Source organism: Lysinibacillus sp. FSL K6-0232 (genome assembly GCF_038008325.1).
Taxonomy (GTDB): Bacteria; Bacillota; Bacilli; order Bacillales_A; family Planococcaceae; genus Lysinibacillus.
Map to the genome: position 1 here is coordinate 877,569 of NZ_JBBOYW010000001.1, position 115,343 is coordinate 992,911.

General features: G+C 38.1%; 110 protein-coding genes, 2 pseudogenes and 1 riboswitch (2 of these 113 cut by a window edge). Of the genes and pseudogenes, 77 read left to right on the forward strand and 35 right to left on the reverse strand.

Translation table 11 applies throughout. The features are described 5' to 3' along the window. The 6 genes in view from MHB42_RS04040 to MHB42_RS04065 are tightly spaced (at most 12 nt apart) and all read left to right on the forward strand, a layout consistent with a single transcriptional unit that may run on beyond the window. Positions 1 to 554: the 3' portion of an ABC transporter permease gene (locus tag MHB42_RS04040; RefSeq protein ID WP_340804520.1), read on the forward strand. It extends 292 nt beyond the left edge of the window; the window shows 554 of its 846 coding nt (coding positions 293-846); its start codon lies off the left edge, out of view; the stop codon is at positions 552 to 554. A 12-nt stretch (positions 555 to 566) separates the two neighbouring features. Beyond that, positions 567 to 2,024, forward strand: a complete 1,458-nt coding sequence (locus MHB42_RS04045) for a hypothetical protein (protein ID WP_340804521.1) — start codon at positions 567 to 569, stop codon at positions 2,022 to 2,024. Positions 2,025 to 2,035: 11 nt separating this feature from the next. Beyond that, entirely contained in the window at positions 2,036 to 3,031 is a 996-nt protein-coding gene (locus MHB42_RS04050) for an AAA family ATPase (protein WP_340804522.1), read from the forward strand. Then, the gene (locus MHB42_RS04055; protein WP_340804525.1) at positions 3,028 to 3,903 is read left to right on the forward strand and encodes a DUF58 domain-containing protein; all 876 of its coding nucleotides are present in this window, start codon (positions 3,028 to 3,030) and stop codon (positions 3,901 to 3,903) included. Before MHB42_RS04050 ends, MHB42_RS04055 begins: the two co-directional genes overlap by 4 nt. A gap of 11 nt (positions 3,904 to 3,914) precedes the next feature. Continuing rightward, positions 3,915 to 5,660, forward strand: coding sequence for a vWA domain-containing protein (locus MHB42_RS04060; RefSeq protein WP_340804526.1), 1,746 nt, complete (start codon positions 3,915 to 3,917; stop codon positions 5,658 to 5,660). Next, complete coding sequence (locus MHB42_RS04065; protein WP_340804527.1) at positions 5,644 to 8,241, forward strand: VWA domain-containing protein; 2,598 nt, start codon at positions 5,644 to 5,646, stop codon at positions 8,239 to 8,241. The genes MHB42_RS04060 and MHB42_RS04065 overlap by 17 nt, the downstream gene beginning before the upstream one ends. Before the next feature lie 101 nt (positions 8,242 to 8,342). Here the strand turns inward: MHB42_RS04065 and thiW are convergent, their stop codons facing one another. The 7 genes from thiW to MHB42_RS04100 all read right to left on the reverse strand — a co-directional run bounded on the left by thiW (position 8,343) and on the right by MHB42_RS04100 (position 14,791). Beyond that, the gene (gene thiW / locus MHB42_RS04070; protein WP_340804528.1) at positions 8,343 to 8,846 is read right to left on the reverse strand and encodes an energy coupling factor transporter S component ThiW; all 504 of its coding nucleotides are present in this window, start codon (positions 8,844 to 8,846) and stop codon (positions 8,343 to 8,345) included. Between the two features lie 92 nt (positions 8,847 to 8,938). Beyond that, a riboswitch (TPP riboswitch) is annotated at positions 8,939 to 9,046 on the reverse strand. A gap of 68 nt (positions 9,047 to 9,114) precedes the next feature. Then, positions 9,115 to 10,311: an MFS transporter gene (locus MHB42_RS04075; RefSeq protein ID WP_340804529.1), complete on the reverse strand. Its 1,197-nt coding sequence runs from the start codon at positions 10,309 to 10,311 to the stop codon at positions 9,115 to 9,117. Between the two features lie 150 nt (positions 10,312 to 10,461). Then, positions 10,462 to 11,535, reverse strand: coding sequence for an ABC transporter substrate-binding protein (locus tag MHB42_RS04080; protein ID WP_340804530.1), 1,074 nt, complete (start codon positions 11,533 to 11,535; stop codon positions 10,462 to 10,464). Beyond that, the gene (locus tag MHB42_RS04085; protein WP_340804531.1) at positions 11,532 to 12,329 is read right to left on the reverse strand and encodes an ABC transporter permease; all 798 of its coding nucleotides are present in this window, start codon (positions 12,327 to 12,329) and stop codon (positions 11,532 to 11,534) included. The genes MHB42_RS04080 and MHB42_RS04085 overlap by 4 nt, the downstream gene beginning before the upstream one ends. Beyond that, a complete protein-coding gene (locus MHB42_RS04090) occupies positions 12,326 to 13,135 on the reverse strand; it encodes an ABC transporter permease (protein ID WP_340804532.1) in 810 nt (269 codons plus the stop codon). The genes MHB42_RS04085 and MHB42_RS04090 overlap by 4 nt, the downstream gene beginning before the upstream one ends. After that, positions 13,125 to 14,231 carry an ABC transporter ATP-binding protein gene (locus tag MHB42_RS04095; protein ID WP_340804533.1) on the reverse strand — a complete coding sequence of 369 codons (1,107 nt, stop codon included), beginning with the start codon at positions 14,229 to 14,231 and terminating at the stop codon, positions 13,125 to 13,127. Before MHB42_RS04095 ends, MHB42_RS04090 begins: the two co-directional genes overlap by 11 nt. A gap of 17 nt (positions 14,232 to 14,248) precedes the next feature. Continuing rightward, a complete protein-coding gene (locus tag MHB42_RS04100) occupies positions 14,249 to 14,791 on the reverse strand; it encodes a helix-turn-helix domain-containing protein (protein ID WP_340804534.1) in 543 nt (180 codons plus the stop codon). 380 nt (positions 14,792 to 15,171) lie between these two features. On the opposite strand from MHB42_RS04100, the gene MHB42_RS04105 reads away from it, so the two are divergent. The 4 genes from MHB42_RS04105 (at position 15,172) to MHB42_RS04120 (ending at position 17,589) form a co-directional block, all read left to right on the forward strand. Then, positions 15,172 to 15,714, forward strand: a complete 543-nt coding sequence (locus MHB42_RS04105) for a peroxiredoxin (protein WP_340804535.1) — start codon at positions 15,172 to 15,174, stop codon at positions 15,712 to 15,714. 133 nt (positions 15,715 to 15,847) lie between these two features. After that, positions 15,848 to 16,303, forward strand: a complete 456-nt coding sequence (locus MHB42_RS04110) for a TlpA family protein disulfide reductase (RefSeq protein WP_340804536.1) — start codon at positions 15,848 to 15,850, stop codon at positions 16,301 to 16,303. Positions 16,304 to 16,440: 137 nt separating this feature from the next. Beyond that, positions 16,441 to 17,103, forward strand: coding sequence for a potassium channel family protein (locus tag MHB42_RS04115; RefSeq protein WP_340808528.1), 663 nt, complete (start codon positions 16,441 to 16,443; stop codon positions 17,101 to 17,103). A gap of 6 nt (positions 17,104 to 17,109) precedes the next feature. Further along, positions 17,110 to 17,589, forward strand: a complete 480-nt coding sequence (locus MHB42_RS04120; protein WP_340804537.1) for a hypothetical protein — start codon at positions 17,110 to 17,112, stop codon at positions 17,587 to 17,589. Between the two features lie 172 nt (positions 17,590 to 17,761). Here MHB42_RS04120 and MHB42_RS04125 read toward each other — a convergent pair whose 3' ends face one another. Both MHB42_RS04125 and MHB42_RS04130 read right to left on the reverse strand, forming a co-directional pair. Next, positions 17,762 to 18,304 (reverse strand): GNAT family N-acetyltransferase, encoded by a 543-nt coding sequence (locus MHB42_RS04125; protein ID WP_340804538.1) that lies wholly within the window; start codon positions 18,302 to 18,304, stop codon positions 17,762 to 17,764. Between the two features lie 78 nt (positions 18,305 to 18,382). Continuing rightward, entirely contained in the window at positions 18,383 to 19,606 is a 1,224-nt protein-coding gene (locus MHB42_RS04130; RefSeq protein ID WP_340804540.1) for an MFS transporter, read from the reverse strand. Positions 19,607 to 19,978: 372 nt separating this feature from the next. Here MHB42_RS04130 and MHB42_RS04135 point away from each other — a divergent pair, with 372 nt between their 5' ends. Next, positions 19,979 to 21,547, forward strand: coding sequence for a glycoside hydrolase family 10 protein (locus tag MHB42_RS04135; protein WP_340804542.1), 1,569 nt, complete (start codon positions 19,979 to 19,981; stop codon positions 21,545 to 21,547). Between the two features lie 5 nt (positions 21,548 to 21,552). Here the strand turns inward: MHB42_RS04135 and MHB42_RS04140 are convergent, their stop codons facing one another. Both MHB42_RS04140 and MHB42_RS04145 read right to left on the reverse strand, forming a co-directional pair. Then, positions 21,553 to 23,235, reverse strand: a complete 1,683-nt coding sequence (locus MHB42_RS04140) for an IS1182 family transposase (protein WP_340804544.1) — start codon at positions 23,233 to 23,235, stop codon at positions 21,553 to 21,555. A gap of 161 nt (positions 23,236 to 23,396) precedes the next feature. Further along, on the reverse strand, positions 23,397 to 26,486 hold the full coding sequence (locus MHB42_RS04145) for an efflux RND transporter permease subunit (protein WP_340808529.1): 3,090 nt from the start codon (positions 26,484 to 26,486) through the stop codon (positions 23,397 to 23,399). A gap of 99 nt (positions 26,487 to 26,585) precedes the next feature. Between MHB42_RS04145 and MHB42_RS04150 the strand changes: the two genes are divergently transcribed. Further along, the gene (locus MHB42_RS04150) at positions 26,586 to 27,419 is read left to right on the forward strand and encodes a TetR/AcrR family transcriptional regulator (protein ID WP_340804545.1); all 834 of its coding nucleotides are present in this window, start codon (positions 26,586 to 26,588) and stop codon (positions 27,417 to 27,419) included. A gap of 49 nt (positions 27,420 to 27,468) precedes the next feature. Here MHB42_RS04150 and MHB42_RS04155 read toward each other — a convergent pair whose 3' ends face one another. From MHB42_RS04155 to MHB42_RS04170, 3 genes are all read right to left on the reverse strand, one after another. Further along, a complete protein-coding gene (locus MHB42_RS04155) occupies positions 27,469 to 28,239 on the reverse strand; it encodes a serine/threonine protein kinase (protein WP_340804546.1) in 771 nt (256 codons plus the stop codon). Positions 28,240 to 28,768: 529 nt separating this feature from the next. After that, positions 28,769 to 30,436: a ribonuclease J1 gene (gene rnjA, locus MHB42_RS04165; RefSeq protein WP_340804548.1), complete on the reverse strand. Its 1,668-nt coding sequence runs from the start codon at positions 30,434 to 30,436 to the stop codon at positions 28,769 to 28,771. A 5-nt stretch (positions 30,437 to 30,441) separates the two neighbouring features. Next, entirely contained in the window at positions 30,442 to 30,651 is a 210-nt protein-coding gene (locus tag MHB42_RS04170) for a DNA-dependent RNA polymerase subunit epsilon (RefSeq protein ID WP_340804549.1), read from the reverse strand. 439 nt (positions 30,652 to 31,090) lie between these two features. On the opposite strand from MHB42_RS04170, the gene MHB42_RS04175 reads away from it, so the two are divergent. Further along, positions 31,091 to 31,861: a Cof-type HAD-IIB family hydrolase gene (locus MHB42_RS04175; RefSeq protein WP_340804550.1), complete on the forward strand. Its 771-nt coding sequence runs from the start codon at positions 31,091 to 31,093 to the stop codon at positions 31,859 to 31,861. Positions 31,862 to 31,912: 51 nt separating this feature from the next. On the opposite strand, the gene MHB42_RS04180 is transcribed toward MHB42_RS04175, so the two are convergent. Continuing rightward, entirely contained in the window at positions 31,913 to 32,680 is a 768-nt protein-coding gene (locus MHB42_RS04180) for a DeoR/GlpR family DNA-binding transcription regulator (protein ID WP_340804552.1), read from the reverse strand. A 151-nt stretch (positions 32,681 to 32,831) separates the two neighbouring features. Between MHB42_RS04180 and MHB42_RS04185 the strand changes: the two are divergent. The 7 genes and pseudogenes from MHB42_RS04185 to phnX all read left to right on the forward strand — a co-directional run. Continuing rightward, positions 32,832 to 33,203: pseudogene (locus MHB42_RS04185) on the forward strand (ATP-binding cassette domain-containing protein); the annotation flags it as partial. An 85-nt stretch (positions 33,204 to 33,288) separates the two neighbouring features. Beyond that, positions 33,289 to 34,352 (forward strand): IS630 family transposase gene (locus tag MHB42_RS04190; RefSeq protein ID WP_340808510.1). Its coding sequence is split into 2 segments (ribosomal slippage): positions 33,289 to 33,810 and positions 33,813 to 34,352, totalling 1,062 coding nucleotides; the frame shifts between segments, so codons are not numbered across the junction. A 24-nt stretch (positions 34,353 to 34,376) separates the two neighbouring features. After that, positions 34,377 to 34,757: pseudogene (locus tag MHB42_RS04195) on the forward strand (ATP-binding cassette domain-containing protein); the annotation flags it as partial. Then, positions 34,750 to 36,381: an ABC transporter permease gene (locus tag MHB42_RS04200; protein WP_340804553.1), complete on the forward strand. Its 1,632-nt coding sequence runs from the start codon at positions 34,750 to 34,752 to the stop codon at positions 36,379 to 36,381. The pseudogene MHB42_RS04195 and the gene MHB42_RS04200, both read left to right, overlap by 8 nt. Beyond that, positions 36,378 to 37,364: an extracellular solute-binding protein gene (locus MHB42_RS04205; RefSeq protein ID WP_340804554.1), complete on the forward strand. Its 987-nt coding sequence runs from the start codon at positions 36,378 to 36,380 to the stop codon at positions 37,362 to 37,364. Before MHB42_RS04200 ends, MHB42_RS04205 begins: the two co-directional genes overlap by 4 nt. 13 nt (positions 37,365 to 37,377) lie before the next feature. Next, positions 37,378 to 38,469 carry a 2-aminoethylphosphonate--pyruvate transaminase gene (locus tag MHB42_RS04210; RefSeq protein WP_340804555.1) on the forward strand — a complete coding sequence of 364 codons (1,092 nt, stop codon included), beginning with the start codon at positions 37,378 to 37,380 and terminating at the stop codon, positions 38,467 to 38,469. Then, positions 38,469 to 39,269: a phosphonoacetaldehyde hydrolase gene (gene phnX, locus MHB42_RS04215; RefSeq protein ID WP_340804556.1), complete on the forward strand. Its 801-nt coding sequence runs from the start codon at positions 38,469 to 38,471 to the stop codon at positions 39,267 to 39,269. The genes MHB42_RS04210 and phnX overlap by 1 nt, the downstream gene beginning before the upstream one ends. 65 nt (positions 39,270 to 39,334) lie before the next feature. Here phnX and def read toward each other — a convergent pair whose 3' ends face one another. Continuing rightward, positions 39,335 to 39,892, reverse strand: a complete 558-nt coding sequence (gene def / locus MHB42_RS04220) for a peptide deformylase (protein ID WP_340804557.1) — start codon at positions 39,890 to 39,892, stop codon at positions 39,335 to 39,337. 395 nt (positions 39,893 to 40,287) lie between these two features. Here def and pdhA point away from each other — a divergent pair, with 395 nt between their 5' ends. From pdhA to MHB42_RS04245, 5 genes are all read left to right on the forward strand, one after another. Beyond that, positions 40,288 to 41,403 (forward strand): pyruvate dehydrogenase (acetyl-transferring) E1 component subunit alpha, encoded by a 1,116-nt coding sequence (pdhA, locus tag MHB42_RS04225; protein ID WP_340804558.1) that lies wholly within the window; start codon positions 40,288 to 40,290, stop codon positions 41,401 to 41,403. Positions 41,404 to 41,406: 3 nt separating this feature from the next. Continuing rightward, a complete protein-coding gene (locus MHB42_RS04230) occupies positions 41,407 to 42,384 on the forward strand; it encodes an alpha-ketoacid dehydrogenase subunit beta (protein ID WP_340804559.1) in 978 nt (325 codons plus the stop codon). Between the two features lie 49 nt (positions 42,385 to 42,433). After that, positions 42,434 to 43,771, forward strand: coding sequence for a dihydrolipoamide acetyltransferase family protein (locus MHB42_RS04235; RefSeq protein ID WP_340804560.1), 1,338 nt, complete (start codon positions 42,434 to 42,436; stop codon positions 43,769 to 43,771). 5 nt (positions 43,772 to 43,776) lie between these two features. Continuing rightward, positions 43,777 to 45,192 (forward strand): dihydrolipoyl dehydrogenase, encoded by a 1,416-nt coding sequence (lpdA, locus tag MHB42_RS04240; protein ID WP_053993768.1) that lies wholly within the window; start codon positions 43,777 to 43,779, stop codon positions 45,190 to 45,192. 119 nt (positions 45,193 to 45,311) lie between these two features. Further along, entirely contained in the window at positions 45,312 to 46,094 is a 783-nt protein-coding gene (locus MHB42_RS04245) for an SDR family NAD(P)-dependent oxidoreductase (RefSeq protein ID WP_340804561.1), read from the forward strand. A 54-nt stretch (positions 46,095 to 46,148) separates the two neighbouring features. On the opposite strand, the gene MHB42_RS04250 is transcribed toward MHB42_RS04245, so the two are convergent. From MHB42_RS04250 to MHB42_RS04270, 5 genes are all read right to left on the reverse strand, one after another. Next, complete coding sequence (locus tag MHB42_RS04250) at positions 46,149 to 47,675, reverse strand: tripartite tricarboxylate transporter permease (RefSeq protein ID WP_340804562.1); 1,527 nt, start codon at positions 47,673 to 47,675, stop codon at positions 46,149 to 46,151. A 17-nt stretch (positions 47,676 to 47,692) separates the two neighbouring features. Further along, positions 47,693 to 48,169, reverse strand: coding sequence for a tripartite tricarboxylate transporter TctB family protein (locus tag MHB42_RS04255; RefSeq protein WP_340804563.1), 477 nt, complete (start codon positions 48,167 to 48,169; stop codon positions 47,693 to 47,695). A 96-nt stretch (positions 48,170 to 48,265) separates the two neighbouring features. Further along, positions 48,266 to 49,285, reverse strand: a complete 1,020-nt coding sequence (locus MHB42_RS04260; RefSeq protein WP_340804564.1) for a tripartite tricarboxylate transporter substrate binding protein — start codon at positions 49,283 to 49,285, stop codon at positions 48,266 to 48,268. 126 nt (positions 49,286 to 49,411) lie between these two features. Further along, positions 49,412 to 50,101, reverse strand: a complete 690-nt coding sequence (locus MHB42_RS04265) for a response regulator (protein WP_340804565.1) — start codon at positions 50,099 to 50,101, stop codon at positions 49,412 to 49,414. Next, complete coding sequence (locus MHB42_RS04270; RefSeq protein WP_340804566.1) at positions 50,094 to 51,716, reverse strand: sensor histidine kinase; 1,623 nt, start codon at positions 51,714 to 51,716, stop codon at positions 50,094 to 50,096. Before MHB42_RS04270 ends, MHB42_RS04265 begins: the two co-directional genes overlap by 8 nt. A 316-nt stretch (positions 51,717 to 52,032) precedes the next feature. On the opposite strand from MHB42_RS04270, the gene MHB42_RS04275 reads away from it, so the two are divergent. Together MHB42_RS04275 and MHB42_RS04280 are read left to right on the forward strand one after the other, a co-directional pair. Beyond that, the gene (locus MHB42_RS04275) at positions 52,033 to 52,485 is read left to right on the forward strand and encodes a CidA/LrgA family protein (protein ID WP_340804567.1); all 453 of its coding nucleotides are present in this window, start codon (positions 52,033 to 52,035) and stop codon (positions 52,483 to 52,485) included. Next, positions 52,478 to 53,155 (forward strand): LrgB family protein, encoded by a 678-nt coding sequence (locus MHB42_RS04280; protein ID WP_340804568.1) that lies wholly within the window; start codon positions 52,478 to 52,480, stop codon positions 53,153 to 53,155. The genes MHB42_RS04275 and MHB42_RS04280 overlap by 8 nt, the downstream gene beginning before the upstream one ends. Before the next feature lie 139 nt (positions 53,156 to 53,294). Here the strand turns inward: MHB42_RS04280 and MHB42_RS04285 are convergent, their stop codons facing one another. Further along, a complete protein-coding gene (locus MHB42_RS04285) occupies positions 53,295 to 54,764 on the reverse strand; it encodes an aminotransferase class I/II-fold pyridoxal phosphate-dependent enzyme (RefSeq protein WP_340804570.1) in 1,470 nt (489 codons plus the stop codon). Positions 54,765 to 54,908: 144 nt separating this feature from the next. On the opposite strand from MHB42_RS04285, the gene MHB42_RS04290 reads away from it, so the two are divergent. Next, the gene (locus MHB42_RS04290) at positions 54,909 to 55,868 is read left to right on the forward strand and encodes an NAD(P)H-dependent flavin oxidoreductase (protein WP_340804571.1); all 960 of its coding nucleotides are present in this window, start codon (positions 54,909 to 54,911) and stop codon (positions 55,866 to 55,868) included. 20 nt (positions 55,869 to 55,888) lie between these two features. Further along, complete coding sequence (locus MHB42_RS04295; protein WP_340804572.1) at positions 55,889 to 56,167, forward strand: UPF0223 family protein; 279 nt, start codon at positions 55,889 to 55,891, stop codon at positions 56,165 to 56,167. A gap of 195 nt (positions 56,168 to 56,362) precedes the next feature. Here MHB42_RS04295 and MHB42_RS04300 read toward each other — a convergent pair whose 3' ends face one another. Next, a complete protein-coding gene (locus MHB42_RS04300) occupies positions 56,363 to 56,989 on the reverse strand; it encodes a YktB family protein (RefSeq protein WP_340804573.1) in 627 nt (208 codons plus the stop codon). Positions 56,990 to 57,115: 126 nt separating this feature from the next. On the opposite strand from MHB42_RS04300, the gene MHB42_RS04305 reads away from it, so the two are divergent. From MHB42_RS04305 to MHB42_RS04315, 3 genes are all read left to right on the forward strand, one after another. Then, positions 57,116 to 57,313, forward strand: coding sequence for a hypothetical protein (locus tag MHB42_RS04305; protein WP_053993784.1), 198 nt, complete (start codon positions 57,116 to 57,118; stop codon positions 57,311 to 57,313). 209 nt (positions 57,314 to 57,522) lie between these two features. Next, entirely contained in the window at positions 57,523 to 58,317 is a 795-nt protein-coding gene (locus MHB42_RS04310) for an inositol monophosphatase family protein (protein ID WP_340804574.1), read from the forward strand. Between the two features lie 173 nt (positions 58,318 to 58,490). Beyond that, a complete protein-coding gene (locus tag MHB42_RS04315) occupies positions 58,491 to 60,236 on the forward strand; it encodes a methyl-accepting chemotaxis protein (RefSeq protein ID WP_340804575.1) in 1,746 nt (581 codons plus the stop codon). Between the two features lie 126 nt (positions 60,237 to 60,362). Here the strand turns inward: MHB42_RS04315 and MHB42_RS04320 are convergent, their stop codons facing one another. Further along, complete coding sequence (locus MHB42_RS04320) at positions 60,363 to 60,548, reverse strand: DUF5325 family protein (RefSeq protein ID WP_053993786.1); 186 nt, start codon at positions 60,546 to 60,548, stop codon at positions 60,363 to 60,365. Positions 60,549 to 60,685: 137 nt separating this feature from the next. On the opposite strand from MHB42_RS04320, the gene typA reads away from it, so the two are divergent. From typA to MHB42_RS04345, 5 genes are all read left to right on the forward strand, one after another. Then, positions 60,686 to 62,530 (forward strand): translational GTPase TypA, encoded by a 1,845-nt coding sequence (typA, locus tag MHB42_RS04325; RefSeq protein ID WP_340804576.1) that lies wholly within the window; start codon positions 60,686 to 60,688, stop codon positions 62,528 to 62,530. Between the two features lie 30 nt (positions 62,531 to 62,560). Further along, positions 62,561 to 62,959, forward strand: coding sequence for a YlaH-like family protein (locus MHB42_RS04330; protein WP_340804577.1), 399 nt, complete (start codon positions 62,561 to 62,563; stop codon positions 62,957 to 62,959). Between the two features lie 132 nt (positions 62,960 to 63,091). Then, on the forward strand, positions 63,092 to 64,084 hold the full coding sequence (locus MHB42_RS04335) for an ABC transporter substrate-binding protein (protein WP_340804578.1): 993 nt from the start codon (positions 63,092 to 63,094) through the stop codon (positions 64,082 to 64,084). Between the two features lies 1 nt (position 64,085). After that, on the forward strand, positions 64,086 to 64,853 hold the full coding sequence (locus MHB42_RS04340; RefSeq protein WP_340804579.1) for an ABC transporter ATP-binding protein: 768 nt from the start codon (positions 64,086 to 64,088) through the stop codon (positions 64,851 to 64,853). After that, the gene (locus MHB42_RS04345) at positions 64,846 to 65,640 is read left to right on the forward strand and encodes an ABC transporter permease (protein ID WP_340804580.1); all 795 of its coding nucleotides are present in this window, start codon (positions 64,846 to 64,848) and stop codon (positions 65,638 to 65,640) included. The genes MHB42_RS04340 and MHB42_RS04345 overlap by 8 nt, the downstream gene beginning before the upstream one ends. Before the next feature lie 45 nt (positions 65,641 to 65,685). On the opposite strand, the gene MHB42_RS04350 is transcribed toward MHB42_RS04345, so the two are convergent. Both MHB42_RS04350 and MHB42_RS04355 read right to left on the reverse strand, forming a co-directional pair. Next, a complete protein-coding gene (locus MHB42_RS04350; protein ID WP_340804581.1) occupies positions 65,686 to 65,889 on the reverse strand; it encodes a YlaI family protein in 204 nt (67 codons plus the stop codon). 11 nt (positions 65,890 to 65,900) lie between these two features. Beyond that, on the reverse strand, positions 65,901 to 66,401 hold the full coding sequence (locus tag MHB42_RS04355) for a peptidyl-prolyl cis-trans isomerase (protein ID WP_340804582.1): 501 nt from the start codon (positions 66,399 to 66,401) through the stop codon (positions 65,901 to 65,903). 183 nt (positions 66,402 to 66,584) lie between these two features. On the opposite strand from MHB42_RS04355, the gene MHB42_RS04360 reads away from it, so the two are divergent. The 4 genes from MHB42_RS04360 (at position 66,585) to MHB42_RS04375 (ending at position 71,917) form a co-directional block, all read left to right on the forward strand. Continuing rightward, positions 66,585 to 66,866: a YlaN family protein gene (locus MHB42_RS04360; protein WP_004224778.1), complete on the forward strand. Its 282-nt coding sequence runs from the start codon at positions 66,585 to 66,587 to the stop codon at positions 66,864 to 66,866. A 61-nt stretch (positions 66,867 to 66,927) separates the two neighbouring features. Further along, the gene (locus tag MHB42_RS04365; protein WP_340804588.1) at positions 66,928 to 68,109 is read left to right on the forward strand and encodes an FtsW/RodA/SpoVE family cell cycle protein; all 1,182 of its coding nucleotides are present in this window, start codon (positions 66,928 to 66,930) and stop codon (positions 68,107 to 68,109) included. A 12-nt stretch (positions 68,110 to 68,121) separates the two neighbouring features. Further along, positions 68,122 to 71,556, forward strand: coding sequence for a pyruvate carboxylase (pyc, locus tag MHB42_RS04370; RefSeq protein WP_340804589.1), 3,435 nt, complete (start codon positions 68,122 to 68,124; stop codon positions 71,554 to 71,556). Positions 71,557 to 71,722: 166 nt separating this feature from the next. Next, entirely contained in the window at positions 71,723 to 71,917 is a 195-nt protein-coding gene (locus MHB42_RS04375; RefSeq protein ID WP_340804591.1) for a hypothetical protein, read from the forward strand. Between the two features lie 41 nt (positions 71,918 to 71,958). Here the strand turns inward: MHB42_RS04375 and MHB42_RS04380 are convergent, their stop codons facing one another. Further along, entirely contained in the window at positions 71,959 to 72,882 is a 924-nt protein-coding gene (locus MHB42_RS04380) for a COX15/CtaA family protein (protein WP_340804592.1), read from the reverse strand. 335 nt (positions 72,883 to 73,217) lie between these two features. Between MHB42_RS04380 and cyoE the strand changes: the two genes are divergently transcribed. The 7 genes from cyoE to MHB42_RS04415 all read left to right on the forward strand — a co-directional run bounded on the left by cyoE (position 73,218) and on the right by MHB42_RS04415 (position 79,950). Further along, on the forward strand, positions 73,218 to 74,135 hold the full coding sequence (gene cyoE / locus MHB42_RS04385; RefSeq protein ID WP_340804593.1) for a heme o synthase: 918 nt from the start codon (positions 73,218 to 73,220) through the stop codon (positions 74,133 to 74,135). 100 nt (positions 74,136 to 74,235) lie between these two features. Then, positions 74,236 to 75,324 carry a cytochrome c oxidase subunit II gene (gene coxB, locus MHB42_RS04390; protein WP_340804595.1) on the forward strand — a complete coding sequence of 363 codons (1,089 nt, stop codon included), beginning with the start codon at positions 74,236 to 74,238 and terminating at the stop codon, positions 75,322 to 75,324. Between the two features lie 42 nt (positions 75,325 to 75,366). Continuing rightward, positions 75,367 to 77,250 (forward strand): cytochrome c oxidase subunit I, encoded by a 1,884-nt coding sequence (gene ctaD, locus MHB42_RS04395; protein ID WP_340804596.1) that lies wholly within the window; start codon positions 75,367 to 75,369, stop codon positions 77,248 to 77,250. Continuing rightward, complete coding sequence (locus MHB42_RS04400) at positions 77,250 to 77,876, forward strand: cytochrome (ubi)quinol oxidase subunit III (protein WP_340804597.1); 627 nt, start codon at positions 77,250 to 77,252, stop codon at positions 77,874 to 77,876. The genes ctaD and MHB42_RS04400 overlap by 1 nt, the downstream gene beginning before the upstream one ends. Beyond that, complete coding sequence (locus MHB42_RS04405; protein ID WP_340804599.1) at positions 77,876 to 78,220, forward strand: cytochrome C oxidase subunit IV family protein; 345 nt, start codon at positions 77,876 to 77,878, stop codon at positions 78,218 to 78,220. The genes MHB42_RS04400 and MHB42_RS04405 overlap by 1 nt, the downstream gene beginning before the upstream one ends. Positions 78,221 to 78,524: 304 nt before the next feature. Further along, the gene (gene ctaG / locus MHB42_RS04410; RefSeq protein ID WP_340804601.1) at positions 78,525 to 79,454 is read left to right on the forward strand and encodes a cytochrome c oxidase assembly factor CtaG; all 930 of its coding nucleotides are present in this window, start codon (positions 78,525 to 78,527) and stop codon (positions 79,452 to 79,454) included. 34 nt (positions 79,455 to 79,488) lie between these two features. Continuing rightward, positions 79,489 to 79,950, forward strand: a complete 462-nt coding sequence (locus MHB42_RS04415; RefSeq protein WP_340804602.1) for a DUF420 domain-containing protein — start codon at positions 79,489 to 79,491, stop codon at positions 79,948 to 79,950. A 14-nt stretch (positions 79,951 to 79,964) separates the two neighbouring features. Here the strand turns inward: MHB42_RS04415 and ytvI are convergent, their stop codons facing one another. Further along, positions 79,965 to 81,035, reverse strand: a complete 1,071-nt coding sequence (ytvI, locus tag MHB42_RS04420) for a sporulation integral membrane protein YtvI (protein ID WP_340804603.1) — start codon at positions 81,033 to 81,035, stop codon at positions 79,965 to 79,967. A gap of 219 nt (positions 81,036 to 81,254) precedes the next feature. Beyond that, on the reverse strand, positions 81,255 to 81,656 hold the full coding sequence (locus MHB42_RS04425; RefSeq protein WP_340804605.1) for a YugN family protein: 402 nt from the start codon (positions 81,654 to 81,656) through the stop codon (positions 81,255 to 81,257). A gap of 146 nt (positions 81,657 to 81,802) precedes the next feature. Here MHB42_RS04425 and MHB42_RS04430 point away from each other — a divergent pair, with 146 nt between their 5' ends. Continuing rightward, positions 81,803 to 82,930 carry a CAP domain-containing protein gene (locus MHB42_RS04430; RefSeq protein ID WP_340804606.1) on the forward strand — a complete coding sequence of 376 codons (1,128 nt, stop codon included), beginning with the start codon at positions 81,803 to 81,805 and terminating at the stop codon, positions 82,928 to 82,930. Between the two features lie 139 nt (positions 82,931 to 83,069). Then, positions 83,070 to 84,542: a UDP-N-acetylmuramoyl-L-alanyl-D-glutamate--2,6-diaminopimelate ligase gene (locus tag MHB42_RS04435; RefSeq protein WP_340804607.1), complete on the forward strand. Its 1,473-nt coding sequence runs from the start codon at positions 83,070 to 83,072 to the stop codon at positions 84,540 to 84,542. On the opposite strand, the gene MHB42_RS04440 is transcribed toward MHB42_RS04435, so the two are convergent. After that, positions 84,520 to 85,023 (reverse strand): PaaI family thioesterase, encoded by a 504-nt coding sequence (locus tag MHB42_RS04440; RefSeq protein ID WP_340804608.1) that lies wholly within the window; start codon positions 85,021 to 85,023, stop codon positions 84,520 to 84,522. The genes MHB42_RS04435 and MHB42_RS04440 overlap by 23 nt on opposite strands. Positions 85,024 to 85,110: 87 nt before the next feature. On the opposite strand from MHB42_RS04440, the gene MHB42_RS04445 reads away from it, so the two are divergent. Together MHB42_RS04445 and MHB42_RS04450 are read left to right on the forward strand one after the other, a co-directional pair. After that, positions 85,111 to 85,557, forward strand: coding sequence for a YlbF family regulator (locus MHB42_RS04445; RefSeq protein WP_340804609.1), 447 nt, complete (start codon positions 85,111 to 85,113; stop codon positions 85,555 to 85,557). A gap of 165 nt (positions 85,558 to 85,722) precedes the next feature. After that, a complete protein-coding gene (locus MHB42_RS04450) occupies positions 85,723 to 86,775 on the forward strand; it encodes a tartrate dehydrogenase (RefSeq protein ID WP_340804611.1) in 1,053 nt (350 codons plus the stop codon). On the opposite strand, the gene MHB42_RS04455 is transcribed toward MHB42_RS04450, so the two are convergent. Next, complete coding sequence (locus tag MHB42_RS04455) at positions 86,767 to 88,560, reverse strand: IS1182 family transposase (RefSeq protein WP_340804612.1); 1,794 nt, start codon at positions 88,558 to 88,560, stop codon at positions 86,767 to 86,769. The two genes, MHB42_RS04450 and MHB42_RS04455, sit on opposite strands and share 9 nt — an antisense overlap. 146 nt (positions 88,561 to 88,706) lie before the next feature. Continuing rightward, positions 88,707 to 89,624 carry a glycerophosphodiester phosphodiesterase gene (locus MHB42_RS04460; RefSeq protein WP_340804614.1) on the reverse strand — a complete coding sequence of 306 codons (918 nt, stop codon included), beginning with the start codon at positions 89,622 to 89,624 and terminating at the stop codon, positions 88,707 to 88,709. 269 nt (positions 89,625 to 89,893) lie between these two features. Between MHB42_RS04460 and MHB42_RS04465 the strand changes: the two genes are divergently transcribed. After that, positions 89,894 to 90,166 (forward strand): YlbG family protein, encoded by a 273-nt coding sequence (locus MHB42_RS04465; RefSeq protein WP_036125303.1) that lies wholly within the window; start codon positions 89,894 to 89,896, stop codon positions 90,164 to 90,166. Positions 90,167 to 90,168: 2 nt separating this feature from the next. Here MHB42_RS04465 and MHB42_RS04470 read toward each other — a convergent pair whose 3' ends face one another. Beyond that, positions 90,169 to 90,561, reverse strand: a complete 393-nt coding sequence (locus tag MHB42_RS04470; RefSeq protein WP_340804615.1) for a DUF7147 family protein — start codon at positions 90,559 to 90,561, stop codon at positions 90,169 to 90,171. A 56-nt stretch (positions 90,562 to 90,617) separates the two neighbouring features. Here MHB42_RS04470 and MHB42_RS04475 point away from each other — a divergent pair, with 56 nt between their 5' ends. From MHB42_RS04475 to coaD, 3 genes are all read left to right on the forward strand, one after another. Beyond that, the gene (locus MHB42_RS04475) at positions 90,618 to 92,039 is read left to right on the forward strand and encodes an RNA polymerase II (RefSeq protein ID WP_340804616.1); all 1,422 of its coding nucleotides are present in this window, start codon (positions 90,618 to 90,620) and stop codon (positions 92,037 to 92,039) included. A 167-nt stretch (positions 92,040 to 92,206) separates the two neighbouring features. Continuing rightward, positions 92,207 to 92,773: a 16S rRNA (guanine(966)-N(2))-methyltransferase RsmD gene (gene rsmD, locus MHB42_RS04480; protein WP_340804617.1), complete on the forward strand. Its 567-nt coding sequence runs from the start codon at positions 92,207 to 92,209 to the stop codon at positions 92,771 to 92,773. A gap of 1 nt (position 92,774) precedes the next feature. Beyond that, positions 92,775 to 93,266, forward strand: coding sequence for a pantetheine-phosphate adenylyltransferase (gene coaD, locus MHB42_RS04485; protein ID WP_340804618.1), 492 nt, complete (start codon positions 92,775 to 92,777; stop codon positions 93,264 to 93,266). A 90-nt stretch (positions 93,267 to 93,356) separates the two neighbouring features. Here the strand turns inward: coaD and MHB42_RS04490 are convergent, their stop codons facing one another. Continuing rightward, positions 93,357 to 94,151, reverse strand: coding sequence for a hypothetical protein (locus MHB42_RS04490; protein WP_340804619.1), 795 nt, complete (start codon positions 94,149 to 94,151; stop codon positions 93,357 to 93,359). A gap of 223 nt (positions 94,152 to 94,374) precedes the next feature. On the opposite strand from MHB42_RS04490, the gene MHB42_RS04495 reads away from it, so the two are divergent. Next, on the forward strand, positions 94,375 to 95,421 hold the full coding sequence (locus MHB42_RS04495; protein WP_340804620.1) for a SepM family pheromone-processing serine protease: 1,047 nt from the start codon (positions 94,375 to 94,377) through the stop codon (positions 95,419 to 95,421). 39 nt (positions 95,422 to 95,460) lie between these two features. Here MHB42_RS04495 and MHB42_RS04500 read toward each other — a convergent pair whose 3' ends face one another. Further along, complete coding sequence (locus MHB42_RS04500) at positions 95,461 to 96,672, reverse strand: nucleotidyltransferase (RefSeq protein WP_340804621.1); 1,212 nt, start codon at positions 96,670 to 96,672, stop codon at positions 95,461 to 95,463. A gap of 168 nt (positions 96,673 to 96,840) precedes the next feature. On the opposite strand from MHB42_RS04500, the gene MHB42_RS04505 reads away from it, so the two are divergent. The 20 genes from MHB42_RS04505 to ftsA all read left to right on the forward strand — a co-directional run. Further along, positions 96,841 to 97,374 carry a YceD family protein gene (locus MHB42_RS04505; protein WP_340804622.1) on the forward strand — a complete coding sequence of 178 codons (534 nt, stop codon included), beginning with the start codon at positions 96,841 to 96,843 and terminating at the stop codon, positions 97,372 to 97,374. A gap of 24 nt (positions 97,375 to 97,398) precedes the next feature. Next, entirely contained in the window at positions 97,399 to 97,572 is a 174-nt protein-coding gene (rpmF, locus tag MHB42_RS04510) for a 50S ribosomal protein L32 (RefSeq protein ID WP_004224819.1), read from the forward strand. 162 nt (positions 97,573 to 97,734) lie between these two features. Then, positions 97,735 to 98,502 carry an enoyl-CoA hydratase/isomerase family protein gene (locus MHB42_RS04515; RefSeq protein WP_340804624.1) on the forward strand — a complete coding sequence of 256 codons (768 nt, stop codon included), beginning with the start codon at positions 97,735 to 97,737 and terminating at the stop codon, positions 98,500 to 98,502. Positions 98,503 to 98,612: 110 nt separating this feature from the next. Further along, a complete protein-coding gene (locus MHB42_RS04520) occupies positions 98,613 to 98,990 on the forward strand; it encodes a transcriptional regulator (protein ID WP_053993823.1) in 378 nt (125 codons plus the stop codon). A gap of 155 nt (positions 98,991 to 99,145) precedes the next feature. Then, the gene (locus tag MHB42_RS04525) at positions 99,146 to 100,048 is read left to right on the forward strand and encodes a ketopantoate reductase family protein (protein ID WP_340804625.1); all 903 of its coding nucleotides are present in this window, start codon (positions 99,146 to 99,148) and stop codon (positions 100,046 to 100,048) included. After that, positions 100,045 to 100,440, forward strand: a complete 396-nt coding sequence (locus MHB42_RS04530; RefSeq protein ID WP_340804626.1) for a DUF3397 domain-containing protein — start codon at positions 100,045 to 100,047, stop codon at positions 100,438 to 100,440. Before MHB42_RS04525 ends, MHB42_RS04530 begins: the two co-directional genes overlap by 4 nt. 278 nt (positions 100,441 to 100,718) lie before the next feature. Further along, positions 100,719 to 102,335, forward strand: coding sequence for a bacillithiol biosynthesis cysteine-adding enzyme BshC (gene bshC / locus MHB42_RS04535; RefSeq protein ID WP_340804627.1), 1,617 nt, complete (start codon positions 100,719 to 100,721; stop codon positions 102,333 to 102,335). Positions 102,336 to 102,589: 254 nt separating this feature from the next. Continuing rightward, a complete protein-coding gene (gene mraZ, locus MHB42_RS04540) occupies positions 102,590 to 103,021 on the forward strand; it encodes a division/cell wall cluster transcriptional repressor MraZ (protein ID WP_340804628.1) in 432 nt (143 codons plus the stop codon). Between the two features lie 60 nt (positions 103,022 to 103,081). Beyond that, the gene (rsmH, locus tag MHB42_RS04545; RefSeq protein ID WP_340804629.1) at positions 103,082 to 104,032 is read left to right on the forward strand and encodes a 16S rRNA (cytosine(1402)-N(4))-methyltransferase RsmH; all 951 of its coding nucleotides are present in this window, start codon (positions 103,082 to 103,084) and stop codon (positions 104,030 to 104,032) included. Next, positions 104,033 to 104,401: a cell division protein FtsL gene (gene ftsL2 / locus MHB42_RS04550; RefSeq protein ID WP_340804630.1), complete on the forward strand. Its 369-nt coding sequence runs from the start codon at positions 104,033 to 104,035 to the stop codon at positions 104,399 to 104,401. It abuts the gene before it with no gap. After that, positions 104,398 to 106,650 (forward strand): penicillin-binding protein, encoded by a 2,253-nt coding sequence (locus MHB42_RS04555; RefSeq protein WP_340804632.1) that lies wholly within the window; start codon positions 104,398 to 104,400, stop codon positions 106,648 to 106,650. Before ftsL2 ends, MHB42_RS04555 begins: the two co-directional genes overlap by 4 nt. Before the next feature lie 47 nt (positions 106,651 to 106,697). Then, positions 106,698 to 108,614 carry a stage V sporulation protein D gene (locus MHB42_RS04560; RefSeq protein WP_340804634.1) on the forward strand — a complete coding sequence of 639 codons (1,917 nt, stop codon included), beginning with the start codon at positions 106,698 to 106,700 and terminating at the stop codon, positions 108,612 to 108,614. A gap of 126 nt (positions 108,615 to 108,740) precedes the next feature. Next, complete coding sequence (gene mraY, locus MHB42_RS04565) at positions 108,741 to 109,712, forward strand: phospho-N-acetylmuramoyl-pentapeptide-transferase (RefSeq protein WP_340804635.1); 972 nt, start codon at positions 108,741 to 108,743, stop codon at positions 109,710 to 109,712. Beyond that, positions 109,712 to 111,061: a UDP-N-acetylmuramoyl-L-alanine--D-glutamate ligase gene (murD, locus tag MHB42_RS04570; protein WP_340804636.1), complete on the forward strand. Its 1,350-nt coding sequence runs from the start codon at positions 109,712 to 109,714 to the stop codon at positions 111,059 to 111,061. The genes mraY and murD overlap by 1 nt, the downstream gene beginning before the upstream one ends. A 40-nt stretch (positions 111,062 to 111,101) precedes the next feature. Further along, complete coding sequence (ftsW, locus tag MHB42_RS04575) at positions 111,102 to 112,181, forward strand: putative lipid II flippase FtsW (protein ID WP_340804637.1); 1,080 nt, start codon at positions 111,102 to 111,104, stop codon at positions 112,179 to 112,181. A gap of 20 nt (positions 112,182 to 112,201) precedes the next feature. Next, the gene (locus tag MHB42_RS04580; protein WP_340804638.1) at positions 112,202 to 113,032 is read left to right on the forward strand and encodes a cell division protein FtsQ/DivIB; all 831 of its coding nucleotides are present in this window, start codon (positions 112,202 to 112,204) and stop codon (positions 113,030 to 113,032) included. Beyond that, positions 113,013 to 113,738 (forward strand): DUF881 domain-containing protein, encoded by a 726-nt coding sequence (locus tag MHB42_RS04585; protein WP_340804639.1) that lies wholly within the window; start codon positions 113,013 to 113,015, stop codon positions 113,736 to 113,738. Before MHB42_RS04580 ends, MHB42_RS04585 begins: the two co-directional genes overlap by 20 nt. A gap of 104 nt (positions 113,739 to 113,842) precedes the next feature. Beyond that, on the forward strand, positions 113,843 to 114,562 hold the full coding sequence (locus MHB42_RS04590; protein ID WP_340804640.1) for a DUF881 domain-containing protein: 720 nt from the start codon (positions 113,843 to 113,845) through the stop codon (positions 114,560 to 114,562). A 3-nt stretch (positions 114,563 to 114,565) separates the two neighbouring features. Next, the gene (locus tag MHB42_RS04595) at positions 114,566 to 114,937 is read left to right on the forward strand and encodes a small basic family protein (protein WP_340804641.1); all 372 of its coding nucleotides are present in this window, start codon (positions 114,566 to 114,568) and stop codon (positions 114,935 to 114,937) included. Between the two features lie 95 nt (positions 114,938 to 115,032). After that, on the forward strand, positions 115,033 to 115,343 hold the start of the coding sequence (ftsA, locus tag MHB42_RS04600) for a cell division protein FtsA (RefSeq protein ID WP_340804642.1). It continues 973 nt past the right edge of the window; only the first 311 of its 1,284 coding nucleotides appear in the window; it begins with the start codon at positions 115,033 to 115,035; its stop codon lies off the right edge, out of view.

The following is a 115,343-nucleotide window of genomic DNA, read 5'->3' on the forward strand; positions in this document are numbered from 1 at the left end:
TATTAACAACAACACAAAGCTCTACGCAAATTATTGTTGGGAAATTACTATCCTCTGTTGCATTTCTAGTGTTGATGTTAATTGCAGGGTTGCCACTCTATAGCCTAGTATTCTTATTTGGTGGTGTTTCGCCTTCACAGCTTGCATCTATTGTATTCTTTTATTTAGTGACAGTCGTAGCGATTGGTAGTGTTGGTGTGATGTTTTCAACCATTACTAAAAGGACAATCGTTGCAATGATAGCCACATACGGTTCTATTATTTTTTTAGGTGGGATTACAGCCTTTTTCTTCTTTTTAACAACGGCCTTCCATCAGATGGGGAATCCCTCTGGGGCAGGTACTTCCTTTATGACCTATTTTTGGGCGGCTATTAATCCTGGTGCACTGATGTTAACGCTGGTGTCTTCAGATATGGACAATGCATTGGCAGAGCTCTCAGGTGTGGAATTGCCTGTATGGGTTACGTATTTAATTGTTTATATAGTAATAATTATCTTTTGCTTAGCTATTGCGATTAAAAAATTGCGTGCCAATATGAAAAGTAACCGATGAGGAGGAATGATGATGGAGCGTCGTAAGCAATTACAAAAATATATTCAGCGTGCAAAGCTAAGCTTAATAGTTGAACGAAGCATTCCTATTGTACAGTATGGTTTGTTTTTAGCATTGCTTGCGAGTGCTTCACTCGTTGCTCTTTCGCGATTATTTGTCTGGCCCTATTATCGCCAAATAGCGTTTGCTGTTTTTGTGCTTGTGCTTATTGCAACCGTTGTTTATCTATGGTGGAAGCGTGTAAAGGAGCAAGAGGCTTTGCACACGCTGGATCACTATTTTCCACATAATGAGCTTGTAACAGCATTATCCTTTAAAGATAATGAGGACCCACTTGTACAAGCTTTACTCACAAAGGCTATCCAAAATATTGAAAAGGCATTTATAAGCTTTAAGGCGCGTAAAAAATCTTTATTTCGTCCTAAAGCATTGCTTGGCTTATTTATAGCAACAGTTGTATTAGCTATGCTTCATCTATTCCCAGCAGCTACGCAAATTGAAGCCATTGAGGTTGAAAAAGAGCAGGCTGTTATTGAGGATATAAAAAAAGAAGTTGCTGAGCTAGAGAAAAAAGCGCAAACAAAAGAAGTAAAAGAGCAATTACAAGAACTGCAAAATACGTTAAAAGAGTCAGAAACAGCAGAAGAGGCATTGCGAGAGCTGGTGAAAAAGCAAAAGGAGCTAGCTTTAAAGGAACAACAGTTAAAGGATAAGCAAACAGCAAATCACGAGGGTGCCAGTGAAGAGCAAGGCTTATCAAAGGAAGAGATTGAACAGCTAAAGGAACTTGCACAAATGCAACAGGAGTTAACTGACAATGCAAGTACTACACAAACAGCTATGAGCAAGCTTGGTAAGCCAGCAAGCAGCTCCTTACAAAATGCAATTGCCAGCGCTAATAATGCAGCAGGTAGTAATCAACAAAATAACGCACAAAACAATCAGCAAGCAGCTCAGCAGTCTTCTAGCCAGTCACAGTCAGGCAATCAAGCAGGGCAAGCCAATCAAAATAATGGGCAAAATGGTTCACAGCAACAAAGTGGTCAAGGGCAGGGCTCAAGCCAAAGTCAACAGCAAGGACAGAGCAATGCACAAGGACAAGGTAATGGACAAAGTCAAGGGCAAGGTAACGGCTCAGGTTCAGGCAATGGAGCTGGTTCAGGGCAGGGCAGTGGTCAAGGACAGGGCCAAGGAGCTGGTAGGGGGCAAGGCGGTCGCGATTTATTAACAACGCCTGATCGTCTTGGTGGATCAAGTGAAACATCTGTGGATGGTGGGGCATTAGGGGATGGTACTCATGTTTCTGAACAACAAGGAAATGGTCCAATAACAAAGGGCTCCATCCGACCCTATGAAGAAGTAATTGGCTCCTATAGAGATAGTTATTTAGAAAGCTCAGAGCGTTTACAGCTACCGAAGGATTTACAAAATGTTGTGCAATCGTATTTCACGTCAATTGAGTCGCAGTAGGAGGAAAAAAGATGGCATTTACAGAGCAGCAGTATATAGATATGAGTGTGAAATTACAACAAGTAAAAGAAGAAATCCATCGCTTTATTGTTGGGCAGGAGGAGGCGATTGATTATACATTGTATGCCGTGCTAGCAGATGGTCATGCATTGCTAGAGGGGCTACCTGGCTTAGGGAAAACAATGCTGATCCGTACAATTTCTGAAGTGCTTGATTTATCGTTTTCACGTATTCAATTTACCCCTGACTTAATGCCTGCGGATATTACAGGAACAAGTATGATTGAGCGAACACCAGATGGTAAGCAGCAATTTACATTTCAGCCTGGCCCTATTTTTAGTCAGATGGTGTTAGCGGATGAAATTAACCGAGCAACACCCAAAACACAAAGTGCATTACTAGAAGCAATGGGTGAAAAAACGGTGACGATTTTAGGCGATACGAAAAAGATGGCAAGACCATTTTTTGTATTAGCAACGCAAAATCCAATTGAAATGGAGGGAACATATCCATTACCTGAAGCGCAAATGGACCGTTTCCTCTGTAAAATTCTTGTTCCATATCCTGAAAAGCATGAGTTAATGGAAATTATGAGGCGTACAACAGGTGCTCAGGACATTGGTTTACAGAAGCTAATGAATACAGAGGGACTTCTTGAGGCACAGCAAATGGTGAAAGAGGTGCTTGTTGCAGATGAAATGCTGGAATTTGCAACGGATTTAGTGGTAGCCACACATCCTGAAAGACCTGATGCCCTTGAGATAGTGAAGCAATATGCCATGTATGGCAGTGGTCCACGAGGCTTGCAAAGCTTAGTTAAATTAGCAAAAGCACGAGCATTAATGAATGGACGCTTCCATGTTTCGGTTGCTGATATTAAATCTGTTGCTAAGCCAGTATTACGTCATCGGATGCTGTTGAATTATGAAGGGGAGGCTTCAGGAAAAACAGCAGATGATGTGATTGACGTTATTTTAGAAAAGGTACAGCAAGGTGTAAGCAAGTGACAGTCAATTATTTATTGCCTGAAGACTGGCTAGCAAAAATTAGCCGCTTTCAAGTAGCAACGGCCTCCAAATTACGTGGGCAGCATAAAGGCTCACACCGTTCGCAACGCTTTGGGGCATCCCTTGATTTCTCGGATTTTCGAGAATACCATTTAGGTGATGATGTACGTCAAATTGATTGGAACGTCTTTGCAAGAACGGATAAATATTTTATTAAACGCTTTTTAGATGAGCAGGAGATGCGCGTACATATTTTACTCGATGCGACAAAATCAATGGCGGAGGATGCCAAGTGGTTATTTGCTCGTCAAATAGTCGCCTCGCTTGGGTTAATGGTACTTGGTCGAGATGATCGCTTGTCTTTTTCATTTGTTCAGGATGAAATAACACCACCATTTCGCCGCAAAGGCTCCATGTATCGACGTGCTTTCTTACAAATCGTAACAGATATTGAGAAAGCAAATTATGCGGGGGGCTTTGCGCAAGGGGCATTAAAGGTATTACCTAAAGATAGTACAGTGCTATTTATTGTTACAGATGGCTTGGAACCAATTGAGGAATGGGAGCAGCTACTAAAACGATTACCGCGCTATGCTGGCGATGTGCGTATCGTACAAATTATGACACAGGAAGAGCTTGCCCCGCATTATGCAGGCGATGTTCGCCTTATTGATCGTGAAACAGGTAATGATGTAAATGTTACAATGTCCTCCAAAGTAATAGATACTTATCATGCACGACGCTTGTTACATGAGGAGGAGCTGGATGCCATATGTCATCGTTTTGGCGTTCGAAAATTACAATTAAAGGTGGAGGATGGCTTGCAGCACGCAATCTTCCAGCAATTCGTAAAAGCACATTGGGTTAGGTGAGGTGAGCCGTATTGAGCTTTAGTCAAATAATATTTAGCTGGACGGCCATCATCCCGGTCATTGTCCTACTCTATTATTTCTTTCGTAAAAAATATACAGATCAGACAGTGTCATCGACATTATTTTGGTCTGAAATTATGCAGGAAACGCGTGTATCTCCTTATTTAAAGCATTTACAAAAAAATGCCTTACTTTATCTACAACTACTCGCATTGTTGTTGCTTGTCTTAGCGCTGATGAATCCCTATATCAAAAAATCAACCATTGTTGGGGCACAAACAATATTTATTGTTGATACTTCAGCAACAATGCTAGCAGGTAAAGGCACATCAACTTTTGACACGCATAAAGCAGAAATGCTGACGCTAATGGATGAGCTCAATGGAAGACCGGTTACATTAATTACAACTGGTGCAACGCCAAAAGCAATTTTACAGCAGGAAACAAATAGCAAGGATATTAAAAAAGCAATTGAAGATTTACAAGTCACCTATGAAACTGCTGAAATCAATAAGGCACTTGATGTAGCGCAAGCATTTGTGGGCGATACACCAACCTCTATTTATGTGTTTACTGATACACTTGATAAAAAGCAATTACCGATGGAAAAAGATTCGGTAAAATGGCTAGTAAGAGGTGCAGCAAAGGATTTAACGAATATTGCTATTACACGCTTTGCAGCAACAACAGATGGACAGACTGCAATGGCACTTGTACAGCTTCATAATGATACAAAAAAGGAGCAAAAAGTGACGCTTACCCTGCACGATGCAACGAATCATGAGCTTGTAGCAGATAGTGTTATTGTGCCACCACAGGAAACAATGACAAAAACCTATAAGGATCTACCATTTGACAAAACAATAACAGCTCATATTGATGCTAAAGATGATTATGCGATGGATAATAAGCAAACAGTTTTACTACAAACAACGACTGCAAAGCTAGTAATAGACCAAAGCTTGCATCAATTGATACAAAAGGGATTTCAAGCAATTAATAGCAATTTGAAAATAGTGCCATCCTTACAAATAGCGGATAACAAGGATGCGACCATTATTACTCAGCAAGCAGCATTACTAGAAAAAATGGAAAAGCCGCTTGTATTATTTGGTCGTGATGATACTGAAAAAGTGACAGCAAGCGGTACAGTGACTATAACAAATGATGCTTTATTTGCTTTTAGTGACCTAAAGGATATTTATGTGAGCGCTATTTATCCGGGCTTTACTGATTATGAAACGATTGCTTCTATTGGGGAGCAGCCATTTATCCAGCGCTCTCCTAAAGGTGATATTGTTGTATTGGCTGATATTGCTGATACAGATTGGCCCTTGCATCCATCATTTCCACTATTTTTATGGAGTGTGGAGCAGCAGCTATCTGAGTCAACAGCATCACTTGGCATTTTTTCGCCGAACGAACAACGTGTAGTAGCATTAACGCAAGAAGACTGGAGTGTTTATTCACAACAGGATGAATTTCTATCCTCTGTGGCAAATGGTGTACTAACAGCACCGCAGCAACCAGGTGTTTATACAGTACGCTCAGCTAATGAAGAAAAACAATTAATTGTGCAATTACAAGCTCAGGAACGTATGATTGCACAGGGAACAAGCTATACACTTGGTAATATTTCTGATAATGGCAAGGAAGAAGTATCAAAGGCTTCCTTTGTGCCTTGGCTTATTATTATCATAGTCGTATTACTTGTTTTAGAGTGGGAGGTGCAACGACGTCGTGGATTTACGAATTGATATGCCATTAGCATTGTTGCTGTTACTTCCATTATTTCTGTATTTTGGCTGGACTTACTTTCGTGAACGTCAGCGGCTGAAAAAAAGCCATCTCGTTGTGCTTATAATGCGTATGGTGGCAGTAGGCTGTTTAGTGTTTGCACTAGCAGGTCCCTATCTATTATTACCAATTAAAGAAGAGCAAATTGTTTATTTAGTGGACCGTTCAGCCTCTATGAATGGTACAGAGGATGAGATGGTTCAGTTTATTCAGGAAAGCTTACAGTCGAAAAAGGAGCAACAGCTTGCAGGGATATACTCCTTTTCTTCCACACTACAAACAGAGGCTATTTTGTCGAATACATTAAAGGACGTACCAAAGCTCACAACGATAACGGCAACCGATCAAACGAATATTGAACAAACGCTACAGCTTGCCTCTGGAATTATTGATCCGAAAAAGGCAACACGTTTTGTTTTGCTAACGGATGGTAATGAAACAAAGGGGGATGCTTTAGCATTTGCTACAAAGTTTAAAGGAGCCAATATTAGTGTAGATATTGTTCCTTTTAGTCAGCCAGTTACTAATGATGTATCACTGAAAAGCTTTGTTTCCCCACAAGTGGCATATGTAGGGGAGCAGCAGCAATTAGTAACAGAGGTTTATGCAATGGCAGCAGGACAGGGTGAGCTATTATTATACGAAAATGATGAGCTTATTCATCGTGAGGCGGTCGAGCTTGTAGAGGGCTCCAATGTATTTACCTATAAACATGCGGCAACTGGTGAAGGGCTTGTGAAATATGAAGCAGTTGTGCAAGTCGGACAGGATGCTATTTTTGAAAATAATAAATTAACAAGCGTTACAATGGTACAAAGTGAACCACATTTATTGATTGTCAATGGCTATGATACAGCCTCACCAATTGCAGCGGCACTTGGCAGTCAAGGTATATCCCATCATGTTGTAGCAGCAAGCAGCTTACCAAATGAACTCTCTAGCTATTTGCAATACAATGCGATTATTTTTGATAATGTACCCGGCCATTTAGTGGGCGAGGCAAAAATGAACGTTATTGAACAGGCTGTGAAAAACTTTGGTGTCGGCTTTACAATGGTTGGTGGCGAAAATAGTTTTGGCTTAGGTGGTTATTTTAAAACACCGATTGAAGCACTATTGCCTGTAGAAATGGAGATTAAAGGTAAGGAGCAGTTGCCATCCTTAGGGCTAGTAATTGTGCTTGACCGCTCTGGTAGTATGAGTGGCTCTAAATTAGAGCTTGCTAAGGAAGCAGCAGCACGTTCGGTTGAAATGCTGCGCGATGAGGATACATTAGGATTTATTGCCTTTGATGATCGCCCGTGGGAAATTATTGAAACAAAGCCTCTTAGCAGTAAAGAGGAAGCGGTGGATACAATTTTATCCGTTACACCGGGTGGTGGAACTGAAATTTATGCTTCGTTGGCACAAGCCTATGAGAATTTAGCAGATTTAGAGCTGCAACGTAAGCATATTATTTTATTAACAGATGGACAATCACAGCCTGGTAATTATGAAGATTTAATTGCGGAAGGCAAGGATAGTGGAATTACATTATCAACAGTAGCGATTGGGCAAGATGCGGATGCAAATTTACTGGAGTTATTGAGTGAGATGGGCAGTGGACGCTTCTATGATGTTGTAGATGAACAAACAATTCCTTCTATTTTATCTCGTGAAACGGCTATGATTTCTCGTACATATATCGAGGATAATCCATTTTATCCGACGATTTATAATGCGACGGGATGGCATACACTATTTGCTAATGGCGTTCCTCAAATGAATGCATATATTGGAACAACAGCGAAACAGGGAGCTACGGTGATTGCGGAAAGCGAGAAAGAAGACCCCGTATTAGCGCAATGGCAATATGGGCTTGGTAAAACATTTGCCTTTACATCTGATTCAACAGGTAAATGGACGGGTGATTGGGCTAGATGGCAGGAGTGGGGAACATTTTGGCAAACGCTTATTTCACAAATGCTACCAAGCTATAATGATGTTGCCTATGATGTCAGAGTGGAGTCAGATGGTTCGTTTATGATTACAGATCCTACAAATGAAGCGGCATTTTTAGATATTGTAGCCGTTAATGAAGCAGGGGAGGAACTAGCAACACAGCTAGAAACGATCTCAACTTCTCAAGTTCGTGCAACAGTACAGACAGAGCCTGGACTGATTTTCTTCCGCATTGCTGATGAGGAGCAGGCCATTTATCAGGCAGGCTTAAGTGTTCCTTATAGTGCTGAATATGAGCTGCGTCCAGTGAATGAGTCGTTAGTCGAGGAATTAACAAAGCAAACAGGCGGTGCTACGATAAAAGAGCCACAAGAGGTTTTTCGTGACTTTACACAAAAGGGAGCGGATCGTCAAAACATTGCAACATGGCTTATGCTAGCAGCGATGCTGTTATTCTTTATGGATATTACCATTAGACGCTTTGGCTGGAATTTCCTTACTAAGCCGAAGCACAAAGCGTCTATTCCTGAACAACAACCCATACAGGCTGAGGATACAAATGTTGCACAGTTGTTAAAGGGCATGAAAAAACGATCATAATGATGAAAAAGAGCAGTGCAAAGAACTAGGATTTTGCACTGCTTTTTGTTGTTTGGGTGGGTGAGTGATCAAAAAAAGCGTAGCACCGCTCAAAAGGACAATTATTCATAAAGCGAGAATTTTCCATACCTTACGAGCGCCGTTTTTTGTAAGCTGCTTGCAATGATAACACCTAAAATAGCCCCAATGGTACTGGATGTTAAAAAGGCTGGCATAAAAAATAATGCAGCTACAGATGTTCCCATTAATAATTGGGCATAAGGTACTGCGATAAGTGAAGCAAGAATACCTGTTCCAATTATTTCGCCAACGCTAGCTAGCCACATTTTATGGCTATATTTATAGGCGAGCGCAGCACATACTGCACCAATAACACTCCCAGGAATAGCTAATAAAGAGCCTGTACCTGTAAAAATACGAATAATCGCTGTCACAAAGGCAATGATAACAGTTGGTACAGGTCCAAGCATAATGGCTCCAATAACATTGACTGCGTGCTGAACAGGATAGGCACGTGCAATCCCTGTAGGAATGGATACAAAGGTGGAGCCCGCAACAGCAATTGCTACCAATAAAGCCATAATCGTTAGTTTTCGAATGGGCATATCATTCACTCCTTTTGCGAATAGCCACTAGCAAAATAAAAAAGCCGCCTCCTTTAAACAATAGGAAGCGACCTTGCATATATATTGATAATAAGCAAGCAGCGCCACTTCCCTCCGCTAGTGTGAACTAGATCAGGTTCAAAGGGTCTGTATATCAACATATACATCTCAGCCTTGTAAAGACTCCCCTAGTGGTAATAGAATAATAATTTTAGTAGAACACCAATAATGTACCATATTCCAAAAAATAGTCAATAATTTTTCAGCATTAATGTGTATCGGGCTGCATAAGGTGTGGTGCTCTTTTTATTGTCCAAATTAGCGCAATAAAGAAGCAGGCTAATAAAATAATTGCACCAAAAATATAAGGGCTGTTCATATTCCAATCAAAGAGAATACCTGCTAATGCTGGGCCAATCATATTACCAAGGCTCATATAGGCATTGTTTAAGCCAGCGGCAAATCCTTGCTCATTGTCAGCAAGCTTAGAAATCAATGTATTGACAGCAGGTCGAATTAATGTAGTTGCTGTTGAGAAAATCGTTGCTACCACTAAAATAAGCGCAAATCCTGACACAAATAATATTAAGTAAATAGAAATGGATGCGACAAATAAGTTGATTAAGACAACCTTCATCTCTCCTAAGCGCTTAAAGAGTGGCGTAATCACAAACATTTGAACAACTACGCCAAATGCACCACCAACCACTAAAATAATGGCAATATCACCAGGTGTATAATTGAATTTTTCTGTAACAAATAACGATAGCGTTGTTTGGAAATTAGCGATACCAAATGAGAATACCATCATAATAATGAGCATTACGAAATAAGGCATATGTACAGAACGAGCCATTTGCTTTGCAAGATTGTCTTGCTTTTGTTTATTTTGTACAATGCTTGGCTTTGTTGATGGCAGTAAGAAAAATGATAGCAGTGCTGCTAAAATAGCCGCAGTACCAGCTGTATAGAATGGAAAATGCAAGCTTACTTCTGATAAAAAGCCACCGATGCCAGGCCCAATCATAAAGCCAAGTGACATAGCAGCACCAAGCATCCCCATTCCTTTTCCTCGTTCTTCATATGTTGTAACATCCGCAACAAAAGCCATAATAGGAGGGGCTACAAATGCAGAGCCAAGACCGCCTAAAAAACGGGCAACAAAGAGCATCCATACGTCTGTAGAAAGTCCAAAACCAATTTGTGCAAGACCTGATAGGATAAGACCAAAAATAATTAAATTTTTGCGACCATACTGATCTGAAAGATTCCCAGCAATCGGAGAAAATACAAATTGTGCTAAGGCGAATGTTGCAATTAACATACCAAGAACTTGTCCTGCTGCACCAAATATTCTTAAATACTCTGGCATAACAGGGATAATAATACCAATACTCCCCATTGTGATAAACATATTAAACATTAAAAGATATAAAGCCGCCTTATTGGACTTTTGCTGGGTCATCAAATAACTCTCCTTTTTATCACCAAATATACTACAGTCTATCATAAGCGAACCTGTCATTGTATCGGTTGAAAGTCTGAAATGATAGTTTCTATCAAGCAAAAGGTCTGTCGTGAGCATAAAGCTACTTCGACAGACCTTTTACAATTGTTAACGAATACTCATTTTAAATTCTAAAAACAATTCATTATATTTCCCTAAATAATCAGGTCCTAAGTTTTTATAGACCTCTAATGTATCACGTTGCTCCTCAGAAGGGTAGTAGCGTTCATCTGTGACAACCTCTTCATCCATTAAGTCCATAGCAGCAATATTTGGTGTAGAGTAGCCTACATAATCAGCGTTTCGAGCACCAGCATCAGCACTTAACATAAAATTAATAAAAGCATGTGCCCCATCGATGTTTTTCGATGTTTTTGGAATAACCATATTATCAAACCATAAATTTGAGCCTTCCTCAGGTACTGCAAAGTCTAGCTCCTCATTTTCAAACATCATATCAGCAGCTTGCCCAGACCAAGTAAGGGCTACGGTTGCTTCATTATTAATCATCAGTGGTGTGATTTCATCACCGATAATTGCCTTCACATTTGGAGCAAGTGTAATTAGCTTATCAGTAGCCTGACGCAGCTCATGGTCATCTAATGAATTTAATGAGTAGCCAAGACTATTTAAGCCCATCCCAATGACTTCACGAGCACCATCCACTAAAAAGACTTTACGCTTTAAGGAAGGGTCCCATAAATCTTCCCAAGAGGTAAAATCTAAATCACTCACAAGGCTTGGATTGTAAACAATGCCTACCGTTCCCCAGAAATAAGGGATTGAATATTGATTGTTATCGTCAAATGGCAAATCTAAAAAATAAGGGTCAATATTTTTTAAATTAGGGAGCTTTGTTTTATCTAAAGGAATCAATAAATTTTCTTCCTTCATTTTTTCAATCATATACTCAGAAGGGACGGCAATATCATAAGCTGTGCCACCTTGCTGAATTTTCGTCATCATTGCTTCATTGGAATCGAAGGTTTCGTAGACGACATGAATGCCTGTTTCTTCTTCAAATTCTTTCAATAAATCAGGGTCAATATATTCGCCCCAGTTAAAGATGGTTAATGTGTTTTTGCCACCTTTACCGCCACCTGCGCTTAAAGCATCAGCAGCATAAAATAACAGAGCTGAAACAACAAGGATGGCAATGGTTGCTTGAATTAATGACTTCATTGTTGTCCCTCCGTTCTTTTAGTTGCGCGGCTTGTGACAAAATAATAGCCAATTACGACTAGCACTGTAACAAAGAATACTAAACCTGAAATAGCGTTAACGGTTAGTGAAATACCTGCACGTGCCATCGAATAGATTTCTACTGATAATGTACTAAAGCCATTGCCTGTTACAAAAAATGTGACAGCAAAATCATCTAAAGAATATGTTAGTGCAAGGAAAAAGCCTGCAAAAATACCTGGCTGAATATACGGTAAAATAACACGCATCATAATATCTTTTTTTGTAGCCCCTAAGTCAAGCGCTGCATCAATTAATGATGTATTCATTTCAAGTAATTTTGGTAAAACCATTAAGACAACAATCGGTACACTAAATGCAACGTGCGCTAATAAAACAGAGGTAAAGCCTAATTTAATGCCAGCGATTGTAAATAAAATTAAAAAGCTCGCACCAATAATAACATCAGGGCTGACGATTAAGACATTGTTTAAAGACAGTAATGTATTGCGCATTTTTGAGTCTTTCACTGTGACAATGCCAATTGCGCCAAGTGTTCCTATAATAGTAGAAATCAAAGCAGAAAGTAATGCCACGATGACTGTATTAATTAAAATCACCAGTAGACGAGAATCCTCAAAAACAGCCTGATAATGCTCAAGTGTAAAGGATTCGAAGTGATTCATAGAGCCACCACTATTGAACGAATAAAAAATTAAATAGAAGATAGGCGCATACAGAACAATAAAAACAATTATTAAATAGACTTTGGCTGATGCAGATAGTTTGTTCATCGTACGCGACCTCCTTTATTTTTTTGCCCCGTAATTAGCATAATCACGACCATAAATAAAATTAAAAAGACAGCAATTGTAGAACCCATCCCCCAATTTTGTGTCACAAGGAATTGCTGCTCAATCGCTGTTCCAAGGGTAATAACACGGTTTCCAGCGATTAAACGCGTAATCATAAAGAGCGATAACGCAGGGATAAAGACAACCTGAATACCAGATTTCACACCATCCATTGTTAATGGCAAAATAACGCGACGGAAGGTTGTGAAGGCAGACGCCCCTAAATCACGAGATGCATAAATAAGTGTTGGATTTAAACGATCTAAAGCATTGAAAATCGGTAAAATCATAAAAGGAATAAAAATATAAACAGATACAAAGATAAAGCTAATATCTGTAAACAGCATTTGCTTCGGATCAAAGCCAAATACTTCGATAAATGCATTGATAGGACCATATAAACCAAAAATCCCAATAAAGGCATATGTTTTTAACAATAAATTAATCCATGAAGGAATAATAATAAGCAGCAACCAAAGCTGTTTATGCTTTGTTTTTGTTAAAAAGTAAGCTGTTGGATATGAAATTAATAGTGTAAAGAATGTAATTAAAAAGGCATACCAAAACGAGCTTACTGTCATTTTTAAATAGACTGATGTAAAGAACGCTTTATAGTTATCGAGCGTAAAATTGCCGTGTAAATCAAGTAGGGAATAATAGACGACAAGTGCAATTGGCGCAATAACGAAAAAGAGAATCCATAGCATGTATGGAAATAGTGCTGATTTCGATGTCTTAGTTTGCATCTTCATCATCTCCATACGATTCTAAACGTTTATCAAATTCTTCCTCTGTTTCATTTAAACGCATGACATGAATCGCTTCTGGGTCAAAGTCTAAGCCAATTTCTGTCCCTACTTCAGCTTTTTTCAATGAATGAACAAGCCATTCATTGCCGTCTTTATCGTATGTGGATAATTCATAATGTACGCCTCGGAATAATTGTGTATCGACTTTAACAACAAGCTTGCCTTTGTCGATTGTTGTCATTTCTAGGTCTTCTGGGCGAATAACGATATCGATTTTTTCGTTTGGCTTCATGCCTTGGTCAACACATTCAAAAATCTTCCCAGCAAATTCAACCTTGAAATCCTCAATCATGACACCATGTACAATATTAGACTCCCCAATAAAGTCAGCTACAAAGCGGTTAATTGGCTCGTCATAAATATCTACAGGTGTGCCAGATTGCTGAATTTGCCCTTCACTTAACACAAAAATCTCGTCACTCATCGCAAGTGCCTCTTCCTGATCGTGTGTAACAAAGACAAATGTTTTACCAAGGCGCTGCTGTAATTCACGCAATTCATACTGCATCTCTGTACGTAGCTTTAAGTCTAATGCCGACAGAGGCTCATCCAGTAAAATCACTTCAGGGTCATTGACAATAGCACGTGCAATTGCGACACGCTGGCGCTGACCACCAGACATTTCAGAAATTTCACGATTGCCATAGCCTGCTAAGTTTACAAATTTTAAGGCTTCAGCTACACGATCCTTTATATCATTTTCAGGGAGCTTTTTAATGCGTAAGCCGAATGCTACATTTTCAAAAACATTCAGGTGCGGAAATAGCGCATAATCCTGAAAAACGGTATTTACCTGACGCTCATTTGCAGGTACAGCATTGATTTTTTTATCATGGAAAAATACATCACCTGTTGTTGGCTCTGTGAATCCAGCAATAATACGTAAAATCGTTGTTTTTCCGCAACCAGAAGGGCCAAGAAGTGTATAAAATTTGCCCTTTTCCAGCTCCAGATTAATATTTTTTAAAACAACAGTTCCATCATCATAAGATTTTGAAACATTGTCAAAGCGGATAATTGTATTCGATGTCATCGGTATGCCTCCTTAAGCTATAAATATGAGTCTGTTGCAACGAGTAAAATTTTCGTTTCAGCAGCGTGTGCATTAAAAATTTGATGATGGTTTGTTGCGTCAAAATAAAGGGAATTGCCTTCACTAGCGATATACTGTTCATTTCCTAAAACAAGTCGAATACGCCCTTTGACAACATAAATAAATGTTTCGGATAGCGATGGTTCAAATTGCTTAAACTCACCATTGGCAGCAAATGTTAGGAAAATTGGCTCCATCTCTTTTTCATTTGATGTAGGAATAAGCCATTGAATTTTATAGTTTTTGTCCTCATCTGTATAAATGGATTGATCTTCTTCTGTATAAACAACCTTTTGTTCAGAGGATTCATCATCAAAAAATTCCTTTGGTGTTGACCCTAAAACTTCCAGTATCGAAAATAATGTTTCAATAGAAGGTGAATTTAAATCACGCTCTAATTGAGAAATATAGCCTTTGCTTAAATCTGTACGTTCTCCAAGTTCCTCTTGGGTAAGACCCTTTTTTAAACGAAGCGCTTTAATTTTTGCTCCTATTTGCATCTTTTCCCTCCTAGAAGAAGTTTAGCAATCATAAACTTTCAGAATATGAAGTTTACTTTAACGAAACTTTTAGTTTACTAAAACCCTTACAATTATACATAAGAATAAAAAATTTGCAATTACTTTTCGTGAAAAATACAGCATATTTACATACAAAGCAAAAGTTCGTATAATGTAGCATATTTTTGTCTAATATAGCTAATAAACAGTATAGAATCGACTATATATCATGGATTTGACGAATTTTTGTCAAACGATATAAATCATCTAAAAAGATGAAGTTTACTTGTTTGAAAAACGTCGGTTACTCTGCTATCGTAGAAGACGAGTTCGCTAGTGCGAATGGAATAGATAAACTACATATTTCGGAGGGATTTATTATGGCAGAACGCATGGTAGGTAAACAAGCACCTGACTTTACAATGGAAGCTGTACTTCCAGACAAATCATTTGGTAAAGTATCGTTAGAAGATATTAAAGCACAAGATAAATGGACAGTTCTTTTCTTCTATCCAATGGATTTCACATTTGTATGTCCAACTGAAATTACTGCAATGAGCGATCGTTACGATGAGTTCGAAGACTTAGATGCAGAGGTAATTGGTGTTTCTACAGATACAATCCATACTCACTTAGCATGGATTAACACAGACCGCACGCAAAATGGTCTTGGTGATTTAAAATATCCATTAGCGGCTGATACAAACCACCAAGTTTCAAAAGAATATGGTGTATTAATTGAAGAAGAAGGTATCGCACTACGCGGTTTATTCATCATTAATCCAGAAGGCGAACTAAAATATCAAACAGTATTTGATAACAATATCGGTCGTGATGTTGATGAAACATTACGTGTACTTCAAGCATTACAAACTGGCGGTCTTTGCCCAGCAAACTGGCGTCCAGGTCAAGCAACTCTATAAGCCAATAGACTTGCTGTATGATTTTGTACAAATAAAGAGTCCCCACGACACGCTTGTGGGGACTTTTAACTGAATTGGGCAAAAAAATAAATGCTATAATTCCAAACTATTAGGATGTTGGAGGAGAATTTTCATGAAACTTCGTGAACAAATGCCTGAACTTGTGGGCGCAACAACTTGGCTAAATGGTGAAGTAACGAAAGCTGATTTAGTAGGTGAAAAACCAACATTAATTCACTTTTGGTCAGTAAGCTGTCATTTATGTAAAGAAGCAATGCCAGATGTAAACAATTTCCGTGACCAATATAAAGATGAACTAAATGTCGTAGCAGTACATATGCCACGTTCTGAGGAAGATACTGATTTAGCTACAATTAAAGCAGTAGCGGCAGAGCATGATATTACACAACCAATCTTTGTAGATAGCGAAATGAAGCTAACAGATGCTTTTGAAAATCAATATGTGCCTGCATATTTTGTCTTCGATAAGGATGGTCAGCTACGTCATATGCAAGCTGGTGGTAGTGGCATGAAAATGCTAGAAAAACGCGTAAATCGCGTACTAGATGAAATGCGTAATGCTGAATAATAAGAAATGTAGAAGGCGGGGATTGAAGTCCTCGTCTTTTTTGTCTTATGTTGACAATAAAGCTGTTGTTTTGACAATACATCTAACAACGAATACGCTACAATGGTGATATAGTCATTTTCGGAGGGATTTTTATGATGAAAAAAGAGTTTGCAGTTATTGGGCTTGGTCGTTTTGGGGGGAGTATTGTTCGCGAATTAATGAGCCAAGGTGCACAAGTAATGGCAATTGACCATTCCTCAGAGCGTGTGGACGAATTTGCCTCCATTGCTACGCAGGCTATTGTTGCAGATTCAACAGATGAATCGGTGCTCAATTCATTAGGTATCCGTAATTTTGAGCATGTGATTGTTGCGATTGGCGAAGATATTCAAGCAAGCATTCTAACAACCATTATTTTAAAAGAAATTGGCGTGGAGCAAATTACGGTTAAGGCACAAAATGATTACCATGAAAAAGTATTGCGTAAAATTGGTGCTGATTTTATCGTCCATCCTGAGCGTGATATGGGTATTCGTATTGCGAATAATATGCTCTCAAATACTGTGCTTGATTATTTAGAGCTATCAGATGAGCATTCTATTATGGAATTAAAGGCAAATGATGCAATCGCAGGCTACTCGATTATAGATTTAGATATTCGAGCAAAATATGGCATTAATATTGTAGGGATAAAGCGTGGCGCAGATATTATTGTATCTCCACAGGCGAGCGATAAAATTTTATTAGGTGATATTATGCTTGTCATTGGAGCAGATGTGGATATTAATCGTTTTGTAAAAAAGGCAATGAATGGGTAATAGCCAATGACAAAACGAAGATGGAAGCTAGTTATATTTGCAAGTATTTTACTAATTGGTGTTTTTACGATGCAGCATAGAGAGAAAAATAAGGAGGAGGCAATCTCCCTTATTTTAGATCATGCTGCAGAAGTGGATACGATTGAATTATTTAAAGATAAGCAGCTATTATTGCTTGCCACGAATGATGAGGCACAAGCATATCTTGAGCAATATCCACTTAGTCATGTAAGGAGCCTATCCAAAAAAGAAAGAACGATTTTTGAAGAGCAACCTGTCTACCATATTGTTTATAAAATAAATGATAAACCGTTATATGAGGTGGATATTTTAAAAGTTGCAATTAGCTCTGAGCTTGATCAGGAATTGCAGCAAATGGTCTTTACTATTGACAATGAGCAATATTTAATTTATTGGGCTAAAGAGAAAAAAGCACTTGAACAATCCACAAATACACAGCGTTTGCTTGAACAGCATGGTAAATAATAGTAGTGATACAGTATTTGAACTGGTCACTGCTTTTTTTGGGGCGTAATTGCTTGCGGATGTGGTAAATGTGTACGGATATATTGTAGTGAACATTGGCTGTAGAGGCTTTCTTAATAAAAAGGTAAAATCCGCTTAGCATTGTGGATTTTTACCTTTTTAAAAGATGAATTTATTTGTTATAATCATCGTCTGTGATGGCGTACATCTTGATATTTTGATAATCCCCTTTAACGAACATACTTTTCCGTAGTAGTCCCTCGAAAAGCATTCCCGATTTCTCCATAACCTTTTGAGAGCCGATATTTTCTTCAAAGCATCGTGCTTGAATACGTACCAAGCCTAATTCCTGAAAGCCAAAGTCAATAAGCCTTTTTGTTGCTTCTGTTGTAATACCCTTATTCCAGTAATCCTCAGCAAGCACATAACCAATTTCCCCATATTGATGGTTATCGTTTATAGCGACAAAGTCGATGGTGCCAATTAATGTCCCTTTATACTCAATGCCCCATAGCAAATGATTACCTTGTTGATAGCCGTCTAAAATAAATGTAATAAAAGCTTTCGTATCTTCTAAGTTTTGATGTGCCTCCCAAGTTACATAGCGCGCTACATTGGCATGAGATGTATAAGCAAACATAGCCTCTACATCCTGCAACGTGACAGGTCTTAATAATAATCTTTCCGTTGTTAAAATAGGGATCAAGCTGTTCAATATTATTCCTCCTTTATAAAAGAGATTAGATGAAAAAGTCGACTCTATTGTATTGGAGTCGACTTTTTGCTACTTAGATTAATTGCTTGTAGACTTACCAGCGTTGATAAGTGCCTTGCTGCCAAGCAAGAAAAACCCTTGGATAAAGAGCAGTATGCCTGTGCCGATTAATAGCCATTCGATAGCAATCATATCAGCTAATGGGCCGAAAATAAGCATTCCTAAAGGCATCATAGAGGTAGAAATCATACTAAGAATACCGAATACTCTTCCTAAATAATCGCTTTCTATTTTTTCCTGTAATAGCACTGTAGCTGGTGTGTTAAAAATTGGCATCGCTAAGCCGGTAATGCCCATAATCACAAGATAAATCCAAAAGCTAGGAATAATCCCTAAAGCTAATGTACAAAGCCCAAATAATAAAGCGGATAATGTCATTGTATGCACTTTATTTTTAAAGCCACCCCATGAAGCAATAGCGATACCTCCGATTAACATACCAACCGCAAATGCCATCTCGATTGCTGTTAAGCGCCAAACATCATCACCAAAGCTACGTGTAACTTGCAATGGCGTTAAAAAAGCTGCTGGAGCTGCAAGCAACATGAAAAAGGCAAAGAATAGAAACAATTGCTTTAAAAAAGCATGCTCCTTAATATAAATAATGCCTTGCTTCATATCGCTGAAATAGCTTGTTGTTTGCGCCTGTGCTGCTTTTGCGTGAACAGGGATATGCAAGAACAGTAAAAAAATTGTAATGGCGATGGCTGCTGTCACAACATCAATAAAGAAGATGGATTCAATCGAAGCCATTGTTAGCAATGCACCACTTGCCATTGGCGCAAGAATCATAATAAACGCTTGAATACTACCGTTTGCACCATTGACCTTCATTAAATGCTCCTCAGGTACAAACTGCGGTAAAATTGCACCGACTGCAGGTGTTTGAATACCTGCACCAACTGCACGAATCGCTGATATTGCAAAGAGCAACCATAGCTCATCATAGCCAATTAAAAAAAGGATGGCTAAAATTAATGTAGATAGGGCAATCATGCCATCTGCTAAAATAATGAGCCATTTGCGGTTATAACGGTCTGCCCAAACACCAGCAATTGGTGCTAAAAAGAAGGTTGGTACAAAGCCACAAATAATCGCAACGGTCATCATAATGCCTGATTGCGTTGTTAATGTAATATGCCATGTAATCGCATATTGTACAAGCGCAGAGCCAAAGAGCGAAATCGTTTGACTGCTTAAAAAAAGAATTGTATTACGTTTCCAATGTTCCAATATTGTCATTCCTTTCTAACAGTTATGCCTGTGTGGAAAGTTGGAAGACAACAAAAAAGAGGGGAATCAAAGCCCCTCTTTCTCTGTATTCCTAAAACAGACAGACTAATCCCAGTTTCTTTGCACAGCAGGCAAAGTGTGTACATATTTAATTCGTAAGGTGAAATCGTAGTCTGATTGAAGCTGTCATCAGGAATACCTCCGTTCTATATAATGTGTGTTGATTGTAGCATAAAGTTTCATAAGCCGTAAAGATTTAACAGTAACTAAAAAATCAATTTGCTAAAATTGGCTAGTAAAATAGTTAGGTGTATTTTGATAGGCTAGCAAGTAGCTATTACTTATCGTATACTAAAATAGAAAATGGTATATGGAGGAAATATGAGAAAACAAAAGAGTACATGGAAATTTGTCACTTTAGTCGCGATGATTTTTGTTTTATGTCTATCGACAATCCCTGCAAAGCCAGCGATGGCAAGCACGCCACAGCCGAAAAGGGAAATGCGCGCTGTCTGGATTTCAACGGTTCATAATATTGATATGAAAGCGGGTATGAATAAGGAGCAATACACAGCTTGGGCACGCAAAACATTGGATCAATTAAAAGCCAATAGGTTAAACACTGTGATTTATCAAGTAAGACCAACAAATGATGCGCTGTATGCGTCTGAGCTGGCTCCATGGTCGTCCTACATAACAGGAAAAAAGCAAGGCACAGACCCTGGCTATGATCCTCTTGCCATTATGGTAGAGGAGGCACATAAGCGAGGTATGGAATTACATGCATGGATGAATCCGTACCGTGTCACAATGCCTAATCAAAAATTAACAGACCTTGCTGCTAACAATGTCGCAAGAAAAAATCCGAACTGGGTTGTCAAATATGGCAGGCAATATTACTTAAATCCTGGTTTACCAGAGGTGCAAGACTATTTAGTTGATACAGTGAGAGAGCTAGTAGCCAATTATGATATTGATGCAGTCCATATGGATGATTATTTTTATCCATATAAAATTGCCAATGAAGCCTTTCCAGATCAGGCAGCGTATAAAAAATATGGTGCTTCCTTTAAAAAGGTGGATGATTGGCGACGAGATAATGTCAATCAGCTCGTAGAAAATCTCTACACAGCTATTAAAGACACAAAGCCATATGTGCAATTTGGTATTTCCCCATTTGGTGTATGGCGTAATAAATCATTGGATAAAACAGGTAGCGATACGCGAGCTGGTGTTAATAATTATGATGATTTATATGCAGATGTAAGGACGTGGATTCGTAATGGCACGATTGATTACATTACACCACAAATTTATTGGTCAAGAACATTAGCTGCTGCTAAATATGGTACGTTATTGAATTGGTGGAGCCATGAGGTACAAACCTATGCAGAGGTACATCCCGTTCAGCTATATATTGGTCTTGCTGACTACAAGGTAGGAAATGACAATGATGCAGCATGGAAAAATAAAATGGAGCTGCCAAGCCAAATACTCGCGAATCGTTCGGAGCAAGTAGCGGCTAAGGGACAGATGCATTTTTCCTTAACAAGTATGCAAAACAATAAACTGGGGTATGCAACAATTGTTAATCAGCAGCTATATAACTATACAGCGCTGACACCAGATACATCTTGGAATGATGCTACAGTACCTGCCAAGCCGACTTTTGTACAAGTGACAAAAGAAAAGACTGGTCGCCAAATTGACATTATAGATGAAAATGAAACACAGCCACGTAAGTATGTTATTTATCGTTTTGCGGGGAACAGTAAAGGTTCTTATGATGCCCCTCAACATATCGTGGATGTTGTTTATAATACGGATGGTGTCACTACATTTGTGGACAAGACTGCTCTTCCTAAACGTAGCTACACATATGGCATTACGGCTATATCTGCTACAGGTGTAGAAAGCAGGGAAGTTTTTGTCGTGAAAGAAGATAAGTAAATAGCTTATAAATAATAAGACGAGGCTGGGACATAAATAGTTCTAGTCCATACAAAAAATCGAAATCGCATCAGGTGATTTCGATTTTTTGATGTGTGGGTGGAAAAATTGGCAGAAGATTTCCTCTTCCTCCCATACTTTCGTAGATTCACGGCCATCAAAGCGAAGCCAATTTCGTTTTCTACCTTCGATTGGCCACGAACCGAAAAGCGAGTAAAACCTAAATTAGCCTTCAGACATCCAAAAACTGGTTCTACATCTACTTTTCGTTGACGGTAGAGAGTCCCTGCTTTGGCTTCTGAAAGCTTTGTGCGTACATATGCTTTTTGTTGTTCCCAGTTTTCATTTACCTTGATTTTCCGTGGCTTGCCTTCTTGGGCTTTCGTACATTTCTCTCGAAATGGACAACCTGTACAGTCTTCGCATTCATAGATACGAAACGTTCGTTGGAATCCTTCTTTGTCTTCTTGTGTTGACTCATAGCGGAACGTTACTTTTTGCTGGTGTGGACAGATATAGGTATCCAACTCTTCATCATACATCCAGTTACTTGTTCGGAAGGGATCTTGTTGGTATTTTTTGCTTTGCTCTTTTCGATAATGCGTATAGGGAATCACAGGTTCACATTCTCGGTTGTTTCGTACATCCTCATAGTTTGGCTCACTACCATAGCCGGCATCGGCTACGATATGTTGTGGCAATTGAAAATAATGTCTCTCGATTTCATCCAAGAAGGGAATCAACGTTTTCGTATCCGTTGGATTCGCATAAATGCCATAAGCCAATGTGTACTGTCCCTCTGTCGCAATTTGTAAGTTGTAGCCCGCTTTTAATTGGCCATTTTGCATGTAGTCATCCTTCATACGCATAAAAGTTGCATCAGGGTCTGTTTTGGCATAGCTATTTCGTTTGCCGAAAATCGCAAAATCCTGTTCATATTTCTGTTTGCGTGTGATCCACTCGTTTACTTGTTTCCATTGTTGTTTTGGCGTTTTCCGTTCGCTGCGCAGCTGCTTTCGCTCTTGGGCCTCTTCGGATTGCTCGATTCTTTCTGTATAGTCGGCTACGACTTCTTCTAATTTTTCTGCCACTTGTTTTAATTCAGTGATGGACAGCTGCGTTTCCACTTCTTGTTCGATGGCTGGTATAATTTGTTGTTGCAGTAATTCCTCATACAGCTGGTTTGATTTTTCCACCAAACTCGCTTCATATTTTTCAATTGAACGTTTCCACACAAAGGTGAACTTGTTCGCATTTGCTTCGATTTTCGTGCCGTCAATAAAAATGGCTTCTTGCGCAATCAGGTCTTCCTTCACCAATTGACAACGGAATTGCACGAAACATTGACGAAGCAGCTCCTTTGTCAATGGGTGAACACGGAAACGATTGATGGTACGATAACTTGGTTGATAGCCTTGTGCCAGCCACATCATACGTAGGCTATCTTTTGTGAGGTCCTCGATTCGACGACCGGAGAAAGCCGATTGGGTATAACCACATAAAATGAGCTTTAACATCATACGTGGATGATACGCTGGACAGCCAGTTTGTTGAAGAAAAGGAGCGAAAGCTTCTGAGGGGATACTTTCCACTAATTGATGAATAGAGAAGGCGATATCATTTTCTTGTAATTTTATTTCGACATCCAGCGGTAAAACAAGTTGATTCATGTTATAATCTTTAAACATAAGGATCCTTCTTTCTAGATTGATTTTGTGTGGTAACTTAATTTTATCAGAAGAGGTCCTTATTTTTAATCCGAAAATAAAAGCCGGTGAAATTTTACAATCAGTAAAATTTCACCGGCTTTTAAATTTGGGAATGGGTTTTGTCCCAGCCCCGTTTGTTATTAATTTTCTTCTACATCTTTACGGTTTTTCTTTAACATTTTTGATAGCATTTCATAAACAATTGGTACAACAACTAATGTTAATAATGTTGAAGATAATAAACCACCAATTACAGTAATGGCTAAGTCTTTTGAAATCAGACCACTACCACCAGTACCGAATGCCATTGGAAGCATTGCACCGATTGTTGCAATAGCTGTCATTAGAATTGGACGCAAACGCGTTGCTCCTGCTTCTAAGATTGCCTCACGCATGTTAAGACCGTCATGTTCCATATGGATAATACGGTCAACTAATACAATGGCATTTGTAACAACAATACCAATTAACATTAATAGACCCATCATAACCGATACAGATATTGTTTGACCTGTTATAAATAAACCAACAAAGGCACCGATTACAGCGAATGGTAGTGAGAAGAGAATAGCGAATGGTGCTAAACCTTCACCAAATGTAACAACTAAAATGAAATATACAATCGCAATTGCTGCTAGCATAGCAATACCTAGCTTAGTAAATGTTTCTTGCATATCAGCAGCTACACCTGCAACACCTATTGTCACACCTTTTGGTAAATCTAATTTATCGATTTTTTTATCAGCAGCAGACGTTGCTTTTGAAATATCATCACCGATAATTGTGCCAGATACTGTTGCGAAGTATTCACCTTTTGAACGAGCTAATGAGTTAAGTGTTGTACCTTCCTCAACATCTACTAATTCACCAATTGTCATTGTCGTACCTAATGCTGTTGGCACTTCAGTTGCTAACACATCGTCAAGTGAAGTTGCTGCTGCTTTAGCATCACGTTGCACAATAACATCAATATCTTTACCATCATTTTTCACGGTTGTTAAAACTTCTTGCGTTGCATTTGAATTTAAAGCCATCACAATTTGAGCTGTTGTTAAGCCATATTGTAGGACATTCTTTTGCTCTACTTTTAAGACATGCTCAACATATGGATCTTCGTTATCCGATTTAACATCTTCTAGACCGTCAACATCCTGTAATGCACCTTCTACTTGCGTAACAGCATCTCGAAGTTTATCTAAGTCTTCAGTATATAATGTATAGCTGACTTCATTCGAGGACATACCCATAGATGAGAAGTCTTGAGATTTCCATTCTCCTGATTGCTCAATATTAAATACATAGTCTTCGACTTCTTTACGAGCTTCTGGGAAATCTTCCATATCGGGATCAAAGATTAGGTACATTAATGCACCGCCAGCGCCGCCACCCATCATCATGGCAGATGGATCAACGTTATTAGCATCTGTTATGGAAACTTGTAAAATATCCACATCTTCACGTTTCATTAATTCTTTCTCAACTTTTTCAACATTCGCTGCTGTTTCATCTGCAAGCTCACCTGTTGCAGGCGTATATGTTAAGTACATAACTTTTTCTTCTTGTGAGCCCATAAAGCTAAAACCAATTAATGGCGTTAAGGCGATAGAACCAACAAGTAATAAAATCGCAATAGCGGATGTAATAATTTTATGATTTAAAGCCTTTTCTAAAACGCCTCTGTACCAAGTAGCAAGCTTACCAACTTCTTTATGCTGGCTTTCTTGCTTCTCGCCGTATAATTTTTTACGGAATAAGAAGTGAGATAGGGCAGGTACAATTGTAATAGCTACAATTAATGATGCACCGAGCGCAAATGTCATTGTTAAGGCAAATGGCATAAATAACTCGCCAACCATACCACCTACAAAAATCAGGGGTGCAAATACAGCGACTGTTACTAATGTAGACGAAAGAATTGGTTTAAACATTTCAATCGTTGCTTCACGAATAAGAGCACGACCCGTTAATTTTTCTTGCTTTAAATGGATGCGTCGATAAATATTTTCCACAACAACAATAGAGTCATCAATAACACGACCAATGGCTACAGTAATGGCACCAAGCGTCATAATATTTAATGTAATGTCCATCCAGTTTAAAAGCAGCAATGCCATAAAGACAGAAACTGGGATAGAGATAATCGAAATAATTGTTGATTTGAAATCACGTAAGAATAATAAAATGATTAATACGGCAATTGCGCCACCAAATACTGCCTTTTCAATCATTGTGAAAACAGAATCTTCGATTGGAGCACCTTGGTCAAGAGAAATATCTACCTTTAAACCGTCTAATCGTTTTTCTTCATCCTTTATTAAATCTTTTACAGCATTTACAACTGTTACGGTATTCGCATCTTGCCCTTTGACGATTTGAATGGCAATCGCATCTTTACCATTTGTGCGTGATACCGATTGTACTTTACCTTCCACTTCAATTGTGGCAATATCACCTAGACGAACAAATGGTGAAGGATTGGTAGCTGAAGGTGTAACTGGAATTAATAATTCTTTTAATTCATCCACTGATTGTACTTTACCATCTACTGAAACAGCCTGCTCACCAACAGTAAACTGATATAAACCAAGTGATAAAGACATATCACTTGCCTGAATCATTTGTTTCACTGTGTCCTCTGTTAAACCAAGTGATGCCATTTTTTCTTCATCATATTTAAACGATACTTGTTCAATATGCTGACCAGTGATCGTGGCAGAGGCAACACCATCAATTTTCTCGATTTTTGGAAGTAAAATATCCTCTACTGTAGATGTGAGGTCTACGATATCCTCCTCTGAACTACTTACAGATAGAGCTACAACTGGCATCATATTCATGCTAATTGCCATAATTGTTGGCTCTTGTGCACCTTCAGGTAATGTTAGATTATCTAAAGCTGCCTCTAACTGACGCTTTTTCTCATCCATATCAATGCCGTAGTCATATTCAACCTGTACTTGTGCTACGTTTGAAGAGGATGTTGAATAAACAGCCTTGACATCTTCTAAGCTTTCTATAGACTTTTCAAATGGAATAGAAAGTTCATCCATTACTTGCTCAGGCGTTGCGCCGGGGTATACACCCATAACAATTAAATAAGGAATTGAAATATCGGGTATTGATTCCATTTTCATTCTTGTACCCGAGTAAATACCAGAAACAGTAATAATAATGGTTAATAACCATACTGCCAATTTGTTTTTCAATACGAAATTAACTAAACCTTTCACCTTTACACCTACCCTTAATTGACTATCTAAACTCAATTATTTATACTAATGACTAATCGGTCATTTGTCAACGAAATGCATTAGGAGAGAGTTAAAAATATGTTAAAAAAGCAATTAATTATGGAGAAAGCATTGGAGCTTTTTTCGGAACAAGGATTTGAAGCTACTTCTGTACAGCAAATTACAGAACGTTGTGGTATTTCAAAGGGTGCATTTTATTTGTCCTTCAAAACAAAAGACGAGCTGATGATGTCAATGGTGGACTACTACTTACAACAATTTATCATAGATGTTGACCGAGTAGTCAAATGTGTGTCCAACAAAGAAATAATACTGGTGGAATTTTACAAAAGTATTTTTCAAGCCTTTAAGGAGCATTCAGCATCAGCGCGTGTATTTCTAAATGAGAAGGTCTTTTTAGTAAAAAAAGAGCTATTTCATAAAATAACAGCCTATGAAGCAGAAATGTCGAAATCGATTATTTATATGCTTGAGAAGCTTTATGGAGATACGCTACAGGACACGAAATATGATGTGATGTATTGTATCAAAGGCTTTATGAAAAGCTATGCTGAGCTTTTTATTTTTTCAGATATGCCTCTTGATTTAGAGCAATTAGCAAAATCTTTAGCAGAAAAGACGGATATTATTGCACGTCATACAACGATTCCTTTTATTACAGAAGAATTTGTAGCATTGATTGCAAAGCCATATGAGCAAGAGCTGACAAAGGATACTTTACTGCAATTAATGGAGCAGCATATGGATACTACGGAGGATTCTATTGAAAGAGAATCCCTGGAGCTTTTAAAGCAGCAAGTAGAAAACCAAACTTATCATAAAGCGATTATTAAAGGGCTAATTGAAAATCTACGTATGGACCCAGCCTACAACTGGATCGCTTATGTAAGTGCAAAATACTTTCAAATTTAAGTGGTAACATAGAATTGTTCACGGATGATGTGTGAACAATTCTATTTTTTTAGTGTGGTATGGATTGAAGAGCTTCAAGTGTACTTGTGAAAGGCTCTTGAATCCATAGTAAGCGCTCAAGAAAATTTTGAACATCCATCGGTAAATGTAATTCATGTTGCCAAGCCTGTTCTTTTTGACTGCGTGGCTCATAGTTGGAATACAGTAAAAACAATAAAAAATGACCAATAAAGTAAAGATCACTAATATGATTGGGTGCTTGTTTAGGGTTGTCAATTGTCGCAAGATCAATATTGGGTTTGAAAGTGGTAGCAAGACCAAAATCAATAATATGTAATTGCTGATTGACGAGTAAAATATTAGGGATGCGTAAATCTCGATGTACAATACCATGCTTGTGTATAGCAATAATTTGCGCTAAAAGCTGTTTAGTAATAGCAAGTGACTGAGCAACTGTAAACTTTGCGCCATCTTGAAAAATAAGCTGTTCAAAGGTTTGCCCATTAATATAGTCCATAATATAGAAGGGAATACCCTGAATCGCGCCTGTTGTATGAATAGACGGAACATAGGGCAGTGGTAATTGTTGTAATATATGAATTTCCTGCTTAAATTTATCAATCGTTTTCTGATGGCGACGATGCTTGGGACGCAAGCATTTTAACACATATTGCTGCTTAGAAGAGCTTGCTTCAATTAAATAAGCACGACCATATGAGCCATAGCCAAGAAATGTTTGAAAAGTGAAGTGTGGATGTTCGGCGATAAACTGCTCTACAGCTAAATCAAAGCTTTTCTCAGATAAACGCTTCCACCACATTAGCTGCTAAAGAAGCTTCTTGAGCTGAAAAAGCTGCGTGAGCTTTTGCGTGAGCGACGCTTATAATGCTTATGCCCGTAATAATTATGACGCTTAGAATATCTGTGACGACTGCTCGATGAGGAATAGCGGCGTTTCGATTTTCGATTGAGCAAGGAATGAAGGATTTTATCTAACATAAAAACGCTCCTTTTAAAGTTGTTATTACTATATACGTAAAACTAAAAAGGAGGTTTCAAAAATCAATGAGTTATATTCAATTTTGTTTATGGGGTTTTAGCACTTTGTGAAAATTGTTGAATAGCAAATGGTTAAATATTAGAGGATTGTGTAAGGCAATGAAGGAGCCTGATTGGAGATAGATATAAAAGCCATTGCTCTACATGCCTGATTTTGAACGAGTGTCTTTTCTGATTGGAAGATTGGCTTATACAATGTCGAAATATAAAATCAAACAGTAGGAAAATAAAAGAAGCTATCTGAGCAATGATGTTAACATAACTGTTCAGATAGCTTCTCTGTTAGCATATTAAATTTCCATAATGATTGGTAAAATCATTGGTCGACGTTTTGTTTTTTCAAATAAATATGGACCTAAAACATCTGTAATTTCATTTTTTAGCTCTGTCCATTGAGGTGTTTTCGCTTGGATGGTTTCATTTAGATGACGATTCAGCATTTTTTGTGCTTCATTAATCATCGTGCCTGACTCACGCATATAGACAAAACCACGTGAAATAATATCAGGACCTGAAACAATTTTTGGATTTTCCATATCAACACTTACAACAACAATTACTAAGCCTTCTTCAGAAAGAATGCGGCGATCACGTAATACAATATTGCCGATATCGCCAATACCGTTACCGTCAATATAGACATCACCAGATGGAATGCGGCCAGCTACATGTGCTTCATTGGCACTTAATGCTAAGACATCACCGTTTTCCATCACAAATGTGTTGTCAATTGGTACATCGCAATCCTCTGCTAAATGTGTATGCATTTTTAACATACGGAATTCACCATGGATAGGCATAAAGAATTTAGGCTTCATTAAACGAAGCATTAATTTTTGTTCTTCTTGTGAGCCGTGTCCAGATGTATGGATATTATTTAATGCACCATGGATGACTTCGGCACCAGCACGGAACAATAGGTTAATAATTTTATTAACGCTTACTGTATTACCTGGAACTGGTGATGAAGAAAAGACAACTGTATCGCCAGGCTGAATTTGAATTTGACGATGTGTACCATTGGCAATACGTGATAGGGCAGCCATCGGTTCACCTTGTGAGCCTGTACATAAAATCATTACTTCATTTGCAGGTAGACGATTAATGCTTTGGGCATCGATAAATGTATCCTTAGGGGCTGTAATATAACCGAGCTCACGACCAATCGTGATAGCATTATCCATGGAACGCCCAAAGACAGCGATTTTTCTGCCGTATTTTACAGCAGCATCTGTTGCTTGCTGTAAACGATGAATATTTGACGCAAATGTTGCGAAAATAATACGGCTATCGACCTTGCGGAATATTTCATCAATACTCTTACCAACAGTACGTTCTGACATTGTGAAATTAGGTTTTTCAGCATTTGTACTATCTGATAGTAAGCATAGTACACCATCACGACCAATCTCAGCCATTTTTGTCAGGTTGGCTGGCTCGCCTACAGGTGTAAAATCAAATTTAAAGTCACCTGTGTGAACAATATTACCTGGTGGTGTTTTTACAACAATTCCATATGCATCTGGGATACTATGTGTTGTTCTAAAGAAGCTAACAGATGTTTTTCTAAATTTAATCACATCGTCTTCTTTAATTTCAATAAGCTTTGTTGTACGTAATAGGCCATGTTCTTCTAATTTATTACGCAGTAAGCCAAGTGCAAGCTTACCGCCATAGACAGGAATATTTACTTGACGTAAAAGGTAGGGAATACCACCGATATGATCCTCATGTCCATGTGTAATAAATAGCCCTTTGATTTTATCGACATTGCGTACTAAATACGTATAATCTGGAATAACATAATCAATGCCGAGTAAATCGTCTTCAGGGAATTTTATACCAGCGTCAATTAAAACAATTTCATCTTGGAATTGAACGCCATAAGTATTTTTGCCGATTTCGCCCAGTCCGCCGAGCGCGAAAACAGCTGCTTGGTCATTTTTAACAAACTTCATGTTTGTTAAATTTCCTCCAAGACGAAGTTCGGGCTTGCTTGTTCGTACTGTAAATAGTTACCTTCAAGCAGTTGAATGAACTCGATATTGTAGTTACGGTCTTTTAGCTTTTGACGTACTTCGCGTTCTGAAGCAGCTTCAAGGTATAGACTTTTAGTGTTTTCGCGAACTGGAATTTCATTTGCATTTTCTTGATAATAAACTTTGTAAATCATAGTTTGCTCTCCTTTAATTGCGTACAATTTTCTTGCACCTTTGACTACTACCACACACATGCTACAAGAAAACAACGAATTTCTAGTCAGTTCATGAAATGTACGTTTGTAATCCTTGTATCTCAATGCTTCAACTGTGCACTATGGTTAAAAATTTAGATAGGAAGTAGTGAGCTAGTGGTTGTGTATAGCCAAATAAATGCATTTCCTTTATATTATCATGCAGTTCCTCTAAAATAAAGAAAAGCCCTTCATTATTTGAAGGGCAAATGTTAGGCAATTGACTTTTTTCCGAGTATGCCGCGAAGTTGCTTCAACAGTTTCCGTTTTAGTTTCTTCATCATGGCACATCACTCCTTAGGATCATTATAATAGAATTTGTACTCTATGTAAAGTCATTTACCTTGAATGAATAATATTTATAGAGAGGGAGCGTAAAATGAATAAAATTTTATTTTTTGATGTAGATGGTACGCTTTATAATAGCGAAAAAAAATTACCTGCATCCGCAAAAGAGGCACTTTTTGCAGCACGTCAGAATGGCTATGAGCTAGCCATTGCTACAGGACGTGCGCCATTTATGATTGAATCACTACTAGAAGAGCTAGCGATCAATACATATGTAACCTTCAATGGACAGTATGTTGTCTATAAAGGGGAGGTCATCTATACAAATGGTATTGAAAGAGAAGAGCTAGCGAAAATTATTGCCTTTGGCGAAGCACGTAATGAGCCTGTTGTATTTTTAGATGATAAACGGATGATTGCTTCTGTTGGTGATCATTATCAAGTAGCAGAAAGTTTAAATACGTTGAAATACCCTTATCCAGAATTGGACTCGTCTTATTATATGCATCATAATGTCTATCAAACACTGATCTTTATGGAAGAAAAGGATGAACCTTTATACTGTGAAACATTCCCGAATGTTCAATTTGTGCGCTGGCATCGTTATTCTTGCGATATTTTGCCAAAGGGTGGCTCTAAGGCAGCAGGTATTGGGAAGGTGCTTGAAAAAATGGGTAGTACATTTAAGGATGCTATAGCTTTTGGTGATGGTATCAATGATATTGAAATGCTACAAGCAGTTGGGACAGGCGTTGCCATGGGGAATGGTCATGAACGGGTGAAGAAGGTTGCGCACCATATTGCTGATCATGTAGATAAGGATGGGCTTGCCAAAATAATGCGTGAGCTAGCTATTATATAAGAAGCAAAGAAGCAACTAGTTGGAAGGTAGTTCGACTAGTTGCTTCTTTATTTATTGATGATTGTCAGCAGTGTTGGCAAGCTTTATTTGTATATTATTATCTGCAAAGTATTGCACTGTTTCCTTAGCCAAAGAGTCATCTGTAATAAGAAGGTCTATATCATTGATAGAGCATACTTGTATAGCTACATCTTTATTAAACTTAGAGGAATCGGCAGCTATATAAACGGCTTGTGAGATAGCAATAATTTGTTTTCTCGTCATTGCCTCTTCTAAATTAAAATCTGAAATACCTTTTTTTAGTGAAACACCACTAGCACAAATAAATGCCTTATTAATATTAAGATGATCAAAGCGGAAGAGAAAATCATTAGATGTAACGGATTTTTCAGAATGACGAACTTTTCCACCAATAAGAATAACCTCAATAGTAGAACCAATAAGGTCAAAGGCTACAGGTAACGAGTTTGTGATGACAGTTAATTTTTCCTTTTCCAATAAAAATGGTGTCATTTGATATGTAGTCGTTCCGCTATCAATAAAAATACATTCACCATCTTGCACAAGTGAAGCACAAGCTTTGGCGATAGCAGTTTTCTCTGTTAACCGTTCATGTAGCCGTTGATCAATAATTCCTTCTACAGGTTCAATGTATTTTACACCTCCATAAAACTTCTCAATTTTATTATCCTGTATAAGCTGCTGAATATCACGGCGAATGGTTTCCATCGAAACATTAAATTCCTTTGTCAATGTAACTAATTTCACGACCTTATGCTGCCGTATAAACTGTAAAATATGTTGTTGCCTCTCTACCATATACATATTATCACCTCTACTAAATATTTACTCAAAGTAGTCATAACTTTGTCAATAGTTAGTTATAATTTAATCAAGATTTACATAAAACCGCATTTTCCTTTACAAATTGTCACTATACTAAGAGTAAGAACTGAGAGAGGTGAACAATTTGCTAGCGTTAAAAAATATCTCAAAAAGCTATAAAAACAAGAAAGTTTTAACAGATATCAATATAACGATCGAATCAGGTGAAATCATTTCGTTATTAGGACCAAGTGGTTGTGGTAAAACAACTTTGCTCAATATTATTTTAGGGCTTACAGATCAAACAACTGGACAGCTTATTTACAATGACCAAGATATAACACAACAATCGATGCAAGAGCGAGGATTTAATATTGTATTTCAGGATTTTGCATTATTTCCTCATTTAAATGCCTATGACAATATCGTTTATGGCTTGAAAAATAAAAGTGTGCAAATGTCTAAAGAGGAGATACAAGAATATATTGAGTTTTTAGAGCTGACACCACATCTATATATAAGGTGATTAACTTTTAGACTTACACTCTTTTTCTTCGTTTTCCTGTATACTATTCTTAATAGATATGAAACGGAGAAAAATGATGCGTAAAATTGTCCTAATTCCTGAAGAACAAATTCCTGCTGCTTTAGAAGAATTAAAGCTTGTCATGAAAGAAGAAAACAATCATAAAATGTTCGTTCGCTACCAAGTGATTTATATGTTACTTTCCGGCGAATCGTATGAAAAAATTGTCGACTATACAGGTCTTTCTTTAGCGACGCTGTTCAATTATCGCAAAGCTTATTGTGAAAAAGGGATCGCTGGACTTGGACGTAAAAAACAACCTGGTCGAAAGCGTCATTTAACGGCTGAACAAGAAGCACGAGTCGTCGCGACAATTGTCAACCAAACGCCTAAAGATGCTGGTTTTCCCGTTGAAATGAACTGGACAGCGCCTCTTCTTCGCGATTGGATTGAGCGAACATTTGGTGTGTCTTTTTCTGTACGTGGGACACGTGATTTATTGTACCGTCTTGGTTTAAGTTATACGAAACCAACGTATACATTGGAAAAAGCAGACCCCCTCAAACAAGCAGTTTTCCTTGAAAAATTTGAACAGGCGAAAAAAAACTAATTCATGGTCAAATTGATCGTATTTTATTTGAAGACGAGTCAATGATCCGTGATTACCAAGCGATTTCCAACACGTGGTTTCTTAAAGGTCAACAAAAAATCATTCCAACATATGGCCGACATCAAGGGGTTAAGCTAATTGGTACATTGGATTACGAAACGGGCGATGTATTTTGCGTGCAAGAAGAACAATATACCGCTGTTGAATTCCTAAGTTTTTTAGAAAAAGTCATCGCTCGTTATCCGAATGAACGCATCGTGATGGTATTAGACAATGCGCGCATACACCATGCGAAATTGATTCAACCATTTTTAGAAAAGTATCAAGATTTCTTTGAATTTCTGTTCCTTCCGCCGTACAGTCCCAATTTAAATTTAATCGAAGGACTGTGGAAATGGATGAAGACAACGGTGATCCACAATGTCTTTTACTCAAATGTCGGAAAGATTCAACGTGCTGTCCAAGGCTTTATCCAAATGATTAATCAAACACCTGAAAATACGGTGAATAGGCTGTGCTTGAAACTCTAATTTTCTTTCACCGTATATATACATAAAAAGGTTCATGAATTATCAGGTGGTCAAAAGCAACGTGTTTCGATTGCTCGGACACTTGTGATGCAGCCTAAAATATTATTGCTAGATGAACCATTAAGCGCGCTCGATGGTGTCATTAAGGAATCTATAAAGGAACGTATTAAATCCATTGCACGTGAATTTAATTTAACAACGATTATTGTGACACATGATCCAGAGGAAGCATTAACGCTATCAGACAAAGTGCTAATCATTAATGAAGGAACAGTGGCACAATTTGGGACACCACAAGAAATTATTACTGCTCCAAAAAATCAATTTATTGAGGACTTTATTTTAAAGCAACTTCATATTAAGCGACATAATATCTATCACTTGTTTGGAGAAACATATGCTTAAAACAAATAACATCATGAAATTAATTTTTCTGCCAATTTTACTATTTTTTCTATTCTTTTTAATAATGCCATTGCTGTATATGTTTTGGGAGTCTTTCAAAGTTGGCAATACGGTTACACTTCAAAATTATCTAGATGCTTTGAAAAATATCGAAATTCGTGAAGCTTTTTTTAATAGCTTTAAAGTTTCCTTTGGTGCATCGATACTCACAACGATTTTAGCCTTTTTATTGGCTTATTCTGTGCATTTTACAACAATGCATCGTCAGACAAAAAGGCTTGTACAAATAGGGATTACGCTGCCGATGTTACTGCCAACGATTACCTATGGCTTTGTATTGATTTATACATTTGGTAATCAAGGAATTGTTACGAGATTATTGGGACAACCGCTCTTTACGATTTATGGCTATAACGGTTTGATGATAGGTTATGTCTTATATACAATGCCTGTTGCGTTTATTTTAATGCAAAATTCTATGCAATATATTGATAAACGATTTTTACTTGTTTCGATGCTAATGCATGACACTGCATTACGTCGCTTCTATCATACGATATTTCGTCCAATGATAGGGACGATTGGTGGGGCTTTTATTTTAACATTTATTTTAAGCTTCACAGATTTTGGAATACCTGCATCCGTTGGTGGAAATTATCGAGTCATTGCTACAGAACTTTATCAAGCAATGCTTGGCTCGATTGTTCATTTTGAGCGTGGTGCAGTAATTTCTGTATTTATGTTAATACCAGCTGTACTAGGGGTTATGATGCTAACATTTTTAGAGCGTTTTAATTTCCAATATAAACAGGTTGGACAAAGTGAGCTTGTTCAGCATCGTCTACGCGATGGGCTCTTTACGATGTATGCCATAGTTTGTGTTGGTATTATCCTGATTATTTTTTCAACGATGTTTCTTGTGCCATTTACAAAAGGATACCCCTATGATTTCGGCTTTACATTAGAGCATGTTCAAAATGTACTGGCAGAGAGAGATTTAACAAAGGTTTATATGAATTCACTTCTTGTAGCGATGCTAACAGCCGTATTTGGGGTCGTTATTACATTTATGTCAGCATTGCTTAATGCACGAACACCGCTTAAAGGGAGAAAAGGCTTAGATATTGCATCTATGATTACCAATACAGTGCCGGGAATGGTGCTTGGTCTATCCTATTTATTTTTCTTTAACGGTAGTTCATTGAAGGGGACATTTCTGATTATTATTGCATGTAATATTATGCACTTTTTTACAACACCCTATTTAATGGCAAAAAATTCATTACAGAAGATGGACCCTACATGGGAAGTAACAGCAGCGCTATTGAAAGATTCTTGGTTAAAAACGGTTGTACGGATTATTCTACCAAATATTAAGTCAACTATTTATCAAATGTTTAGTTACTATTTTTTAAATGCAATGGTGACGGTAAGTGGCGTTATTTTCCTTGTGAGTACAAAGACAATGCTTGTATCAACGCGGATAAAAGAGCTTCAGCATTTCGCAAAATATACCGATATTTTTGTACTTTCTATTTTTATTTTATGTACAAACCTCATTGTGAAATTAGGTTGTGATTATATAGCAACACGCAAAGAAAAAGTGAAGGAGATATCAAAATGAAAAATTCAAAATGGATGATGTTTGGGACAATGAGTGTGGCAGTGGTGGCTTTAGCTGCCTGTGGAGGAGCAGAAGCAGGTTCTAGTGAGCAAGTCATTATTTATTCGAATGCGGATGATGAAGCCGTTGAGGTAATGGAGTCTACATTAGATGACAAGGGTTATAAGGGAAAGTATGTAATTCAATCCTTTGGGACATCTGAGCTAGGTGGCAAAATGATGGCTGAAGGAACAGATATTGAAGCAGATGTCGTGACAATGGCTTCATATTTTATAGAGAGTGCTCAAGCTTCTAAATCCATGTTTGTGGATATTGCTTCAGATGCTAAGCCGTTGGACGATGGTGTTACATACGCACTGCCAATTCTCGGGAATGTTGGTGCAATCTTTGTCAATACGGATGTATTAGAGCAAAAAGGATTAGCTGTACCAAAAACAATTAAAGATTTAACAGACCCTGCTTATAAGGATTTAGTGTCATTCCCAAACATTATGGATTCCTCAACGGCTTGGCTTTTAGTACAGGCAATTATTAGTGAGTATGGTGAGGAAGAAGGTCAAAAGGTTTTAGCGGACTTAATTAAAAATGCAGGTCCACATATTGAAAGCTCTGGTTCAGGTCCTATTAAAAAGGTGAAAACAGGTGAGGTTGCAGTTGGCTTCGGCTTACGTATTCAAGCCATTGATGCTAAAAAAGAAGGCTTACCAATTGATTATATTGACCCAACAGAAGGGAACTTTACATTAACAGAGTCTGTAGCTGTTGTAGATAAAGAGGGCGACGAGGCATTGGCGATTGAAATTGCAAAAGTTATTGCAACAGAGGCGCGCAGTGGTCTTTTGGAGCAATATCCAATAGCGCTGTATGAAGGAGAGCAGGTGCAGGATGAGCAGGTGCCAGCTTATTTAAAAAAATGGGATACAGCTTTAACAGTCGATTTATTAGAAAAACACCAAGCATTCTTTAAGGAAGCGCAACGATAAGGAGTGATCGAGCATGAGTAACTATAAATTATTAACACCAGGCCCACTAACAACAACAGTGACAGTGAAGCAGGAAATGCTAGAGGATCGCTGTACATGGGATGATGACTATAAAAATATTACACAGCATATTCGTCAGCAGCTACTAGCTTTAGCACATGTGGACGAGGCTGATTATACAACGGTGCTGATGCAAGGAAGCGGCAGCTTTGTAGTGGAATCCGTGCTAACAACAGCTATCAGTGATGAGGATAAAATACTGATATTAACAAATGGCGCTTATGGTGAGCGTATTGTTGAAATGGCTCAAGCATTAAAATTGCAGCATATTGTCTATAGTGTTCCTTACAACAAGCAACCATCAGCATTGGAAGTACAAGCCTTCCTTGAAAAGGATGCAAGCATTACACATGTTGCTGTTGTACATTGTGAAACAACGACTGGTATTTTAAATCCAATTAAAGAAATAGGAGAAGTTGTTCATTCGTTTCATAAAACATTTATTGTAGATGCAATGAGTAGCTTTGGTGGTGTGCCAATGAATATAGCAGACCTGCACATTGATTTTTGTATTAGCAGTGCAAATAAATGTATTCAAGGTGTACCGGGCTTTGGCTTTGTCATTGCTAAAATAGAGGCATTACAGCAATGTAAAGGTCACGCTCGTAGTGTTGCATTGGATTTATATAGCCAATGGGAAGTAATGCAAAAGGATGGTAAATGGCGTTTTACCTCACCTACACATGTTGTAGTGGCTTTTGCTAAAGCAATGGAGGAACTTCGTGAAGAAGGTGGAATTGAAGCACGCTTTAAGCGATATGCGCATAATAATGCGTTGCTACGTTCTCGCTTGGCGGCGCTTGGATTTACACCATATATTTCAGAAGCGTTACAATCACCTATTATTACAACCTTCTTATTCCCAGATAAGACGTTCTCCTTCGAGCATTTTTATCAGGAAATGAAAAAGGCAGGCTTTGTCATCTATCCAGGTAAGCTAACGGATGTGGATACATTCCGAATTGGTAATATTGGCGATGTGCATGAGGAAGATATGCTTGCATTATGTGAGGTCGTTGAAAACTATATGGCGGTGAAAAAATAATGAAGATTGATACAGTGATTTTTGATTGGGCTGGTACAACAGTAGACTTTGGCTGCTTTGCTCCTGTAAATGTTTTTCTAACGGTTTTTGAAGCTGCTGGTGTAACGGTAACGCTTGAAGAGGCTCGTCAACCAATGGGCATGTTAAAAATTGATCATATTCGTACAATGCTAGAAATACCAAGAATCAGTGAGGAATGGCAACGAGTGCATGGTCGCTCCTTTACAGAAGACGATGTACAAGCATTATACAAGCAATTTGAGTCAAAGCTAATGGAATCTTTAGCAACCTACACAGACCCGATTCCATATGTAATAGAAACTGTACAGCAATTGCGAGAAGCGGGTATTCGTATCGGCTCCACAACAGGCTATACAGATTCTATGATGGAAGTCGTTACAAAACATGCAGCTGCTAAAGGCTATCAACCTGATTTTCTTGTGACACCAACGCAGGTGGGTGATAAAGGACGACCATATCCATATATGATATTTAAAAATATGGAGGCATTAGGCTCAGCAACAACAAAGCAAGTTGTCAAAGTTGGTGATACAACCTCAGATATAAAGGAAGCCTTACATGCAGGTGTTTGGGCAGTAGGTGTGATTGTTGGCAGCTCTGAGATGGGTCTTTCTCAAGGGGAGTTTTATGCGTTAAGTGCTGGGGAGCAACAGCAAATTATTGAAAAAACAAAACGTATATTTGAGGAAGCGGGCGCTCATTATACAATTGAAACAATGCAGGAACTACCAACGTTGATGGATAGAATGGCTGGATTGACGGATAGAGCATTTGAATAGACGGATAGCTTGCATAAAATGATGGATAGATCACAAAAAAACTTGGCAGTTGCCAAGTTTTTTGTTTAGTCACGCTCATAAGGGATGGAATTTGGGATTTCTACAAATGGATTTTTTTCATTAATACGATCATAAAACATAATGCCATTCAAATGATCTAACTCATGCTGAAAGGCGATAGCAGGCAATCCTTTTAGACGCATCTTCTTCTCTTCACCGTCGATTGTTTTAAATTTTACTGTAATGCGAGCATGACGTGGCACATACCCAGGGACATTGCGATCAACAGAAAGACAGCCCTCCCCTGCTGTTAAGTATGTGCTTTCAACTGAATGGCTTACAATTTTAGGATTGATCGCAACAAAGCTTAATTGCTCACCATTTTCATCTTGTAAATGAAGTGCAAACATACGATGTAAACTATTTACTTGATTAGCTGCTAATCCTATACCATTGCGCAAATTATATTTCTCTGCCATTTCAGGGTCTTGGCTATTGATTAGATATTGAAGCATATCCTTTGCAAGCTGTTTTATTTCATCTGTTAGTGGGAATTTAACCTCTTCCGTTTTCATGCGTAAAGTCGGATGACCTTCGCGAACAATATCATCCATTAAAATCATAATAGTAATCTTCCTTTCAACTTTGTAGTGCCTTATCTATAAGTATACATCACGTTTAAAAACAATCACACGAAAAAAGAACTTATTTGAATATACTTAAAAAATTTTTCTAATGCTATTAGATTTTTCAGAATGGGGTATTCTACTAGTGGAAAAGCTGTTGGCAAACGTAAGAATTATAAGGTTTGGATAAAGTGTTATAATACAGATTTAGAATACAAGTAATACAGTGTGGGACAGTGGTGTTGAAGTGTTATTTTAGAGAAAATCTTTGTTTATAGGGGTAATATATGATTGACCGACGGTATTTTATTCAGTATACTGGGTGTCAAGAATAAGTTGTACTAGTTAAAAAGGTGATTTATTTTAATACAGCTGAAAGGGAGATGTGACAAATGAGCAAGAAAAACAATAATATTTTTGATGCTAAACAAACGCTAACTGAAATCGAAGATAAGTTTGAAATGTTTCAAATTTTGAACGAAGAAGGCGAAATTATAAATAAAGAGGCAGACCCAAAATTATCAGATGAGGAGCTAGTTGAATTAATGACGCGTATGGTTTATACACGTATTTTAGATCAACGCTCAATCTCACTAAACCGTCAAGGCCGTTTAGGCTTCTATGCTCCTACAGCAGGTCAAGAAGCTTCTCAGCTTGCTTCGCATTTTGCATTAGAGCAAGAAGATTGGATTTTACCGGGATATCGTGATGTGCCACAAATCGTATGGCACGGCTTACCATTAGAAAAGGCATTTTTATTCTCACGTGGTCATTTTATTGGCAACCAAATTCCTGAAGGTGTAAATGTTTTACCGCCTCAAATTATTATTGGTGCTCAATATATTCAAGCAGCAGGTGTTGCATTAGGTATTCAAAAGCGTGGTAAAAAAGCGGTAGCTGTAACATATACAGGTGACGGTGGTTCATCACAAGGTGACTTCTATGAAGGCATTAACTTTGCGGGTGCATTTAAGTCACCAGCAATCTTCATCGTACAAAATAACCAATATGCAATTTCAACACCGCGTGAATTACAAACAGCGGCTAAAACAATTGCACAAAAAGGTGTAGCAGCAGGCTTACCAAGTATTTTAGTAGATGGAATGGATGCGCTTGCAGTATATGTAGCAACACGTGATGCACGTGAACGCGCAGTCAATGGTGAAGGTCCAACATTAATTGAAACTTTATGCTACCGTTATGGTCCTCATACAATGGCTGGAGATGACCCAACACGTTACCGTACAGCTGATACGGATAATGAATGGGCACAAAAAGACCCTCTTGTACGCTTCCGTAAATACCTAGAGGCAAAAGGCTTATGGGATGAGAAAAAAGAAGAAGTAGTAATCGAGCGTGCAAAAGAAGAAATTAAAGAAGCCATTAAAAAGGCAGATGCTGCACCAAAACAAAAAGTAACAGAGTTAATGGAAAATATGTATAAAGGCGAAATGCCATCTAATTTAAAAGAACAGTATGAAATCTATAAAGAGAAGGAGTCGAAATAACCTATGGCACAAATGACGATGATTCAAGCAATTACAGATGCACTTCGCACAGAATTAAAGAATGATGAAAACGTTCTTGTATTCGGAGAAGATGTAGGTGTCAACGGTGGGGTATTCCGCGCGACAGAAGGCCTACAAAAAGAATTTGGGGTTGACCGCGTATTTGATACACCATTAGCAGAATCAGGTATCGGTGGCTTAGCGATTGGTCTTTCTCTTCAAGGATTCCGCCCAGTTCCTGAAATTCAATTTTTCGGCTTTGTGTATGAAGTAATGGATTCAATTAATGGTCAGTTGGCACGTATGAGCTACCGCAGCGGTGGTGTATACAATGCGCCAGTAACAATTCGCTCACCATTTGGTGGTGGTGTGCATACACCTGAAATGCACTCAGATAGCTTAGAAAGCTTAATGACAGCACAGCCAGGCTTAACAGTTGTTGTTCCATCAACACCATATGATGCGAAAGGTTTACTAATTTCATCTATTCGCAACGATAATCCAGTTATTTTCTTAGAGCATTTAAAACTATATCGTTCATTCCGTGAAGAAGTACCTGAGGAAGCATATGAGATTCCGCTAGGAAAAGCAGATGTTAAACGTGAAGGTAAGGATTTAACGATTGTTGCTTATGGCTTAATGGTTCATGAAAGCTTAAAGGCTGCAGAAGAACTTGAAAAAGAAGGACATTCTGTAGAGGTTATTGACTTACGCACAATTCAACCAATCGATGTGGAAACAATTATTGCCTCTGTTGAAAAAACAGGTCGCGCAATCGTTGTACAAGAAGCGCAAAAACAAGCAGGTATCGCTGCAAATGTAGTAGCAGAAATTACTGAACGTGCTATTTTAAGCTTAGAAGCACCTGTACTTCGTGTGGCTGCACCAGATACTGTGTACCCATTCCCACAAGCTGAAGGTGTTTGGTTACCAAACTACAAAGATGTAATGGAAACAGCAAAAAAAGTTTTAACATTCTAAAATAAAGCTTCTAAACTTGAACAACAGTAACTAGAAAGGATGGGTACACATGGCATTTGAATTCAGATTACCAGATATTGGCGAGGGTATTCATGAAGGCGAAATCGTAAAATGGTTCGTTAAAGCTGGAGATACAGTAAAAGAAGACGATATTCTTTGTGAAGTACAAAATGATAAAGCAGTAGTAGAAATTCCTTCCCCAGTTGAAGGAACAGTAGAGGAAGTTTTAGTAGGAGAAGGAACAGTTGCCGTTGTTGGCGATGTTTTAATCCGCTTGGATGCACCGGGCTATGAAGATTTAAAGTTAAAGGGTGATGACCATGCAGCAGCAAAAACAGAAGCACAAGTGCAAGCAACTGCTGAATCTGGTCAAAATGTAGAAAAAGCTCCTGCAAAAGAGGAAGAGGCTCTAGAGAAAGCTGCACCAGCATCAGAAAAGGTAGAAACAGTTGTTGATGAAACAAAACGTGTAATTGCTATGCCTTCTGTGCGTAAATTTGCTCGTGATAATGATGTAAACATTCGTGAAGTACAAGGCACAGGCAAAAATGGTCGCATTTTAAAAGAGGATATTGAAAACTTCCTAAAAGGTGGCGGCACTGTAGAGGCTGAAGCCGCAGCTGTAGAGGCTGATGAGGTAGCTGTTCAACAACATACAGCAGCACCAGTTGTTCTGGAAGGAGAATTCCCAGAAACACGTGAAAAAATGTCTGGTATTCGCAAAGCCATTGCCAAAGCGATGGTACACTCGAAACAAACAGCTCCACATGTTACACTAATGGATGAAGTCGATGTAACAGCTCTTGTAGCACATCGTAAAAAATTCAAAGATATCGCTGCTGAAAAAGGTGTGAAATTAACATATTTACCATATGTCGTTAAAGCACTTATTTCAACTTTACGCGAGTTCCCAGAATTTAACCGCTCATTAGATGATGCAACACAAGAAATTATTCAAAAGCATTACTACAATATTGGTATTGCAGCGGATACTGAAAAGGGCTTACTTGTACCAGTGATTAAGCATGCAGATCGTAAATCTGTATTTGCTGTATCAAATGAAATTAATGAATTAGCAACAAAAGCTCGTGAAGGCAAGCTTGCACCGCATGAAATGAAAGGTGCTTCTATGTCGATTACAAATATCGGCTCTGCGGGAGGACAATGGTTTACACCAGTTATTAACCATCCTGAAGTAGCAATTCTAGGAATTGGTCGAATTTCAGAAAAACCTGTAATAAAAAATGGTGAAATTGTAGCCGCACCTGTGTTAGCATTATCATTGAGCTTTGACCATCGTATGATCGATGGAGCCACTGCGCAAAATGCTTTAAATCACTTAAAGCGTTTGTTAAGTGAGCCAGAATTATTATTAATGGAGGCGTAACAAAAATGGTAGTAGGAGATTTCCCAATCGAAACAGATACTCTTGTCATTGGTTCAGGTCCTGGAGGATATGTAGCCGCAATTCGCGCAGCTCAAACTGGCCAAAAAGTAACAATCGTTGAAAAAAATGTACTTGGTGGTGTGTGCTTAAACGTAGGCTGTATCCCATCAAAAGCATTAATTTCAGTAGGTCACCGTTTTGAGCAAGCTAAACATTCAGACGACATGGGAATCATCGCTTCTGATGTGAAATTAGACTTCTCAAAAGCACAAGCATTTAAAGACAGCGTTGTTAAAAAATTAACTGGCGGTGTTGAAGGCTTACTTAAAGGTAATAAAGTTGAAATTGTACAAGGTGAAGCTTATTTCGTTGACGCTCATTCAGTACGCATTATCAATGGTGAATCTGCTCAAACTTACACATTTAACAATGTTATTATCGCAACAGGCTCTCGCCCAGTTGAAATTCCAACATTCAAATTCTCTGAGCGTGTAATTAATTCTACTGGTGCACTTTCTTTACAAGAAGTACCTGGTAAATTAGTTGTGATTGGTGGCGGCTATATTGGTACAGAGTTAGGTTCAGCTTATGCAAATCTTGGCTCACAAGTAACAATTATCGAAGGTGGTAAAGATATTTTAGCTGGCTTCGAAAAACAAATGACACAAATCGTTAAAAAAGGCCTTAAAAAGAAAGGCGTTGAAATTGAAGTTAACGCATCTGCAAAAGGTGTTGAAGAAACTGAAAACGGCGTAGTAGTAACATATGAAGTTGGCGGAGAAGAGAAAAAAGTTGAAGCTGACTATGTATTAGTAACTGTGGGTCGCCGTCCAAATACAGATGAAATGGGCCTTGCTGAAATCGGAGTTGAATTCGGTGAACGCGGTCTAATTAATGTTGACAAACAATGTCGTACAAATATTCCAAATATCTATGCAATCGGTGATATCGTTGCTGGTCCTCAGCTTGCACATAAAGCATCTTACGAAGGTAAAGTTGCTGCTGAAGCAATCGCTGGTGAAAAATCAGTTGTTGACTATCTTGCTGTACCTGCTGTATGCTTCACAGATCCTGAAATGGCAACAGTTGGTTACAATGAAGAGCAAGCAAAAGCAGAAGGTATTGAATATACAGCAGCGAAATTCCCATTCGCAGCAAATGGTCGTGCCCTTGCACTAAACCAAACAGAAGGTTTTGTGAAGCTAGTGGCTCGTAAAGAAGATGGCTTATTAATTGGTGCGCAAATCATTGGTGCTGGTGCATCTGATATGATCGCTGAAATGGGCTTAGCAATTGAAGCTGGTATGACGGCTGAAGATATTGCACTAACAATCCATGCTCACCCAACATTAGGGGAAATTACAATGGAGGCTGCTGAAGTATTACTTGGCAACCCAATCCATATTGTAGCAAAACGATAATAGAAAAAGTAAAACGGCTATAAAGCAAATGCTTTATAGTCGTTTTTTTGTATATTATCAATAATTTTGATAAAGTGATTATATTGAATGAATATTCGAAATTATTTGGGGTGATCATAATGGAATTAGGTTTAAAGGGGAAAGTAGCCATTATTACAGGCTCAAGTAAAGGAATTGGCTATTATACCGCAATGCAGCTTGTCAAAGAGGGCGCGAGAGTGGTGCTATGTGCGCGTGGTGAAAAACAGCTTCAAGTGGCGGCAGGCTGTATAAAAAACGAAACAGGTGAAGAGGTTCTAATCATTCCAACGGATATTACAAAGGAAAAGGATTGTAAAGAGCTAATTGAGCGTACAATCGCACACTATGGACAGATTGATATTCTTATTAATAATGCAGGTACAGCTTCAGCTAATCCTTTTGAAGCTGTTAGCAGTGAGCTATGGCAAGCAGACTTGGATTTAAAAGTATTTGGCGCTATTCATTGCTCAAAATACGCTGCGCCATATATGCGAAAGGCTGGCGGTGGTGCAATTGTTAATGTGACAGCAGTTATGGCGAAAACGCCTCCTGCAAGCTCGCTTCCAACAACGGTAAGCCGTGCTGCAGGACTTGCATTAACAAAGGCAATGAGCAAGGATTTAGGAAAGGATAATATTCGTGTGAATTCCGTTTGTATTGGGCTTATTCGCAGTGATCAAATCGAAAAGAAATGGAAGAGGGAAGAGCCGAATTTATCATGGGAGGACTATTCGCGAAAGGTTGGACAAGCGATTCCACTCGGTCGTGTAGGAGATACACAGGAAGCTGCAAATGTGATTACATTTTTAGTATCAGATGCAGCTAGCTATGTAACAGGTACTGCTGTAAATATTGATGGTGGCTCTGCACACGCATTATAGCAAAAGTAAAAATCCACTATCACTAAAAGAAAGTGTAGTGGATTTTATCTATTTTTATCCTTCTTCGTTAATAAGGACATTTTTGCCACGCATTTTCATGATTAGTGGTATAAGTAACCAAGAAATAGCAACGATTAAAAATATTAATGATAAAGGCTTTGTGACAAAAATTGAAAAATCTCCATTCGAAATTGTTAATGCACGACGCATATTATTTTCAATCATCGGACCTAGTACAAGTGCAAGCACTAATGGTGCTACTGGATAATCGTTTTTAGCAAATAGATAGCCAAGCACCCCACAAGCTAGTAATAAAAATAAATCAAAAGTAGCGAATTGTACTGCATAAACACCAAAAATTGAAATCGCAATAATAATTGGCAATAAATATTTTTTTGGTGTTTCAATGATTTTTGCAAAAATGCGGACTAGTGGCATGTTTAATGCTAGTAACATTAAGTTTCCAAGAAACATACTGGCAATTAATCCCCAAGCAACCTGAGGATGCTCATCAAATAATAATGGACCCGGCTGAATATTATACATAATAAGTGCACCCATTAAAATAGCAGTAGTACCTGAACCGGGAATACCTAGTGTTAGTAATGGAATCATTGCACCACCTGATGCAGCATTATTCGCTGATTCAGGTCCAGCTACACCTGCAATATGGCCTTTTCCAAATTGCTCAGGTGTTTTACTGAATTTTTTTTCAGTGATATAAGAAAAGAATGAGGCAAGTGTTGCACCAGCACCAGGTAATACGCCAATGAAAAAGCCTAGCAGTGAGCCACGGGCAATGGGAACAGCGCTATCCTTTAAATCTTGCTTTGTAGGTAGTACACGATTAATTTTTGCTATTTGACCATCTTCTTCATCTTTTTCAAGAATCGTTTTGAATACTTCACCTAATGCAAATAAACCAACAGCAATTGTTAAAAATTCAATACCAGAGAACAGCATTGGCTGACCAAATGTAAAGCGTTCGATACCAGATACGGCATCAATCCCTACTGTACCGAGCATAAGCCCTAGAACAGTCATAATTAAAGCCTTTGTAATAGAACGTCCTGCAAGTCCACTTACTGCTGCAAGCCCTAGTAACATTAATGAAAAATATTCAGCTGGTCCAAATTTAAGTGCTAATTTTGATAATGGATTCGCTAATAAGATTAGACCTAGTAATGCTACAACACCAGCACAAAATGAACCGATGGCTGCAATAGAAAGAGCACTTCCAGCACGACCTTGCTTAGCCATTTGATAGCCATCCAATGTTGTGACAACTGATGAGGATTCACCAGGTGTATTTAATAAAATGGAGGTTGTTGAACCACCATACATAGCTCCATAGTATACGCCTGCAAGTAAAATAATAGAGCTTGTAGCAGCAGCCTCCGTTGGTAGCCCAGCTGTAATGGTTGCTGTAACAGGAATTAGTAAAGCAACACCACTCATAGGTCCTATGCCTGGAAGTACACCAACCGCTGTTCCGATTATAACGCCGACAAGAGCGAATAGAAGATTTTGCCATTGAAAGGCAACAGCAAATCCATCAGCTAAAAATTGCAATGTTGACATATGTTCACTCCTTTACACTAAAAAGTTGGGAAACTAGGTAAGACTCCTCCTAGTAAACCTGTAAATAAATAATAGACGCCTAGTGAAAATCCAGCTGCAATAATGATTGAATAAATCAATTTAGATCGTTCCAATGCTTGGAAGCTGATACATAAAAATAAGAATGTTGTAATGATATAACCGATTTTTTCAAGGAAAAATACATATGCAACAGCACTACCAAAAATAATTAAAAACTTTTTGAGCTCAGTAGAGGAGGTTTTAGAAGCTGATGTTGGTCCTCCTGTGATACGCTCTCTCACAGCATTTTTCCATGACTCATAAAATAATTGAAGACTTAATAAACCTAAAACAATACCTAAACCTAGTGGAAATATTTTAGGGCCGACAGTAGACCCGTAAGCACTATCAGAAATTTGTGTTGCTTGAACAACAAATAAAATGCTAAGTGCTAAAAGGATAATGCTAAATGTTTTATCAAATGTGTAGCTCAATCGTTTTACACCTCCATTGAAAATAATAGAAGATTACACAAGTAGTTTCATATTGTATGAAAATACTTGTGCTCCTTTCTTGACAAAAGTTGCTCTTTATTTTTGCATATCAAGAGCTGTTAACAGTTCAACGATTATTTCATTTTGACTATCTAAGTAAGCTGTAAATTCTTCAGCATTGCGGTATTCAGCCTGCCAGCCATTACGTGTTACTTCAGCTTGCCATTCTTCTGATTCAGACATTGCTTGTAATTTTTCAGACCAATAAGCAACTGCATCCTCACTCATATTTTTAGGACCAAAAATACCACGCCAAATTGTAAATTCCTCGTCAATACCAGCCTCTTTAAATGTAGGAACCTCTGCTAGCTCACCTTCTAAGCGCTCAGATGAACTTACGGCTAGTACACGTACATCTCCTGATTTAACATAAGTAGCAATTGTAGAAGCGTCTGTTGCAATTACATCAGCATTGCCGCCGAGTAATGCTGTTACAGCCTCACCGCCACCATCATAGGAAACATATTTAATTGTTTTTAAATCAATGCCAGCTTTATAAGCAGGAATAATGCCTACTAGATGATCCATAGAGCCCGGTGCAGAGCCACCTGCTAATGTAATATCTTTTGGCGAGGTTTTCATGGCATTTAAGACATCCTCAAGCGTTTGGAATGGAGAATCATTTTTAACAACAATTGCACCATAGTCACGCGTTAATTGTGCTAAAGGTGTAGTGTCCTTATAGCCGAATTTACTATTTCCTTCAGCTTTTTCATGATTAATAAGAATTGGTGGTGATTTAACCATTAACATATAATCATTATCTGCTTCCTTTGTAGCAAATGTTGCCATAAAGGCAGCACCACCACCACCTGGCTTGTTTTCAACTTGAATTGCTTTATCAATTAAACCTGTATCATTCATTGTTTTCGCTACTGCGCGGGCTGTTAAATCCCAGCCACCACCAGCACCAGATGGAGCGACAATCGTAATATTACTTTTCGGATAATCGCTTGCTTTCTTTCCTTCTGTTGTTTCTCCATTTGATGCTGAACAGCCAACTAAACTAGTAAATAGTAAGCCAGCTACCATTATTTTTGAAATTTTCCTCCACATAAAAATCCCCCTTAAAAAATGAAATGGTAGCGCTATCAATCTAGCGCTACCATTACTATAACTTATATCTGAATTGTGACAATATTGTGATAATAATGTGGATTAATGTCATTTTGTTCATAAAGTTTATTTGGAAATAAAGTATCGTCGTTCAGGACGACCCACTGTGCCATAAGTCAGTTCAGTGTATACTTGCTTTTGTGTAACTAAAAATTCTAAATAACGACGAGCAGTGGAACGGCTCACACCAATATTTTTGCCTAGCAGTTCAGCTGTACTACCATCCTCTATTGAACTTAAGTAATTGATCACATGATTCATTGTTGTTGGATCAATGCCCTTTGGTAATAGCAGCTGTGTATCTTTTGGGATAGCTGAAGCTGCTTTTGGCCAAAGATATTGAATTTTTTCTTGTGTAAACTTCTCATTATTTTGAAGCAATAGATGTTTGAAACGGAATTTTTCTATACTTTCTTTTAGCTGATCGAATGTAAATGGCTTTAAAATATAGTCCGTGACTTTTTTTCGATAAGCCTTCTGGACAATATGTGCCTCGGTGGCTGCGGTAATTAAAATAATGCTACTTGTTGGGCTTATTTCATTGATTTTATCAATTAAATCAACGCCAAGTATATCTGGTAAAAATACGTCAAGTAAGATAAGCTGTGGTGAAAATGATTGGAGCCAATCTAAAGCTTCTTCACCAGTGTTTGCACGTGCAATGACTGTAAAGCCTTCAATTTTTTCTAAAAAACGACAATGTACGTCTGCTACACGTGCATCATCTTCAATTACTAGCACTTCAATATCATTCATGGATAATAGTCCCCCTTTTGCTAATAGATACGATGAATAGGGCACCTCCTAAATCGCCCTCCCCAAGAGCGAGTGTGCCATTTAGATCATGGATGCTGGTGATTACTTTCCTTAATCCATAGCCGCGATATTTACTATCTTTTGTAGAAATATTTTCTGAAAAGAGTACATCTAATTTTTCTTGCGCTAAACCATTGCCAGAGTCCTCAACCTCAAAGATGATTTCCTCTCCATTATCAAATATAAAAAGCCTTACAATTGGTTGTTGCTCTTTATTTTTTTCAACCTCTTCAAAGGCATTGGTTAATAAATTGCCCATAATCGAAATAATAAGGCTTTTTTCGATAGTTTCAGGGAATGTTTCTAAATAACTATCCTCATCAAAAATCAACTGAATCTTTAATTCGCGAGCGCGATTAAAAAACCCGATAATTAGACCATTTAAAAATGGGTCTTTCACACGATTTGTAATAAATTGTGTTAAAGAGGAGTGCCCCTGTACCTCTTTATGGATAATCGATAATGCTTCATCAGATGCATTTAATTGAATAAGACCTGAAATTGTATAAAGAACATTATTAAATTCATGTGTTTGTGCACGCAAAGCTTCTGTATATTGTTTTACTTGTGATAATTCAATTGCCATTTGCTCAATTTCTGATTGTAAACGGAAGCTTGCAACAGCACCAACAATTTTACCATTCACCCTCATAGGGACGCGGTTTACAATAATTTCATGTCCGTTAACAATCATTAATTTATCAAGCTGTTTTTCACCATTCATTAGCACATTAAGAAGGTGTGTATGCGGTATATGTTGCTCGATACTATTACCAATGATAGAAGCTTTGTCAGTTAAATTTAAAATATTGGCGGCAGCATTGTTTAAGGTTGTAATTTCGCCTTTATCATTTACCGTAATAATCGCTTCACGAACAGACTCGATTAACGTATTTTTTTCTGTTAATAGGCTGGCGATTTCATTTGGCTCCAGATTGAAAATTTGCTTTTTAATATTACGGGATAAAAAAATAGAGCCGATAATACCGATGCTTAGTGCAATTACCATCGTATAAAAAATATTATCAAGGTATAAAAAATATAAGTTCCCTAATTCGCTTGTTAAGTAGCCAATTGATACAACGCCTATAATAGAGCCATTGGCGTCAAAGATAGGTGCTTTTCCGCGAATAGATTGTCCCATTGAGCCATCAGCGATTGATATATAGGATTCACCGTTTCGCAATGCCCTGTCATTATCATCACCAACCATGGATTTGCCAATACGGTCTGCGATAGGATGGGTGTAACGAATGCCATTTTTATCACCTATGACAACATAAGTAGCTTTTGCGGCATGCATAATATCATTGCTAATTTTTTGCAGACTTTCTGATGGGTTGTCTGTGTGAAAGGCTGCCACAACATCGCCTCTACTAGCAGTTGTTTCTGCCAAATATAGCGCTCGGTTACCAATTTGTGTTTGTAATGCATCAGAAATTGTGACATAAAAAAGTAGACCTGCTAAAGTAACAATAATAAAAATTAAAAAGCTGCTGTAATAGGCAAAGCGTGTTTGGAGTTTTAACGTTTTAAAGATAATAGAAGACCCCACCTTATGATGTATTCTGGAAATTTTAGTATGATATAAAAGCTAGTATCTTTTGTAATTTCCGATTATATAGAAAAATTTAAAAATTTACTAGATAGTGAGGAAAATAAAAAGTTCTAAATAGTGTATATTTCTAATTGGTAAAAGGGTGTTGATCATAAAGCAATAACTATGTTATGTCATCATAAATATTTTTGCAGAAAAAGAATTTTAATGCTGTTTCATAGAATTATTTGTTTTGTTCTGTAGCTGTTAATTATTTTTCTAAAATTATAATAGACAGAAAATTCCTACAGATGTAGAATAGGTGACATGGGGGGTGAAACGTGGCGAAATGTTGAATGAAAATTTTGCTGCAATGTTTTTACGAGCTGTGCGTATCATTGTTCAAATCGGCATACTGAATATTTATTATTACTTGGGGGTAGGCATTGTATCTTATTTACATATTCCACTTCCAGGCAGTATTGTGGGCTTGCTTTTATTAGCACTTTCACTCATTTTTAAAGTGATTAAGGTTGAATATATTCAAGATGGTGCTGGCTTTTTAATTGGTGTATTAACACTGTTCTTTATTCCAGCAACAGTAGGTGTTATTGATTATCCAGAGCTATTATCAGGCACGGGTGTGCTTATTATTTTAGCCGTTATTGCTAGTACATTAATCTCTATTTATGTAACAGGTGTGCTGACACAACTTATTGAGAAAAAAGAGCTGTCAAAAAAAGAGGCTGTTACAGAGGAAAGGGAGGGGAAATTGACAGTTGATTGAAGCGATTGTTGTGTTAAGCACAGTTGTAATGTTTATATTATTTACAAAACTTTATCAGCGCTATCCGCATCCCATTATGATTCCATTGGTGACAACAACAATTGTCAGTGCAGTTATTTTACTTGTATTTGATATCCCATATGCAACCTATATGCAAGGTGGGGAGTGGCTACAAAAAATGTTAGGACCAGCAGTTGTTGCACTTGCCTATCCACTTTATAATCAACGAGCAATTATTATGAAATATAAATATTCCATTTTATCAGGGCTATTTATTGGGATGATAACAGGCTTAGCGACCATTTTTGTGTTGCTGAAATGGATAGGTGTAAAGGAAAGCTGGATGCTAACAGCACTGCCGAAATCATTAACAACACCTGTTGGGATGCAGGTAAGTGAAATGATTGGTGGTATTCCACCTTTAACTGCAGTATTTGTGATGATTGCAGGGTTTGTAGGAGCGATTATTGGCCCACTAGTCATTAAGTATGGCAAGTTGGATACGGCTGTTAGTAGAGGTGTAGCAGTAGGCAGTGCCTCTCATGGTGTAGGGCTTGTCAAACTAAGAGAATACGGGGAGCAGGAGCTATCAGTTGGTTCATTATCTATGGGCTTAACAGCTGTAATTGGCGCATTTTTCTGTCCACTATTTGTTTATTTATTTCTATAAAAAAGCTGAGATAATTAGAAAAAAACCTAAGCTATATGATAAAACACTTATTTCATGTTTCATCATAGCTTGGTTTTTTTGTTTGAGTGCTATGTTTCAATCGCTATATTTTTATCACTAATAAATATAATTATTATATTCAGATAATTGGTTTGCGTTCTTTAATAACGCGAATTGTTTTTAAAGATGTATCCTCTGGTCCTTGTACTGGTAAGCCAGCTTCAATATTCATTTGAATATAATGAATATTTTCTTGGGTAATTATTTCCCCGGGAATAAAAATTGGAATACCAGGAGGATATACCATAATAAATTCTGCACAAATACAGTTATCTGCTTCTGCAAGAGGAACAACCTCTGTATCCGCATAAAAGGCATCACGTGGTGACATAGCAAGAGCTGGAATTTCTGGAACATTCACCACTGCCTCCGTAATAGCCGCTTCGGAATCAAATGTTTTTGACATACGGCTAAGTGCATTGATAAGTAGATTAATTTCCTTTTTAGTATCACCTAATGTTACTAAGCATAAAATATTATATAGGTCAGATAGCTCTACTTCAATATTGGCATTATAACGAAGCCACTCCTCAGCTTGATGCCCTGAAATACCTAAATCTTTCACACTAATAAGAAGCTTTAAAGGGTCCATATCATATGTTGCAGATGAATGTAGCTTTTCTTTACCTGCACATTTTAAATGCGGAATTTGATTAATACGTTTACGTGCATCCTTTGCTAGACGCAATGCATCATCAATTAAATCATACCCATGAATGGCTAGCTGACGTCGAGCTGTGTCGAGTGACGCAAGCAATGGATAGGATGTTGATGTAGTCATAAGCATAGAAAAAACAGCTTGTACACGTTTTGCTGAAACAAGTCCTTCACGCACATTTAAAATGGATGTTTGTGTCATAGAGCCGCCAAGCTTATGTACACTTGTAGCTGCCATATCAGCACCTGCCTCCATTGCTGAATATGGTAGATCATCATGGAATTTAATGTGTACACCATGTGCTTCATCTACTACTACTGGAATATCGCGGCTGTGAGCGATTTCAACAATACGTTTTAAGTCAGCCGTAAAGCCATAATAAGTTGGGTTAATAACAAGCACTGCTTTTGTATCTGGATAAGCAGTTAAAGCCTTTTCGACAGCTTCAGGAGATATACCATGAGAAATTCCATATTCGCTGTCAACTTCAGGATGAATAAAGATTGGAATTGCACCAGCAAATACAATCGCCGACATAATAGATTTATGAACATTCCGTGGTACTAGAATTTTATCACCTGGACCAACGACAGTTAGAATCATCGTCATAATAGCGCCACTAGTACCTTGAACGGAAAAGAATGTATGATCAGCACCAAAGGCCTCCGCTGCAAGATTTTGCGCTTCCTTAATAGCGCCCTTTGGTGAATGTAAATCGTCTAGTGGAGCAATATTAATTAAATCAATTGATAAAACGTTGTCGCCGACGAATTCTCGGAAAGCAGGGTCCATTCCCTGTCCTTTTTTATGGCCTGGGATATGGAACTGAATAGGATGTCTGTTCCGATGTTTAAGTAATACGTCGAACAATGGAGTCTCTAATTGTGACAACGCAGGTACCACCTCACTTTATAATATCTAGGAAAACAAATGAATTATAGCACCTAACGACATGAAAAAATAGACTTTTCACAAAAAATAAAAGGATTTTTTCAGGATAACGAGAAGTTAGTAGCGTATGAAAGGGGAGGTTTTATGAATTGGCATACACGTGTAACAGAGCTTTTACAGGTGAAATATCCAATTATTCAAGGAGGACTAGCCTATTTAGCATATGCTGATTTGGCAGCAGCTGTGTCGAATGCTGGTGGACTTGGACAAATAACTGCCATGAGTTTACGTGATCCCGATTTATTACGGGCGGAAATTCATAAAGTACGCACATTAACAGACAAACCATTTGGTGTAAATTTTGCCATTGGTATGCATGGTCAAGGCTATGAGGATATGGTACGTGTTGCTGCTGAGGAGGAAGTACCTGTTGTCACAATGACTGGTGGCAATCCAGCACCTATTTTTGAATTGCTAGCAGGAACAAATATTAAAAAATTAGTTCTTGTTGCTGCACGAAGACAGGCACAAAAGGCAGAACAGCTTGGAGCGGATGCAGTGATGGTTGTTGGACAAGAAGGTGGTGGTCATCTTGGGCGTGATGATGTTGGAACAATGGTACTAGTGCCTCAGGTGGTCGATAGTGTGGGCATTCCAGTTATTGCGTCTGGCGGTATTGGTGATGGTCGAGGCTGGATGGCTGCACATGCATTGGGCGCTGAAGGCATTGAAATGGGCACCCGCTTTATTGCAACAAAGGAATGTGTAGATGCATCAGAGGCTTATAAAGAGGCACTGCTTGCTAGTACGGAGGCTGATACAACGATTATTAAACGTTCAATCGGTGCACCAGCGCGCGCGCTACGCAATGATTTTACAGCAAAGATTTTAGAAATTGAGCAGCAAACGCCGACCTATGAGGCGTTAAAAGATTATATAAGTGGTTCAGCCAATAAACGATTTATTTATGATGGTGATACAAGTCAAGGATTTGGTTGGGCTGGTCAGGTGACAGGAATGATTCATGATATACCAACTGTTGAGGAGCTCATCAATCGAATGGTTGCAGAAGCTGAGGGTATCCGCGTAAAATGGGGGCAATAACGTAAAGGTGGTTTTGCCAAATGGAATATTCTTATCCGTTTTCAACTGATTGGTCTACAAAGGAAATTGTAGATGTTGTGCAATTTTTTGAGGGAATTGAACAAGCTTATGAAAAGGGCATTAAGCGTGAGGTAATGCTTGCGAAATATCGTCGCTTTAAGGAAATTGTCCCTTCACAAGCTGAGGAAAAATCAATTTTTCGCGAATTTGAAGAGGTAAGCGGCTATAGTAGCTACCCCATTATTAAGCAAACAAAAGAGGCTACAGATGGCACGTTAATCAAAGCTGTTTCGAAATAAAGCTGACCATGATTATATTTTCGCATAAAAAATATATTTGGCACAAAAATAAAATAATAGCAACATGCAAGTCTAGTTCTGCCGTTGATAAAAGAGGATTACAACAACATGAAATGGATGTGAGAAAACTCTCACACCCATTTTTTTGTGTAAAAAAGCGATATGTTGTATACACTACCTTTACAAAAGTTTCTGTTATTTTCCTATAATGACATTGTAAATAGGCAATAAGTGATTAAATGTTTCCTCTATGGTTTGAGCTAGTTCGTTTGCAGATAATTGAACGGCTTGCTCTTTTGGAATATGTCGACCTACTAAAAATTCACCTTTTTTCACATCACGTAAACGTACTAGCAGTGCATCAAGCTTGTCCTCCTTGGCTTCTTGAAGGGCAATCGCTGCAGCAGACATATGATCCCCTGACACAATAAAATCATCTGGAAGCTGCTCTAATAATGCTTTATGAGCAATTAGACGTTCAGCCATTATATTTTTTTGTGGTGCTTCATAAATAATAGCTAAGACGATGAATAAATGTGTGTGCCATAGACCAATCTGAAAGTGAGGCAATGATTTATAGCCTCGTTTATAGGGAGCAAAGGCAACCCAACTATCTTTTGGAGGATTCACAGTTCTGCGAGCATGTTTGGCAACATGAGAGAAAAATTCTTCACCTAATTGACTGGAGAAATAAGTAGAAAAATCTTCACCAAGCTGATGAAATTTTGGACGTACATGGGTATTTAAGGCATCCATTCTTTGTTCTAAGCCATCTATTGTAAAAACGTTAAAGTCTTTAGTGGTCCATTTTAGTTTTGACAATTTTCTTTGCTCCTTTCGATTTATCATGTTTATTTTACAATGAATTTGGGAAAAAATCTTATAACAAGAACTTTATCGAATTGAAAAAGTTTTTGTAAAAAAATTAAAAAAAGGAAGTGGTTTTTTATGAAACCAGTTGTGAAAATTATACGTAAAGTTGACATTGAAAAGCAATATGAGCACATTTTACAATTAGAATTAGACTACGAATTAGCATCTCTCTTCGCAGCGATGAATGACAATAATGAAATTGAAATTGAAAAAAGTAAAAAACGTCTGGCTGAGATTCAGATGGAACTGGAAAGTTTGCACGCCTATGCGTAACAACAATCTCATACCTATTTAAAAATCACTTGCTGAATATTCCGACAGCAGGTGATTTTTATTTTGACAAAGGGTAAAATAGGTATTACAACATAATGAAAGTATGTAGATGTCATCAAGAAGTGAGCTGTTAAGTAATGAGGAAAGGTATATAGCATTCGGTAAAGAAAATAAAGGGCCTTTTCTTATATTCGAAGGGTGGGTTTTTAGTGGATTTACAACGATTAGATGAATTTGCACAACAAATTATTTTTGAAGCAGGAAGTCGTATTCGAAAGGCCTTTTCGTATAACCTCGTAATTGAAACAAAGTCAGGGGCAAATGACCTTGTAACAAATATTGATCGAGAAACGGAATTGTTTTTTATTGAACAAATTAAAGCTTTTGATCCAACGCATAAAATTTTAGGGGAAGAAGGAATGGGCGAAAAGGTAGAGTCATTGGATGGCATTGTGTGGATTATTGATCCCATCGATGGCACGATGAATTTCGTGAAGCAGCACCGTCATTTTATGATATCTATTGGCATTTTTGTGGATGGTATAGGAAAGCTTGGTTACATATTTGATGTCATGCGTGAGGATTTATTTTATGCGGTTGCAGGTCAAGGTGCATGGTATAATGATTCACCATTGCGTAAGCTACAAACGATTACAATGGAAGAGGCTGTTATTGGCATTAACGCACATTGGGTAGCGCCTAATCGACATATTCACCATGAAAAAGTGATTGATATGATTCGCAAAGTTCGTGGCACACGCTCCTATGGCTCAGCCGCAATGGAAATCGCCTTTGTGGTTAGTGGTAAATTAGATGCCTATGTATCCATGCGTCTATCACCATGGGATATTGCTGGCGGTACAATTATTGCGCAGGAAGTCGGCGCTATTGCCACAAATTTACATGGAGCAGGCTTTGATTTTCTACATCAGGATACATTTATTATAGCTAACCCTGCCATTCACCAAGAATTATTAGAGAAATACATCGTGCCCTATAAATAGAAAAAAGTAGTATAAACCATTATTAATGGTTTATATTACTTTTTTATTAGCTGTGAAATGTGATGACTAAATCGATAGTCATGTATATGAAAAACAATTACCACTTTTAGCATAGTGCATGTACAATAAAATATAAAGGGTATAGGGAAAACTAAAATAGGAAGTGGATAAAAATGAAGGAACAGTACAAAAGCTCTGTTTTTAATAGTATTTTTACAAAATTAACCTTATTGATTGTTTGTATTATTATACTAACAGCGGGAGGTATTGGTAGTACAAGCTATTATTTAGCTAAAACAAAGCTTGTAGCAGCAGGAGAAAGCGATATTAAACATCTTGTTGATACTGCTTTGGTGACATTAACAGTATTAAATGATCAAGTAGAGGCAGGAGAGCTATCGCTTGAAGAAGCACAAAATAGGGCAAGGGTATTGTTGAATGGTCCACAACTTGCTGAAGGCTATGATTATAAAAATTCTGCATTCCTTTATAAAAAAGATGGCTATTTAGTTGCTTATAATGCAAATTATGCCGCTGTTCTCCATCCTACAAACCCAATAGGGCATATACCTGATGATACAACAAATCGTGAAAATATGGTGCGTGCTGCACAAGCCACAAATTCTCAGGAACATTTTCATCATTTTCAGGATGTAGATAGCGACGGCAATCAGGTAACTAAAACTGCCTATATGGTTCAATTTGAGCCATGGGATTGGTCTGTTGGAATGAGTGTATTTGATACAACATTCTATGGCGAGCTGAATCAGGTGAAATGGTATATTGCTCTTATCACAATTATTATTACATTCATTAGTACAGCATTATTTTACCTAACATCACGTAAAAAATTTAAGCTATTAGAAAGTATTTCAATGGCATTTTTACGTATTGTTGAACGTAACATTCAGCCCCAAACATTGCCAGAATCAAAGGATGAAATTGGTTATCTTGGTAAGTCCTTTAACAATATGCTAGTGCAATTAAGAGATTTAATTGGACGGCTTCAAGAAACAAGCAGTAAGGTGGCAGAAACTTCACTGTCTTTATCAGCGATTTCAGAGCAAACGGCTTCTAGTAGTGAAGAGGTTGGAAGAGCGATGAATGATATTGCTAATGGAACAGTAAACCAAGCAACAGATTTAGAACAAACAACTCAACAAATTGAGCTGCTGAATACATCAATTGAGGCTATGAATCAACAAAACCGTACGATTCAAGAAATCACTGCACAGGCGGAGCTAACAGCTAATCAAGGTCAAGCAATGATGCAACGTTTAAAGCAGTCTAATGAACAATCATTAGTTTCCTCTAATGAGGTCAGTAAAAATATTACGATTTTACATAATGAAATTGCTGAAATATCTAGAATTACAACAACGATTGAAAGCATTTCATCTGAAACGAATTTATTAGCATTAAATGCTAGTATTGAGGCGGCACGTGCTGGGGAGCATGGTAAGGGCTTCGCTGTTGTCGCTGAGGAGGTACGGAAGCTGGCGGAGCAATCCAATGAGGCAACAAAGCAAATTCAAAGTATGATTGCCGCGATTGAAATGGGCGCAGAAAAAACAGTGGATGCTGTAGCAAGCACTATTCAACGCTCACAGCAGCTAGACACAGTAGTAAATGAAACAGAGCAGGAATTTGGTCATATTATGCAAGCTATTTCAGAAACAACACAGGCAATTACAGTATTCAATCAAGAGCTGGCAATGATTACAGAGCAAAATGAAATGATTACACAGGCTGTCCAAAATGTTTCAAGTATTTCAGGTCAAACTGCCGCTGCTGTTGAGGAAATTACAGCATCTATTGATGAGCAAATTAGCGCTATTGCACAAGTCGCTATGTCAGCCGAGCATTTAACAGACTTAAGTCAAGCATTAAATGATATTGTAGAGCAATATGAATTATAGCCAATATACAATTGTCCTCTGTAAAGGCGAACGATAACGAGAAAAACCAAACTATTACGAAATGTTTTTCGCAAGGTAGTTTGGTTTTTCTTTAGCTGAAAGCTTGTTGTTTTGGCTGTATGTTGTTTAGAGCAGCCCTTGTGCACGTAGTTTGCGTTTCATTTTAAAGGCTGTCATGAAAATGACACATGTAGCCACAATACCTGCAATGATACCAAGGACACTGCTAGCTGCGATTGAATAGCCGATAGAGCACATCGCTAAAATAGCGGCTAATGCATAAATGGCCATAACGATTTTTGCACGATTCATAGTCGAGCCCCCTATATAAAAATTTGTCGATCAAATATATTTTTTAGAATGATGGAAATTCTAATAAGGACATTTCTATCCTTCTTGTGCTATAATATCACAGTTAAACATTCGAAAAAAGAATATGGAGTGGAATAATGACAAACTTACGTCAAGATCTTCGCAATATCGCAATAATCGCCCACGTTGACCATGGTAAAACTACCTTAGTCGACCAACTATTAAAACAATCAGGTACATTCCGTTCAAACGAACATGTGGAAGAACGTGCAATGGACTCTAATGATATTGAACGCGAACGTGGTATTACAATTTTAGCCAAAAATACTGCAGTAAACTATAACGGAACTCGTATCAACATCCTTGATACGCCTGGACACGCCGACTTTGGTGGTGAGGTAGAACGTATTTTAAAAATGGTAGATGGCGTTTTACTAGTTGTCGATGCGTATGAGGGTTGTATGCCGCAAACACGCTTTGTATTGAAAAAAGCGTTGGAGCAAAAGCTAACACCAATTGTAGTTGTAAACAAAGTCGATAAAGACTCAGCTCGTCCATTAGAAGTTGTGGATGAAGTATTGGAATTATTTATTGAATTAGGAGCAGATGACGATCAATTAGACTTCCCTGTTGTTTATGCTTCTGGTGTAAATGGTACAGCTTCTCTTGATGCTGATCCAACAAAGCAAGAAGAAAATATGCAATGTTTATTTGAAAAAATTATTGAAGCAATTCCTGCGCCAGTGGATAACTCAGCAGAGCCACTACAATTCCAAGTGGCATTACTAGATTATAATGACTATGTGGGTCGTATTGGGATTGGCCGCGTCTTCCGTGGTACAATTGAGGTAGGACAACAAGTAGCATTAATGAAACTAGATGGTACAGTGAAACAATTCCGTGTGACAAAGCTCTTCGGTTTCTTTGGCTTAAAGCGTGAAGAAATCCAATCAGCAAAAGCTGGAGATTTAATTGCTGTATCAGGTATGGAAGACATCAATGTTGGTGAAACAGTATGTCCTGTTGACCATCAAGATGCTTTAACACCATTACGCATTGATGAACCAACATTACAAATGACATTTTTAGTAAACAATTCGCCATTTGCAGGCCGTGAAGGAAAATGGGTAACAGCTCGTAAAGTAGAGGAGCGTTTACGTTCACAGCTACAAACAGATGTGTCATTACGCGTTGAAGATACAGATTCACCAGATGCATGGGTTGTTTCTGGTCGTGGAGAACTGCATTTATCGATTCTTATTGAAAATATGCGTCGTGAAGGCTTTGAATTGCAAGTATCCAAACCACAAGTAATTATTCGTGAAATTGATGGTGTGAAATGTGAGCCATTTGAGCGTGTACAAATTGATGTGCCAGAAGAAAATGTTGGTTCTATTATTGAATCGATTGGTGCTCGAAAAGGTGAAATGCTTGATATGGTGAACAATGGCAATGGCCAAGTTCGTCTTATTTTCTTAGTGCCTGCTCGTGGTTTAATTGGTTATACAACTGAGTTTATGTCAATGACAAAAGGGTTTGGGATTATTAATCATACATTTGATTGCTACCAACCATATATTCCAGGACGTATCGGTGGACGTCACCAAGGTGTGCTTGTATCAATGGAAACAGGTAAATCAACAACTTATGGTATGATGCAGGTAGAAGACCGTGGTACACTATTTGTAGAGCCAGGTACAGAAATTTATGAAGGCATGATTGTTGGTGAAAACACACGTGACAATGATATCACTGTTAATATTACAAAAATGAAGCAAAAAACGAATGTTCGTTCCGCGACAAAAGATGCAACAAACGTTATTAAAAAACCACGTTTATTAACGCTTGAAGAAGCATTAGAGTTTTTAAACGATGATGAGTATTTAGAAATTACACCAGAGTCTATTCGTCTTCGTAAACAAATTCTTGATAAAAATGAACGTGAAAGAATAGCGAAAAAATTAAAAAACGCTGAACAATAATCTTTTGCTTCCATGAAAGGAAGAGGAATCTTGGGTCTGAAGTCCGCTTTACTGGGTGAACTAAATGTTATTCAAGTGGCTGCACAAGTAAATATACAGGAAACAGAGGAAGCCTATAAAAAAATGGCTGGAGTTACACGCTTTTTATATCAAAATATGCCTAGCTATGAAATCGCTGGCTATATTTTATTTTTCCTTGTGTTTATACTGTCAGCAATTGTCTACAAACTAGGCTTTGCAAAGAAACTAAAATGGTCACAAAATATGATTATTTATATTTTCCTATTTTTAGGCTGTATTATGTTGACATTCTTTGCATTATATCTTCCAATGGTTGAAGGGCTTATTGTAGCGGCCTTAATTTTAATTGTTTATAAAACACGATTATGGCGTGAAAAAAAAGAAGAACAACAAGCTACAAATCAATAGATTATTACATGCAGTCTTAGCATTATTATGCTAAGGCTGCTTTTTTGTAGAAATGGATAGGAACCGAAATCTTCTTATGTGAATAGATTAATGCTGATAGGCTAATTTTGATCACATCAAGGAGGAAAGGGAATGCGTTGGCTTACAAAAGGTTTATGGTTCAGTGTCATTGCTTTGTTACTCCTTTCTTTGACAGCATGTAATAAAGCAGAGCTAGAAAAAGTCAAAGTAGGAGAAGTAACCCGTTCGATTTTCTATGCACCACAATATGTAGCACTTGAGAAAGGATTCTTTGAGGAGGAGGGTCTTGCTGTTGAACTACAAACCATTGCAGGTGGCGATAAAACAATGACGGCTTTATTGTCAGATGGCATTGATATTGCTTTAGTGGGATCAGAAACCTCCATTTATGTCACATTGCAAGGAGCGAATGACCCCATTCAAAATTTTGCGCAATTAACACAAACGGACGGTACATTTTTAGTAGCAAGAGAGAAGACGGATAGTTTTACATGGGATCAGTTGAAGGGTTCTACATTTTTAGGGCAACGTAAAGGTGGCATGCCTCAAATGGCTGGAGAGTTTGTGTTGAAAAAGCATGGTATAGATCCTGTGAACGATTTAACGCTTATTCAAAATATTGATTTTGCTAATATTGCCACAGCTTTTGCTTCAGGTACTGGCGACTATGTTCAATTATTTGAGCCAACTGCAAGTGTCTTTGAGAAAGAGGGCAAGGGCTATATTGTTGCATCATTTGGTACAGAATCTGGCACAATACCTTACACATCCTTTATGGCAAAAAGCAGCTACCTAAAGAATGATGCTCAAACTGTGCAGGCTTTTACGAACGCATTAAAACGTGCACAAGATTTTGTGCAAAATGAAAGTGCAGCAGAGGTGGCAAAAATTATCCAGCCATATTTTGAAAATGTGGATATAGCGGTTATTAAAACAGTTGTAGAGCGTTATAAGGCACAAGGCTCGTATGCGACAGATCCTATTCTTGATAAAGGAGAGTGGGATCACTTGCAAACAATTATGGAGGAAGCAGGTGAACTTCCTCAACGTGTGGAGTATGAACAGCTAGTTAATACAACCTTTGCAAAAAAGGCTGTTGAATAATATGACATTTTTACAGCTAGAAAACATTCACCATAGTTATTTTTCAAGCACCCAGGCAAAGGAAGTATTATATGATATTAGTTTAAGCATTCGGGAAGGTGAATTTGTATCTTTTATCGGACCAAGTGGCTGTGGGAAAACAACATTATTATCTATTATCGCGGGATTATTCCCTGCAACAGAGGGGAAAATTTATATAGATGGAGAGGAGCTGTCGACGCTTCATCAGCCTAGCATTGGCTATATGCTACAGCAAGACTATTTATTTCCTTGGAAAACTATCGAGGAGAATGTCACAATTGGCTTAAAATTGATGGAGCGCAAGACGAAAACACATAAAGTAACAGCCAATGCACTTTTGCAGGAAATAGGCTTGCCACACATAGGCAAAAATTATCCACGCGAATTATCAGGCGGCATGAGGCAGCGTGTGGCACTTGCTCGCACATTAGCTGTGAATCCGAAAATTTTATTGTTAGATGAGCCATTTTCGGCTTTAGACTATCAATCAAAATTAAAGCTTGAGGATTTAGTTGTAGAAACATTAAAAACGTATAAAAAAACAGCTATTCTTGTAACGCATGATATTGGTGAGGCGATTGCAATGAGTGAGCGTGTATTTCTTTTTTCCGCAAATCCAGGCACATTGCATAAAGTGTTTGAAATTCCACAGGTGCTCCGTGAGCTTTCACCCTTTGATGTAAGACAGCATCCAGCCTATACGGACGTATTCCAAACAATTTGGAAGGAGCTGGAGAGCCTTGGATAATACATTATTTAAACAATATCAGCAAATGCTAAAAAAAGAAAAGCGTTTTGTGCGGCTATATCAGCTTATTATTTTGCTTATATTTTTTGGAGGATGGGAGCTTCTCTCTAGGTTTGAGTGGATTGATCGTTTAATTTTTAGTTCACCAACACAGGTTTGGCAGACATTTGTTGAAAAAGTCAGTGATGGGACGTTAACATTACATGTTGGTGTGACGCTAATGGAAACAGTTATAGGCTTTATCGCCGGGACTTTACTAGGTACGTTTATCGCTATTGTGCTATGGTGGTTTCCGTTGCTATCAAAGGTCTTTGACCCTTATTTAGTGATTTTAAATGCAATGCCTAAAGTGGCACTTGGACCTATTTTAATTGTTGCATTAGGTCCAGGGTATTTTTCGATTATTGCCATGGGTGCATTGATTTCCATTATTATTACAACGATCGTAGTATATACAGCCTTTAAAGGGGTTGACCCCAATTATAGTAAGGTGCTACAAACCTTTGGTGCAACGAGATGGCAAATATTTAAAGAGGTCATTTTGCCAGCATCATTTCCTACGATTATTTCGACTTTAAAAGTAAATGTAGGTTTATCATGGGTAGGGGTTATTGTTGGGGAATTTTTAGTTGCCTCCAAAGGGCTCGGGTATTTAATTATTTATGGCTTCCAAGTATTTAATTTTAACCTTGTGCTGATGTCCCTACTAATCATCGCATTTTTTGCAACAATTATGTATCAGGTTGTAGAATTACTTGAAAGGGCTATTATTAAAAATAGCAGCTAATATAAAAAAGAGGTGACTTAACATAAAGCACCTCTTTTTCGTCTATTAAAATTCTTTATCCATTTGTGGAGATGTGCGATAAAAGCGGAAATTACCTGTTTCGATTCGCGCAATTGTATTTTCTTTAATACGGGTATGGCAGCTATCACACATATAGGTATGAATTGGGCGATTGCGCAACTTTTTAGCTAAAGGTAAATCATCATCTAAATGATTAATCACATCGCAAATAACGCATTTGACGCGCATGGCATTTCCTCCTATTCCGCACGAATGGCTAAGACATTTTTAATAGGATTATCTACATTGGAGCCGTCTTTCAGTAATACATGGATTGGGCCATCTTCCAGTAGAGGTTTGCCGTCTTGGCTATATTTTAAAATTAATGTATACGCTTCTTCAATTGTAAATGGATACTCTTGTCCATCTTTACATTCAAAGACGATTTTTGTTGCTTCAGGTTGAAGCTCGGCATTATTTAAAAAATGGCTTAATTCGATGCCGAATGTACCTGTTTCCATTCCTTTACGGTCAAATTTGCGCTCTGATTTTAATGTAGGTGGGAATGTTGCCCCCTCCATAATTTCGCGTGACCAGTGTGCCCCTACCTCGCGCATATATTTGGTATCTGCATCTTCCTCAATATTTTGTGACACAAAGTATGTGTTTAAATCTAATTTACGATCATCAAAAATCCACACAGTCGGGTCTAATGTTAGTTGGTATAAAACTGCACCTTTGATAGGAATTATTGTTTCCATTGATAGAAATCCTCCTCAAAACTTGTATATCCATGACTTAGTATAACGCTAATACCTAGGGATAATAAAGAAATATAATTTGAATTCTCTATTTTCCAATGAAGACACTTGCATTTTTAACAACTAAAAGATAAACTTTATTAAGATAGAATCGAAGAAATATCAGATAATGGGGGCGTCCTCATGGATACGAAATCACAAACTTCTTTTCAAGAGAAGGCTTTGGAGCTTTTAGTTGCTGATGCAGATAAAATTGCTCGCCTTATTCGAGTACAAATGGATCATTTAACAATGCCACAATGCCCTCTATATGAGGAAGTATTAGATACACAAATGTTTGGTCTATCACGTGAAATTGACTTTGCTGTAAAGCTTGGCTTAATTGAGCGTGAAAAAGGTAAAGAAATTCTCGATTCGCTCGAGAAGGAGCTTTCTGTACTACACGATGCGTATACAGACAAATAAAATGAAAAACTCAAACGCTTTTTTTGCGCTTTGAGTTTTTTTACTAGAACGAGGTTTTCGAATGAAACAATATTTAAAACGTTATGCACAAAATTTTGATTACCCATTATTTTTTACGGTCCTATTGTTAAGTATATTTGGCTTAATTATGATTTATAGTTCAAGTATGATGATAGCTATTGTGCGTGAAGAACAAGCGCCAGATTACTTTTATCAAAAGCAAGTAACAAATTTAATCGTGGCATTTTTGGGCTTTCTTGCAGCAGCCTTTTTCCCATATAAGCATTATGCGAATAAAAATATTATGCTATTGCTAACGGTTGTGCTAGTAGTGTTATTTACATGGGTAAAAGTAAATGGTAATGGAGCGGATGAAGTAGGGTCTCAAAGCTGGATCACTGTTCCGTTTTTTGGGAATTTTCAGCCCTCTGAGTATGCAAAGCTATTTATCATTTTATATTTTGCTGCTGCTTTTTATCGGAAAGCGCAAAAATATACATTTGAAAAGCTTCAGCCAACCGAAATTTTCTACCCAATTTTTCTTTGGATTTTAGTGGTTGCTGGCGTAGCTTTTGAAACGGATTTAGGTGCAGTTATTATTTTATGTGGGATTGCTGTATCTGTTGTCGCTTCAAGCGGTATTCCTTTTAAAACATTTTGGAAGTTTTTTGGCGTATTAGGTGCATTTGGCACGGCAATTCTTGGTATACTATGGTTATTTAAAGGAGAATTGCTGACAGGCAATCGGAAAGGGCGGATTTTATCCTATTTGAATCCGTTTGAGTATGAGGATACTAGCGGTCATCAGGTTGTTAATAGTTATTATGCGATTGGTGGAGGCGGCCTAGAAGGTAGAGGTCTTGGCCAATCTATTCAAAAGTTAGGATATTTACCCGAACCTCAGACAGATTTTATTATGGCCATTATTATGGAAGAATTGGGCATATGGGGTGTATTAATTGTCTTGCTTGGTTTAGGTTTTATTGTATATAAGGGCTTTTCGATTGCATTGCGAACGAAAGACCCATTAGCACGCATGATTGCGGCTGGTATTGCGAGCTGGATTGGCTGGCAAACGTTTATTAATCTTGGGGGTGTAACTGGGTTAATCCCGTTAACCGGTGTAACGTTACCTTTTATTAGCTATGGCGGTACATCTATAATTATTCTATCTTTAGCAATGGGCATATTAATCAATGTTTCTATGTTTGAAAAGGTAGAAAGAAAAAAAGCACAGTCATAAAGGAGGATACCTATGGAATCAATTAACAAAATTCTCGTAGCCAATCGAGGCGAAATTGCAATTCGCATTTTCCGTGCCTGTACGGAGCTAGATATTCGAACAGTTGCGATCTATTCAAGGGAGGATAGTGGGGCTTTTCATCGCTTTAAAGCAGATGAAGCCTATTTAGTAGGAGCTGGCAAAAAACCAATCGATGCGTATTTAGATATTGAAGGGATTATTGCTATTGCCAAGGATGCAGATGTTGATGCGATTCATCCAGGGTATGGTTTTTTATCAGAAAATGTAGAGTTTGCACGTCGCTGTGAGGAAGAAGGCATTATCTTTATTGGTCCAACATCTCAGCATTTAGATATGTTTGGCGATAAGGTCAAAGCGCGTGAACAAGCGATTGCGGCCAATATTCCAGTTATTCCTGGCACAGACGGCCCCGTTGCCCAGTTAGCAGAGGTAGAGGATTTTGCCAGCACTTATGGCTATCCAATTATGATTAAGGCAGCGCTTGGTGGCGGTGGTCGTGGGATGCGTCTTGTGCATACACAAGAGGAACTTGCATCTGCCTATGAGCGTGCAAAGTCAGAAGCTAAAGCTGCATTTGGCTCTGATGAGGTCTATGTGGAAAAGGCGATTATCAAGCCAAAGCATATTGAAGTGCAAATTATTGGTGACCAGCATGGCAATCTTGTGCATTTGTATGAGCGTGATTGCTCGATCCAGCGTCGTCACCAAAAAGTAGTGGAAATTGCGCCATCGAACTCTATTTCTGAGGAATTAAGACAGCGCATTTGTGAAGCAGCCGTGCAATTAATGAAGAATGTCTCGTACATAAATGCAGGGACGGTGGAATTTTTAGTCGCAGGCGATGATTTTTATTTCATTGAGGTGAATCCGCGTATTCAAGTAGAGCATACGATTACAGAGATGATTACAGGCGTCGATATTGTTCATGCTCAAATTAAAGTAGCAGCGGGTTATGCCCTGCATGGTGAAGAAATTCATATGCCAAAGCAGGCAGATATCCCAATGATTGGCTATGCGATTCAAGCTCGTGTCACAACAGAGGACCCCGCTAATGACTTTATGCCAGATACAGGAAAATTAATGGTATACCGTTCAAGTGGTGGTTTCGGAGTACGCTTAGATGCAGGAAATGGCTTCCAAGGTGCTGTAGTGACACCTTACTATGATTCCCTGCTTGTGAAAATTTCTACATCAGGTATGACATTTAAAGAAGCAGCTGCGAAAATGGATCGTAACTTAAAGGAATTCCGTATTCGTGGTGTGAAAACAAATATTCCATTTTTAAACAATGTAGTAACACATGAACAATTTTTATCAGGCGCCTTTGATACAAGCTTTATTGATACAACACCAGAGCTATTTGAATTCCCCGTCAGAAAAGACCGTGGGACAAAGCTATTAAGCTATATTGGCAATGTTACACTAAACGGCTTCCCAGGAGTGGAGAAGAAGTCCAAGCCTATTTTTGTACAGCCAAGCGTGCCTAAATTTGACCCATTGATTGTGCCACCAGCTGGTACAAAGCAAATCTTGGATGCACAAGGACCTGAAGGCTTAGTAAAATGGATTTTAGCACAGGATGATGTGCTTTTAACGGATACAACCTTCCGTGATGCTCACCAATCATTACTAGCAACTCGTGTACGTTCACAGGATATGTTCCAGGTGGCTGATGCGACAGCACGTATGATGCACCAGCTATTCTCGTTAGAAATGTGGGGTGGCGCAACATTTGATGTCGCATACCGCTTCTTAAAAGAAGACCCATGGGAGCGCCTAGCGAAGCTGCGTGAGCAAATTCCGAATGTATTATTCCAAATGCTTTTGCGCGGGGCGAATGCCGTTGGTTATACCAACTATCCTGATAACCTTATCCGTGAATTTATTGCAGAATCGGCTGCATCAGGCATTGATGTATTCCGTATTTTCGATAGCTTAAACTGGATTAAGGGCATGGAAGTAGCGATTGATGCAGCACGTCAATCTGGCAAAATTGCTGAAGCAGCGATTTGCTACACAGGCGATATTTTGGATGATACACGCGCGAAATATTCTGTACAATACTACAAGGATATGGCGAAGGAGCTAGAGGCAGCAGGTGCACATATTTTAGCGATTAAAGATATGGCTGGTTTATTAAAGCCAGAAGCAGCCTATCGTTTAATTTCAGAGCTAAAAGACACAACAAATCTGCCAATCCATCTGCATACACATGATACAAGCGGTAATGGTATTTACTTATATGCCAAAGCAATTGAGGCAGGCGTAGATATTGTTGATACAGCATTAGGTGCAATGGCTGGTCTTACATCACAGCCAAGTGCAAACTCCTTATACTATGCGATGAAAGGCAGTCAGCGTGAGGTACGTGCGGATATTGACTCGCTTGAAAAGCTATCCTACTACTGGGAGGATGTGCGTAAATACTACAAGGATTTTGAAAGTGGTATGATTAGTCCACATTCTGAAATTTATGTGCATGAAATGCCTGGCGGACAATATAGTAACCTACAACAGCAAGCAAAAGCAGTAGGGCTTGGCGACCGTTGGGAAGAAGTAAAACATATGTATTCTCGCGTCAACCTTCTATTTGGCGATATTGTCAAAGTGACGCCATCATCGAAGGTAGTCGGGGATATGGCACTCTTTATGGTACAAAACGATTTGGATGAACATACTGTTTTAACAAGAGGGCAAACAATTGACTTCCCAGACTCTGTGATTGAGTTCTTCCAAGGCTATCTTGGGCAGCCACATGGTGGATTCCCAGAGGAGCTGCAAAAGGTTGTTTTAAAGGACCGTGAAGCGATCACAGTACGTCCTGGAGAGCTATTAGAGCCAATTCAATTTGAACAGCTAGCAGCACATCTAGAGGATCAATTAAGCCGTCCTGTAACCAAGAAAGATGTCCTAGCCTATGCATTGTATCCAAAAGTTTTTGAAGAGTATGCTAAAACAGCCGAATCCTTTGGCAATATTTCCGTGTTAGATACACCAACATTCCTATACGGCTTAAAGCTAGGGGAAATTATTGAGGTTGAAATTGAAAAAGGAAAAACATTAATTATTAAATTAGTATCCATCGGTGAACCACAGCACGATGGTACGCGTGTTTTATACTTTGAGCTCAACGGCCAATCTCGTGAGCTAGTGATTCAAGATATGACAGTAGAAGTGGATGGTAGTGTAGCCTTAAAGGCAGACTCCAGCAATCCAAATCAAATTGGTGCAACAATGCCAGGAACCGTGTTAAAGGTTGTTATCTCGAAAGGCAGCCCTGTGAAACGCGGTGATCACCTTCTGATTACAGAGGCAATGAAAATGGAAACAACTGTCCAAGCACCAAAGGATGGTATTATTAAAGAGGTTTATGTTGCCGCAGGTGATGCCATTTCCACAGGCGATCTATTGATTGAAATGGAATAATAAATGCTTAAAAGGTTATTAGATGCATATTAGCGTCTAATAGCCTTTTTTATATTAGGGATGGAAAGATAAGAATAGGATGATGGACAGCACCTTCAATCAAAGAGCTATTTATGAATATATGTTAAGCTATATGGAGAGTTATGCAAGTAGGGGGAAGTTTAAAATGCTAAAAACGCTATTTAATTGGCTGCTGATTATTGGCTTAATTTTATTAGGAGGACGCATTGTAACAGCAATTTGTGTCTATTTTGACATTCCATTTACAACCTTTTTTAAAGATTATGCACTAGTATCTGTGATTATTTTAATTATTGGAATTATAGGATCAGAAACAATGAAAAAGCAGGAAAAAAGATAAAAGATTCGGCACATCCTCTCGTGCCGAATCCTTTTCATGTTCTATTTCTTCTTTTCATTATAGTTACTACGAGCGACTAGCATAATCATATAACATAATAAACCAAATAACAGAGAAATAAATAGCGAATGTAGTAAAGCAACTGTTAAATTTAATCTTGTCAGGACTACTAACATACCCGCAATTACTTGTAAAACAACGATTGTAAAGGCAATAATCCAACCATAATAAATAACACGCTGGTTTTTATATTCTTTCACAGCATGCCAAGTTATGTATGCAATCCAAATGAAAATAATAAGAACAGCTAGACGATGCCCCATTTGCACCCATTCATACATATTGTTTGGCAGTGCTAAAGGTGATTCATTATAGCAAAATGGCCAGTCAGGACAAATTAAGCTAGAATCCGTATGTCGTACAAGCGCTCCTGTATAAACGACTAAATAAGAATAAATTGTGACAGCAATTGTATGCCAACGTAATTTTTTCCCCATAAATACGTTATCAGCATCAAATTTCCGATCCACTTCAAATACAATCATAGAAAGCAGAAGAACAGCAGCAAAGGAAATAAGAGAAATTCCAAAATGCAGCGCTAGGATAAAATCACCTTGCCCCCATAACACTTGGGCTGCTCCAATTAAAGCCTGTGCGATTAAGAAAAACATTGCCAAAAAACCTAATAACTTTACTTCACGAATATGTCCGAGTTTACGCCATGTCCAAACTGTTAGTACAAGAATTGAAATAGATACGACTCCAGTCACAAGGCGATGTGAAAATTCAATAAGAACTTCTGGTGTAATTTCCTTTGGAATAAGAGATCCATTACAATCAGGCCAGTTTCGACCACAGCCTAAGCCACTATCTGTTTTTGTAACAAGCGCTCCACCAAGTAAAATTAGGAGCATTCCAACTGTAGCGGCAACAGCAAACCACTTCAAATACCTGTTGTGTTGCATAAAATGAGTCACCTACTTTATCTATCAACATTACAAGAGCGTAATGTTTCTGCTACTAGATAATATCGAAAATACGTTTAAAAAACAACTTGTAAAGAGAAGGGACTAATAGATGTCGATTCCATTTCACAAATTGTTCATAATTTCGTGCTTTAACCTTCACAATTGATTTTAGAAAATGTTTTACTATAGATATGTTGTTTTTATTTATATTTCTAGGCAAAACTAATTTTTACAACTTCATCTAAATTTCACTTAATGTCTAGAAATCAATCGCAAATTTCGCTATAGTTATGATAGCGGAATATGCTTACAAAAATGAAAGGAGAGGTAATATGTCAAACGGTCGTACACTGGCGGCTACTAGAAATCCAGAGCCAGAAACAACATCCGTTGTAAAAGATTTTTTAGCACTAATAAAAATTGGCATCGTTAACTCGAATCTTGTCACAACATTTACAGGGATGTGGCTGGCGTTTCAATTAACTAGTAGACATTTCTTGCAAGAGCTTGATGTCATATTCTACACCATGCTAGGTGCGGCATTAATCATTGGTGGCTCAGGCGCAATGAACAACTTTATTGATCAGGATATCGATCCGATCATGAAAAGAACGAAGGCAAGACCGACAGTAACTGGTAGATTTAAGCCAAATTTAGTATTGACCATTGCCCTCTCATTTTTAATTGTAGGTGAAATTTTGTTATTTGCGGCATCGTTTGCGGCCGGCATGTGGGGACTACTAGGAATATTTGCTTATGTTGTTCTGTATTCAATGTGGTCAAAGAGAAAGCATGTTAGTAACACGGTTGTAGGAAGCATTTCTGGGGCTATTCCTCCGATTATTGGATATGCAGCGGTTGAGCCTACTTTAGGCTTAGGAGCACTTGCCTTATTTCTTATTATGTTCGCATGGCAGCCACCGCATTTTTATGCGCTTGCTATGAAACGTACAGAGGAATACCGTGCAGCTAAAATACCAATGCTACCTGTTGTAAAAGGATTTAAACGAACAAAGTATTCCATGCTATTTTGGATTCTTTTATTATTCCCGTTACCTTTCCTGTTACCAGAGCTTGGAATTGGCTTTTTAACTCTTGCTACTGCATTGAACTTAGGTTGGTTAATACTAGCTCTAAAAGGCTTTACTACAAATGATGATATGAAATGGGCAAATAAAATGTTTATTTACTCATTGAATCATATGACAATACTATTTGTAGCCATCATTATATTTGCGGTGTTTAGCTAATTTAGGGGATTCTTTCTTTTTCTAAAGAATTCATATAGACAGAACTAATGTCCTAGGTACACATGAAAATACAACAAAGAAAGAGGGGTTTAATTAAGCTATGATGAAAGGGCTTAAAAAATGGCGTCTTTTTTCACTTCTAGCAGTGATGATGGTTTTCCTTTCAGGATGTGGTGAAGATTATCTATCTACGCTGAAACCAACTGGAGAAGTAGGCAGACAACAATTAAATCTATTACTGTTAACTACTGTAATTATGACGCTAGTAGTAGTAATAGTATCTGTTATCTATTTACTTGCATTCGTAAAATACCGTCGTTCACGCGTTGGGGAAAATGTTATTCCTAAACAAGTAGAGGGTAGCCATACGTTAGAAGTGATTTGGACAGTTATTCCAATTATTTTATTATTAATTATCGCTGTACCAGTTGTTACAACTACTTATAAATTTGCAGATGTTGCTGCAATGGATGAGGTAGATGAAGAGGGGAACAAAACAGCCCTAACAGTTAATGTAACAGCAAAATTGTACTGGTGGGAATTTGAATACCCTAACCAAGGTATTGTAACTGCTCAAGAGCTAGTAGTCCCAACAGGTGAAAAGGTTTACTTTAATTTAAAGGCTGCTGATGTTAAGCACTCATTCTGGATTCCTGCTGTAGGCGGTAAAATGGATACAAACGTAGAGAACTTAAACAAATTCTACTTAGAATTTGACCAAGAATCCAAAGATTTAAAAGATGGCGTATTTTATGGTAAATGTGCTGAGCTATGTGGACCTTCACACGCATTAATGGACTTTAAAGTAAAAACATTAAGCCCAGAGGCATTTGATGCATGGGTAGCTGCTATGCAAGCGACAGAAGGCCAAACTGCTGATAAAGAATCAACAGACCTTGGTGAAGCAACTTTTGCTAATAGCTGCTTAGGCTGTCATGCTGTTTCAGGCTCAGGAGCAAGTGGTGCACCAGGTCCAAACTTAACTACATTTGGTGATCGTAACCGTGTTGCTGGCTTCTTAGAGCACAATGAAGAAAGCTTAAAAGCTTGGATTAAAAACCCTGAGGAATTCAAACCAGGTAACTTAATGATGAACGCTGAGGGCACTGCGCCTATTTATGGCGATTTATCTGATGAAGAAATAGAAGCTCTTGCAAGTTATATCATGGGCTTATCAGTTGAAAAATAATTTTTTGTTTATATGTAACAAATTTTGAGGGAGGTAAAAGTTGTGAGCTCATACACACAGAAAAAGGGCTTTGGAGCAACTGTCTGGGATTACATTACAACTGTTGACCATAAAAAGTTAGCAGTAATGTATTTATTAGCCGGTACATTGTTCTTCGCTATTGCTGGTGCTGAAGCATTATTAATGCGTATTCAGTTAATGAAGCCAAATAATGATTTTGTGTCAGCTGGTTTTTTCAATGAACTATTAACGATGCACGGAACAACAATGTTATTCTTAGCTGCGACTCCATTATTATTCGCATTTATGAACATGCTTGTACCATTACAAATTGGTGCACGTGACGTTGCATTTCCGTTCCTTAACTCTTTAGGGTTCTGGTTATTCTTCCTGGGTGCAGTATTCCTTCACCTGTCATTCTTTATGGGTGGCGCTCCTGATGCGGGCTGGACTTCTTATGCATCATTATCTTTATACTCTCCAGGACATGGGATTGACTTCTATGTACTTGGTTTACAAATTTCAGGGGCAGGTACGTTAATTTCAGGTCTTAACTTTATTGTGACGATCATTACAATGCGTGCTCCAGGTATGACATTTATGCGTATGCCATTATTCACTTGGACATCAATGGTATCAAGTGCGTTAATTTTATTCGCATTCCCTCCATTAACAATTGGTTTATTAATGATGTTATTTGACCGTATGTTCGGCGGTAACTTCTTTGACCATATGATGGGTGGTAACACAATTATTTGGGAGCACTTATTCTGGATCTTTGGACACCCAGAAGTTTATATCTTAGTATTACCAGCGTTTGGTTTATTCTCTGAGATTATTCCAGCGTTCTCTCGTAAACGTTTATTCGGATACTCTTCAATGGTATTCGCAACAATTTTAATCGGTTTCCTAGGGTTCATGGTTTGGGCCCACCATATGTTTACAGTTGGTTTAGGACCAACAGCAAACGCAATCTTCGCTGTTGCAACAATGGCAATTGCCGTTCCAACAGGTATGAAGGTATTCAACTGGATTTTAACAATCTGGGGCGGATCAATTAAAGTTACAACACCGATGCTTTATGCACTTGGTTTTATCCCGTCATTCGTTGCGGGTGGGGTTACAGGGGTTATGCAAGCATCTGCACCTCTTGACTATCAATTACATGATTCTTACTTTATCGTAGCTCACTTCCACTATGTAATCGTTGGTGGTATCGTTACAGCATTATTTGGTTCAGCGCACTTCTACTGGCCAATTTTCTTCAACCGTATGTTGAACGAAACATTAGGAAAATGGACATTCTGGGTATTCTTTATCGGATTCCATTTAACATTCTTCCTACAGCATTTCTTAGGTTTAATGGGTATGCCACGTCGTGTATTCACTTACATGGAAGGGCAAGGTTGGGATCAGTTCAACTATATTTCTACAATCGGTGCATTAATGATGGGCGTTGGGGTTATCATGATGGTAATCAACTGCTTAATGTCGATTAAAGGTAAACCAGCAGGTCGCGACCCTTGGGGTGATGGACGTACATTAGAATGGTCAATTCCACAACCAATTCCATTCTATAATTTCCGTCAAACACCACTTGTTCGTGGTTTAGACCCATGGTGGATTGAAAAGCAAGAAGGTAATAAAGAAGTGACATTTGCTGAGCCAATCGGTGACATTCATATGCCAAATAACTCAGCGATTCCATTCGTTATTTCATTAGGTATGTTTATCGCAGCATTCGGTGCACTTTATAATCCAGATGCAGATAAACCATGGTCAATTTATGTATTAATTATTGGTCTTGCAATTACATTTGGTGCGATGATTTTCCGATCTGTTAAAGACGATCATGGCTTCCATTTACACAAAGAAGAGATTCTTGAAATTGAAGAGCATCTTTACGGCAAAGGAGGCAATAAATAATGGATTTCAATACTAAATTTACTCCTCACACTTGGCCAGATCACCCTGAACAAGCTACAATGGAGGGGAAAAATAAAGTCGTTGGTTTCTGGATTTTCCTTGCCTGTGAAGTTGTACTTTTCGCAAGTTTATTTGCTACTTACTTAGCGCTTAAGAACAAAGGGCCAGCTGGCATGGAGTTCACAACTCAAGGTCTATATGAATTACCATTAGCATTTGCGATGACAATGTTACTATTAACATCTTCACTAACATCTGTTTATGCGATTCACCATATGCGTAACTTTAACTTTAAAGGGATGCAAACATGGTTTGGTATTACAGTGTTGCTAGGCTTTGGTTTCTTAGCTTTAGAAATTTATGAGTTTTATCACTATACACATCTTGGCTTTACATTTACACAATCGGCGTTTGCCACTGCTTTCTACTCATTAGTAGGTACGCATGGTTTCCACGTATCATTAGGTCTTGTTTGGATTTTAACGTTAATGATTCGCAATGCAAAACGTGGTCTAAACTTATACAATGCACCTAAGTTCTTCGTGGCTGCTTTATATTGGCACTTTATCGACGTAGTTTGGGTATTTATCTTTACAGTAGTATACTTGATGGGAGTGATCGGATAATGTCTTCACACGATACACCTATAGTTGCTAAATCACAGGCACAATACGAATATGATCGTCATCATAATGCCGTTCATATGCGTAAGCAAGTCATCAATTTTGCGATTATGATTTTCCTTACATTTATCGCATTTGGCATGGCTGCGGCTGGTTTCTCTAAATACTTAGTCTTCCCGTTTATTTTATTACTTGCGGGTGTTCAAGTTGTACTGCAGCTCTATTCTTTCATGCACTTAGAGGATAAAAAGACACACTTCGGTGGTGTAATTGGCTTCTTTATGTGGATGGGAATGGTTATTGCCTTTACATTCTTCTTAGCATTCTTAACAATTATTTGGTGGTAAGCACCAAAAAGAGCACGTTCGTTTCAACATAACGAACGTGCTTTTATATTGCTGAAAAAATTTTATATAGTAGTAGAAAGAAGATACTTTGTATGAGTATGGAAATTTTAGTCTATAATATTTTTTATCAACAAGTCTTCTATTTTAATTTTCGATATTTAAAGATAATCTAGTAAGGGAGCTTGTCATAGTATACGCAGAGGATGCAGGTCTAAACTTAATATTTGTTCACCTTTCGTTCATTGCAGTATGGCTGTAAGCGTTCTATAATAGGGATACTGAAGTTTAAAGGAGTGCGTTCTATATGCCACTTAGTATTTTTGGTTTTCAAGCATTATGGAGCCCATACTTGATTGGGGTTCTTATTTTTATAACAGTAGTTTATTTTTTAGTCACAACAAAGTGGCGCAAAGATTTTAAAGTAAGTGAGCCTTTAAAAAAGGGTGAGGCTATTTATTTTGTGTTAGCCATGGTGACAATTTATATTATTAAAGGATCGCCTATTGATTTAATGGCGCATATTATGTTTACAATGCATATGGTGCAAATGGCTGTGCTATTACTGCTTGTACCGATTTTCTTAATTAAAGGGATTCCTTGGTGGCTTTGGAAGGTTGTAATGGAGGCTCCCGTTGCTCGAACGATATTTAAAATTATGACATTACCAGTTGTTGCAGTTTTTGTGTTTATTGGTCTATTTTCTTTCTATCATCTACCTTCAGTGATGGATTATATTAAATTGAATGAAATATTACACAATGTTTATACACTTGTATTATTCCTTTCCGCTGTTTTTATGTACTGGCCTTTAATTCAAAATATGCCAGACGGTGCTCAAATGAAGCCACTGCATAAATTGGCTTATATTATTGCGAATGCTGTGTTAATTACGCCTGCATGTGGATTGATTATTTTCGCACCTAATGCACTTTATGAAACATATACAAATGGTGACGCTTGGCTAAAGGCAATGGAGCTTTGTGTGCCAGCCTCCACATTATCAGGTTTATCACTATCAGGGCCTGAGCTATTTACAGATATGAAGCCTGTTGCCGATCAGCAATTGGGTGGTGTTCTTATGAAAATTTTACAAGAGCTTATTTTTGGTGTATTAATTACTGTTATTTTTACAAAATGGTATCGCGCTGAACAAAAAGACCCAGATAAAATTACTGCTGATGCGTTAGCTGCACATCAAAAGAAATGGGAAAGTCAACAGCAACATGGATTGTAAAATAGAAATTTACTTTGTATAAGGGGTTTTGAGAATGGATTTAAAAATTTTGCCTACTATTAGTACATCATTTATTGTTATTAGTGCTGTACTCGTAGCAATAGGTTGGGGCTTAATTTTAAAAAGAAATGTAGAAGCACATAAAAAAGTGATGCTGGCTGCGGGTGCTGCTGCACTTATCTTCTTTATTATTTATGCTTCACGTACAATCTTTGTTGGGAATACTGCCTTTGGTGGCGGAGAACATTTAAAGCCATATTATACGTTCTTCCTTATTTTCCATATTATCCTGGCAACAGTTGGAGCAGTATTTGGGATTGTTAGTATTATTTCAGGGCTAAAAACAAATATTAAGCTACACAGACGTATTGGACCGATTACAAGTATTATTTGGTTCTTTGTGGCAATCACAGGTGTATTAGTGTATATACTATTGTATGTATTATTTGAACCGGGTGAAACAACATCTGTTATTAAAGCGATATTAGGATTTTAATGAAATCTCCCTCCTTATTTTTGTAAGGATGGGAGATTTTTTGTACTTGGTTGGAAGATCGATAGCACGACAACAATAAGCAATGGCCCTATTAAAATGCCGAGAAAGCCAAATACTTTAAAGCCAATAAACATTGCGATAAAGGTAGTAAGGGAGGAAAGCCCAATTTTATTGCCGATAATTTTTGGTTCAATCATGCGACGCACTAAAAATAGAGCCACAGTAAGCAGTATTAAGGCAACAGCAAAGAGATATTCACCTGTAAAAGCTTTATATACCGCCCATGGAATCAGGACAAGAAAAGAATCGAGAAACGGAATAATATCTAAAAAAACAAGAAGCAATGATAAAAGAATAGGAAAGGGTGTTTTTAAAATATAAAAGGTAATAACAGATAGAGCAAATATGCCAACACCTACAAATACTTGTGCCTTTAAAAAGCCAAATAATGCTATTTTTACACGCTGCCCAATAAAAATAATTTTTTGCTGATAATGGAAAGGGACAGATAGTAATAATTTATGGTTGATGGAGGGCAATTCCAATAACAGCATATATAAAACAATCCAATAAACAAAAATATCAAATAAACGTGATGGAATATAGGTGAATAATACTGACCATACATTGGTATTTGTTAAAGATAGAGCAAATTTCTCAATAGAAGCTAAAGCCTTAACAATTATAGCTTGGATTTGTGCAACAAGCTCTACAGGTAAATGATAGGTGTAGTTGCTAAGCTTGGATTGTAGCTGAATCCATATCGCCGATAATTGATTTAGATAGTCTGGGATATGAAGCATAAATGATGAAAATTGTTTCCAGCTTATAAAGAGGAGAAGCGCACATACTAGTAATGAGATGCTAAGAAAACATAAAAAAAAGATGGATACGACCATTTTACGTTTTTTTCGGAAACGTTTGCACATGCGAATAACAACAGGCTCTAAAAGCAGTGCAGTAAAGTAGGCAAGTAAAATGGGCAATGATAATGAAATTAACCAAACAATAAGAATACCAATAGCTATCACGATAATGGGATGACGGAAAAAGGGATGATTGAAAAAGGATAACAATGTTCTCACCTACATCTTGTAATAGATATAGGTAGTATGAGATAAAATTTTATTTTTACTCAAATTTAAAGTGCACGGTATTCGTTGAAGCTTTAGGCTAATAGAATGCTGAAGCATCTGTCGCTGACGCTTCGCTTTCGTGCAGATAAAAAAAGACTGGATGACCAGTCTTTTCAGAACAACGAAGCTATTTACGCTATATGTGCCGTCACTTTAATGGATTAAAGATTAGTTTGCGTCAATAGGTTCAAAATTATTTTTATTGATAGGCTCAATTGCGAATTGATCTAATTCTAATTTAACCTTTTTTAAGATTTCTTCACATTTTTTTACAAGGTGTGCTGGATAAACTTCGTCATCACCATATTCAACACCATGTGGGTAATAGTATTTACCAAGAACTGGTTTCATTAATGTAAGGATGGCATCATGTGCACCTACATCACCAGAGATAGCATAGGCAAATACACGTAGGTAGTAACGACCTTCACGAGTATCAAAGCGTTTATCGAATGTCATACGCTCGTAATCCCAGCCACCATCACATTCTAAACCATGTTTTTTCATAATGCTGACAATTAGTTCTTGATCAGCTGTTAAATTTTCAAGGTTAGTATTTTCAAAATACATGTATAGTCCTCCTTTAGGTTCTCGTACAAAGTATACGCTCATTTTTATAATAGAGCATATTCGACATTGTTGCAATGACAACATTGTGTCAAGCTAATTCTAATTGATATAATAACGATAATAATGGTGATGAAAAGGAGTCCTGTATGAAAGCTTTATTCCGCATTTTAATGATTTGTGGTGCAATTGCATTAATCGGCTTTATGTTTTTTAATACCCCAAAGGAAAATGAGCCATTAGAAGGTCCAAACGCTAACCCTAATATTATTCCTCAAACACAGCTAAAGCAGCAGCCTGCTGTTGGGGCAATGACACGTCCACAAACAGGGATATCCACATTGATTGGGAAGGGGACACAGGCTGTTTTAGAGCAGTATGGAGAGCCAGCTAGAAAAGAACCATCTTCATTTGGCTATCAATGGTGGGTCTATAATAAAGATGTTGCAACGTTTTTTATGGTTGGTGTTGAAAACAATGTTGTGACACAAGTTTACATAGCAGGACAAGAAATCGATGCATCTCCCTTTAAGGTGGGGCAAAAGCGTGATGAAATATACCGTATGACGATTATTGACTATGAGGTAACAGCCAATGTCGATGATAATATTTTTATTTTCTCAATGAGTGAGGAAGATATGCAAACAAGGTTGCTTGTTAAATTTGATGGGCTTTATGCACAACTTTATATAGATCGAGAAACAAGTGAGCTGCAAGGAATACGTTATACAAATAGTGAAACACTCGTACTGCATCAGCCATATGAGATGAGCTATCAGGGTGAGCTAGTTAGACGCACACCACCCTCCTCGTTTTTACAACAAGAAATTGATATAGCTAGCGGTAAACAGTTGGATGATTTACTAAATGTCACAAGAATTCATCATGCATTGCCGCCATTAGAAATTAATAAGTCATTAGAGGAAGTGGCAAAAATGCATAGTGAGGATATGAAGATACAAAATTTTTTAGCACATGATTCTCCGACATATGGAGATTTAAAAAAGCGATTACAGGCACAAAGTATTGACTATAGTGAAGCAAATGAAAATCTTGCGACAGCCTATTTTGATGCGATTGAAGCGATGCATGGCTGGACAAATTCACCTGAGCATCGAAAAGTATTACTGGATGAACAATATTCAAGCGTTGGTTCTGGCGTTTTTGTAAATTATTATACACAAATTTATCTAGAGCCTGCTTCTACTGCGCCAAGTGTGGAGAATGAAGAGCAGGATACAGAGGGGCAAGAACAGGATGATCTCACTGCTCCATAACAACTAAGTAAGTAGCCTAAAGACAAGCTTGTAAAATTGAGCTTGTCTTTATTTTTTCCCCTTTGCTAGGCTTCTGTATTTTTCGTCACACCGTTACAAAGGCCGTCATATGATAGAGAACTGAAAGGGGGAATCAGGCTTGCAATTAGCAGAGCTATTGAAAGACTGGCCATGCAGTGTGACGGGAGGATCAATTCGAACGGTAATTACAGGTGTAGAGGACTATGCACAAGCTGTACAACCAGGCGATATTTTTATTGTACGCAAAGGAAAAAAAACATCAGGCAGTCGCTTTGTGAAAGAGGCATTGGCACGAGGGGCGGCTGCAATTGTCGCTGAGGAAAGTATCTCGCTACCTATTATTGATAAGGATATTCCTTTTGTTTGGGTGCCGAATACAGCTTTATTTTTGTCGTATGCAAGTGCGAAGCTTGCCGCTTTTCCGGCAGAGGCTTTATCGGTAATTGCAATAACAGGTACAAATGGTAAAACGACTGTCAGCCATTTTGTGAGTCAGCTTCTTAGCGCCTTACGCAAAAAAGTTGCTGTTATTGGCACTGTAGGCTTTTTCATCAATGGTGAGAAGCAACAGACGGCTTATGAGCAATTAACGACATTACAGGCAAAGGAGTTGCACCCAATATTAAAGCAATGCGTACGCAAAGGTGTGACACATGTTGTATTAGAAGCATCTTCAATGGGGCTACAGCAGCATAGACTCGATCATTGTGATATTGATTGTGGTGTATTTTTAAATTTATCAGAGGATCATTTAGAGGACCACGGTGGATTAGAGGCATATAAACGTGCAAAGAAACGATTAGCAGATTTATCAAAAAAGCTAGTCATTAATGGAGATGATAATTTTTGCCGATCTGTAGGTATTTATGATAAGAAAAAATCCTGCTCATTTGGCTTTGAACATCACAATGACTTACATATCCAAATTATTAGTGAATCCGTTGGAAAGACTGTGCTTTGTTTACAAACAACTGCGAGTGAGCATATTGTGGAGATCCCCTTTGTTGGGAAATATCATGTTCAAAATGCGACAGCAGCATTAATGGCTATATGGCGTTTAGGTATCCCTATGGAAGATATTATCGAGCATATGTGGTCATTAAAGCTACCAGAAGGAAGACTCGAAAAGATTGATAATCCATTAGGCATTGATGTTTATGTAGATTATGCACATACAGCAGAAGCCTTACAAGCAGTATTGCAAACGTTTGATCATTCAAAGACCATTTATCTTGTGTTTAGCTGTGGTGGCAATCGGGATAAAGCGAAGCGCTTTGCAATGGGGGCTGTAGCAAGTAAATATGCAGATATTATTTATTTAACAACGGATAATCCACGTGATGAAGATCCTATTGTTATTAATGAAAGCATTATTGCTGGTTTTACAGAGCAACAATACTATGAAATTTATTTAGATCGTAGGCAAGCGATTCATCAGGCGTTAGCAAAGGCAAAAAAAGGCGATATTGTACTTGTGGCTGGAAAAGGGCATGAGCAAACACAGCAAATTAAAAATCAAAAATTGCCCTTTTCCGACCAACAATGCATTAAAGATTACTTTGCTAGCTTTATGACGGACGACGTTGAATAACAAAGAAAGAGCCTGTTGCAATAGCTAGTTTGCGCCCTGTTTCATCTTCAATATCGCACTCCATTACAAATGTTTGGCGTCCTTTATGTACAAAGCGCCCACGTGCAATCAGCTCGTTATTGTTGGTTGTTGCAATATAGCTAATATTCATATTGGTTGTTACAACATTATAGCCCCCTGGTGCAGCACGTGAAGCAAGTCCTCCCATAGCGGCATCAGCAATTGTTGCAATAATTCCTCCATGTGGCACTTTAATCGTATTATGAATAACAGGTGTAATGGGAATACGCACCTCGCTGACATCAGGCTCAAACTTGCCTATCATATGAAGGGCTGCATTAATATAACGCCGATGAATGCCTTGCTGTTTATCGTGAAGCCCTTGTAAAAGGTGCAATAAAACCTCCTCATCCTCCTCAGAGCTGTCCTGTAAAATAGCTGCTAGTAATTGTTCAATTTGTCCTTTAGATGTTGTTATCAATTGGAAAACCTCTTTCATTAAAATTATCAATAATGTAAAATTACCATAAAATCTGTTATGATGGGAAAGAGATTGGGGGAATTAAAAATGATGATAACCTCTGACTGGGTAATCATTTTGGATGAGGCGGAGGCGCTTTGTGAGATGATTCTTTCCTCAGAACCTGCAAAGGCACTACAGCAAGCATATGATGCAGTGTATAGTGATGTACAGCTTGTAGAGGCTATTTATGCATTTAATCGCATGAAGGAACAGTACGAAGATGTACAACGTTTCGGAAAATATCATCCGGACTACCATACAATTATGAAGTCGATTCGTCAGCAGAAGCGGGCACTCGACTTAAATGAGAAGGTTTCAGCATTAAAGATTGCTGAAAATGAATTTCAGGATTTGCTGGATGAAATTAGTCTATTAATAGGCAAAACAGTTTCAGAAGCAGTAAAAGTTCCTGTTAGTAATCCATTTTTTGCAGCTGGTTCATCTTGTGGAGGAGGATGTGGCTCAGGCGGCTCCTGCTCTTGCTCAGCTTAATATATCCACATTACGACTAGACTGTAGACAACTCGATGGTATTAAAAGAGTTTGTATACAGTCTTTTTTAGTGGGTATCCAAACGCCCACTGAACCAAGATAAAAGCTCCAGTGCCAGTGGCTGTACCTGATGCTGGGGCATAATTGATAGGGAGGAATAATAATATGCAAACATATCGAATTGCTGTTATACCAGGGGATGGCATAGGAAAAGAGGTTGTACCTGCTGCTATAGAGGTGCTAAATAAAGCGGCTGCATTGGATGGGCGTTTTTGTTTTGAGTGGACAACTTTTCCATGGGGCTGTGAGTATTATATAGAAACAGGCAAAATGATGCCTGATAATGGGATTGAGCTATTAAAACAATATGACCATATTTTTTTAGGCGCAGTAGGAATGCCTGCATTAGTGCCAGACCATATTTCCTTATGGGGATTGCTCATTAAAATTCGTCGAGAAATGCAGCAATCCATTAATGTACGACCTGCAAAGCTCCTGCAAGGGCTCCCTTCACCTTTGCGGCAGCCGAATCATTTTGATTTTATTGTTGTGCGGGAAAACTCTGAAGGAGAGTATGCAGATATTGGTGGGAGATTACATAGCGGGCAAGAGGAAGTAGCCATTCAAAATGCTGTTTTTACAAGAAAAGGTACAGAACGTGCGATACGCTATGCATTTGAGCTAGCAAAAACACGTCGTCAGCATGTAACAAGTGCGACAAAATCTAATGGCATTACACATAGTATGCCATTTTGGGATGAGGTATTTGCACAAGTAGGCAACGAATATTCAGCGATAGCCCAAGCATCCAATCATATTGATGCATTAGCAGCGTTTTTAGTAATGAAGCCAGAAAGCTTTGATGTGATTGTAGCATCTAATTTGTTTGGAGATATTTTAACAGATTTAGGTGGCGCGATTATGGGCAGCATTGGCATTGCACCAGCAGCAAATTTAAATATAGAAGGGCAGTATCCATCTATGTTTGAGCCTGTTCATGGCTCTGCACCAGATATTGCAGGTCAAGGAATTGCTAACCCAATTGGACAAATATGGACAGGCAAAATGATGATTGATTTTCTTGGTTATCCTGAAGTGGGAACAAAAATATTAAATGCAATTGAAGCAACATTAGCACAGGGTATCAAAACGGCTGATTTAGGTGGGACAGCAACATTACGAGAGGTAACAGACGCCATTATGCATGAGCTAATATAAAAAGGAAAAGGGGCTGTCCCATAAGTCCTTAAAATAAATCTGGAGGAGAAAAACATCACGTTTTTCCCCTCCAGATTTTTTGTCTATTCGCTTGTTCCCTGAAAGTAGCTGACGGATGGCAGCTACTTTCAGGAGATTGTGGGCTAATGCCACAATCCCAAATTCCACGTGGACCTTATCAAGGCCCCGTAATAGGAATCGACGGAACGACCGATTGCCCTTGATGTGACCGAACACACTTTCTACCTCGATTTTACGTCGAGCATAGATGGCGGCTTTTTCTTCACATTCAAGGGCTGCTTTTGCCTTTGCCTTCATTTCTTCAAATACGGTATTCCAATGAACCTGACGATTACCTTTTGCTGTTGTACATTGTGCCTTTAATGGGCAATCTGAACAATCTTCACATTCGTAGATTTTATAGCTTTGCTGAAATCCCGAGGCATTCTTTTTGTTTTGATATTTTTTAAATAGCACCTTGCGTCCATTCGGGCAAATAAACCAATCGTCCTTTTCCTGATAGTCCCAATTTTTCGCATTCTTGATATTATTTTTATACTTGCGCGTGTTTTCTTTTAAATATGTATTATATGGAATTAAATAATCAAAACGTGGCTCTTTTTCTTCCCCTATTGCATATAAGTAATTTTCTTCGCTGCCATATCCTGCATCGGCGATGACGGTTTTTGGCATTGGCAAAGTAGACGCTGCTAGTTTTTCCAAATGAGGAATAAAACAGCGCGTATCTGTTGGGCGTTGATGGATGGAATAATATAAAATAAATTGATTCTCCGTTGCCATTTGAACATTGTAGCCGGGTTTCAATTGACCGTTTTTCATGTGATCTTCTTTCATGCGCATAAACGTGGCATCCGTATCCGTTTTTGAAAAACTATTGCGATCGCCAAATGTCTCATGATACGCTTGATATTTTTGAATGCGTGGGATGAAATTTTCTTGAATTAGTTTGATCGGTTTCTTTAACGCACTTCGACGTGAACGGAGTTCTTTTCGAACAGACACCTCTTTGGTCGCTTCGATTTCAGCTGTTAAGGTATTTACTTGTGTTTCTAATTGATGGGAAAGGGTTGTCAATTGTCCTGACGTTACATCTTCCTCCGGAATCTCCTCCAGTTCCATTTCTTCTGTCTGGGCAAGTTCGTGAATGTGCTGAAGGTTTTCCTTGATTTTCTCTTTCAGTTTTTCTTCAAAACGGACCGTAGATTTTTTCCAAATGAAAGAATACTTATTGGCATTCGCTTCAAGCTTTGTCCCATCCAAGAAGTAGTCCTCAAAGGTAATATATCCTTTCTCAATTAATTGGTGGATCATGTTTTCAAATAACTCATCCATTAGGGTTTTCATACGATAGCCACGAAAAAAGTTGATCGTACGGAAGTCGGGGTTTTGCATGCCTGCTAACCACATCGCGGGAATGCTTTCCCGAATCAATTTTTCAATCCCACGGCAGGAATACACCTTTTGGGAATAGGCGTACAAAATCACTTTCAGCATCATTTTCGGATGATAGGAACTGCGCCCACCACCTAAATAGTGTTGAAAAAGTAGCTCATCTGGAATGTCTTCGATCATTTCATCAACAACACGTGCGACGTGATTCTCAGGAATCAGTTCTTGGAGATCATAAATAAAAAAACTTTGATGATTGTTATACGGTTTGAACGTAGGGGCAAGTTGTCTTTTGGATACAGGTTTTTCTTGTACCTCTAGAAGAAGTGTGGTTTGTGTGGTATACTCTTCATTAGTAATCTTTTGATTGCTCATAAAAAATCGTCCTTTCTACTAGTGATTGTGTGGTACTTTCATTTTACTAGAAGTGGCGATTTTTTTGTTGCCTTTTTTAGAAAAATTAAAAGGGGTGTCGCAAAAGGTCAGTTTTCACTGACTTTTTGGACAGCCCCTTTGTCTTTTTATTGTTCAATAGGTGCTTGAGCTTGAAATAGCTCTATCGCAATGTCAGGTCGATCTGTAATAATGCCCTTAGCGCCATTATTAATTAATTTTTTCATTATATCCAGATCATTGATTGTCCAATAATGAACAGGGATATTTAAGTTATTTAAAAACTGAATAAACTTTGGTGAATCTAAGGCGAGTACACCAGATTTTGTTGGAATCTGGAAGACATCTACCTTTGGATGATATAAATGTCCAAATTGACTTGAGAAGGAAGCAAATGCCTTGCGTACATCTGATTCGCCTGCGCCAAGTGCTACTTGGTTTTGTGCATATAAATTAAAGCGATCAATTTGCTCACCATAAAAGCTTGTGACAACAACTCGATTTTCTGCCCCTAGCTCTTCAATTAAACGCCACAGCTTAGAAGGCATTAAACTTCCTTCGTATGTATCTGGAGCATCCTTTATATCAATATTAACAAGCATATTTGGGTAAGCCTCAAGCAGTTCGCGCAATGTCACAACATTTAGTGATTCTTCTCGATATGGGAAAGCCCCGTCTAAATCTTGAAATTGATAGCCATGATTGAAGGCATTAATTTCTGCTAATGTCATATCAGCTACAAGTCCATAACCATCTGTTGTACGTTCAACAGTGTCGTCATGGAAAACAATAATTTCCTCATCCTTTGTTAAACGTATATCTATTTCAAAGCCATCTACACCTAATTGTGCGGCCTTGTCAAATGCGATCATTGTATGCTCAGGCGCTAAATGTGCTCCACCACGATGCGCAAGAATAATAGGGCGATCAAATTGTAATGCTTGCTTACCTTCACGTTGCTGTGGTTTCGAAATAGCCTTACTACCTGCCCAAGCTGCTGCACTTGCTGCTGCAATGGCAAGTGCAATTTTTGTTTTCTTACCCATATTTGTCCTCCTTAATAATTCGCTTTATATAAAAATATTCATCAGCTCTTGTAGTCAAGATGCTTTACTAGTAACTAGTATAAGTGAAAGATGATGTTTGCTTTTGTCCTTTAATAATGGTTCAAATATATTGTAACTTGTGGTGATTTGAATTACTACAAGTATGTTTTTCATTATAACGGAAAATTGAGCGATCTGTCAGCTAAACTCTGTTGCTATCATTTTCTGGTCTATGGTATTCTTTTATGTAAGAAATGAGGGAGTCTAATATGAACGAACGACAAGGGCTAATCGTTTACGTCCATCAGTTAAAACATGCGAAATCTTTGCGAAAATATGGTCATGTTCTTTATATTTCAAGAAGGCAAAAATACGTTGTGCTTTATTGCAATCGTGAGGACATTGATATGATGACAACAAAACTACAACGCCTTCCATTTGTGAAAGACGTTGTGGAATCTTATCGTCCATTTGTAAAAACAGAATATGAAAATGCGAAGCCAGATAAAGCCAAGGAATATGATTATAAGGTAGGTTTATAATATTAAGATAATGCAGGTATATAGTTATTTAGTCTTAATATACCGATTAAGTATTGATAAAATAGTTTTGATTCCGAAAATATAGATGAGTGCTTTATTTCTACAACAACTACTTTTCGATTGAGTTGTTCTATTTGTGTTTCAAACATTTTTTGTCGCTGTGTCGGTTGTTCTTCATTAAAAGGAATGCCTTCACGGCAAATATAAATAGGCATAAATTTACTTTCGCCAACTGGTTTGAATGCAACTGCTAATGAGAGAACTTGTTTACCTTCTTTTGTAGTAGAGGTTAGTATAAAGGCTTGATGAAAGCGTTCCTGATTCGTTTTAATAATTTCGAGTAGCTCGTAAACATCACCATAGCCTTCTCCTAATTCTATAAATTGTTGTGGCATAATAAATGCACATCCTTTCCAATCCTTATAGTATCATGCTGCGGGAGGTCAAGCACATGAAATTTGCATTAAGCTTTTTTTCCATTCTAGCACTTATTATTGCGGGGACACTATTTTTCCAATACCATGCCTATTCATCCGATTTAGAAACAGGTGGGGGGGATTTTCATTACTCTCAGGAAATAGAAATGGTCTATCGTGAAAATAGTTTAGATATTCGACAACATTTTAAAAATTTACCAGATCAAAAGGTCAACATTAAATGGCCAGAAAAAGCTGTAAACCCTAGTTGCTTTATTGAAAATGAAAAAAGCTGCAATCGTTTATCAGAAGAACTTTCTTATTTTGCAAAGGGAGAAACAAAATCACAATCTGTATCATACATAATTCCAATTGAGGGTGGCTTGAAAAATAAAATGCTGCTTCAAAATATTTTTGCCACACTAACAAATGGGGAAGCATCCTATTCGATTGTTCATATTTCAACAGATAGTAAAGTGCAGGGTCAATGGGTAACTGGCTTACCATTAGTTGGGCAGCAACAGCTATCACTGGTTAATTATACAATGTTTAGCGGATACGGTGCTGTGCATGATATTTATTGGCAGGCAGGTGGGCTAGCGCTTCAGGAACAAACATCTGTATTATCGATTTATGCACAGCAAGCCATTCCAAATGATTTTCTTCAAGCATTGAAAAATATACAGTTTTTAAGTGATGAACATATTGCGATTATTCAAGATAAAAGCCCAGTAACAGCCCATGATGATCGATTGTTATTTTTACCAGCGTTAACGCCAGAAGCTGTGGAGCAGGAAGTGATTTTATCGCAAATAAAGTCACAATTTACATTTGAAGATGCACCAGAATGGTTACCAGAGGTAGTGGCATCCTATTTAGTAAATGATGTGATTGGTACAGATAAAGCAAAGAAAATTATTCAAACATTAAATGAATATATGACAGCTAATCAGCAGCAAGCTTGGCAAGATACACTAAAAAATATGAGCGATGAACCGATTACACCAGCTACAATGGATAATCATTTGTCACAAGTATTAAATGCGAAAACATCCTACTTTACATTAAATGCAGCTCAAAAAAATGGCACCTATCCGCTATTATTTGAAGATGCAAGCAAGGTATATGTAGATGGTATACAGAGAGAGGATGTTCGTGTTATTTTATATGAGGGTCAAAAATTGTATACAGCAGATACGTTATTACCTTATCTCGGCTATTCGGCTGGAGAAGGGGATCATGGCTATTACGTCAATAGTGAGAATCGTACATTCCGCTTCCCACTAAATCATGGCTTCTATGTATTCAATCAACGTAGATATTCAACAATTTCAGAGCCGATTATTAAAATTGCTGATCGTTACTATGTGGAGGAAACGTGGTTACAGCGTTTATTCCTTGTTGATTTACAAAAGAAAGATCAACAAATTCAAGTTATTTCGCAAGAACAACAATAATTTTTGCAGCGGGGACGTAGTCTTCCGCTGCAAAATGCTTTATGCTGACTTAACGGCTGTTTGTACAAGCCGTAGAGGTCACAGTGTCCCTCGTAAACCCGAAAAAATCTGGATACAACTATGGCAAGTTGTAATTGATATAAATGAAAGTATGGTGATAGGCTGTTATGAGAGTTGTAGCAGGAGAGCGCAAAGGAATGCCACTAAAAGCAATAGCTGGCAATACAACAAGACCTACAACTGATAAAGTAAAGGAATCAATCTTTAATATCATTGGTCCATTTTTTGATGGGGGCATTGCACTTGATTTATTTGCTGGAAGCGGTGGCTTAGGGATTGAATCACTAAGTCGTGGTGTAGAGCATGCGATTTTTATTGAAAAGGATGCAAAGGCATTTCAAGTGCTACAAGAAAATATAAAAAAATGCCGCTATGAGGATTATGCAGAGCTATTTCGTATTGATGCAAAGCGGGCTGTGAAAGCGCTATTAAAGCGTGACCTTACATTTAAACTTGTTTTTTTAGACCCACCATACCATCAAAAGGAATACTATGATTTAGTCCAAACGCTTGTTGACCATCATAAAATTCAGCAAGATGGGATTATTTTATGCGAGCATGCGAAAGAGGTGCAATTGCCTCAAAGCTTTGGAGATTTTAGCTTAACAAGACAAGAAACTTATGGCGGAACAATTATATCTGTTTATCGCTGTACAGAGGAAGAGGGAGAATAAGTTGTCAGAGAAAATAGCCGTAGTTCCTGGAAGTTTTGACCCTGTCACATTGGGCCATTTAGATATTATTAAACGTGCAGCAGATGTGTTTGATATCGTATATGTAGCAGTTTTAAATAATTCAGCGAAGCAGCCATTGTTTTCTGTAGAGGAACGTATGGCTTTAATGGCTGAGGTTACAAAGGCATTGCCAAATGTTCGGATAGAGAGCTCTTCAGGTCTGTTAATCGACTATGCGAAGGAAAAAAATGCAAAGGCTATTGTGCGCGGTTTGCGAGCAGTTTCGGATTTTGAGTATGAAATGCAAATTACATCTATGAACCGTTTTTTAGATGAAACGATTGAAACATTTTTTATTATGACGAAAAATCAGTATTCATTCCTAAGCTCCAGCATTGTGAAAGAAGTTGCAAAATATGGTGGCAATGTGGACGAGCTTGTACCTGCTTATGTGGCACAGGCTTTAAAAGAAAAATATGGCTTTATAAAATAAGTGTGAAAGAGGATGTCAGTGTAGTAGACATCCTCTTTTTGTTTGTGGATAGAGCTTGCAAAGTGACGGATAGCCTCTGAAAGTAGTGTGCTATTTCAGAAAAAATAGAGCATAAATAGTTGGCACAATGATTATGCTAAGAAGGCGTAGTTTAATATAGGGACGAACAGAGAGTCTAGATGATTTAGCAATAACGAAAATTTGTAAATGAATGCTAATGCTTTGCATTGTTAATAAAATGACAACTAGTAAAGAGGTATATGGAAGGTCTGGAAAGGCTGTAACAGTCATTTGAAGACCATTTGTCACCTCTAGGATCGCTGCGATGGAAAGTTCAAGGGTATAGGGCAGTGTAGGAAACATTTGGTCTAAACCCTCTTGCACAATGGTCTGAATCGTTGTAAAAAAGATAATGGTTGTACCAACTAAAAGGATGGTTGGAGCTGTTTCTCGAATACTTTCTGAGAAAGGTGCAGTATATAGTGGTGTATTGTGGACGGAGATACTTGGTGGAGCTGTTTTGCGAAATAAAAAATAACCAGTTATTAAACAACAAATATTAAACGTATGTAGTAAACATAAAAACAACCATCCAAACGTATTACTGTGTAGTAAATCAAGGCTTACAAAACCAAGGACAAAGAGTGGGCTTGGTGCATGGCAAACAGCAAGCAAAAAATTGGCTTCTTTTACATGTAACTGACCGCTATTTTTTAAGTAAACAATGGTTGTTGCGCCAGTTGGATAGCCGCCAAGTGCACTAATTATATATGCTTGTACGTATAATGAGGCACGTTTTGTTTTCGTACGCATAGGAGCTGTTAAACGTAGAAGCCATTGTGTCAATATAAGGTATGGCAATAAATATGGAAATAGTGCCTCCATAAAAAGATTTAAACCTAAGTCAGTGCCACTATGAGCAGTTTGTGGGAATAACAAGAGTAAGAGAATAAGAATTATGCAGAGCGCTATTTGAATTGTAGCAAACATGTTATCATCTCGTTTCAACTTTTTGTCATTCACATAGGCAAATGCTAAAATCAATATATGTGAAAAAGGCAAAAACATGAACGTGTCGTTTTGTAGGCGTCCTAGGAGGTGTGTTAAATTGAAGAAAAAAATTAGTATTTATGTAGTGTTATTAGTCGTGATTTGTTTTTCGATGCTATACCGACTAGACGCGTATATTATGAAGCCTGGCAGTGCCTATGATGTCAGTAAATTTGTCACTGTCGGTGGCAAAGAGGCAGATAGTGAAGGCTCCATGAGCTTAATGACAGTTGCTATGCAGCAAGCGACACCATTTACTTATGCATGGGCAAAATGGCAAAAATATCAAAAGCTTATGGATATCGAGCAAGTGCGTAATCCATTAGAAGATGATGAAGAATATAATATTCGACAATTAAAATTAATGTCTGATTCCCAATTTAATGCAAAATATGTAGCTTTTCAAAGAGCAGGGTTAGAAACAACGGTACATTTTAATGGCGTTTTTATATTAAACGTATTAGATGGTGGGGCATCTGACGGTATTTTAAAGGCTGGAGATGAAATTGTTGAGGTGGATGGTCAAAAAATAACAAATCAGCAAATGTTGATAGATCTTTTAGAGCCGAAGCAACTTGGCGATCAAGTAACCGTTCAATTTATACGTAATGAGAAGCAACAACAAGCTACGATTACATTAAAGGAAATTCCGAATACAGAAGAGCATCGTGCAGGTTTAGGTATTTCCTATACAGAAAGCAAATCAATTGAAACCCATCCAAAGGTAACGATGAAAACAGAGGACATTGGGGGACCATCTGCTGGCTTAATGTTTACGCTTGAAATTTTAGACCAGCTACTTGAGGAAGATTTAACAAAAGGCTATGCAATTGCAGGCACTGGTGAAATGCTTGTAGATGGCTCTGTTGGTAGAATTGGCGGAATTGATTATAAGGTGATCGCCGCTGATCGTGATGGCATGGAAATTTTCTTTGCACCAGATGATGAAATTTCGGAGGAGATCAAGGCTAAGCATCCAGAACTAGAATCAAATTATGCAACAGCCGTAAAAACAGCAAAGGAAATTGGTACAAAGATGAAAATTGTTCCTGTCAAAACAGTGGATGATGCAATTGATTATTTAAGACAACTAGAACCAAAATAAGGGGATGCTAGCAACACAACTAGCATCCCTCTGCTATGTTTAAAAACGAATGGGAGGTGTTTGGTAGTCTTTTGGAAGACTGAAGCCTGTAGTTCCCTGCTCTATACTTAAATTGTAGAGCTCTGCTGCATGGATATCGATAGCAAGCATGGCATCATTCGTAGCTGCAACCCTGCTAATTAATGGTAGCTCAATATGCTTTTTTTGTTGCCCTAAATAAGCCTGACCTATGGTACTCATGCCTAATAAGCGAATAAAGGAGGGCGCTTGAAAGCTTTGGAGCTGCTCTTTTGTAAAGCCTGTATAGATATGTGTCAGCATACGTTGCAGGCGCGTCCATGTATAGCGCTTTGATTTGATTTTTTCCATAAAGCTACTAAACGATTGGCTTGTTTTAGCTGCTTTGAGCATGGCATTTTCAATTCCTTCTGTTACCTCTGCATAGCGAGTAAGTTCAGCAGGCGTATGACGCATAATTGTAAAGCGTAACAATGGCCAAAATGCTTCCCAGCTTGCAAATGTATGATATTTTGTTTGCCAATCTGTTAAATATTGAAAGGATGCTTCAGGAACAACTTGCTGCACACTTTGTAATGATTGGCTAGCGGCAAGTGCTTGACGTATTCCTGTGGCACTGGCAATGGAGGCATCCTCCTGTAGCGCATCATGATAGCCTGCTGCAATGCGAGGAATCGTCAGTGGCTTTATAGGGCGATTAAGAGCCTTTGCTGCCTCTAAATAATGAAAGCCTAATATATTATTGGGCTGTGCAAGATCAATGTATGAAGCAGGAAACTTTTGAGAAAGCTGATGATAGGCATAATACAGGCTTTTTGGATAACTTGCGCCTGTTTTAAGGCTATCTTTAATAAGTGCATCATACTCAGCGCGGTGATTGTTGATAAGTTCAAATGTATTTAAAAAAGGCTGGATTGAACCATCTTCACTGCCAAATGCAAAGGAATTGCAACCAACAGCACTTAATAATGAAATAGCACCTTTTGCAAAATCTGTAGCAGGTGCTGTACTATAGACGTATGGTAGCTCAATGACAATATCTACACCACCAGCCAAAGCCATTTTAGTACGCGTCCATTTATCCACCATTGCGGGTTCGCCGCGTTGTAAAAATGTTCCACTCATAACAGCAATCACAAGGTCCGCCTGTGCTGCTTTTTTAGCCTGCTTTAAATGATAGGCATGTCCATTGTGAAATGGATTATATTCAACAACAATTCCAACTGCTTGCATGCCATCCCTCCTTATCAATTATGTCTTTGCTGTAAACTTATTAGACGCAATTATACGTTTAATCGTATACAATTATAGGTGGGTTTTTTTATGGTGACAAGAAATTATCTTGACATCTATTTTTACACATTATATAATCAACAGTGTTGTTTCGAGGTGATTAAGCGAATGAAATGGTCAATTCATCAATTATCGAAGTACCGTCAAAACGGGATGCCAATTGATGCCTTTATCCAACTGGATGAAGTGATGGCGCGAAACCAGGATATTCGAGCAATTTCGCCCGTTCATGTAAAAGGGCTATGTACTTTTGGTGCATCGCAAATGACATGTCAGTTAACTGTGACAGCAACGTTAACACTTCCGTGTGCTCGTACATGGGAGGATGTTGAGTTCCCTATCCACGTGGATACAGTTGAAATTTTTAGCTGGATTGACGAAGATAAACGAGGAGACGATGATGGAGATATTCACTATATTGATGGTGAAGTTATCGACATGAAACCAGTGCTTGAGGAACTTGTGTTACTTGAGGTACCTATGCAAGTGTTCAAAGAAAACTCTGAAGGACAAGTGCAAGGCGGTAAAAATTGGTCTTATGCAACAGATGAAGACGTAGAGCTACACAAAAAAGCTGACGAACAAAAAGTGGATCCAAGACTAGCTGCTTTAGCTAAGTATTTTGATCAAACAGACGAATAGACGATCTGTAAGGAGGTGCCATCAATGGCTGTACCATTTAGAAGAACTTCTAAAACTGCAAAAAGAAAGCGTCGTACGCATTTCAAATTATCTGTACCTGGTATGGTAACTTGCCCTAACTGTGGTGAGGCTAAATTATCACACCGTGTTTGCAAAGCTTGCGGACAATACAAAGGTAAAGAAGTAGTAAGCAAATAATACAGTGTTTGCTCACTTAAAAGGCTAGTAGAGAGACCATGGCTCTTTACTAGCCTTTTTGTTAGCTTAAAAAGACAGAATATTTCGTTGGTGCTGCAGTTTCATATAATCGTAAAATCATTGTATGATACAATCTATTCATAGAAACAAAGGGGGAATAGTATGTCTTATACAATTGACCATCATGATGGTGTGATGACATTTACGATTAATCGTGAAGAAAAACGCAATGCTGTGAATGATGAGGTAATGGATGGACTACAGGAAGTTATTACATATATTCGTGAGCATGAGGATGTGCGCTTTTTAGTAGTGACAGGTGCAGGAGAGAAATCATTTTGCTCAGGAGGAGATTTATCAGAGTTTCATTCACTGGAAACAGAGGACGAAGCATTTGGTATGTTAAGCAAGATGGGAAAAATATTATACAACCTTGCGACGCTTCCTGTACCAACTATTGCGCTTATTAATGGCACGGCTGTTGGTGGCGGCTGTGAAATTGCTACAGCATGTGATTTTCGTCTAGTAGCAAGCCATGCAAAATGTGGGTTTATTCAAGGAACTTTAGCAATTACAAGCGGCTGGGGTGGTGGCACATATCTATTTGAACGAGGCTTACGCCATGACCGTGCCATGAAGATGCTAGTGGATGCCAAGCCATATCCAGCACAGCTACTATATGAAATAGGATGGGCAATGCGGGTTTTCGAAGGCTCAAAGGAAGAGGCATTAAACGATTTTATTGAACATATGCGAAAAATTCATCCGTCTGTTCATAAAGCCTATAAAGAAATTGAACTTCGTAAGTGGCGTGAGCGCAATATGTATGAACGTGTGATGGAGGAAGTTCGCACCTGTGCGAAATTGTGGGAAAGTGAGGCACATCACGAGGCTGTTAATAATTTCTTGACGAAGAAAAATAATCAGTAATGGATAGAGACAATGATGAGAGGGCAACATCATCATTGTCTTTTTTTATGCAATGATTCTATTTTGCTCGCTTTTGCATATAGTAGTAAAAAATGCGAGGGTGATAGATTATGGAATTGAAAAAAAGAAAAGACCAATGGACAAAGGAAGACGATGAAAGACTAGCAGAAATTGTGTTGCATAATGTGCAAAATGGCAAAACACAGTTAGAGGCATTTGAATTAGCTGCTGCAGAGCTAGGTCGTACAAAACAAGCATGTGGTTTTCGCTGGAATAAAACATTGCGTAGCCAATATAGTCAGTCACTATTAGCTGTACGCAATCAACCACAACAATCTATGCGAAGTCACTTAAAATTAGCATTGACAAGTTTTGACGAATTAACAGAAGCTTATCAAAACCTTGAAATGAAGCATCGCGAATTGCAAAATGAGCATGATAAATTAGTGAAATGGCTACAACAGGGATATTCATTAATGAAAGATTAAGGGCAATATAAGAGCGAAAAGAAAGTGTATGTGTTTTTCTACCTGTCTATCGTCAACAATTCATCCATCCTGTATAATAGAAGAATGTATATAGAAGGTGCCTTGGAAATATTCTAAGGCACTTTGTTGTTATCAAAAGGAAAGGAGTGGAGAGAGTGAAGGTAGCCATTATTGGTGCGGGCGCAGTTGGTCAATTAACAGCAAGCTTTTTCGCAGAAGCTGGTATGTCAGTGACATTGGTAGCAAGAAGACAGGAGCAGGTAAATGAACTTCAAACACATCAGCTAACACGTATCAATATGGATGGTACAAAAACCAAGCATATGGTGATGGCTACCACAGATTTAGCTACATTACCACCACAAAATTTAATCGTAATTGCTGTGAAATATAGTCATTTACAAAAGCTCTATCAACAAATTATAACGTTAGCACATGATACACCATTGTTGTTTATGCAAAATGGCTTAGCGCATTTTGAAGAAGCTCTTGCATTACCGCATCACAATATTGCCTTTTGCTCAGTGTCTTTTGGTGCGCGAATAGCAGGGCAATCAACGGTTCAACATAGCGGGATTGGTTCTTGCAAAATTGCGATAGCGCGTGGTCAACAGCGGGCCTTTCAACAGCTACTTCAGCTACACCATTATTTATTTCCTGTCGAACATGTTGAAGACGCAGAGCAAATGCTATTTGAAAAAGCAATCTTGAATAGCTTGATTAATCCATTAACGGCTGTCTTACAGGTGAAGAATGGAGAATTAGTAACCAATCAACAAGCGTTTTTGCTAATGCAAACGATATATGAGGAGCTGACAGCAGCTTTTACAAGCATTGCACACACTATATCCTTTAACGATGTGGTAGACTTATGTAGGAAAACAGCCGAAAATACATCATCTATGCTTGCAGATCGTATGCAGGGTAGAAAAAGTGAAATTGAAACAATTGTTGGCGCTATTTTGAACAAGGCTTTAGTGAATGGACACAATTTACCTACCTTGCGTACTCTATATCATCAGGTACTTGCGATAGAGGAGAGCGGTGAACGAAGTTGAAAGACCTTTTACATATCATCATTAGTATTGTAATTTTTTGCCCAATTGTGCTTTTTATCATTGTTTATTGGATTGGTCGAAAAGTTAAAATTCGTGGCACACATGCATTTGGTGCAGCATCTGATATTACAACATTATGTTTATTCTTTTCAGTGCCCTTAGCAATTGGTGTGCTTTGGCATATAAATGTAGGGGCATTGTTAGTGATGTTGGCAATAATGCTGGCGATAATTTTTACATATATTGATTGGCGGACGAAAAAGGAGCTAGAAGTAAAGCTGCTGTTGAAAAAAATTTGGCGCTTTTTGTTTTTAATACTAAGCACGGCATATGTTGTGATTTGTCTAGTAGGCGTTATTCAATCGATTATAGAATATTTACAGGTGGCTTAAGCATTTTCTTTTCATGTTAGAGCTATAAGCGTTAAAATAATAAGCATTGAAAATAGTAATAAAAAATCATTTTATATAAACGGGAATAGTGACTAAATTCTAGTGCTAGAAGCATAGTATCGAAATAGCTTGCTGTTGTGAATGATATTTGAAGGGAACATGCACTTTTACAACAGCGCAGCAGCACTATTGATAGCATAATATGCATAGTATGAATGGAGTCGATTTCCTGTTAAAAATGAGGAAAATGATTTAGTGAGTAGAGGAGTTTTTGTTAAATGAAACTGGAGTCTATCCAAGCACCGATTAAAAATCATGTGCTTGCAGATTATTGGTCGCCAAATACTGCCATCCATAAGTTTTTTGAATACGATTATCATGATCAAGCTTTTGAGAAAAGAGCAGCGTATTTAGCACAGCGTGCCCATGACCAAAAAGAACTAACAGCAATTATCCGTCAATATATGGAGCCACTTGGGCTATCCAGCAAAGCAAGTGAACATTTAAAACAATTAGAGCAAGGAGCTATGGTAATAGTCGGTGGGCAGCAAGCAGGTATCTTAACGGGTCCCCTTTACTCCGTTCATAAAGCAATTTCGGTTATTGCATTAGCAAAAGAACAAAGTGAGAAGCTTCAGCAGCCAGTCGTTCCTGTTTTTTGGATAGCTGGAGAAGATCATGATTTAGAAGAGATTAATCACACCTATACAATGCAAGGCGAAGCGCTTAAAAAACGCACATATAGTGAGCGCTCTCGACGTAAAACGATGGCTTCTGCAACAGCGCTAAATAAAGAGGCAATGACACAATTAATCAATACAATTGTGAGAGATTATGGCGAAACCGCATTTACAGAAGGGCTTATGGAGCAATTAGTAAATGTATTAAATGATAGCGAAACATTTACGGATTTCTTTGCACGATTGATGAATCAATTATTTAAAGGTGAGGGCTTATTATTAATAGATGCAGCAGATTTTCGCTTGCGCCAATATGAAAGCAAGCCTTTCACACGTATTATTCAGCACACTGAGGAAATTGCCAGCGTTGTTACTGAGCAGGAAGAGGCACTTGAGTGTGCTGGCTACAGTAAACCTATTTTAGCAACAAAGGATGCAGCTAATTTATTTTATGTAGAGGATGGAGAGCGTCATCTGCTAGAAAGAAAAAATAAGCTTTTTGTTAATTTAGCGGCAAACATTAAGTTTTCTCAAGAGGAACTTTTGGAGATAGCAGAAAAGCACCCTGAACGTTTAAGTAATAATGTTGTAACACGTCCGTTAATGCAGGAAATGGTATTGCCTGTGCTTGCATTTGTTGGTGGACCAGGGGAGCTGGCGTATTGGGCAACACTGAAAAATGCTTTTACAGCATTAGACCTACAAATGCCAATTTTTGCTCCCCGCCTGCATATTACAATTGTGACACGTCATGTAGAGCAGTTATTGCAGGAGTATCAGCTAACGGTTGCTGATGTTTGGGATGGGAAAGCATTGCAATTAAAGGAACAGTTTATTGCTGATGTGCAGGATGATGAGGCGAAGCGTCAAATTCAAGCAATGCAGCAAATGATCACTGAAAAATACAAGGAGCTTGCAGGTTATTTAGAGGAGCAGCACCTTTATCTCGATAAAATACTTGTAAAAAATCAAGAGAATCATCTCAAGCAATTTGACTATCTACAGCAAAAAATTGAACAAATGGTACTGAGCAAGCATGAAACAACCATTCGAAAATTTATGACATTACACAATGAGCTATATCCAAACGATGGCTTCCAAGAGCGAGCTTATAATCCATATCAATATTTTAATGAGTTTGGACCTATGTTTATTACAGAAATGTTAAAGCAACATTACAGTATTGATAAACACCACTATTTACTATATATATAATCTCAACTATTAGATGCTTTATACCCAGATAATAATTTGATGCGATATAGATTTGATGAATACTGTCGAGAAAAATAGTATATAAAGAGCTATCCTACTAAGGATGGCTCTTTTTTTATGCCATTTAGCATATATCAAATATTTCATTAAAGGTCTATTTGCATATTCATTGATAAAATGTCAAGTTTTTTTTAAAAAAAGTGGAGGAAAGTGGGGGGATGTGGTACATTATTTAATAAAGTGGGGTGAGTAGCATGTTCATGGGAGAATATCAACACTCCGTTGATGCAAAAGGACGATTGATCATACCTGCAAAATTTCGTGAGGCTTTAGGCGAAACGTTTGTTGTGACAAGAGGGCTTGATAATTGTCTATTTGGCTACCCTATGAATGAATGGCGAAAACTCGAAGAAAAATTAAAAGGTTTACCGATGACCAAAAAAGATACACGAGCATTTGCAAGGTTTTTCTTTTCTGGTGCAACGGAGGTAGAAATAGACAAGCAAGGTCGCATAAATATCCCAGCTACGCTTATCCAGCATGCACATCTTGAGAAGGAATGTGTAGTGTTAGGCGTTTCCAATCGCATTGAAATTTGGGCGAAGGATGCATGGGAAGCGTACTTTAGTGAGTCTGAACAATCTTTTAATGAAATTGCAGAAAATATGATTGGCTTTGATTTTTAACTTTTGATAAATATGTTAGCGCTAGCTAAATAAGGTTAAGGCCTGAGAGGAGCGAGTGGTATGTTCGATCATACAACCGTGTTACTAAAGGAAACTGTTGATGGGTTGAACATCGATCCTGATGGTATTTATGTGGATTGTACGTTAGGTGGTGCAGGACACAGTGAATATTTAGTACAACAATTATCAGATAAAGGTCGTTTAATTTGCTTTGACCAAGATATAACGGCTATAGAAAATGCGAAAATTCGCTTAGCGCCCTATATAGAGCGCGTAACATTTATCCATGCGAATTTCCGCTATTTAAAAGATGAATTATTAGCTCATGGCATCGAGCGGGTTGATGGTATTTTATATGATTTAGGCGTATCTTCCCCACAGTTAGATACACCTGAACGAGGTTTTAGCTATCACCACGATGCCCCACTTGATATGCGCATGGATCAAACGGCAACGCTTACAGCATTTGAAGTTGTCAATACATGGGCATATGAAGACCTTGTGCGGATATTTTTCCGATACGGGGAAGAGAAGTTTTCAAAGCAAGTTGCTCGTAAAATTGAGGAAGCACGTAAAGCAGCACCAATCGAAACAACTGGCCAACTTGTAGAATTAATTAAAGAGGGTATTCCAGCAGCGGCACGCCGAAAGGGTGGACATCCAGCGAAGCGCATTTTCCAAGCAATACGAATTGCTGTTAATGATGAGCTAGGCGCAGCAGAGGATTCACTAGTCGATGCGATTGATATGATTAATGTAGGTGGACGTATTAGTGTTATTACGTTCCATTCATTGGAAGACCGCCTATGCAAGACCATTTTTAAGGAAGCATCGTCATTACCGGAGTTACCACCAAATTTACCTGTAATTCCTGATGACATGAAACCAACTTTAAAGCTTATAACACGAAAGCCAATTGTTCCTTCTGATGAGGAATTGGCAGTTAATAATCGTGCGCGTTCAGCAAAGCTTAGAGTGGTAGAAAAAATTAACGACAAAGGGCGTGAGTAAATGGCAGCAGTTCGTGTAAAACAGCACCAACATCAACAAGTGCAACAACCAATAACACCACCTAGTCCACAACCCACTATCAGACGTCGTAAAAAAACAAACCAGAAGTTTGAAAAAACAATGCTACTCGTATTAGTTGGTATTATCGCTGTATTGGGCGTATTCGTGCTAAATAAGCAAGCAGCTATTCAAACAACAAGTATAGACATTCAAAAAATCGAAGCAGAAGCAGATAAAGTTGCAAGACAGAATGTTGACTTGACAGTGCGGGTAAGTGAACTTTCTACATACGAAAATATATGGAAAAAAGCGGAAGAACTCGGTTTAACTCAAAATGAGAAAAATGTAAAGGTAGTGCCGGGAGAATGAAAAAAAAGAGATTTCGATTCCAGTGGGGAGCCTTTCTATTATTAATTTTTTATGGAGGGCTCTTTTTTCTATTATTCACAAGAATGGTAACCATTCAAGCGACAGGACAGGTAGAAGGACAAGAGCTTGCTGCAAAGGCAGCGGCTAAGTATGGCAAAGAGAGTGTTATTACAGCAAATCGAGGAAAGATTTATGATCGCAATGGTCAAGTGATAGCGGAGGATACATTAAGCTATCGATTAGTGGCAATTGTGAATGAAGAGGCTACAATTGATGCAAAAAATCCTCGCCATGTTGTAGATGCTGAAAAAACGGCAGAGGTTTTAGCTAAATATATTCCTGCAATGAAGAAGGAGGATATCCTTGAACGGTTGAATAACCGTTATCGAAGTGATGGGGAACCTTTATACCAAGTGGAGTTTGGTAGTGCAGGTCGAGATATTAGCTATGAAGTGATGACAAAAATCAAAGAGGAAAAATTACCGGGAATTTTATTTGTTAATGACTTAAAGCGTTATTATCCAAATGGGGTGTTTGCCTCACATTTAATAGGCTATGCATTAAAAAAGGATAATGGTGATGGTACTGTTACAACAAAAGGCGAGATGGGTCTTGAGTATACGTATAACAAGGAATTAACAGGTGTTAATGGTAAGGTCAAGTACGAAACAGATGCATTTAGTTACTTACTACCAAATAGCGAGAAAATGATTACACCTGCAAAAGACGGTAATGATATTTATTTAACACTTGATAAAACTATTCAAAGCTTTTTAGAAGAGGCAATGACAAAGGTTGAAAAGGAATATAGCCCTGAAGGGATGACAGCAGTTGTTGCAGATGCGAAAACAGGGAAAATTTTGGCAATGTCCCAGCGCCCTACATTTAACCCTGAAACACGAGATAGCCAAAATATGAAGTGGCTCAATGAAGTGATTGAGGAAACAATTGAACCTGGCTCAACGATGAAAACATTCACGCTCGCTTCGGCGATTGATACAGATACATGGCCACCAAATGCAACCTATGCGTCAGGTAGATATAGAGTGCTTGATCGTGATATTCGAGATCATAATAATGGTAGAGGATGGGGAACGATTACTTACTTAGAAGGGTTCCAGCGTTCATCTAATACAGCAATGGCACATTTATTAAAGATTATTGGTGAGGATGTCTTTTACGACTACTTAGATCGCTTTGGCTTTGGGCAGAAAACAGGCATTGATTTACCAAATGAGGCAACAGGTACACTGCTATCTAAATATCCAATTCAGCGTGTCACAACTACCTATGGTCAAGGCTCTACCGTAACACCCATTCAGCTAGTACAAGCAATGACAGCTATCGCAAATGATGGAAAAATGATGCAGCCATACGTTATTGATCAGATTGTAGACTCGTCAACAGGGAAGGTGATTCAAAACCACAAGCCTGTTGAAAAGGGGCAGCCGATTAAAGCGGATACAGCTAAACAAGTACGAGAAATTCTTGCATCTACATTAACATCAGAGTATGGTACAGCGAAGGATTTTATATTGGAGGATTATGAGGTTGCAGGGAAAACAGGTACTGCCCAAATTCCAAAAGCGAGCGGTGGTTATCTTTCAAACCAATATTTGTATTCATTTTTAGGTTTAGCGCCTGTCGATGATCCACAGTTAATTGTCTATGTTTCAGTGAAAAAGCCGCAATTAAAGCAAGGTGAGCAGGGCTCAGTGCCTGTATCTAAAGTGTTTAAGCCTGTTATGCTAAATAGTTTAAAGCATCTCAATATTAATCCAGATGATGTTCAGCATGTAGATCATGTTGGTATTCAAGATTATACAGGCAGAAATGCGGATGCTATTCAAGTAGAGTTAGCAAATGATGGTTTACAGCCAGTTATTGTTGGCGGTGGCGGCCAAATTATTGATCAATATCCAAAGGATGTTCAAAAGTTAGTAAAAGGTAGTTTTGTATTTTTAAAGACAGATGGTGATACTACATTGCCAGACTTTACGAATTGGTCATTACGAAATTTACTTGTATTTAAAGCAATGGCAGGAATAGATATAGAAGTTTTCGGTGAGGGCTTTGTAGCTAGTCAAAGTGTGTCAGCAGGTACAATTATTACAGATAGCTCACCAATTGTTGTGAAGCTTAAAACGCCAGCTGAAAGTTTTATTCAGGATGTTGAAGCGTCCTCTGAGGGAGAAGAAATTCCCGAAGAAGAGCTAGAGCAAATTGAGGATGAAAATAACGCTGAATAGAAGTCCACTTTATTTCATACGTTGTAAAAAACAAGGTGTGATGTCGAATGAAGTGGATTTCTATCCATTCTAAAAAACGTTTACGAATTTTATATGTGTTGTTTATGTGTGTAGCAGCGGCAATTATTATTCGATTGTTTTTTTTGCAAGTGTTAGATCAAAAAGAGCTAACGCAAAAAGCGGAAGAAAACTGGGATCGAGAAATTCCATTTGCGAATGAACGAGGGCATATTACAGATCGCGATGGTAAAAGCATTGTGACAAATAAACTAGCACCAACCTTATATTTTATGCCTGCCCAAAGCAAAGATATTGAGGGAGCAGCCGAAAAAATTGCACAAGTTTTAGAGGTGGATAAAGCAAAGCTGCTTGAGAAGATGCAGAAAAAGGATTACTTAGTTAAACTAGCACCAGAAGGCAAAAATATTCCATATGAAAAAGCCGTGGAATTGCAGGGTATGCAGATTGAAGGGCTATATAGCGGTGTAGATTACTCCAGAGATTACCCTTACGGTACAATGCTTTCACGGTTTTTAGGCTTTACAGGCTATGATGCGCAAGGCTTAGCTGGTATTGAATATGAATATAATAAGTTTTTAACAGCGAATTCATCTGCCATTCGTCTTTTTACAGATGCTAAAGGCAATAATTTGCCTAATGTTGCAAGTGCTTGGAAGGCAGGAGAGGATGGTGCAACGATTGAGTTGACCATTGATGTGGATGTGCAACAGGTTGTTGAGCGTGAGCTATCACAGGCGATGAAACGTTATGATGCTGATCAAGCATTGGCTATTGCGATGAATCCAAATAATGGTGAAATTGTTGCATTAGCGTCCTATCCAACTTTTCATCCTGCTGACTATCAATTAGTAGAGCCTGCTATTTATAATCGAAATTTACCTGTATGGATGACATATGAGCCAGGCTCTACTTTTAAAATTATTACGTTGAGTGCAGCATTGGAAGAGGATGTAGTCGATTTAGAAAATGATACATTTTATGATCCAGGCTATACAATGGTTGCTGGTGCAAGGCTTCGCTGCTGGAAGCGTGAGGGGCACGGGCATGAAACGTTTTTAGAAGTTGTAGAAAACTCCTGTAACCCTGGCTTTATTGAGCTAGGGCAACGACTAGGCAATGAACGCTTGCTGCAATATATTAAAGATTTTGGCTTTGGTCAAAAAACAGGCTCTAATATTGCCGGTGAAGCTTCAGGTATTTTATTTTCAAAGGAAGCCTTTGGACCAGTGGAGCAGGCTACAACATCATTTGGGCAAGGGGTAGCTGTTACACCGATTCAACAAGTGCAAGCGGTAGCTGCGGCAATTAATGGAGGCAAGCTATACACGCCATATGTTGTGAAAAAGGTTTTTAATCCGAAAACAGGAGAGGTTATTCAGGAAACAAAGCCGACTGTGAAAAATCAGGTAATTCGTGAGGAAACTTCTGCAAAAGTTCGAGGCGCGCTGGAATCAGTAGTAGCAAAAGGCTCAGGGCGGCAAGCCTTTCGAGAGGGCTTACGAATTGGTGGTAAAACAGGAACAGCACAGAAGGTTGAGGATGGTCGCTATAAAAGTGGTGAATATATTGTATCCTTTATTGGCTTTGCGCCAGCAGATGACCCACAAATCGTCGTTTATGTAGCAGTTGACAATCCAAAAAAGACAACACAATTTGGTGGTGTTGTAGCAGCACCTATTGTTGGGCAAATTATTGAGGACGTTGCACCTTTTGTTGGTATTGAAAAATCAAAGGAACAGCTTGAAAAGGATTATCGTTATGGTGATCCAATTACTGTGAAGGTACCAAATTTCATCGGTCAAACAAAGGATGATATTGCCAAGCAATTTTATCCATTCCGTATAGAATGGCATGGAGAGGGCACGAAAATTGGCAATCAGTTACCTGAGGTGGATAGTGTTATCAAACAAGATGGTACCATTCATTTATATTTGGAGAAGTAATATAACTTTACCTTTAAAAAATGGGAAAGAACCACTATTATTATGAAGGGTAGTAATAAATACAATGAAAGTTTATGCTTTTTTCCAAAAGAAGAAAGTGAAACAAGATTTAAAGGAGATTTTTCAATGAAACTCGCAACAACACTTACCATTTTAGCTCTTGCTTTTATAGTAACAGTTATCCTAGCACCAATTAGTATTCCGCTTCTTCGCCGTCTAAAATTTGGGCAAAGTATTCGTGAAGAAGGGCCAAAATCCCATATGAAAAAAGCTGGTACACCAACAATGGGAGGTATTATTTTCTTACTTTCTATCATCCTAACAACTGTTGGTGTAGGTAGCTTTTTAGACTTATTAACAACCCAAACCGTTGTATTATTATTAGTATTAGCAGGGTTTGGATTAATCGGTTTATTGGATGATGGCTTAAAGGTTGTGTTTAAACGAAATTTAGGATTAACGTCACTTCAAAAGCTGATTGGTCAAATTGTCATTGCTATTCTTGCTTACTTCCTTCTGTATGTTGGAGCGTTTGATACAACACTTGCGATTCCGTTTACAGAGTGGACAATTGATCTTGGAGTTTTCTATGTAGCCTTTTTAATTTTCTGGTTAGTAGGCTTCTCCAACGCAGTAAATTTAACAGATGGTTTGGATGGATTAGTGGCAGGAACGGCTTCTATTGCTTTTGCAGCATTTGGTGTTATTGCATTATTCCAAAGCCAAGCAGATATCGCTTTATTTACATTTGCTGTAACAGGTGCATTATTAGGCTTTTTACTGTTTAATGCTAATCCAGCAAAGGTATTTATGGGTGATACAGGTTCATTAGCATTAGGCGGCGCATTGGCAATGGTATCTGTCTTAGTGAAAGAGGAGTTTTTACTATTGTTAGTGGGCTTGGTGTTTGTTATCGAAACATTATCTGTTATTTTGCAGGTAGGTAGTTTTAAGCTTCGAAAAAAGCGTATTTTTAAAATGAGTCCTATCCACCATCATTTTGAATTATCAGGGTGGTCAGAATGGAAAGTAGTGCTTGTGTTCTGGTCAACTGCCCTAGCAGTAGCATTGATTGCAGTTTTATCGGAGGCGTTTTAATGAAAAACTATACGGATTTACAACATAAAAAGGTACTTGTGTTAGGTTTAGCAAAGAGTGGTGTGGCAGCTGCTGAAATTTTACATGAACTAGGCGCCTTTGTCACAGTCAATGATTCAAAACCATTTGATGAAAGCCCAGATGCACAAGGGCTATTACAGAAAGGGATTACAGTTATCTGTGGTCGCCATCCTGAGGATTTACTTGATGAGGGCTTTGAATTAGTAGTGAAAAACCCAGGAATTCCTTATAGTAATCGCATTGTGGCAGATGCAATTAGCCGAGAGATTCCTGTATGGACAGAGATTGAATTGGCTTATTTAATTAGTGATGCGCCATTTATTGGTATTACAGGTTCGAATGGTAAAACAACAACAACAACATTAATTTTTGATATGCTTGATAAAGGTAGTAAAAACCCTTTGATTGCGGGCAATATTGGAACAGTTGCTTGTGGCGTTGCAAAGGAGGCAACAGAGGATAATATTATTGTAACAGAATTATCCTCGTTCCAATTGATGGGAACACAAACGTTTAAGCCTAAAATTGCTATTTTAACAAATCTATATGATGCACATCTTGACTATCACGGCACATTTGATAATTATGCACAAGCAAAGTTTGCTGTGACGTGCAATCAAGATGACAGCGATTATTTTATTTATAATGCGGACCAAGCGATTGTGGCAGATTATGCAACACAATCAAAGGCACAAAAAATTCCGTTTAGCGTGAATGGACGGACAGCACATGGCATTAGTGCCGATGATACAACGATTTACTGGCAAGGCGAACCATATATGGAACGTGCAAATATTGCCTTGCCAGGTAAGCATAATTTAGAAAATATTTTAGCATCTATAGCAGCCTGCATTTTAGTAGGCTGTGACAAAGAAAAAATGGAAGAAGTGCTAGCAACATTTGGTGGCGTAAGGCATCGTACCCAATTTGTGCGTGAGTGGAATGGTCGTAAGATTTACAATGACTCTAAAGCAACCAACTGTTTAGCGACAAAGAGTGCATTAGACGCATTCGAAGCACCTGTTATTTTACTAGCAGGCGGCTTAGACCGAGGACATTCTTTTGAGGAATTACGCCCTTGTATGCATCATGTGAAGGGTGTTGTCGCATTTGGCGAAACGGGTTTACGTTTTGTAGAGTTTGCGAAATCATGCGGCGTTTCACAAACAGTTATCGCGCAAAATGTAGAAGATGCTGTGCATTATGCAGCACCGATGTCTGCAGAGGGTGATGTGATTTTACTCTCACCAGCATGTGCAAGCTGGGATCAATATGACAGCTTTGAAATACGCGGCGATGTTTTTATTGATGCTGTAATGAAGCTGTAATGACCCTGTAACTATTTTAGAATATACTTGACTTGGAAGGATGGCATTACTGAGAGGGAAAGAAAGCTATTTATTGCTCGTCACAACTTTGATGTTATCAATAATCGGCATTATTTTCGTCTATTCTGCAGGTACTTATTGGAGTGCCGTTCATTATAGTGGAAAAATGCCGTTTTATATGAAGCAAAGTGTCTATTTTATAGTTGCGATTATTGTGTTTTTAATCACAACTCGCTTGAAAATTTTAAGAGAGCAGTCCTTCTGGAAAATGGCCTATATATTTTCGCTTATTCTACTTGTGCTAGTGTTAATACCTGGTATTGGACTTGTACGAAATGGCTCTCAAAGCTGGATTGGTGTAGGCCCTTTAACGATTCAGCCAGCAGAGTTAGCGAAAATTACAGTCATTGTGTACTTGAGCCATATATTGGCACAGCATAAAACAGGTGCGCCCGTTGTAAATTGGCGTCATGGCTTAGTGCTGCTGTTACCTGTTGCACTCATTATGTTGCAGCCAGACTTTGGCTCTGTATTTATTCTCGTTGTTTCAGTGTTTTTATTATTTTTTGTGGCAGGTTATCCATTAAAGCTGTATGCCATTATTATGCTAGCTGGCATTGCTGGATTAGTAGGAATGATTGCAACAGCACCGTATCGACTTAAACGCATAGAGGCATTTCTTGATCCTTGGGCTGATCCGCTGGTAAGTGGATTCCAGGCAGTTCAATCACTCATGGCGATTGGACCAGCTGGTATTTTTGGACATGGCTTTGGTCAAAGCCGTCAAAAGTTTTTATACTTACCAGAGCCACAAAATGATTTTATTTATGCCATTATTCTAGAAGAGATTGGATTAATTGGTGGGCTTGTTATTTTGGCACTTTTTGTACTGGTGATTTATGCAGGCTATAAATTTGCTGTACAGGCTAAAACACGAACATCCTATTATGCCATTATAGGGCTTGTCACAATGCTGATGGTGCAGGCATTTCTTAATATAGCTGTTGTGATTGGTTTAGTGCCAGTAACAGGTGTAACATTGCCTTTTATTAGCTATGGCGGAACATCTTTAGTAACAATGTGGTTAATAATAGGTATTATTTATCAATTAGCGAAATAAATATAAAGGAGGGGTACTTTTTGGAGAAAGTAATTGATATAGAAGATCGTATACCTACGCTAAAAAAGCGACGAAAAAAGCGTACAAATCGGAAATTTATCGTGCTCATATTACTTTTCTTTATTGTTTTAGGGGTACTCCTTTATTTTCAATCTCCATACAGCGATATTAAGAACATAACTGTCAATGGGGCTAAGCTTGTAGATGAACAATATTATGTGGAGGCAAGTACACTTGCGCCGGGTAAATCGATGTGGGGCTTCAAAGTAGAAGATATTGAGAAGCGCTTACAAAAGGATAAATGGGTAAAAGAGGTACAAGTTAAGCGTAAGTGGCTACAGAGCGTAACAATTGATATTAAAGAATGGAAAAAAGTTGCGTACTTAGCTGGTGATGGCACCTATTATCCATTGCTTGAAAACGGTCAACGCTTTGAGCAAGCAGGTAATGATAATCCCATTGATGCACCTGTTTTTATCGGTATAGCTGGCGAAAAAACGATTCAGAAGCTTGTCGAACAGCTAGCACAGTTAAAGCCAGAAGTATTAGCTTTAATTTCTCAGGTTAACACAAATAATAATGAAACGAATCCAAATGCAGTGAAGCTTTATATGAATGACGGCTATGAAGTGCGAGCGGTTATTCAAACATTAGCGGAGAAGTTAAATTATTACCCCTCAATTGTAGCGCAAATCGCAGATTTAGAAAAAGGTGTGATTGATTTAGAGGTTGGATCGTATTATCGTCCCTTTAATGAGGAATACAACAAGGTAGATATCAATATGGAGACCACTGCAGAAGGGGAAATGGTTAACCAGGAAGTGACAGAAGATGAACAACAAGAAGAATAGCAAGGGTAGCTTTTTCACAAGAAAACAATTTGAATTATTGCTTGTATGCATTACAACAGGGTTTATTATTGGCTATTCATACAACCAGGCGCAAGATAAACGTGAGGCAGGTGCAATTGATTCAGAGCTTTTTGAACAAGAAGAGTCATACCGTGAGGAGCTTATTGCACAGCAGGAACGCAACAAAGAGCTTTCAGAGGAACTAAATAGTTTGCAGGAGCAAATTCGGGAATATGAGCAATCCCTTGCCTCAGATGAAAAAGCCTATAAAAAGCTAGTGGAGCAAGCAGAGGATTTACGATTATTGCTTGGTGAATTAAATAGTGAAGGGAAGGGCGTGCGCATTACACTGCAAGATGGTGACTATGATCCGAAATCTTTGAACCCTAACGACTATATTGTTCATGAGAGCCATGTTTTTAAATTGTTAAATGAGTTAAAAATTTCAGGTGCTCAAGCGATTGCTATTAATGGGCAACGTGTAATGGCAAACTCCTATATTCACTGCAATGGTCCAGTGATAACGATTGATGGTACACAGCATCCTGCTCCATTTGTTATTGAAGCGATTGGTAACGCTGAAACATTAATGGCTTCTTTAAACCTAAATGGTGGTGTAGTCGACCAGTTATTAAATGATAATATCGTGGTGTCGTTAGAAGAAAGTCAAAAGCTTACAATGCCAAAGGTAAAAGTAGAGAGCTAAGGACAAGCTCTTGTTTACAGTTCAATCTTAGCCTCCGAATAAGTGGCAGAAGAGTTTAGGGTCGTATCCTAAGGAGGCATACGATACGTCTAGGAGGGGCTATTTTGCAAAGAAATATGTATACCCGAATAACGATCGTGCTATTTATTATCGGTTTGATGATAGCGGTACAATACAATACCATACAAAAACCAGCTGAGCGAGATACACGAGATATTTGGGCAATCAGAGAGGAATTAGCACAAGAAAAACAACGACATTCCACATTACTAGCAGAAATTCGCTCACTGCAGGAAGTAGTGGATCGCTATGAGCAATCTGAAAAAGTAAATCAGCAAGCGGCTTTAACGGAAACATTAAAGCGTTTAAAGCTTCAAGCAGGCCTAACAGAAGTTACTGGGCCGGGGGTGATACTTCGCGTTGAACCCGCAGCTGAGTTAATAGCAATGGGTTACGAAATAAAAGAAATTTCACCAGATTTATTAACACAATTATTAAATACATTATTTAAAAATGATGCCACAAGTGTTTCGATAGACGGAAATCGTGTTGTCCAAACAACTGCTATTCGAGATATTAATGGAAGGACAACTGTGAATAGCACGCCATTGTCCTCACCACCATTTGAAATTTATGTTGGGACAAGCGATTTTAAGGCAGCACAAAAAATGTATAATTCATTGCAAGCCTCAACATTTGTTGATTCGTTTTATCTAGATAATTTTAAATTAGTGATTGAAGAGCCGAGCGAACAGTTACAAATACCAGCATTTGATCAGCCATTGACAAGTGATTATTTAGCAGAGGTAAAAAAAGGAGATTAATATATGTGGCTACCATTTTTAGGTTTGATATTTGGACTTGCTCTGGGCTTATTAACAAATATACAAATCCCCTCTATGTATGAAAGTTATCTGTCAATCGCTGTGTTAGCAGCTTTAGATACATTATTTGGTGGTATTCGTGCACAATTACAGCAAGTATATGATGATAAAGTATTTCTATCAGGATTCTTTTTTAATATTATGCTAGCAGCAGGATTAGCCTTTTTAGGTGTTAATTTAGGAATAGATTTATATTTAGCAGCAATTTTCGCTTTTGGTGTACGTTTGTTCCAGAATATAGCAATAATTAGGCGGATTTTACTAACTCGATTAGATGAGAAACATCACAAAAAGAAGAAAACTACCGTAGAATAAGAGAAAAATTGACCAAAATACTCGATTTGCTTAGACATTACGCTAAATTTACAATAGAATGAAAATAAGAGCATTTTTCAAGGAGGTGCAGCGAATTGAATCAGCAAGATTTATACATTTCTCTTGATATAGGGTCGTCCTCTATCAAGGTATTAATCGGTGAAATGAGCGACGGACAGTTACATGTAATTGGCGTCGGAAATGTAAAGTCGAATGGGGTTCGAAAAGGGGCAATTGTTGATATTGATGCAACAGTTCAATCTATTCGAAAAGCAATAGAACAAGCCGAACGAATGACAGGATATCAAATTCAAGAAGTCGTTTTAGGTGTTCCTGCTAACCAGACGATGTTACAGCTAGTTAAAGGTGTTGTCGCTGTAAATAGTGAAAACAGAGAAATTACAGA

Coding starts and splice junctions, on each gene's coding strand:
- MHB42_RS04045 (WP_340804521.1), top strand. CDS start 567: ATGGAGCGTCGTAAGCAATTACAAAAATATATTCAGCGTGCAAAGCTA.
- MHB42_RS04050 (WP_340804522.1), top strand. CDS start 2,036: ATGGCATTTACAGAGCAGCAGTATATAGATATGAGTGTGAAATTACAA.
- thiW (WP_340804528.1), bottom strand. CDS start 8,846: ATGCCCATTCGAAAACTAACGATTATGGCTTTATTGGTAGCAATTGCT.
- MHB42_RS04075 (WP_340804529.1), bottom strand. CDS start 10,311: ATGACCCAGCAAAAGTCCAATAAGGCGGCTTTATATCTTTTAATGTTT.
- MHB42_RS04080 (WP_340804530.1), bottom strand. CDS start 11,535: ATGAAGTCATTAATTCAAGCAACCATTGCCATCCTTGTTGTTTCAGCT.
- MHB42_RS04085 (WP_340804531.1), bottom strand. CDS start 12,329: ATGAACAAACTATCTGCATCAGCCAAAGTCTATTTAATAATTGTTTTT.
- MHB42_RS04090 (WP_340804532.1), bottom strand. CDS start 13,135: ATGCAAACTAAGACATCGAAATCAGCACTATTTCCATACATGCTATGG.
- MHB42_RS04095 (WP_340804533.1), bottom strand. CDS start 14,231: ATGACATCGAATACAATTATCCGCTTTGACAATGTTTCAAAATCTTAT.
- MHB42_RS04100 (WP_340804534.1), bottom strand. CDS start 14,791: ATGCAAATAGGAGCAAAAATTAAAGCGCTTCGTTTAAAAAAGGGTCTT.
- MHB42_RS04105 (WP_340804535.1), top strand. CDS start 15,172: ATGGCAGAACGCATGGTAGGTAAACAAGCACCTGACTTTACAATGGAA.
- MHB42_RS04110 (WP_340804536.1), top strand. CDS start 15,848: ATGAAACTTCGTGAACAAATGCCTGAACTTGTGGGCGCAACAACTTGG.
- MHB42_RS04115 (WP_340808528.1), top strand. CDS start 16,441: ATGAAAAAAGAGTTTGCAGTTATTGGGCTTGGTCGTTTTGGGGGGAGT.
- MHB42_RS04120 (WP_340804537.1), top strand. CDS start 17,110: ATGACAAAACGAAGATGGAAGCTAGTTATATTTGCAAGTATTTTACTA.
- MHB42_RS04130 (WP_340804540.1), bottom strand. CDS start 19,606: ATGACAATATTGGAACATTGGAAACGTAATACAATTCTTTTTTTAAGC.
- MHB42_RS04135 (WP_340804542.1), top strand. CDS start 19,979: ATGAGAAAACAAAAGAGTACATGGAAATTTGTCACTTTAGTCGCGATG.
- MHB42_RS04140 (WP_340804544.1), bottom strand. CDS start 23,235: ATGTTTAAAGATTATAACATGAATCAACTTGTTTTACCGCTGGATGTC.
- MHB42_RS04150 (WP_340804545.1), top strand. CDS start 26,586: ATGTTAAAAAAGCAATTAATTATGGAGAAAGCATTGGAGCTTTTTTCG.
- MHB42_RS04155 (WP_340804546.1), bottom strand. CDS start 28,239: ATGTGGTGGAAGCGTTTATCTGAGAAAAGCTTTGATTTAGCTGTAGAG.
- rnjA (WP_340804548.1), bottom strand. CDS start 30,436: ATGAAGTTTGTTAAAAATGACCAAGCAGCTGTTTTCGCGCTCGGCGGA.
- MHB42_RS04170 (WP_340804549.1), bottom strand. CDS start 30,651: ATGATTTACAAAGTTTATTATCAAGAAAATGCAAATGAAATTCCAGTT.
- MHB42_RS04175 (WP_340804550.1), top strand. CDS start 31,091: ATGAATAAAATTTTATTTTTTGATGTAGATGGTACGCTTTATAATAGC.
- MHB42_RS04180 (WP_340804552.1), bottom strand. CDS start 32,680: ATGGTAGAGAGGCAACAACATATTTTACAGTTTATACGGCAGCATAAG.
- MHB42_RS04200 (WP_340804553.1), top strand. CDS start 34,750: ATGCTTAAAACAAATAACATCATGAAATTAATTTTTCTGCCAATTTTA.
- MHB42_RS04205 (WP_340804554.1), top strand. CDS start 36,378: ATGAAAAATTCAAAATGGATGATGTTTGGGACAATGAGTGTGGCAGTG.
- MHB42_RS04210 (WP_340804555.1), top strand. CDS start 37,378: ATGAGTAACTATAAATTATTAACACCAGGCCCACTAACAACAACAGTG.
- phnX (WP_340804556.1), top strand. CDS start 38,469: ATGAAGATTGATACAGTGATTTTTGATTGGGCTGGTACAACAGTAGAC.
- def (WP_340804557.1), bottom strand. CDS start 39,892: ATGATTTTAATGGATGATATTGTTCGCGAAGGTCATCCGACTTTACGC.
- pdhA (WP_340804558.1), top strand. CDS start 40,288: ATGAGCAAGAAAAACAATAATATTTTTGATGCTAAACAAACGCTAACT.
- MHB42_RS04230 (WP_340804559.1), top strand. CDS start 41,407: ATGGCACAAATGACGATGATTCAAGCAATTACAGATGCACTTCGCACA.
- MHB42_RS04235 (WP_340804560.1), top strand. CDS start 42,434: ATGGCATTTGAATTCAGATTACCAGATATTGGCGAGGGTATTCATGAA.
- lpdA (WP_053993768.1), top strand. CDS start 43,777: ATGGTAGTAGGAGATTTCCCAATCGAAACAGATACTCTTGTCATTGGT.
- MHB42_RS04245 (WP_340804561.1), top strand. CDS start 45,312: ATGGAATTAGGTTTAAAGGGGAAAGTAGCCATTATTACAGGCTCAAGT.
- MHB42_RS04250 (WP_340804562.1), bottom strand. CDS start 47,675: ATGTCAACATTGCAATTTTTAGCTGATGGATTTGCTGTTGCCTTTCAA.
- MHB42_RS04260 (WP_340804564.1), bottom strand. CDS start 49,285: ATGTGGAGGAAAATTTCAAAAATAATGGTAGCTGGCTTACTATTTACT.
- MHB42_RS04265 (WP_340804565.1), bottom strand. CDS start 50,101: ATGAATGATATTGAAGTGCTAGTAATTGAAGATGATGCACGTGTAGCA.
- MHB42_RS04290 (WP_340804571.1), top strand. CDS start 54,909: ATGAATTGGCATACACGTGTAACAGAGCTTTTACAGGTGAAATATCCA.
- MHB42_RS04295 (WP_340804572.1), top strand. CDS start 55,889: ATGGAATATTCTTATCCGTTTTCAACTGATTGGTCTACAAAGGAAATT.
- MHB42_RS04305 (WP_053993784.1), top strand. CDS start 57,116: ATGAAACCAGTTGTGAAAATTATACGTAAAGTTGACATTGAAAAGCAA.
- MHB42_RS04315 (WP_340804575.1), top strand. CDS start 58,491: ATGAAGGAACAGTACAAAAGCTCTGTTTTTAATAGTATTTTTACAAAA.
- MHB42_RS04320 (WP_053993786.1), bottom strand. CDS start 60,548: ATGAATCGTGCAAAAATCGTTATGGCCATTTATGCATTAGCCGCTATT.
- typA (WP_340804576.1), top strand. CDS start 60,686: ATGACAAACTTACGTCAAGATCTTCGCAATATCGCAATAATCGCCCAC.
- MHB42_RS04335 (WP_340804578.1), top strand. CDS start 63,092: ATGCGTTGGCTTACAAAAGGTTTATGGTTCAGTGTCATTGCTTTGTTA.
- MHB42_RS04340 (WP_340804579.1), top strand. CDS start 64,086: ATGACATTTTTACAGCTAGAAAACATTCACCATAGTTATTTTTCAAGC.
- MHB42_RS04350 (WP_340804581.1), bottom strand. CDS start 65,889: ATGCGCGTCAAATGCGTTATTTGCGATGTGATTAATCATTTAGATGAT.
- MHB42_RS04355 (WP_340804582.1), bottom strand. CDS start 66,401: ATGGAAACAATAATTCCTATCAAAGGTGCAGTTTTATACCAACTAACA.
- MHB42_RS04360 (WP_004224778.1), top strand. CDS start 66,585: ATGGATACGAAATCACAAACTTCTTTTCAAGAGAAGGCTTTGGAGCTT.
- MHB42_RS04365 (WP_340804588.1), top strand. CDS start 66,928: ATGAAACAATATTTAAAACGTTATGCACAAAATTTTGATTACCCATTA.
- pyc (WP_340804589.1), top strand. CDS start 68,122: ATGGAATCAATTAACAAAATTCTCGTAGCCAATCGAGGCGAAATTGCA.
- MHB42_RS04375 (WP_340804591.1), top strand. CDS start 71,723: ATGCTAAAAACGCTATTTAATTGGCTGCTGATTATTGGCTTAATTTTA.
- MHB42_RS04380 (WP_340804592.1), bottom strand. CDS start 72,882: ATGCAACACAACAGGTATTTGAAGTGGTTTGCTGTTGCCGCTACAGTT.
- cyoE (WP_340804593.1), top strand. CDS start 73,218: ATGTCAAACGGTCGTACACTGGCGGCTACTAGAAATCCAGAGCCAGAA.
- coxB (WP_340804595.1), top strand. CDS start 74,236: ATGATGAAAGGGCTTAAAAAATGGCGTCTTTTTTCACTTCTAGCAGTG.
- MHB42_RS04400 (WP_340804597.1), top strand. CDS start 77,250: ATGGATTTCAATACTAAATTTACTCCTCACACTTGGCCAGATCACCCT.
- MHB42_RS04405 (WP_340804599.1), top strand. CDS start 77,876: ATGTCTTCACACGATACACCTATAGTTGCTAAATCACAGGCACAATAC.
- ctaG (WP_340804601.1), top strand. CDS start 78,525: ATGCCACTTAGTATTTTTGGTTTTCAAGCATTATGGAGCCCATACTTG.
- MHB42_RS04415 (WP_340804602.1), top strand. CDS start 79,489: ATGGATTTAAAAATTTTGCCTACTATTAGTACATCATTTATTGTTATT.
- MHB42_RS04425 (WP_340804605.1), bottom strand. CDS start 81,656: ATGTATTTTGAAAATACTAACCTTGAAAATTTAACAGCTGATCAAGAA.
- MHB42_RS04430 (WP_340804606.1), top strand. CDS start 81,803: ATGAAAGCTTTATTCCGCATTTTAATGATTTGTGGTGCAATTGCATTA.
- MHB42_RS04445 (WP_340804609.1), top strand. CDS start 85,111: ATGATGATAACCTCTGACTGGGTAATCATTTTGGATGAGGCGGAGGCG.
- MHB42_RS04450 (WP_340804611.1), top strand. CDS start 85,723: ATGCAAACATATCGAATTGCTGTTATACCAGGGGATGGCATAGGAAAA.
- MHB42_RS04455 (WP_340804612.1), bottom strand. CDS start 88,560: ATGAGCAATCAAAAGATTACTAATGAAGAGTATACCACACAAACCACA.
- MHB42_RS04460 (WP_340804614.1), bottom strand. CDS start 89,624: ATGGGTAAGAAAACAAAAATTGCACTTGCCATTGCAGCAGCAAGTGCA.
- MHB42_RS04465 (WP_036125303.1), top strand. CDS start 89,894: ATGAACGAACGACAAGGGCTAATCGTTTACGTCCATCAGTTAAAACAT.
- MHB42_RS04470 (WP_340804615.1), bottom strand. CDS start 90,561: ATGCCACAACAATTTATAGAATTAGGAGAAGGCTATGGTGATGTTTAC.
- MHB42_RS04475 (WP_340804616.1), top strand. CDS start 90,618: ATGAAATTTGCATTAAGCTTTTTTTCCATTCTAGCACTTATTATTGCG.
- rsmD (WP_340804617.1), top strand. CDS start 92,207: ATGAGAGTTGTAGCAGGAGAGCGCAAAGGAATGCCACTAAAAGCAATA.
- MHB42_RS04490 (WP_340804619.1), bottom strand. CDS start 94,151: ATGGAGGCACTATTTCCATATTTATTGCCATACCTTATATTGACACAA.
- MHB42_RS04500 (WP_340804621.1), bottom strand. CDS start 96,672: ATGCAAGCAGTTGGAATTGTTGTTGAATATAATCCATTTCACAATGGA.
- MHB42_RS04505 (WP_340804622.1), top strand. CDS start 96,841: ATGAAATGGTCAATTCATCAATTATCGAAGTACCGTCAAAACGGGATG.
- rpmF (WP_004224819.1), top strand. CDS start 97,399: ATGGCTGTACCATTTAGAAGAACTTCTAAAACTGCAAAAAGAAAGCGT.
- MHB42_RS04515 (WP_340804624.1), top strand. CDS start 97,735: ATGTCTTATACAATTGACCATCATGATGGTGTGATGACATTTACGATT.
- MHB42_RS04520 (WP_053993823.1), top strand. CDS start 98,613: ATGGAATTGAAAAAAAGAAAAGACCAATGGACAAAGGAAGACGATGAA.
- bshC (WP_340804627.1), top strand. CDS start 100,719: ATGAAACTGGAGTCTATCCAAGCACCGATTAAAAATCATGTGCTTGCA.
- mraZ (WP_340804628.1), top strand. CDS start 102,590: ATGTTCATGGGAGAATATCAACACTCCGTTGATGCAAAAGGACGATTG.
- rsmH (WP_340804629.1), top strand. CDS start 103,082: ATGTTCGATCATACAACCGTGTTACTAAAGGAAACTGTTGATGGGTTG.
- ftsL2 (WP_340804630.1), top strand. CDS start 104,033: ATGGCAGCAGTTCGTGTAAAACAGCACCAACATCAACAAGTGCAACAA.
- MHB42_RS04555 (WP_340804632.1), top strand. CDS start 104,398: ATGAAAAAAAAGAGATTTCGATTCCAGTGGGGAGCCTTTCTATTATTA.
- MHB42_RS04560 (WP_340804634.1), top strand. CDS start 106,698: ATGAAGTGGATTTCTATCCATTCTAAAAAACGTTTACGAATTTTATAT.
- mraY (WP_340804635.1), top strand. CDS start 108,741: ATGAAACTCGCAACAACACTTACCATTTTAGCTCTTGCTTTTATAGTA.
- murD (WP_340804636.1), top strand. CDS start 109,712: ATGAAAAACTATACGGATTTACAACATAAAAAGGTACTTGTGTTAGGT.
- ftsW (WP_340804637.1), top strand. CDS start 111,102: ATGGCATTACTGAGAGGGAAAGAAAGCTATTTATTGCTCGTCACAACT.
- MHB42_RS04585 (WP_340804639.1), top strand. CDS start 113,013: ATGAACAACAAGAAGAATAGCAAGGGTAGCTTTTTCACAAGAAAACAA.
- MHB42_RS04595 (WP_340804641.1), top strand. CDS start 114,566: ATGTGGCTACCATTTTTAGGTTTGATATTTGGACTTGCTCTGGGCTTA.